Source organism: Streptomyces sp. NPDC002787, from assembly GCF_053592095.1.
Map to the genome: position 1 here is coordinate 57672 of NZ_JBSFVC010000018.1, position 115343 is coordinate 173014.

The window sequence follows — 115343 nt, forward strand, 5'->3', positions numbered from 1 at the left end:
CAGACCACGACCTATCCCGTCAGCGACACCACCACCCTGCAGGTCACCGGCAACGTCAGCGGCACCTGGGCGATGCGCATCCGCATCCCGAGCTGGACCACCGGGGCCACCATCAGCGTCAACGGCACGCAGCAGAACATCGCCACCAACCCCGGCAGCTACGCCACCCTGACCCGCTCCTGGACCTCCGGCGACACGGTCACCGTCCGCCTGCCCATGCGGATCGTCATGCGAGCGGCCAACGACAACGCGAACGTCGCCGCGATCACCTACGGCCCGGTGGTCCTGTCCGGCAACTACGGCAACTCCTCGCTCAGCTCTCCGCCGACGCTGAACACGTCCTCGATCACACGCACCAGCAGCAGTTCCCTCGCCTTCACCGCCACCGCCAACGGCTCCACCGTGAACCTGGGCCCGTTCCACGACGCGCACGGCCACAACTACACCGTCTACTGGAACACCAGTGGCAGCGTCCGTCTCGTCAACGTGGCCAGCGGTCTCCTGCTGGGCATCCAGAACATGTCCACGGCCGACGGTGGCCGCGCTCTGCAGTGGTCGGACAACGGCACCGCCGACCACGACTGGTACATGATCACCGACGGAAACGCGGTCCGCTTCCGCAACGCCCACAGCGGCAAGGTGCTCGGCGTCCTGAACATGTCCACGGCTGACGACGCGACCGTCCTGCAGTGGTCGGACACCGGCACCGCCGACCACCGATGGACGCTGCTCGACCAGGGAGACGGGACCTACAAGATCCGCAACGAGAACAGCGGCAAGTTGCTCGCCATCGCGAACGACTCCACCGCTGTCGGTGCGTTCGCGGTCCAGGACTCGGACGACGGCACCGCCGACAACCGGTGGCGCATCGTGAGGAACTGAGCCCTTCGCACCACCAGGTTCTCGTCGCTCTCCGCCCTTCCATCTAACCGATGCTTCGACCATCGTTCGAAATAACGAACGCCTGGGGGCTGGTCGCAGCACATCACCTCCGGTCGGCCTTTTGACGGGGCCGGCCGGAACCGCTCACCCAAGGAATGAGGTCCCCATGCTCAGACGTACCTTCAGCCGCAGACATCTCGCCGTGGCGCTCGCGGCCCTGGTCGCATCGGCGGCGACGCTCGTCGCCAACCCGGCTCAGGCGGCCACCAGCGGCGCCTTGCGCGGCGTCGGTTCCGGCCGGTGCCTGGATGTGCCGGGCGCCAGCCAGACCGACGGCACAAACCTGCAACTCTGGGACTGCTGGGGCGGGACCAACCAGCAGTGGACACTGACGGACAACAACCAGTTGACCGTGTACGGCAACAAGTGCCTGGATGTTCCGGGCCAGGCCACCACACCCGGGACCCGGCCGGTGATCTGGGCCTGTAACGGCGGTGCGAACCAGCAGTGGCGGGTGAACACCGACGGCACGGTCGTCGGCGTGCAGTCCGGGCTCTGCCTGACCGCCACGGGCTCCGGTACGGCCAACGGCACGGCGGTGGAGATCTCGACGTGCAACGGCGGCAGCAACCAGAAGTGGACCGGCCTGTCCGCACCGCCGAGCGGCACGTGTTCTCTTCCGTCGACCTACCGGTGGACCTCGACGGGTGCACTGGCGCAGCCGGCCAACGGGTGGGCCGCGCTGAAGGACTTCACCACCGTGACGCACAACGGCAAGCACCTGGTCTACGGGACGTACTCCGACGGCAGCAACTGGCGCTCGATGGGCTTCGGCTCCTTCACGAACTGGTCGGACATGGCGACCGCCCCCCAGACCGCCATGAGCCAGGGCGCGGTGGCGCCCACGCTGATCTACTTCGCGCCCAAGAACATCTGGGTGATGGCCTCCCAGTGGGCCGGCGGCTGGCCCTTCAACTACCGCACGTCGACCGACCCCACCAACCCCAACAGCTGGTCCGCGCCGCAGCCGCTGTTCACCGGCACCCTGCCCAGCACCGACAACTCCCCCACGGGCCCGATCGACCAGACCCTGATCGCCGACGACCAGAACATGCACCTGTTCTTCGCCGGTGACAACGGCAAGATCTACAAGTCGACCATGCCGCTCGCGAACTTCCCGGGCAACTTCGGCTCGTCGTACACGACGGTCCTGAGCGACACCGCGGACAGAGTGTTCGAGGCGCCGGAGGTCTACAAGGTCCAGGGCCAGAACCAGTACCTCATGATCGTCGAGGCGCGGGGCGCGAACGGCCGCTACTTCCGCTCGTTCACCGCCTCCAGCCTGAACGGTCCGTGGACCGTGCAGGCCGGCAGCGAGAGCAGCCCCTTCGCGGGCAAGGCCAACAGCGGTGCCACCTGGACCAACGACATCAGCCACGGTGACCTGGTCCGCAACAACCCCGACCAGACCAAGACCATCGACCCCTGCAACCTGCAGTTCCTCTACCAGGGCAGGGGCGCCACCGCGAGCGGCACCGACTACTTGAAGTGGCCGTACCGGCCGGGTGTCCTCACCCTGCAGCGCTGACCCGCACACGCATGATCACAAGCACGTGACCGTACCTTCAGGCCGGGAGGCGGCTTCGGCCGCCTCCCAGGAAGGACCCCCCATGGTTCACCTGCACAAACGACTGCTGCGTCTCCTCGCAGCCACGGCACTGACGCTCACCGCCTGCGTCACCGCCTCCGCCGGCACGACCGCCGAGGCCGCACCGGGCAGCCCCGCGCTCACCCCTCCACTGGGCTGGAACAGTTGGAACAGCTTCGGGTGCGGGATCACCGAGGCCCAGGTGCGCCAGGCCGCCGACGCGATGGTGTCCTCGGGCATGAAGGACGCGGGCTACCAGTACGTCGTCGTCGACGACTGCTGGTTCGACCCCCAGCGTGACGCGGCGGGCAACCTCCGGGCCAACCCGACCAAGTTCCCCAGCGGCATGAAGGCGCTCGGGGACTACATCCACAGCAAGGGCCTGAAGTTCGGCATCTACCAGGCACCCAACGAGAAAACGTGCGCTCAGGGCGTGGGCACCTACCCCGGCTCCACCGGCAGCAAGGGCCACGAGGCCCAGGACGCCGCCGCGTTCGCCTCCTGGGGCGTCGACTACCTCAAGTACGACTGGTGCTCCGGCAACGGCACCCTCGACGAACAGATCGCACAGTTCACCATCATGCGCGACGCCCTGCGCGCCACCGGCCGCCCGATCGTCTACAGCATCAATCCCAACAGCTTCCACGCCCCCACCGGCGACAAGTACGACTGGGGTGAGGTCGCCGACCTGTGGCGGACGACCGAGGACCTGCTCGACATCTGGCAGAACGGCAACACCAACAGCTACCCCATGGGCGTCGGCAACGTCCTGGACGTCACCGCGCCCCTGGCCGCCCAGTCGGGCCCGGGCCACTGGAACGACCCCGACATGCTGGTAGTCGGCCGTCCCGGTCTGTCACTGACCGAGTCCCGCTCCCACTTCGCCCTGTGGGCGCTGCTCTCGGCACCCCTCATGGCCGGCAACGACATCCGCACCATGTCCGCCGACGTGAGCGCGATCCTGCGCAACCCCCGCCTGCTGGCGGTGAACCAGGACTCGCTGGGCGCGGGCGGGCGCAGGGTGCGCGACGACGGCGCCACCGAGGTGTTCGCCAAGCCCCTGTCCGACGGCTCGGTCGCCGTGGGTCTGTTCAACCGGGGAGGGAGCGCCACGACCATCACCGCCACGGCCGCGCAAGTCGGCCTCACCGGCGGGCCGTTCACCCTCACCGACCTGTGGACCGGCGCTACGTCGAGCACGTCCGGCCAGATCTCGGCGAGCGTCCCGGCGCATGGTGTCGCCGTGTTCAAGATGAGCGGCGGCAGCCCGCTGGCCGCCACCACCGCACGCCTGCGCGGTACCGGGTCCGGCCGCTGCCTGGACGTGGACCGCGCCGCCACCGCGGCCGGGACGACGACACTGCTCTGGGACTGCCACACCGCCGCCAACCAGCTCTGGACCACCTGGGCCGGAGGCGAGATCCGCGTCTACGGCGACAAGTGCCTGGACGCCTCCAACCAGGGCACCACCAACGGCACACGGGTCATCATCTGGCCCTGCAACGGCCAGAACAACCAGAAGTGGACCAGGCAGGCCGACGGGTCGATCCGCAACGTCAACGCCGGGCTGTGCCTGGACGCCGAACAGGCAGGAACCGTCAACGGGACCCCGGCCATCCTGTGGACCTGCAACGGCCAGAACAACCAGAAGTGGACCACGCTGCCGTAACCCACCCTCCGAAGCCGGCGGCGGCGTCCTGAGCGGTGCGTGCCCGGCCGCCCCGGGCGCCGTCGGCGGTTGCGCCCCCCTAACGCGCGGTCTGCGTGTGGACGTACTCCACGAGGCGGGTCAGCGCGTCCGGGTTCGTGCTGGGCATGACGCCGTGGCCGAGGTTGAAGATGTGGCCCTCCAGGCCCGCGGCCGTGTCGAGGACCTCGCGGGTCTTGGTCTCGACGGCCTCCGTGCCGGCGAACAGGACGGTCGGGTCGAGGTTGCCCTGGAGCGCCTTGCCGGGGCCGACGCGGCGGGCGGCCTCGTCGAGCGGGACGCGCCAGTCGACGCCGACGACGTCCGCGCCGGCCTCACCCATGAGGCCCAGCAGCTCACCGGTGCCGACGCCGAAGTGGATGCGCGGGACGCCGTACCCGGCGACGGCGTCGAAGACCTTCGCGGAGGCGGGCAGCACCGAGCGGCGGTAGTCCGCCGGGGCGAGGGCGCCGGCCCAGGAGTCGAAGAGCTGGACGGCGGAGGCGCCCGCCTCGATCTGGACCTTGAGGAACGCGGCCGTGATGTCGGCGAGGCAGTCGAGCAGGTCGGCCCACAGCTCCGGGTCGCCGTACATCATCGCCTTGGCGTTCTCGTACGTGCGGGACGGGCCGCCCTCGACGAGGTAGCTGGCGAGGGTGAAGGGGGCGCCGGCGAAGCCGATGAGGGGGGTCTCGCCGAGCTCGGCGGTGAGCAGCCCGATCGCCTCGGTGACGTAGGAGACGTCCTCCGGGGTCAGGTCGCGCAGCTGGGCGAGGTCGGCGCGGCTGCGGATCGGTTCCTCGACGACCGGGCCGACGCCGGGCTTGATGTCGAGGTCGATGCCGATGGCCTTGAGGGGGACGACGATGTCGCTGAAGTAGATCGCCGCGTCCACGTGGTGCCGGCGGACCGGCTGGAGGGTGATCTCCGTGACCAGTTCGGGCCGCATGCACGATTCCAGCATCGGGATGCCCTCGCGCACCTTCAGGTACTCCGGCAGCGAGCGCCCGGCCTGCCGCATGAACCACACCGGTGTGTGCGGCACGGGCTCGCGCCTGCACGCCTTCAGGAAGGCGGAGTTGTACGTGGCGGTCGGCTGGTGGCCCGAGGGGCTGGCGTTGGCACTCACGAGGCAAAGTCTCGCACGCCCGCTTGACAGTGACGGCCCGGGCTGTGGACAACCCCGGACCGCACTTTTCCGGCCACCACGTGTGGCCGGGGGCGGGGCTCGCGTTCGCTGAGCGCGATCCGACCGTGACCCAGCGCACGGGTGTCTTGCCCTGCGCCGAGGCCCCGTTCCCCTTAATGTTCCGGCATGGCTGCGGCTCAGGGACGACTGTCGGACGGCGCTGGCGGGATGGACGACGCGAAAGAGGGGGAGCGCGATGCGATGGAGGCGGCACCGGTGCCGTTCCGCTCCGCCGTGGAAGCGCTGCGGGCCACACGGCTGAGGCCGGAGATCGAGGTCGAGCCGACCAAGCCGCCCCAGCGGCTCGCCCCGTACGCGTACGCCCTGGAGGCCGCGGTCGTCGACGGCGACGAGGATCTGGCGGACGGCCGGCTCGTCCTGCTGCACGACCCGGCGGGGCACGACGCCTGGCAGGGCACGTTCCGGCTGGTGACCCTGGTCCGGGCGGAGCTGGAGCCGGAGATGGCGGCGGATCCCCTGCTGCCGGAGGTGTGCTGGTCGTGGCTGACCGGTGCGCTGCAGTCCCGTGGGCTGTCGTACGGCGATCCGAGCGGCACGGTGACGCGGGCGAGCTCGCACTACTTCGGCGGGCTGGCGACGCGGCCGGCGGCGTCGCAGATCGAGATCAGGGCGTCATGGACCCCGAGGGAGACGCTGGGCGGGGTTCCGGACACGGCTTCGCATCTCGCGTCCTGGTGCGATCTGCTGGCCCAGATCGCGGGGCTGCCTCCGGCGGTGGACCCGGGTGATGCGGCTGTCGTGACGTTGCCGCAGCGGCGGGGCCCGCAGTCCCGCTGAACACCCCGCAGGACCAAGGACCGAGGACCGAGAACAAGAAACGAGAACCGAGGACCGTACGCCGTGGGCGTGCGGTCCTTTTTCGTGCTCGTCGCCACGCCGATCGAAACCATCACTTTGTCGATACGGCCACTTTCGGCCGCGTATCGACGCGAAGCGACACCGTTCGGTCTTCGAATGATCGAAGACGTGTCCGAATTGCACGGATTGTTACTCACCAAATCGTGATCATTCTCTAAAGGAGCAGAGGTTTGATGCCGAAGACCTCTGTGACCTTGAAAGCACGGTTCGTCCCGGCTTCGACCCCACGAGCCCAGCGAGCCGGCCCCCCCGTCCCGCACCCAGGAGGCCTGGTGTCCGTTCTCCTCGAGCAGCCCGCAAGCCTGGTCGCCTACCGTCCGAACAAGCCGACCGCGATGGTGGTGGTGGCCGATCCCCGGGTCCGGTCCACCGTGACCCGCCATCTGTGGGCCCTCGGTGTCCGCGATGTCATCGAGGCCTCGTCCATCGCCGAGGCCCGTCCCCGCGTCGGCAACCCCCGTGACATCTGCGTCGCAGACGTCCACCTGCCGGACGGTTCCGGCCTGACCCTCCTCTCCGAGACCCGCGCGGCGGGGTGGCCCAACGGCCTCGCCCTCTCCGCCGCCGACGACATCGGCGCCGTACGCAACGCCCTCGCGGGCGGTGTGAAGGGATACGTCGTCACCGGCACCCGTACCAACATCGGACTGCCCGCCCGCCCCGGCGCCGCCCCCATCGGCTCCGCTGCCCGTATGCACCGTCGCCCCCCGGGTGCCCCGAGCCACCCGGGCGGATACCGGGAGCTGTCGGGCCGCGAGGTCGAGGTGCTGCGCCTGGTCGCGGAGGGGCAGTCGAACAAGGCGATCGGCGTCTCGATGGGCCTGTCCGCGCTCACGGTCAAGAGCCACTTGGCCCGCATCGCGCGCAAGCTCGGCACCGGTGACCGCGCCGGAATGGTGGCGGTGGCCCTGCGCACCGGGATCATCCACTGACGCCAGGGCCCGACCGTTGGGCGGACCCGAGGGCGCCGAGGCAGGAAGGGGTCAGGATCATTCGCAGATGCCGGGCCTCTCCCGGTTCGCCGGGAACATTCACTGACACGTGTGACACATGACTGGTTTACGCCCCTCAAAGGCCCGTCGACGGAACGTTCCGTCGGCGGGCCATGTCCATACACAGATACCCTTGACAGGTGACCGACGCCCAAGAGACCGCAGCAGACAGGACCCTGCGAACCACCGGAGGCGCCCCTCCGGACGACGGCGGATCTTCTGAAGCGGGGGCGCCGATCCCTTTGCTGGAGCCCCGAGACGGCATTCCGCCCGTGATCGCCGACGAGTCCGCGCTCGCCGCGGTGATCGCCGCGTTCGCCGCCGGCTCCGGCCCCGTCGCCGTGGACGCCGAACGCGCGTCCGGATACCGCTATGGCCAGCGGGCCTATCTGGTCCAGCTGCGCCGCGAGGGCGCGGGCACCGCGCTCATCGACCCCGTCGCCTGCCCCGACCTCTCCGGCCTGGGCGAGGCGCTCTCCGGAGTGGAGTGGGTGCTCCACGCGGCCACCCAGGACCTGCCCTGTCTGCGCGAGATAGACATGGTCCCGACCCGGATCTTCGACACCGAGCTGGCCGGGCGCCTCGCCGGGTTCCCCCGGGTCGGCCTCGGCGCGATGGTCGAGGGCGTCCTCGGCTACGTCCTCGAGAAGGGCCACTCCGCGGTCGACTGGTCCACCCGCCCGCTGCCCGAGCCGTGGCTGCGGTACGCGGCGCTCGACGTGGAACTCCTCGTGGACCTGCGGGACGCCCTGGAGAAGGAGCTGGACCGGCAGGGGAAGCTGGAGTGGGCGCGGCAGGAGTTCGACGCGATCGCGTCCGCGCCGCCCGCCGAACCGCGCAAGGACCCCTGGCGGCGTACGTCCGGGATGCACAAGGTACGGCGTCGGCGGCAGATGGCGGTCGTACGGGAGCTGTGGGAGGCGCGGGACCGGATCGCGCAACGGCGGGACGTGTCGCCCGGGAAGGTGCTGAGCGACGCGGCGATCGTGGAGGCCGCGCTCGCGCTGCCGCCGAACGCGCACGCGCTGGCCGCGCTGAACGGGTTCGGGCATCGGATGGGGCGGCGGCAGCTGGAGCAGTGGCAGGCCGCCGTGGATCGGGCCAGGGTCCTTCCCGACTCCGCGCTGCCCGCGCATGGGCAGCCGGTGACGGGGCCGCCGCCGCCGAAGGCGTGGGCCGACAAGGACCCGGCCGCCGCGGCTCGGTTGTCGGCCGCGCGGGCCGGGGTGAGCGCTCTTGCCGAGCAGCTCACCATGCCTCAGGAGAACCTGATCACCCCCGACACGGTTAGGCGGCTGTGCTGGGAGCCGCCGAAGTCGTTGGACGCGGAGGCGGTGAGTGCGGCGCTCGCGGGGTACGGGGCTCGGCCTTGGCAGGTGGAGTTGGTGACGCCGGTGCTGGTGGGGGCGATGGCCGCGGTGGCGAAGGTCAAGGGCGCCTAGGCCGTTTCCGATGGCTCTTGGTGGCGTCCTGGGCCGCGATCGACGGTGACAGCCGGGAGAAGCCGCTCTGTCACGAGCGGCGGCGCCTGTGGGTGGACCGGTCGCTGACGCTTCGCGTGCGGGACGGCGGGCTGGTGTCGGCCGCCGTCAGCCAGGCGGGGGAGGCATGGGCGGCACGGTCACGCCGGAACGCACGTAACCGGCGGTAACATCTGAACCCGATGTGACCTTCGCCGCTCCCCCGCCCAGGGGTGGGCAGCGCTGTTACTCGTAAGTAGCATGGGGCTGAGCGCCCGCTCAGCGGTTGCGTATCGCAGCAGTGCCGTCCCGCACCTCTGGAGGAGAGCCATCGTGCCTCGTACCGTCAAGGAAGTCGTCTTCGTCGACGGCGTCCGCACCCCGTTCGGCAAGGCGGGCCCGAAGGGCATCTACCACGAGACCCGCGCCGACGACCTCGTCGTGAAGGCGATCCGGGAGCTGCTGCGCCGCAACCCCGGTCTGGAGCCCGCGAAGATCGACGAGGTCGCCATCGCCGCGACCACGCAGATCGGTGACCAGGGACTCACCATCGGCCGTACGGCGGGCATCCTCGCCGGTCTGCCGCAGTCGGTGCCCGGCTACTCCATCGACCGTATGTGCGCCGGCGCCCTGACCGCCGTCACCTCGGTCGCCGGTTCCGTCGCCTTCGGCGCGTACGACGTGGCCATCGCCGGTGGTGTCGAGCACATGGGCCGCCACCCGATGGGTGAGGGCGTGGACCCGAACCCCCGGTTCGTCAGCGAGAAGCTGGTCGACGAGTCCGCCCTGTTCATGGGCATGACCGCCGAGAACCTGCACGACCGGTACCCGACGATCACCAAGCAGCGCGCCGACGAGTACGCCGTGCGCTCGCAGGAGAAGGCCGCCAAGGCGTACGCCAACGGCAAGATCCAGGCCGACCTGGTGCCGATCTCGGTGCGCCGCACCAACGCCGAGGCCGGCGAGACCGGCTGGGGCCTGGTCACCGCCGACGAGCCGATGCGGCCGGGGACGACCCTGGAGAACCTGTCCGGCCTCAAGACCCCCTTCCGTGTCCACGGGCGGGTCACCGCCGGTAACGCGGCCGGCCTGAACGACGGCGCGACCGCCTCGCTCATCGCGAGCGAGGACTTCGCCCGCGAGAACAACCTGCCGGTCAAGATGCGTCTCGTCTCGTACTCCTTCGCGGGTGTAGAGCCGGAGGTCATGGGCTACGGCCCGATCCCGGCGACGGAGAAGGCACTCGCCCAGGCGGCGCTGTCCATCGACGACATCGGCCTGTTCGAGATCAACGAGGCCTTCGCCGTCCAGGTGCTCGCCTTCCTGGAGCACTACGGCATCGCCGACGACGACGCGCGCGTCAACCAGTACGGCGGCGCGATCGCGTTCGGTCACCCGCTGGCCTCGTCGGGTGTGCGTCTCATGACGCAGCTGGCCCGCCAGTTCGAGGAGCAGCCCGAGGTCCGTTACGGCCTCACCACCATGTGCGTCGGCTTCGGCATGGGCGCCACGGTGATCTGGGAGAACCCGCACCACAAGGACGCCGGAGGCGACAAGTGAGCACCACCGCCGATCTTCTCAAGGGCGCGGCCGAACTGTTCCCCGACGAGGTCGTGACGTCCGCGCACGTACGCCACCTCGACCTGCCGTTCGGCGCGGGGCGCTTCGCGCTCATCACGCTCGACAACGGCTTCGACCACACCAAGCCGACCACCTTCGGCCCCGCGTCGCTGGCGAACCTGAACACCGCCATCGACCAGGTCGAGAAGGAGGCCGCGGCCGGCGAGATCGTCGGTGTCGGTGTCACCGGCAAGCCGTTCATCTTCGCCGTCGGCGCCGACCTCAAGGGTGTCGAGCTGCTCAAGGAGCACGAGCACGCGCTCGCCATCGGCAAGGGCGGCCACGAGGTCTTCAAGCGGCTGTCCGCCCTCGCCGTCCCGACCTTCGCGTACTACAACGGTGCCGCGATGGGCGGTGGCGTCGAGGTCGGTCTGCACTGCTCCTACCGGACCGTCTCCGCGGCCCTCCCGGCGTTCTCGCTCCCCGAGGTGTTCCTGGGCCTGGTCCCGGGCTGGGGCGGCTGCACGATCCTGCCGAACCTGATCGGCGCCGACAAGGCCGTCTCGGTCATCATCGAGAACAGCCTCAACCAGAACAAGCAGCTCAAGGGCGAGCAGGTCTACGACCTCGGGATCGCCGACGCCATCTTCGAGGGCGCCGACTTCCTGGAGCAGTCGCTGATCTGGACGGCGTCCGTCCTCAAGGGCGAGATCGTCATCGACCGCCCGGCGATCGACCGCGGTGAGGCCTGGGACCAGGCCGTCGCCAAGGGCCGGTTCATCGCGGACAGCAAGGTGCACGGGGCGGCCCCGGCCGCGTACCGCGCGCTGGACATCATCGCCGCCGCGAAGAACGGCGACCTCCAGCAGGGCTTCGACGCCGAGGACGTCGCCCTCGCCGACCTGATCATGGGTGGCGAGCTGCGCGCCGGTATCTACGCCTTCAACCTGGTGCAGAAGCGCGGCAAGCGCCCCGCCGGCGCCCCGGACAAGTCGCTGGCCCGTCCGGTCACCAAGGTCGGTGTCGTCGGCGCCGGTCTCATGGCCTCCCAGCTGGCCCTGCTCTTCCTGCGCCGCCTGGAGGTGCCGGTCGTGCTGACCGACATCGACCAGGAGCGCGTCGACAAGGGTGTGGGCTACGTCCACGCCGAGATCGACAAGCTGCTGCTCAAGGGCCGTATCAACCAGGACAAGGCCAACCGCCTCAAGGCCCTGGTCACGGGTGTCCTGGACAAGGCCGAGGGCTTCGCGGACGCGGACTTCGTCATCGAGGCCGTGTTCGAGGAGATCGGTGTCAAGCAGCAGGTGTTCGCGGAGGTCGAGGCCGTCGCCCCGGCGCACGCGATCCTCGCCACCAACACCTCCTCGCTGTCGGTCACCGAGATGGCGTCGAAGCTGAAGAACCCCGAGCGGGTCGTCGGCTTCCACTTCTTCAACCCGGTCGCGATCCTGCCGCTCCTCGAGATCGTGCGCGGCGAGCAGACGGACGATGCTTCCCTGGCCACGGCCTTCGCCGTCGCCAAGAAGCTGAAGAAGACCGCGGTGCTGGTGAAGGACGCCCCGGCGTTCGTCGTCAACCGCATCCTGACCCGCTTCATGGGCGAGATCCAGAACGTCATCGACGAGGGCACGCCGGTGGCCGTGGCGGAGAAGGCGGTCGAGCCGCTGGGTCTGCCGATGTCGCCGCTGGTGCTCCTTGAGCTGGTCGGCCCGGCCATCGGTCTGCACGTCTCGGAGACCCTCAACCGGGCCTTCCCGGACCGCTTCACGGTCTCCCCGAACCTCGCGGCCGTCGTCAAGGCCGGCAAGCGCGGCTTCTACGTGTACGACTCCGGCAAGCCGGAACTGGACCCCGAGGTCGCCGCGCTCCTCAAGCAGGGCGATGTCGTCCTGACCGAGGAGCAGGTGCGGGCCCGCGTGCTCGACGCCGTCGCCCAGGAGATCGGGCTCATGCTCGACGAGGGTGTCGTCGCCGAGGCGCAGGACATCGACCTCTGCCTGATCACCGGCGCCGGCTGGCCCTTCCACCTGGGCGGCATCACGCCGTACCTGGACCGTGAGGGCGTCAGCGAGCGGGTGAACGGCAAGAAGTTCCTGGAGGCCGGGGTGGCCTCGGTCCCCGCGTAACCACGGACACGGATGAGGGCCTCCGCCTCCGGGCGGGGGCCCTCTTCTCATGTGCCGGCGTCCTTGAGCCTGAACCTCCCCGTCAGCAGGGCGTGGTCCGACTCGGCGTACCGCTCGGCGTCGCCGTCCACGACCGTGAAGTGGCGGCGGTCGGCGAAGACGTAGTCGATCTTCCGGCCGTCGGCGGTGGGCTCGGGCTCGGCCCCGTCCGCCTCCGCGAAACGGCCGGTGAGATACGAGATGGCGGGCGCGTCCGGCGGCAGGTTGAGGTCACCGGCGACGATCACGGGGGGGTCCTCCGGGAGTTCGGCGGTCCGGTCCCGGATCTCCCGCAGCTGCCCGGGGGCCTTCGCGTTCGTGTGGGCCGTGCACGCGATGAGGGAGCGCCCCCCGAACGACGTGTGGGCGCACAGGAGTCCACGGCGGACCTCGACCGTACGGCCGCCGCCCGTGTAGGTCTCACCGCCCGTGTCGGTGAAGCGGTGGTACTCCTGCCGGTCGTCGGGGACGTCCTCCCGGCTGAGGACGGCCGAGCCGAAGGCGCCGGTGCTGCCGCAGGCGGGCACGTTGTCCTGGGAGGAGGCGTAGGTGCCGTCCACCTGCCAGCCCGCGGCGGTGAGTCGGCGCTTGAGTTCCGCGTACTGGGTGAGGCAGATCTCGTTGACGGTGACGATGTCCGCCTCGATGCGCGCCGCCCGCTCCACCAGGCGCGGGATCGAGGTGCCGGGACCCGTGCCGCCGGAGTTCCACGGGCAGACGGCCGCCGCGCCGCACAGGTTGTAGTGGACGACCCGTAGCTCCCGGGTCTTCGCCGTGGGAGCCGCGACGGCCCGGCCCTCGCTCCGGCCCTCGCCGCCCCGGCCGTCGTCGCGCGGTGCCACGAGTACCCCCAGGAGCACGGCGAGCCCGCAGGCCACCGCTCCCAGGAGCACCCGGCCGCCGCCCCTACCAGTCACCCGTGAACGGCCGGTGCTCGCAGACGGCGTCGGCGCAGTCGTGCCGGGAGGTCCCGGACATCCTGAGGGGGCTGTTCTCGGGGATGCCGACGACCCTGAACGTCCGTGCGGCGGCCGGGGATTCGGTGGCGCCGAAGAGGGCGACGACCTCGATGGTGTGGGTGCCGGAGCGCCAGGGGTGGGCGTGGGTGAAGGACCACTCGCCGTTCTCGTTCACCCCGGTCGCGCCGATGAGGACGCCGCGTTCCAGCAGGACCACCTTGGTGACGCCCTGCTCCACCGTGCCGGCGAAGCGCGGCCGGGGCCCGGCGAAGGCGCCCTCGGCGGGTGCCGTGATCAGCGGGACCGGGACCTCGGTGCGTACGGTGAAGTGGTGTTCCAGGACCGGTGTGCAGCCGTCGCCGCGCAGTCCGACGCACTGCACGGCGTGCTCGCCGCCGGACCAGTTGACCGAGCGGCGCCAGAGCCACTGGCCGGTGCCGCCGACGCCCGTACCGCCGAGGTACTGGCCGTTCTCGAAGAAGAGAAGGTAGTCCGTGCCGGGCGCGGCGACGCCGGTGAACTTGACCATCGGGCCGGAGAGGCCGCCCGGGGCGGGCTTGCTGATGACCGGTACCTCGCCGCTGCGCTGGGCGTAGTGCAGCGCGGATTCCGGGGCCTGGACGGTGAACTCGCCGGAGACCGGGGGCATGGTCGGCGGCTCCATGAGCGCCTGGACGTTCACCTCGGACTTGTCGAGCACGCCGAGGTTGCACAGGCCCGCGACGACGATACGGGCGACCTCGAAGGCGCCGGTGTGGTTGAGGTGGGTGGAGTCGATGCTGCCGTCGGGGTGGCCGGGGTGGTCGGCGGCGTCGACCCAGCAGAAGTACTGGCGCAGCCGCATCGGGCCGATCTCGGCCCACAGTTCCATGGTGCGGCCGGTCAGGTCGACCAGCGGGGCGCCGAGTTCACCGGCGACCTCGATCATGGCGCGGGGGTGGTCGCCGAGGGTGTTGAGGACCTCGCCGGTGCCGGAGAAGGCGTACCGGGCCATGGGGGTGACGAGGACGGGGACACCGCCCTCCTGGTGCACGTAGGTGACGAACAGCCGGAGGAGTTCCTTGTACTCGGGGATCGGGACGTACCGCGTCCCGTTGTGGATCATGTGGTCCACGCAGCCGAAGCCGATGAGCACGACGTCACCGCGCTTCATGCGGTTGAGCATCGCCGGGAAGCGTTCGGTGAAGTACTTGCGGCTGGTCATGGCGGAGCGGGCGTAGTTGGCGACCTCGATCGGGCCGAGCAGCAGCTCCTCGATCTTCTGGCCCCAGCCCGCCATGGGCGCTTCCTCGTCGGTGCGCGGGGCGGGGACGGAGTCCCCGAGCACGAAGATCGTCCGGTTCATCTCTCATCCGTCCTAGCGGTCGACGACGTTCATGGCCATGGCCCCGGAGGCCGAGCAGTAGGGACGCACCCACACCGGGCGCGCCGGGTGGATCACGGCGTACTCCGAGGGTTCGTCGCCCACGAGGGGCACGGGCGGGTAGGCGAAGGCGCCCTTGACGTCGGGGAAGTCCTCCAGCAGATGACAGACGCGGATCCTGCTCCGGTCGGCCGGGTCGGGCTGCAGCCACCAGTCCCAGTCCTCCCAGCGCTCCAGCCGGTGGTCGACCACCCGCCGCACGGGCGCCTCGGCCTTGAAGCGGCGGCTGCCCAACAGGTGCACGGGCACCGTGAAGTTCGTCGAGTGGCGGCCACGGCGGCTCACGACGAAGAGCGCGCCGGGCTTCAGCAGCCGCTTCCCGCAGAGGACGCCCTCCAGGGCGATGCCGGTGTCGGTCACCTCCACGCCGACGCATTCGGCGTGGTCCTGGCGGAGGACGCTGCGCAGCATGAGGCGGCCGCCCGGCTGCGCGTAAGGGAGGTTCCAGCCGACGGGCCCGGTCGGCGGCCTCGCGATCAGCCGGTCCCGGGCGTCGATGAGGGCCCGGGTGTCGCGGATGCCGGCCTTCATGTGGACGGCGCCCGTCTTCGGGGCGCGCATGGTCACCTGCCAGCGTCCGTCGCCGAGGTGGTCGAGGGCGGAGGGGGTGATCGCGGCCGTGTAGCGGGTGCCGCCGTTGTCGAGCGGTTTGCGTACGGTGCGCAGCGGGAGGTCGGGCAGGCGGTCGCCGTCGGAGGGCTTGTGGCGGAGGACGAACTGCCAGCGGTGGCGGCCCTCGGCGGGACCATCGGCGGCGAAGCGCAGCCAGCCCGCGTCGTCCGCCGTCACGTCGACGGTGGCCGCGCCGAGGGACGCCGGGGGTACGGCGGTCAGGGCCTCGGCCTTCTTCCGGGGCCCGGCGGGCGCCCGGTACCCCTTCGTCCTGGCGGCCCGGCGGCGGGCCGCGTCCTCGAAGAGCTCGACGTAGCGGGCGGCCACGGCGGCGGGGTCGTAGCGGGTGGAGTTGCGCAGCGCGGCGGTGCCCATGGCCCGGCGCAGGTTCTCGTCGGCCATCAGGCGCCGCAGTCCCCAGGCGATGGCGTCCACGTCGCCGTTGGCCACCAGCAGGCCGTCCTCGCCGTCGGCCAGGATCTCGCGGGGGCCGACGGGGCAGTCGGTCGACACCACCGGCAGGCCGCAGCGCATGGCCTCGACCAGGGTCATGCCGAAGGACTCCGCGCTCGACGTCACGGCGGCGATGGAGCCCTTGGCCCACTCCGACTCGATGGGTGAGAAGCCGCCCATGAGCAGCGCCCGGCCCGCCAGGCCGAGTTCGGTGACGAGGGCGCGCAGTTTCCCGGCCTCGCCGCCGTCGCCGTAGATGCGCAGCTGCCAGTCGGGGAACTCCTCGGCGAGCATGCCGAAGGCGCGGATCAGCAGGTCGTACCGCTTGATGTGGTGCATGCGGCCGGCGCTGACGACGACCTTGTGGGTGCAGTCGGAGGGCGGTACGGCGGGCTGGGGCACGCTGTTGGGGATGCCGACCACGGTGAGGCCGGGGATCGGGGTGTGCTCCATGAAGGAGCGGGCGTCGGCCTCGGTGACGGTCGTGATGCCGTCGAGCCGTGGGTAGACGCGGGCCATCTCGGCGCGGACGGCGGGCGGGATGGCCAGGTGGGTCATGTGTTCCTGGGCCACGCGCAGGGCGCCGTCGCGGGTGTGGGCGGCGACGAAGAGGTTGAGGCTGGGGCGGGTGCCGACGACGACGTCCGCGTCCGTCTTCTTCAGCTCCCGGATGATGCGCTGGTCGGTGAATCTGCTGTACTGCGCGAAGAACTCCTCCTGGCGCGGCACCACTTCGCTGGGTTCGTCGCTCCCGGCGGCGCCCCGGTCGCCGGAGCCGGGCCGCAGGTCGACCAGGGCGCGGACGGTGATCCTCGGCGAGATCTCGAACTTGGTGGCGGTCGCGCGGCGGAACACCGAGACGATCTCGACCTCGTGGTGGACGGCGAGTGCCTCGGCGAGGTTGATGACCGTGCGGTTGGTGCCCCCGATGCCGTAGATGTTGTTGATCAGGAAGGAGATCTTCACCGGACCTCACGCTCCTTCCGCTCGAAGGGACTCGGCACGGGGTAGTAGGCGTCCAGGAACCGGCCGAGCATCGCCGTCTGGCGGGCGATGTCATGTCCGTCGGAGAGGGTGTCGTTGATGCAGAACGCCTGCCGGTCGCGGCGGGCCAGCAGGATGCCGAGCCGCCGCTGGATCTCGGGTCTGGCCAGGTCGAGGTAGGCGAAGCTGATGTCGGAGGGCACGGCCCGGCCGGTGAAGTACGCGTAGTAGTGGTACAGCGACGACGGGATCGAGATGTCGTCGGCGCTGCGGAACCGGCTGTGCGAGGTCGCCCGGTGGGCGTCCGCGAACTCCCGCTCGATCTCGTGGAGAACGCTGCGGCGCAGGGCGTACGGGGCGTGCCGGATCTTCTGCACGATGGCCGAGCCGAAGTTGTCCAGCAGGAGCCGGCGGTTGTTCTTGCCGGCCGCGTCGACGGGGCGGTCGCCGAGGGTGCGCTCCCACCGGGGGACCTGGGAGGGCGAGAGGAACGTACGGGTCATGCCGTTGGAGAGGAAGAAGTCCTGCGGGGTGACGGGGCGGCCTAGGAACATGTCGTCGTTGAAGTAGAGGAAGTGCTCGGCGAGGCCGGGGATGTGGTGCAGCCGGCTCTCGATGGCGTGGGAGTTGAAGGTGGGCAGCGCGCTCGGGTCGTCGAAGATCTCGGAGTGGTCGACGACCGTGATGCGGGGGTGCCGGTCGACGATCCAGGCCGGGCGCTGGCGGTCGGTGACGACGTAGATGTGGCGGACCCAGGGGGCGTTCTGCTCCAGGGCGCGCAGCGAGTAGCGCAGTTCGTCGCGGCTGATGTAGCGGGCGGCGTTCGCGGACTCGGTGTGGTAGCCGGAGTGCCCGTACCCGGCGCGCCGCCGTTGCCAGGCGGGGTCGTCGCCGTCGACCCAGGTGTAGACGACGTCGACGGGGAAGCGGACGTCCTCGGGCAGGGCGTCTGCGCAGGGCGCGATGGTGCGGACCGAGCGGGTGCGGCGGGTGTGCAGGGCGGCGAAGCCGGTGAGCCTGCTGATGGGCACGGTGACGCGGGGCTCGGCGGGTGAGACGTCCTCGGTGACGCGGTTGGGGCGCGGGGCGACCAGGCGCCCGTCCTCGGGCCGCCAGAACTCGATGTCGCAGCCGTGCTCCAGACCGAGGACCAGGGAGCCGGCCGGGTCGCTCCACAGCATGCCGACGCGCAGCACCCGGGCCTCCCCCGCGATGCGCCGTCCGCGCTTCGAGCCGCACAGCACGGTACGGCCGGCGGCGGCGTCGCCCCGGCAGGCCGTCACATGGACGGGCCCGCTCTCGGAGCAGCGCTCCAGGACCTCGCGGACCCGGTCGCGGTCGGCCTCGGCGACCGCGAGGCAGGAGCGGAAGTCGGAGTTGCCGCGGATCGCGAAGTAGTCGACGCCCGCCTCCTCCAGCAGCGTCACCACCAGTTCGAGGTTGGCCTCACGCAGCCCGAGGGGCGAGACGGTGGGGCGTACGAGGGCGATCTGTGCCCCGGGCCCGGCCAGCGCGGCCAGCCGCTCGCCCTCGCGGAACAGGTGCGGCCAGCGGCGGCGGGCCCGGGCCGCGCGGAGCAGCCGGGAGCCGAGTGTGAACGACTGGAGATGGCGCAGGAGCCGCTTGAGCGCCATGCGCAGCCGCAGGGGTACACGGCGCGCGATCCGGCGTCGCAGCCCCGTGGGGACGAGGCCGCGGTACGCCCCGACCAGGGCGGACGCCTCGGGATTGCCCATACTCACGACTGGTTGTCCGGCTCCTCGGGGCCCCCGTGCTCGAAGACGCTCGGGACGGGGAAGTAACGGCGCAGGAAGTGCAGTACGGCCTCGGTGCCGCCTTGGCCGAGGGCCTGCGGCGTCCCCAGGCCGGTGAACTGGATCTGCTGACTGTCCCGGCGCACGAGCAGCCGCTCCAGGTGGTTGTCGAGCCCGGGCAGCGCGGCGTGGAGGACCACGGTCGTCTCGCCGGAGGGGTCGGCGAGTCCGGCCACCGCACCGAAGTGGTGGATGAGACCGTCCATGGGGTGGGTGCCGGTGACCGTGGGCGCCGTCTGGACGTCGGGCAGGGGCAGGGGTTCGGCGCCCGACTCCGCGAGGCGGGACAGGGTCTGGCAGCTGTAGGGCTGGGGGCCCTCGGCGTAGCCGTGCGCGGTGACGCGGCCGGTCGTCGCGTAGGCGGACCGGGTCCAGGGGGCGAAGGACTCCCGCGCGGTCCACGGGCCGCGGCGCGGGCGGGTCACCCCGTGCGGGGTGAAGTAGTCGAAGGCCCTCACGGGGCGGCCGAGCAGCGCTCCGGGGCGCAGCAGGAGGAAGTGGTCGGCGATGTCGGGCAGTTGGTGGAGCCGCCACTCGGCGCCGGGGCGGGCGGGCACGATGCTGAGCCGCTCGTCGGCCCGGAGCCACTCCGGTACGGGGGCCTGGGCGACCACGTGGACGACGTCGGTCCAGGGCGCGTACTGGTGCAGCGAGCGCAGCGCGGCGCGCAGGAGTTCCTCCCCCCAGGGCGTGGCGTGCTGGTGGAGCAGGACCGCGTCGACCGGGAAGACGATCTCCTCCAGGCGGGCGATGTCGAAGTTCTCCAGGGTGATCGTCGGCTCCATGGCGCCGTCGATGTCGAGGTACCCGGAGAGCCGGTCGAGGCCGATCTCGATGCCCAGGGCGTCGCTGGGCACGGCCCGCTGGACCCGGTTGGGGCGCGGACCGACGACCCGCTCCTGGGGGAGATCGGTGTTGACCGTCCAGAACTCGATCTCGACGCCCTGGTCCTCGCCGACCCACAGGTTCTCGGTGGGGTCGGTGCGCAGCCAGGTCAGGCGGATCACCCGGGCCCTGCCGAAGTGCTTCCAGGCCTTCACATGGCTGCCCGGAACGTCGTGGGTCTCGCTGTTCGCGGGCGAGACGGACACCACGTAACCGGTGTGCTCCTCCAGCAACGCGCGGAGCGCCCTGCGCACCTCGCCCTTGTCGCGCTGTTCCACGGCCAGGCAGATCCGCCGGTCGTCGAGCGCGGGGACCGCGAACCAGGGGATGTCGGCGGCGTCGAGGGCGTGGGTGACCAGGTTGTGGTCGAGGCGGCGGGCGAGGTCGACGGTCAGCCCGGTGTGCACATGTCCGATCCGGCCGTCGTGCGCCTGGGTCCGGCGCTCGGAGTGCCCGAACTCCGCCTTGCGGACGCGCCGCAGGGCACGCCGGTGCAGGCGGGCCTCGCGCCGGCCGAGGGCGCGGGCGAGCGAGCCCTTGACCTTGCGGCGTACGCGGCCGGGGACGGTGGTCGCGGCGACGGTACGGACCGGCTGGGGGACGAGGCGTTTGTAGACGTGGGCCGCGGAGCTCAACGACGTCGGTTCGGACACGTCATGAACTCCGTCTCATCGCTTGTAGGGGCCATTCATCGGGTGGGAGGTCCGCTCCTCGTCGGAGCGGGCCCCGTGGGGCGCCGCTCATCGCTCGTAGGGGCTCGGGGTGGGGAAGTACGCGTTGAGGAACCCGTCCAGGAGCTCCTGCTGGGCCTCGATGTCCTCGGGGGTCGAGAAGGCGTCGTTGAGGCAGAAGCTGTCCTGGTTCCTGCCGTCGAGCAGCCGGGCCAGCCGGTCCGCGAGGTCGGGGACGGCCAGCTGGAGATAGGTGAAGGGCATCGAGCCGGGCTGGGCGCGCCCGGTGAGCGCCGCGTAGTAGAGCGCGAACGACGAGGTCGGCGACAGATCCGTCATCGCGCGGAACCGGCTGGCCGACGTACGCGCCCAGGCCTCCGGGAAGTCCCGTTCGGCCTCTTCCATCGCCGAGCGGCGCAGGGCGTACGGGATGTGCTCCATCGGCTGGGTGATGACCTTGCCGAATCGTTTCAGCAGAAGGGCGCGGTTGTTCTTGCAGGCCGCGTCGACCGGGGTGTCCGTCTCGACGACCGGGCCCTGCGGGATGCGGTTGCGGGAGGGGAAGTAGCGGGCGGTGCCGGAGGGGGTGAAGAAGGCGTGCGGGGCGACCGGGCGGCCCATGAACATGTCGTCGTTGAAGTACAGGAAGTGCTCGGCGAGACCCTCGATGTGGTGGAGCTGGCTCTCGATCGAGTGCGAGTTGAAGGTCGGCAGGTCCGCCGGGTCGCGGAAGATCTCGCGGTGGCTCGCGATCCGCAGGCCGGGGACGTCCTCGCGCAGCCAGGCCGGGACCTGGTCGTCGGTGACGATGTAGATGGTGCGGATCCAGGGCGCGAACAGATGCAGGGACCGTACGGAGTACCGCAGTTCGTCGCGGCTGATGAAGCGGGCGTCGCTCGCCGACTCCGCGTGGTAGACCTCGCCCTTCGCCTGCGCCTTGCGCCGCTGCCACGCCGGGTCGTCGCCGTCGACCCAGGTGTAGACGGCGTCGACGGGGAAGTCGATGTCGTCCGCGCAGTTGACCAGGAACTCCGGGCGGGTGGCGAGCGCCGGCGCGAGGTGCTGCGGGGTCCAGTCCGACACGAAGCGGCTGAACAGCCGGGCGGCGCCGTACACGTTCACGCCGTGGGCGACGACGGCCCAGGTGGCCCGGTTGGCGCGGGGCGCGACGAGGTGGTCGCCGTGGGGCTGCCAGAACTCGACGGCGCAGCCGTACTCGTGGCCGAGCAGCAGATGCCGGCCGGGGTCGGTGCGGTACCAGCTGATCTGGAGCACCCGGGCGGTGGAGACCCCGCGCCAGGCCTTCGGGTCGCGGGAGGAGACGGGGCGGGCGGGCCGGGGCGCGTCGGGGTCGATCACGCTCAGGTGGCCGGGGTACTGGCCGAGGCCCCGGAAGACCGCGCCGAGCACCCGCTCGCGGTCCTGCTCGGCGACGGCGACGACGGTGCCGTGGTCGGAGGTGCCGCGCACGGCGAAGTACGGCACACCGGCCACGTCGAGCAGCGAGGTGAGGGCGCTGCGGTTGGCCTCACGGGCCGCCAGCGGCGTCAGCCCGGGTTCGACGTACACGTCACCGCGCTCGGCGGCGACCGCGGGGTTCGGCGTATGGCCGGAAGTGTGCGGTGCGGCGGTGGCGGGAGCCCGTCGGGAATGGCTCGATCCACCCGGCGTCCGCTGGACGGCGGGCTCCGAAACGGTTGTCACGCCGACTGCCTCTCACGGGCCGAAGCGCTCACCAGCACCGCAACCCCCTCCCTCTTCCCGCCCCGGCCGGACGCCGACGGCGAGAACCCCCACTGGCCACTCGCCTTCGTGCCCCCCGGCTCGAACCGTGACCACTTGCCCACCGACACCGTTGTCGGCTTTCTTCACATAAAAGCTTTAACCTTGCACAGGTCTGGCACATCATCACGAGCAAATCAGCCAACTGTCAACAGCAGGCGAAAATGACAGAAAACACACAGCGAGCGCCATCCCCAGCGAACTCCCGGTAACGGGCGAATGAACCAGGCGCCTCCGAAGCCCTCCAAAGCTCGGTCTATAGTTCGGACACATTGCGACGTATGGAACAGTCGCGTGGGCCCGGCCTCTCCCCCACTCGTGCCCTCCCCGATTCACACCCACGGCATCGAGCCACGCAGCGAGAGGACACCGAGGCATGACGCACGCCCTGACGGAGCCGGAACAGACCCCGAGATCCAGGCGCGCGCCATCGAGCCGGCGGGCCAAGCCGCAGCGCAAGCGCCGTGTGGGGCGCTGGATCGCGCTGAGCCTCGTCGTCCTGGTGCTGGCCGCGGGCGGCACCGGATACTGGCTGTACAGCGACCTGAACGGCAACATCGACGGCGTCGACCTCGACCGGGCGATCGGCGACGACCGCCCGGAGAAGCTGCCGACCTCGGGGCAGAACATCCTGGTCCTGGGCTCCGACTCACGCTCCGGAGCCAACGCCGACCTCGGCACGGGCGACGTCTCCGGGGCCCGCTCCGACACCGCGCTGGTGATGCACATACCCGAGGGCCGCACCGAGGCCGTCGCCATCAGCATCCCCCGCGACACCCTGGTGACCCGGCCCGAGTGCACCAAGGCGGACGGCACCACCGTCGCTTCCGCGAAGCGTGTGATGTTCAACTCGGTCTACTCGCTGGCCGGCCCGGCCTGTGTGGTGAAGACCGTGGAGCAGATGTCCGGGATCCGGATGGACCACTTCGTGGAGATCGACTTCGCCGGCTTCAAGGGGCTCGTCGACGCGATAGGCGGCGTGACGGTCACCGTCGACGAGGCCATCCACGACAAGTCCAGCGGCCTCGACCTGGAGGCGGGCACCCACACGCTCGACGGCACCCAGTCCCTCGCGTTCGTCCGCACCCGGCACGGCGTCGGCGACGGCAGCGACCTCGGCCGCATCGGTCTCCAGCAGCAGTTCATGATCGCCCTACTGAGCGAGATCAAGAAGCAGGACCTCCTCGGCAGCCCCACCAAGGCCTACAAGATCGCCGACAGTCTCACCGCGTCACTGACCACCGACTCCGAACTCGACTCCCTCACCGCGCTGTCCGACTTCGCCCGCAGCATGAACGGCGTCGACCCCGCCGCCATGGAGACGATCATGCTCCCGGTCGAGTACGACAGGACCGACCCCAACCGAGTGGTGGCGGCCGAGCCCCAGGCGACCACGCTGTGGAAGGCGTTGCGCCAGGACAAGGAGATCCCGGACTCGGCGAAGAAGTCCCCGGCGACCGGCGGCACCTCGTAAGGTGGCGCGCCCCGTCAGGGGCGCGGGGAACTGCGCGAGCAACCACGCACAACCCGCACCCGACGAACCAGCTGCCGCGGCAGACGCATAGGCGGCAGCAGCCGCCCCGGGCGTCCGTCGTCAGACAAGAACCGACGGCGCCAACGCCAGCCCACCCTCCCCGTTCTGTGAAGCGATCCGCAGCGCGCCGTCGGCCCCGATCATCCCGAGCACCACCCGCCCGTACACATCCCGCGCCAGCGCCGGCGCCCCCACGCAGCGTTCACCGGTCGGCGACCACCACACACCGGCCTGCTCGTTCTCCGTTCCGCACGCGGCGAGCATGACCTGCCCCTCGATGTCGCGATGGGCCAGCACCGTGCAGTCGTACCCGTCGAGCGGCACCCGCAGCACGGCGACCGGGTCCTCGGCCGGCGCCCCGCCCAACGGGATCACCCAGCCGCCCGGGCGGTGGGCGACGAGGCCCCCGCTCGCCGGGTCGGTCCAGTAGTACGTGGCCCGGTCGGGGCCGGTCTCGAGGCCCACCACGCTGCCCCGGACCACCGCGACCGGAATGGTGGGCGTCTGGCTGAAGTTCCCGTCGGGCTTGTCCTGCGTCCAGCGCATGACGAGGTTCTGACCGCCGACCATCGCCTCGACCCGGCCGCCGGCGTACGCGACCACGGTCACCGGGTCCTGCACCAGGCTGCCCTTGAGGTCGGTCCACGGACCCCACTTGCCGCCGGCCTGCTCCCGCCGGAGCATGACGCCCCCACCGGCGTTGCGCGCGAAGACGTGGACGCTGCCGTTGGAGCTGACTCCCCCGGTCGGCATCCCGAAGCGCGCGGCCTTCACCGGGTCCTTGTGCGGGTTGCCCAGCGAACGCCACTCACTGACCGGCCTGCCGGTCTGGTACTGGATGGCGTGCACGATGTCCACGGCGGGCGGACCGTCGGCCCTCGCGACCTCCCGGCGGCCGAGGAAGTGCACATAGGTGTCGGCGCCCTGCACGATGTGGAGGTCGGTCAGATCGGCCACGGGGAAGAGATCCGGACCGGTCCACTGAGGACCGCCGGGCCGTGTCTGCGTCCAGCGCAGCAGCCCCGTACGCCCGCGGGCGTACGCGGTGAGCCTGCCGTCCTTGCCGAGGACGAGCCAGGAACCGGCGAGGGTGGCCTCTGCCCTGTGCCGCTCGCCCCCGCCGTTCGTAGAGGTGCCGGCCGCCGCCCCCTGGGCAGCGGCGCGCCCGGATCTGGTCCGCATGACGTGACCTGCCCTTTCCATGACGCTCGGCGCGGCTCCCGGCCGCCTTCTCGCACAGGAACGCGGAAGGCCGAGCGGACCCCATCATAGGATGAACGTTTCGCCAATATGGAGTGGCGGCCGGGCATGCGACCCTGTCCCCATGGACGACCCCCTGCTCGTGATCGTCGACGCCGCCAACGTCATCGGCTCCGTTCCCGACGGCTGGTGGCGCGACCGGCGCGGTGCGGCGGAACGCCTGCGCGACCGGCTCGCCCGGGACGGGGTCCCCGGCCGCGACGAGCCCCTCGAACTCGTCATGGTCGTGGAGGGCGCCGCCCGCGGTGTGGAGCCGGTCCCCGGCGTACGGGTCGACGCGGCCCCCCGCAGCGGCGACGACCGCATCGTCGAACTGGTCGCCGAGGAGGGCCGGGACCGCCCCTGCCTCGTCATCACCGCCGATCGCGAACTACGGCGCAGGGTAGGCGAGTTGGGAGCCGATGTGGCCGGCCCACGCACGGTGCGCGACGGGTCCTGACCGGCCCCACTTCGCTCCGGCGGCGCCGGAAGCGGCTTGCCGGTGTTCGGCTACGGGGCGCCGTGGCCCGGCGGCCTGGCGACATCGTCCACGGTGTTCTCCTCGTGGCGTCCGAGGCGGCTGTGCGAGCGGCCGTAGACGAAGTAGACGACGAAGCCGAGGGCCATCCAGGCGGCGAAGCGGAGCCAGGTCTCGGTGGGGAGGTTGAGCATCAGCCACAGCGAGGCGCACACCGACAGGATCGGGATCAACGGCACCCACGGCGTGCGGAACGCCCGGTGCAGGTCGGGGCGGGTCCTACGGAGGATGATGACGCCGATCGCGACGACCACGAACGCGAACAGCGTGCCGATGTTCACCAGCTCGGCCAGCTCGCTCAGCGGGGTGAAGCCCGCGAGGATCGCGATGACCACACCCAGCAGGATGGTCGGCCGGTGCGGGGTCTTGAACCGGGGGTGGACTCGGGAGAAGAAGCGCGGCAGCAGTCCGTCGCGGCTCATCGCGAAGAAGACCCGGGTCTGACCGAGCAGCAGGATCATGCACACGGTCGTCAGACCGACGGCGGCGCCGAAGCTGATGAATCCCGCGAACCACGGGTGCCCGGTGGCCTTGAAGGCGTCGGCGAGCGGCGCGGTCACCGACAGATCGGTGTAGTGCTGCATGCCGGTGACGACGATGGACACCAACACGTACAGCGTGGTGCAGATGATGAGCGAGCCGAGGATGCCCCGGGGCATGTCCCGCTGCGGGTTCTTCGTCTCCTCGGCGGCCGTGGCGACGACGTCGAAGCCGATGAACGCGAAGAAGACCACGGAGGCGGCCGTGAAGATGCCCATCACACCGAAGTTGGAGGGCGCCCAGCCGAAGATCAGCTGGATCAGCGGGGACTGGAGACTGTCGCCGGCCGGCACCTCCTGCGCCCTGGGGACGAACGGGTCGTAGTTGTCGCCGTTGACGAAGAAGGCGCCCGCGATGATCACGGTGAGGACGACCGTCACCTTGATGGCGACGACGAGGGAGGTGACCCGCGCGGAGAGCTTCGTGCCGAGCACGAGGATGGCGGTGAGCACCAGGACGAGCAGGGCCGCGAGGATGTCGAACCCGAAGCCGTCGGCCCCGTCCCTGGTGCCGAGCGCAGCGGGCAGCTCCCAGCCCGCGTTCTCCATCAGCGAATGGATGTAGCCCGACCAGCCGACAGCCACCACCGCCGTCCCCAGCGCGAACTCCAGGACGAGGTCCCAGCCGATGATCCAGGCGGGCAGCTCCCCGAGGGAGGCGTACGAGAAGGTGTACGCGGACCCGGCGACCGGGACCGTGGAGGCGAATTCCGCGTAGCACAGGGCGGCCAGAGCGCAGACGACGCCGGCCACGATGAAAGCGAGGGCCACGGAGGGACCGGCGTTGTTCTTGGCCACCGTGCCGGTGAGGACGAAGATGCCGGTGCCGATGATGACACCGACGCCGAAGACCGTCAGATCCAGCGCGGACAGGGATTTCTTGAGCGCGTGCTCTGGTTCCTCGGTATCGAGGATGGACTGCTCGACCTTCTTCGTCCGGAAGAGTGTGCTGCTCACAGGCGGACCTCCCACGCTTGTCGTCCTCGACATGATCGAGAGGGGGCGTGGAGCGTATGCCCCGGCGCGAGCGGTTTCACGCGAACGGGCCGGTCTCACCACCGTAAAGGATGGCGAGACCGGCCCGAACGGCCCACGTCGTACGTCAGTCGCGCGCGGGCTCCACCTCTGCGGCGGCGTCGGCGATGGTGGTCCTCCCGTTCGAGCGGAGCCGGGGGTGGGGCAGGCCGTCCAGCTTGGAGACCAGCCCGGTGACCTGGCGGGCGATGTCGGGCGCGGTGAGCCCGATCTCCGCCAGGACCTCGGCGCGGGAGGCGTGGTCGAGGAAGCGCGGCGGGATGCCGAAGTCGCGCAGCGGGATATCGACGCCGGCGTCGCGCAGCGCCTGGGCGACGGCCGAGCCGACGCCGCCGACGCGGGAGTTGTCCTCGACGGTGACGACCACCCGGTGCTTGCCGGCGAGCGGCGCCATGTGCTCGTCGACCGGCTTGACCCAGCGCGGGTCGACGACGGTCGTGGTGATCCCCTGCTTGTCGAGCAGGCCGGCGATCTCCAGGCACATCGGCGCGAGGGCGCCGACGGAGACGAGGAGCACGTCCGGGCTGTCGGTGCCCGGCTCCCGCAGCACGTCCATGCCTCCGACGCGACGCACGGCCGGTACGGCGGGGCCGACGGCGCCCTTGGAGAAGCGCACCACGGTCGGCGCGTCCGTCACCTCGACGGCCTCGCGCAACTGGGCGCGCACCTGGTCGGCGTCGCGCGGCGCGGCGAGCCTGAGCCCCGGCACGACCTGGAGGATCGACATGTCCCACATGCCGTTGTGCGAGGCGCCGTCGGTGCCGGTGACTCCGGCCCGGTCGAGCACGAACGTGACGCCGCACTTGTGCAGGGCCACGTCCATCAGCACCTGGTCGAAGGCGCGGTTGAGGAAGGTGGCGTACACCGCGAAGACGGGGTGCAGTCCGCCGGTCGCCAGGCCGGCCGCGCTGACGGCGCCGTGCTGCTCGGCGATGCCGACGTCGTAGATCCGGTCCGGGAAGGTGTCCGCGAACTTCTTCAGACCGACCGGCTGGAGCATCGCCGCGGTGATCGCCACGATGTCCTCGCGCTCCTTGCCGAGCTCGACCATCTCGTCACCGAAGACGGAGGTCCAGTCGGCACCCGAAGCCTTGACCGGCAGGCCCGTGTCGGGGTGGATGGGGCCGATGCCGTGGAAGCGGTCCGCCTCGTCCTGGAGGGCGGGCTGGTAGCCACGGCCCTTCTCGGTGAGGCAGTGCACGATGACCGGTCCGCCGAACCGCTTGGCGCGGGACAGCGCGGACTCCAGGGCCTCGAGGTCGTGCCCGTCGATCGGTCCGACGTACTTGAGCCCCAGGTCCTCGAACATGCCCTGCGGGGCGATGAAGTCCTTCAGCCCCTTCTTGGCGCCGTGCAGCGTCTCGTAGAGGGGCCGGCCGACGACGGGCGTCCGCTCCAGCAGGTCCTTGCCCCGGGCCAGGAACCGCTCGTAGCCGTCGGTGGTCCGCAGGGTGGCCAGGTGGTTGGCGAGGCCGCCGATGGTCGGCGCGTACGAGCGCTCGTTGTCGTTGACGACGATGACCAGGGGCCGGTCCTTGGCGTCCGCGATGTTGTTGAGCGCCTCCCAGGCCATACCACCGGTGAGCGCGCCGTCGCCGATGACGGCGACCACGTGGTCGTCGCGTTTCAGCACCTGGTTGGCCTTCGCGAGTCCGTCGGCCCACCCCAGGACCGTCGAAGCGTGGCTGTTCTCGATGACGTCGTGCTCGGACTCGGCCTGCGAGGGGTAGCCGGACAGGCCACCCTTCATCTTCAGCTTGGAGAAGTCCTGACGACCGGTGAGCAGCTTGTGCACATAGGACTGGTGGCCCGTGTCCCAGAGCACCTTGTCCTTCGGCGAGTCGAAGACGCGGTGCAGCGCGATGGTGAGTTCGACGACGCCGAGGTTCGGGCCGAGGTGACCGCCGGTCTTTGACACCGCCTCCACGAGGAAGGTCCGGATCTCCTCCGCCAGCTGGTCCAGCTGCTCCAGGCTGAGCCGGTCCAGATCGCGCGGTCCCCTGATGCGGGTCAGCAGCGGCACCCGTGCCTCCTTGCATAGTGCTGTTCGAGCGTTGCCGGGCTCGTCGAAGTCTAATCTTTCGCGCACACGGCCAACCGCCGGGCAGGTGGGTCCTGCGTCACGCGAACGGCCGTAGACCATCCTGCACAAACGCCCCGGAACGAAACGTCCGACCACAAGGAGAAGTGCCCGGCGCCTTGTTGGCACCGGGCACCGCGCGCGCACCGGAGGGACGCGGGGCTGTTACATATGCGGCTCCGCCGCGGGGCGCGACCAGCCACGACGGGCCGGCAGCCGCAGAACGAACCCCGCCCCGACGGCGCTCCTTGGCCAGACCGCTACGCGCGACCCGCCGCCTTCTGGCTCTTACGGGAGACGGAGTCGATGACCACGGCACCGAGAAGCACCGAGCCCGTGATCATGTACTGGATCGACGTGTTCATGTTCAGCAGGTCAAGACCGGTCTGGATCGACTGGATCACCAACATACCCAGCAGCGCCGACCACACCGATCCACGCCCACCGAAGAGGCTCGTACCGCCGATGACCGCCGCGGCGATCGCGAGCATCAGCGTGTTGCCGCCACCGGCGGACAGCGTCGCACTCGCGGTCTGACCGGCGAAGAACATGCCGCCGATCGCCGCGAAGCCACCGGAGATGGCGAACACGGTGATCCGGATGAGCGGCACGTTGATACCGGCCCGGCGCGCGGCCTCGATGCCGCCGCCGACCGCGAACACCTTGCGGCCGTAGGTCGTACGACGCAGCACGAAGTCCACGACGACCAGTGCCGCCAGGAAGATCACCAGCGCGTTGGAGACACCGGCCGAGTTGTTGAGCACGGCGGCCGCGGCGAAGGACGCGAGGGCCAGGGCGCCCACACGCAGCAGGATCTCGCTGGTCGGCCGGAACGGCACCCCGGCGGCCCGGCGGCGGCGCTGCTCGTTGAAGTTGCCGACGAGGGAGAGCACGACGGCAAGGCCGGCCAGGATGTACGCGCCGATGATGGCCTGGTCCATGAAGAAGGAGCTCTGGCCGAGCAGATGGACCGGACCCGTCTCGGACGGGATGTTGATGGTGCCGCTGTCGCCCAGCAGCCACAGCATCAGGCCGTTCCAGCCGAGGAAGCCGGCCAGGGTGACGACGAACGCGGGTACGCCGATCCTGGCGAAGAACCAGCCGTGCAGCGCGCCGATGGCGATGCCGGTGAGGATCGCGAGGATCAGTGACAACCAGGAGTTCATGCCGTGGTTCACCACGAACACGGCGAACAGGGTGGAGGCCAGACCACTGACCGAACCCACCGACAGATCGATCTCACCGAGCAGCAGGACGAACACCAGGCCGATGGCCAGCATGCCGGTGGCCGACAGGAAGTAGCTGATGTTCGAGAGGTTGTCGGCGCTCAGGAAGCGGTCGTTCTGCAGCTGGAAGATCGTCCAGATGACGATCAGGCCGATGACCACCGGCAGCGAGCCCAGCTCGCCGCCCTTCACCTTGCGCTTGAACTCCGTGAGGTAGCCCTTGAAGCCCTCTTCACGGATCAGCAGCCGGGGGTCGACCACGGTCACCGGGGCGGCCGTCGGGTCGTCGGCGGGCGCGACGGTGGTCTGGCCCTCCACGACACCGGCCTTCTCGGCGCCGCTCTTCACGGTCTTCGACGTGTCGCTCACTGTGCCGCCTCCGCGGTGCGCCGCCCCGCACGACGGGTCACGGCGTTGTCCGTGGCACCCGTGATCGCGGCGATGATCTCTTCGTGGCTGGTGTCCTTCACAGCGAAGGAGCCGTTGTTCTTGCCCAGGCGCAGGACGGCGACGGTGTCCGCGACCGCCTTCACGTCGGCCATGTTGTGGCTGATGAGGATGACGGCGAGGTCGCGTTCGCGCAGCCGCTCGACCAGGTCGAGGACCTGCGCGGTCTGCTCGACGCCGAGGGCGGCGGTGGGCTCGTCCAGGATGACGAGCTTGGGGTCGCCGATGAGGGCGCGGGCGATGGCGACGACCTGGCGCTGACCGCCGGAGAGGCTCGCGATCGGGATGCGCACGCTCGGGATCCGGATGGAGAGCGTGGACAGCAGCTCGCGGGAGTTCTTCTCCATCGTCACCTCGTCGATGACGCCCCGGTGCAGCAGTTCGCGGCCGAGGTAGAGGTTGCCGACGACGTCGAGGTTGTCGCAGAGCGCGAGGTCCTGGTAGACGGTCGCGACGCCGAGTCCCTGGGCGTCGTGCGGCTTGTTGATCTTGACGGGGCTGCCCTGCCACTCGATGACGCCCTCATCGATGGGGTGGACACCCGCGATCGTCTTGACCAGGGTGGACTTACCTGCGCCGTTGTCGCCCACCAGGGCGACCACTTCTCCGGCGTGGACCTCCAGATCGACGTCGGTGAGTGCCTGCACCGCACCGAATCGCTTGGAGACTCCGCGCAACGCCAGCACGGGCGTAGCGGACATCGTGAACCATCTCCTTCGCCGCCTGACCGGCGGGGATGCCGCGCTTGGGATCAGGCGCGGAGGAATGTGCGTGACGCACAAGACTTACAGGGGAACATGCGTAGATCCGCCGCGCTCGACGACGGTTCCGTCCGGCGCCCGCCCCGGAAGCGGGGTCTGAAGGTGGGGCGGGCGCCGGACAGGTTCTACGGGACCGCGGAGCGGTCGCGACTCGAGTGACTACTCGAGACCGGCCTCCTTGCAGGCCTTGGCGTACTCGGCCGTGCAGATGTCGGCGACCTTGTACAGGCCGTCCTTGACGACCGTGTCCTTGATGTTCTCCTTGGTGACGGACACCGGGGTCAGCAGCTTCGCCTGGACCTTGTCGCCGGAGCCGCTGGTCACCTCGGTGTCGGCCAGGGACTTGATGTCCTTGCCCTCCAGCAGGTTGACCGCGATCTCGGCGGCGGTGTCGGCCTCGGGCTTGTAGGCCTTGTAGACCGTGGAGGACTGGGTGCCCAGGACGATCCGCTGGATGGCCGCGAGCTCGGCGTCCTGGCCGGTCAGCGGGATGTTGCTGATCTTCGCACCCTTGAGGGTGTTGGCGATGCCACCGGCCATGCCGTCGTTGGCGGCGTAGACGCCGGCGATGTTCTTGGCGCCCAGCTGGGTGATCGCCGCGGACATCTTCTGGGCAGCGACGGTGTCCTTCCACAGGCCGGACTGCTCGTAGGCGATGTCGACCTTGCCGTCGAGGACCTTGTGGGCGCCTTCCTTGAACTGGCCGGCGTTCGGGTCGGCGTCGTCGCCGTTGATCATGACGACCTTGGACTTGGCGGTCGCCTTGTCGCCGAGCGCGTCGAGGAGGGCCTGGCCCTGGAGCTCACCGACCTTGACGTTGTCGAAGGAGACGTAGGCCGAGACCGGGCCCTGGGCGAGGCGGTCGTACGCGACGACCTTGACACCCTTGTCCACCGCGGACTGGATGGAGGACTTGATGGCGGCGGAGTCCTGGGCGGAGACGACGATGACCTTGACGCCCTTGGTCACCATGGTGCTCATCTGCTGGGCCTGCTTGGTCGGGTCGGCCGCGGCGTTCGCGTACTCGACCGTGCAGTCGGCGCAGAGTTCCTCGACCTTGTCCTCGAAGTACGGCCTGTCGAACTTCTCGTAGCGCGCGGTGACGTTGTCGGGCAGGAGCAGACCGATGGTCTTGCTGTCCGAGCCGCTGCCGCTACCGCTGTCCGAGTCGTTGTCGTCGCCGGCCTTGCCGCAGGCGGCCACGGACAGCGCCAGCGAAACCGCGGTGGCGCCGATCGCGACTCTACGCATCGTTGCGTTCATTTGGGTTGTGCCTCCCTGACACGGGCCGCAGCACTGCGGCCGAGGTGGCTGGAAGTCAACTCGGCCACACGTGCGACGTCAAGAAGTAAATCCTTAACGGGTTGGCAACGGCGTGTTTCGTTCTCTAAGTGAAGGCGGGGGTCGCTGCGGTGAGGGTCCCGTCCAAAAGGGTTGAATCACCCATCTCACTGAGGGCCAGGGCCAGAGCCCCGAGGACCTCGGCACGGCCACCAAGCGCCCCTGGCAACACCGAGAGTTGACGTGCGGCACTCGGGATCGCGTACCGGCCGACCGACTCCCTTATGGGCCCGAGCACCAGCTCTCCGGCCTCGGCGAGATCGCCGCCGAGAACCACGCGGCTCGGGTTCAACAGATTGCAAAGGTTGGCGACTCCACTTCCGATGTGTCGGCCGACGTCGGCGATCACCCGACGACAGCCCGGGTCCCCGTCCCTCGCCAGCCGGACGACCCCTTCCATGGTGAGGTCGGTGCCGTGGCTGGACTGGAGGAGCGGCAGTACGTAGCGCGCGGCGGCGAAGGTCTCCAGGCAGCCCCGGTTGCCGCAACGGCAGACGGGGCCGGATTCATCAAGAGTAATATGCCCGATTTCTCCCGCTGTGCCACCCGGGCCTCTGTAGATCGTGCCATCGATCACCAGTCCGGCACCAACGCCGCTGGACACCTTGATGTACGCCAGGTCCCGCACCCCACGGCCACTGCCCCAGACCAGCTCACCGAGGGCGCCTAGGTTGGCGTCGTTGTCCACGTGCACCGGGACGCCGAGGCGGTCGCGCATCTCGGCGGCGGGCTTGGTGCCGGTCCAGCCCGGCAGGATGGCGGTGGAACCGAGCGTCCCGGACTCCCCGTCGATCGGGCCGGGCACGCCGAGGCCCACGCCGGCGATCTTCGTACGGTCGACGCCGGTGGCCTCGACCAGCCGGGTGACCAGCTGCTCCGCGCGGTCGAAGCCCTGGGCGGAGGAGGCGTCCACGTCCAGCGGCTCGGACTCCTCGGCCAGCACCTGATGGGCGAGGTTCCCGATCGCGACGCGCAAATGCGTGTGCCCGAAGTCCACGCCGATCACGATCCCGGCGTCCCCGCTGAGCGAGACCGCGCGGGCCCGGCGGCCACCCGCCGACGTGGGCGTGACCTCGACGGTCCCCCCGTCCTTGAGTTCGCGCACGATGTTGGACACCGTGGCCGCGGACAGGCCGGTCGTCCTGGCGATCTCCGCCTGCGTCAGCGACCCGGCGAGACGCACGGCCCGCACGACGCGCTCGAGATTTGCTCGGTGCAGCGACGACTGCGACCCCGGAGTCTCCACGACGACCTCCTGCGCACGGGGCCGCGGCGGCGAGGCCCCGTCTATGTCCAACTAGTGAACTCTAAGCTGAGCCGTTCGGGTCGCCTCCCGTCAAGAGGTTGAACTGTTTCGGTACCTGTGCGCGCACTGAGCGTGCCGCTCCCGCCCGGGCAAAACGGCATGCATGTGTCTGATTCCGCAGCGTTACTTCAGCGCCCCCGCGGTCAGCCCCTGCACCACCTGCCGCTGGAAGACGATGTACGCGGCGAGCACCGGCAGCATCGCCATCACCAGGCCGGCGAAGAGGCCGGACCAGTCCCCCTTGTATCCCTGGCTGACGGCCAGCTGGACCAGGCCCTGGGTGAGGACGCGCTTGTCGGGGTCGGTGTTGAGGACCGTGGGCAGCATGTACTGGTTCCACTGGCCGAGGAAGTTGAAGATGCCGACGCTGATCAGGCCGGGCTTGGCCATGGGCAGCATGATCTGGAAGAACGTCCTCGTGTGCGAGGCACCGTCGACGAACGCCGCCTCCGCCACCGAGGTCGGCAGCGTGCGGAAGAACGAGGCCAGGAAGAACACCGTGAACGGCAGCGAGTACGCGATGTAGACCAGGATCAGGCCGTGGATGGTGTTCAGCAGGCCCATGTTGTTCACGACGTAGAACAGCGGGACCAGCGCCAGCATGATCGGGAAGCTCATGCCTCCGATGAACAGGAAGTAGATGAAGCGGTTGCCCGGGAAGTCGAAGCGGGCCAGTACGTACGCCGCCATCGACCCGAGCACCAGCGTGCCGATGAGCGAACCCCCCACCACCAGGATGGTGTTGAGGAAGTAGTCGCTCATGTTGGCCTCGGTCCAGGCCCGTGACCAGTTGTCGAAGTGCAGCTTGTCCGGCAGCGACCAGGGCGAGGAGAAGATGGAGCGGTCGTCCTTGAAGGACGTCATCACCGCCCAGAGCAGCGGCATCACGACCATGATCGCCCAGATGACCAGGATCCCGTGCGAGAAGACGTTGAGGGTGACGCCCTCCTTCCTCTCCTTCCGGGGCGGCCCGGCCGGACGGTCGACCTTGGCGACGGGGGCACCGGACTCGGCCGGTACGGGGGCAGGGGTGTCGGTGGTCTTCATCAGTACTCCAGCCGCTCGCGTCGGCCCAGGCGCATCACCACGGCGGCGAAGGCCAGGGTGACGACGAGCAGGGCGACGCCGATCGTGGTGGCGTAGGCGGCCTGCCCGTCACGGAACGCCTTCTGGTACACGTACAGGACCATGACGGTGGTCGAGTAGTCCGGGCCGCCGGGCCCGGTCGTCATGATCTGCACGACCGCGAACGACTCGGCGCCGAGGGCGAGGATGCCCACGTAGATCCAGCCGGACTGCACCGTGTCCCACAGCAGGGGCAGGGTGATCCGGAAGAACGTGGTGGCGCGGCCGGCGCCGTCGAGCAGCGCGGCCTCGTACATCTCCGTCGGGATGGAGGCCATGCCCGCCGAGAAGAGGACCACGAAGAAACCGACCGTGGACCAGACGAGGACGGCCATGACGGACCACAGGGCGAGGTCCGGATCGCCCAGCCACAGTGGCTGGACGTTGTCGAGCCCGACACCGCGCAGGATCGAGTTGATGGCACCGCTGTCCGGGTTGTAGGCGAAGGCGAACAGCAGCGCCACGATCGCGATCGAGAGCACCTGCGGAAAGAAATAGACGATCTTGTAGAAGGACGAGCCGCGGACGCCGGTGACCACCGGCCCGCCCCTGCGATGCCGTCCGCCCACATTGATCATGAAGGCGAAGAACAGCGCCAGGCCGATCGTCAGTACCGGCAGTACCAAAGCGAACAGAAGGCTGTGCTGCAACGATTTCCAGAAGATCTCGTCGTCGAGCATCCGTTCGTAATTGGCGAAGCCGACCATCTTGAATTCGGGGCTCAGGCCGGTCCAGTCCGTGAACGAGTAGTAGATGGACTGGATGAACGGCCAGATGACGAAAAGTGTGTAGATCCCCAGGGGCACCGCCAGGAAGCCCACGATGAACCGGTACTTGCCGTGCTGCATTACCACCGACCCCGATCTGCGCGCCGATCCAGCCGCCAGGGCCCGCCCGGGTGGTGCGCGCCGGGCAGGCCCTGGTGACGCTTGCTCACTGGTGCTTGTAGTGCTTGATCGACGAGTCCTTGGCGGCCGCGTCGGCGAAGGCCTGGATCTTGTTGATGGCCTCCGCCGGGGTGAGCCGGCCGGCCATCATCTCGCCGAGGCCCGCCACACCGATCTGCTCCTTCTGCAGCTGCACGTACCAGTCCTGGATCCGCGGGTTCACCACGTTGTCGCCGGCCTTCTCCAGGGCCGCGACACCGGACTGGAGACCGGGGGTGAGGGTGATGCCGTCGGTGCCGCCGTTGTACGCGGTCAGCGACTTGACCTTGCTGGTGAAGTTTTTGGAGGACGCCTCGCTGAGCATGATGCGCAGCTGCTCCATGCCGCCGGCGCCGTTCTTCGCCTTGGCCGGGACGATGAAGGGCTCGCCGCCGGAGGCCCAGATGGTGCCGAAGGGCATCTTGTCGGAGGAGTCCAGGCCCGTGGGCGCGGAGACGGCCAGGTCGAAGTCGGCCGGGATGACCTTCGCGGACTCGTTCTCCACCCAGGAGCCGTTCGGGATGAACAGCGCCTTGCCCTCGGCCCAGGCGGTCTGCGACTGGATGTGGTCCAGGCCCGGGGTGCCCTTGAGGATGTAGCCCTTGGCGTAGAGCTCGTAGTAGGCGTCGAAGCAGGCCTTGACCGCCGGGTGCTTCCAAGCGTTCGGCTCAAGGTTGTCGATGGCGTCGAGGACCTCACGGCCGCCGACCTTGCCGATCATCGGGTAGAGCGAGAAGGGGATGTAGTACGGGTACTTGCCCGCGTACGTCCAGCCCGCCATGCCCTTCTTCTTGGCCTTCTCGCAGACCGCGAGCATCTGGTCCCAGGTCTCCGGGTACTGCTCGTCGAGCGAGTCCAGGGCCTTCCGCGAGTACCAGACGCCGTACACCGTGTAGGCGTAGTACATGATCCACACGGGGTCGCCGTCGAACTGGCCCATCTCCACGATGCCCGGGCGCAGGGTGTCGCGGACCTTCTTGTCCGGGTCGTCGTAGGACGGGGCGTCGAGGAGCGGGGTGAGGTCGGCGAGCTGCTTCTTGCCGACCAGGACGCCCATGTCCATCTGCTCGGCGCCGGAGTTGTCGATCAGGTCCGGCGGGGTGCCCTGGTTGAAGCGGGGCTGGAGCGTGGACTGGATCTTCTGGGTGGCGGAGAACTTCACGCTCGCGTCGGGGAAGTTCTTCTCGTAGATCTTCACCGCGTCCTCGGCGTACTCCTTGCCGAAGCCACCGTCGAACAGCACGAACTCCATCTGCGCGCTGTTGTTGACGCCGAGCGGGTTCTTGGCGGTCTTCTCGCCCGCCTCGGCCTTCTCCTCGTCGCCGCCTCCGCCGCTGCTGGCGCAGGCCGAGAGGAAGCCCATCGTGGGGACGGTGATCAGGCCGAGCGCCGCGGAACGCTTGATCAGATCGCGGCGCCCCAGGCCTCCGGGTGCGGTGCTGCCGACGCCCTCAGGGCCGTTGCCGTTCTCAGCGGTAGTGGATCCCATGCTCAAGTCCTCGCCTTCTCCAGGACTCAGGCGGTGAACCGGATCCTCCCGGCACCGCGGTCGGTTCAAGCTGGGGTCGTGCGTGAGGATTCAACAGGGGCAAGACGGCGGTCGGCGCGCGGACACGTCCGCGACCACCGGTAATTCCCCCCAGGTAGCGCCTGTCCGCAGTGGTGCGACCACGAGGCGGACGCCGACAGGTATAGTCCACTTCCCGCCAGGGGGGCAAGATCGAATGCAAGGTTCGCCCTGGGTCTTTTCCGAGTTGAGACCTCTCGGAAATATGAGCGCCCTTGCGCCACCTGACCGGAAATTCCCCGCCATTCGACCCGGATGGCGCACTCAACACCCTTGACATCACCCACCACTTGAACCCCTACTGGTCCCTGCGTTACGCGGTCGACAACGTTGTCCATCTCTGATCATTTCTTGATCGAATGCAATCCGACGGACGTAGGGAGGGTGCTCGCCGATGCGGCACGGATGGGGTTCCACGGCAGCGCTCGGAGCGGCCGCGTTCGCGCTGGTGGTGGCCTCGCAGGGGGCGGCTGTCGCGTTACCGGACCGACCGGCGGCCGGCCAGCGGGAGTTCGGCTCCTCGTTCGAACCGGACGACCCGGCTCCGGACTGGCTCAGCACGGTCGACACGGCACCGGACGGCTCCCCACGGACGTCCGGCGTCGACGGCGGCTACACCACCGGCATCCCCGGCAACATCACCGACCACGTCACCGACGTCCGGGCGAGCGGCGAGAACACGAGCGGCGGCGAGGTGAAGGAGAACCTCGTCGACGGCGAGCCCGGCACCAAGTGGCTCACCTTCCAGTCCACGGGCTGGACTGAGTTCGACCTCGACAAGCCGGCCAAGGTGGTGACGTACGCGCTGACCTCGGCGAACGACTTCGAGACGCGCGACCCGAGGGACTGGGCCCTCCAGGGCTCCACCGACGGAAAGGAGTGGCGGACCCTCGACACGCGCACCGGGGAGACCTTCGAGGAGCGGTTCCGGACGAAGTCGTACGACATCCCGGCCGACGCGGTGGCCGAGTACCGGCACTTCCGGCTCGACATCACCAGGAACAACGGCGCCTCGATGATCACCCAGCTGGCCGATGTGCAGTTCTCGACGGGCGGCGGGCAGGCGCCCGTGCCGAGGGACATGCTGTCGCTGGTCGACCGGGGCCCGAGCGGTTCGGCGACCGCGAAGGCGGGCGCGGGCTTCACCGGCGGGCGGGCCCTGAGATACGCGGGCAGACACACGGCGGACGGGCGGGCGTACTCGTACAACAAGGTCTTCGACGTGAACGTGGCCGTCGGGCGGGACACCGAGCTGGCCTACCGGATCTTCCCCTCGATGGCGGACGGCGACCTGGACTACGACGCCACGCACGTGTCGGTCGACCTGGTCTTCACCGACGGCACATCACTCAGTGGGCTGCGGGCGGTGGACCAGCACGGATTCCCGCTGTCGCCGCGCGGACAGGGCGCGGCGAAGGTGCTCTACGTCAACCAGTGGAACGACGTGGTCTCACGGATCGGGTCGGTCGCGGCCGGGAGGACCGTCGACCGGATCCTGGTGGCGTACGACTCCCCGAAGGGCCCGGCGAGGTTCCGCGGCTGGCTCGACGACGTGACACTGCGGGTGCGCGCGCCCGAGCGGCCGAAGGCCCACCTCTCCGACTACGCGCTCACCACGAGGGGCACCAACTCCAGCGGCGGCTTCTCCCGGGGCAACAACTTCCCCGCGACAGCGGTCCCCCATGGCTTCAACTTCTGGACGCCGGTGACCAACGCCGGATCGCTCAGCTGGCTGTACGACTACGCGCGGGCCAACAACGCGGACAACCTGCCGACCCTCCAGGCGTTCAGCGCGAGTCATGAGCCGAGCCCCTGGATGGGTGACCGGCAGACCTTCCAGGTGATGCCCTCGGCCTCCACCGGCACCCCCGAACTGAGCCGTACGGCACGGGCGTTGGCGTTCCGGCACGAGAACGAGACGGCCCGGCCGTACTACTACGGGGTGCGCTTCGAGAACGGCGTCAAGGCGGAGATGGCGCCGACGGACCACGCGGCGGTACTGCGCTTCACCTACCCCGGTGACGACGCGAGCGTGATCTTCGACAACGTGACGGACCAGGCGGGGCTGACCCTGGACAAGGACGCGGGGGTCGTGACGGGCTACTCGGATGTGAAGTCCGGGCTGTCGACGGGCGCGACCCGCCTCTTCGTGTACGGGATCTTCGACGCGCCGGTCACCGACGGCGGCTCGACCGGCGTGAAGGGCCACCTCCGCTTCGACGCGGGCGCGGACCGCACGGTGACCCTCCGCCTCGCCACCTCCCTCATCAGCCTCGACCAGGCGAAGGACAACCTGCGCCAGGAGATCCCGGACGGCACCTCCTTCGAGACCGTGAAGGACCGGGCGCGGGCGCAGTGGGACCGCGTCCTGGGGAAGGTGGAGGTCGAGGGCGCCACCCCCGACCAGCTCACGACGCTGTACTCCAACCTCTACCGGCTGTACCTCTACCCCAACTCCGGCTTCGAGAAGGTCGGTTCGACGTACCGGTACGCCTCGCCGTTCTCCCCCATGACCGGCCAGGACACCCCGACCCACACGGGCGCGAAGATCGTCGACGGCAAGGTGTACGTCAACAACGGCTTCTGGGACACCTATCGGACCACCTGGCCCGCCTACTCACTCCTGACGCCTCGTCAAGCGGGTGAGATGGTCGACGGTTTCGTGCAGCAGTACAAGGACGGCGGCTGGACCTCCCGCTGGTCCTCCCCCGGCTACGCGGACCTGATGACGGGCACCTCGTCGGACGTGGCGTTCGCCGACGCATACGTGAAGGGCGTCGGCTTCGACGCGGAGTCGGCGTACGAGGCGGCCCTGAAGAACGCCACGGTCGTGCCGCCGTCGGCGGGCGTCGGCCGCAAGGGCATGGCCACCTCGCCCTTCCTCGGCTACACCAGCACCGACACCCACGAGGGCCTGTCCTGGGCGCTGGAGGGCTACCTCAACGACTACGGCATCGCGCGCATGGGCCAGGCCCTGTACCGGAAGACGGGCGAGCAGCGCTACCGGGAGGAGTCGGCGTACTTCCTCAACAGGGCCCGGAACTATGTGGAGTTGTTCGACAAGGACGCCGGGTTCTTCCAGGGCCGGGACGGCGACGGCGCCTGGCGGCTCGACTCCTCGACGTACGACCCCCGCGTCTGGGGCCACGACTACACCGAGACCAACGGCTGGGGCTACGCCTTCACCGCGCCGCAGGACAGCAAGGGCCTGGCCAACCTGTACGGTGGCCGGAGCGGGCTGGCCAAGAAGCTGGACACCTACTTCTCCACCCCGGAGACGGCCTCCCCCGACCTCAGCGGCTCCTACGGCGGAGTCATCCACGAGATGACCGAGGCCCGTGACGTACGCATGGGCATGTACGGCCACTCCAACCAGGTCGCCCACCACGCGATCTACATGTACGACGCCGCCGGACAGCCGTGGAAGGCGCAGGAGAAGGTCCGCGAGGTGCTGTCCCGGCTCTACACCGGCAGCTCGATCGGGCAGGGCTACCACGGGGACGAGGACAACGGCGAGCAGTCCGCCTGGTATCTGTTCTCCGCGCTCGGCTTCTATCCGCTGGTGATGGGCGGCGGCGAGTACGCCGTCGGCTCGCCGCTGTTCACCAAGGCCACGGTCCACCTGGAGAACGGGCGGGACCTGGTGGTCGAGGCCCCGAAGAACAGCGCGCGGAACGTGTACGTGCGGGGTCTGAAGGTCAACGGCAAGGCGTGGACGAAGACGTCGCTCCCCCACTCGCTGATCGCGAAGGGCGGGGTGCTGGAGTTCGACATGGGTCCGAAGCCCTCGAGGTGGGGCAAGGGTGAGAGCGCGGCGCCGGTGTCGATCACGAAGGACGACAAGGTGCCGTCCCCGCGCTCGGACGCCGTCGAGGGTGACGGCGAGCTCTTCGACAACACGTCGTCGACGAAGGCGTCCGTGCGGACGGTGCCGCTCCCGGTCCCGGCCCGCACCAAGGCGGTCCAGTACACCCTGACCTCGGCCGACCGCACCGAGGCCCCCACGGGCTGGGCCCTCCAGGCCTCCACCGACGGCACCGCCTGGAGGACCCTCGACAAGCGCTCCGGCGAACCCTTCGCCTGGGACCGCCAGACCCGGGCCTTCTCGATCCCCTCCCCGAAGTCATACCCCCACTACCGACTGGCCCTCGACGACACGGCGACACTCGCGGAGGTGGAGCTGCTGTCCTGACGCCGGGACGAGGTCGGCGCGGTCCTTGTGACCGAGCCGACCTCAACCGGCTTGACTTGGTTGCCTGTTGAAACGATAGAGTCCTGCCCAGACCACTCGACAACGTTGTCCTGCCGAGGGTCACCGCAGCCGCACTCCCTCCGCGCCCGGTTCCCCCCGTACCGGGTCGCGGCTCGCGGACCGGGTGGGCACGCACCGCCGGCCCACCCGGTCCGCCCCGAGCGCGGAAGTCGTCCGCCGGATCGGGCCTCAGCCCACCCGGCAGGGCAGTGTCGTCGCGGGATCACCCCCCGACCCCTGCACCACATAGCCGAACGTGGCGGTCTCGCCGGGATCCAGCGACCCGTTCCAGTCGGCGTTGTGCACCATCACGTTCTGCCCGGTATAGGTCGCGCTGCCGCTCCAGAGGCTGTCGACCTTCTGCCCGGCGGGCAGCGTCCAGTTGACCATCCAGCCCAGCATCGGCACGTCACCGGTGTTGGTGACGACGACCTCGGACTGGTAGCCGCCGGTCCAGCTCCCCGTCGTACGGCGGGTCGCGGCGCACTCGCCCGGGACCGGCTCGGTGGGGTTGCCGGGCTCCTTGATACCGGTCACCTCGCCGTTGCCGCCGTCGAAGACGACGTCGGAGCAGGAGTAGAAGGTCTCCTGGCTGTCGGAGCGCTGCCAGACCATGTAGATGAGGTGGCGGCCCGACTTGTTCGCGGGCAGCTGGCCCCGCCAGGAGTAGTTGGCCTCGACCGTGCCCGGGCTGCCGTTCAGCGGCGGGTGGTCGACGCTCAGGAACGGCCGCTCCTCCATGTCGTTCCAGGTGAGCGTCTTCGTCGGGTCGAAGCCGTCCTTGGTGATGTAGACGTAGAACCAACCCGGGTGCGCCGCCCACGCGTTGTACGAGAAGTCGACGGTGGCACCGGAGGTCAGATGGGTCAACGGCCAGTCGGCGCTGGGGGTGTTGAACCCGGTGAAGTTGGTGTTGCCGCCGCTGCACAGCTGGCCGTCGGGGACGAAGCCGCGGGTGCGGCCGGCGCCGTCCGAGCGGAGCACCGAGAACCAGTTGTAGAACGGGGTCGTTCCGCTCACCTGCTGTGCGGAGCGACAGGCCGGGTTGATCGGTTTGATCTCCCCGGTGTCCGTCAGCCCGTCCTGCCAGCACAGGAAGGTGCGGCTGCCGGGCTTCATCGGGGTGCCGTGCGCCTCCGCCTTGCCGCTGCCGGCGGTGACGACGAGGCCGAGCGCGGGGATCGTGGTGACCAGGGCGAGCAGGACGAGAAGGAGTGCTCTGTGGTGCCGGGGAAGCCTTAATCGTAGAGATCGATCTGCCACGTGCATGACAAACTCTCCTTGCGTGTACGGCTTGGAGGTGGGGGGACGTGCGCGTGCCGATGCGGATGTACCGGTGTGCGGGTGTGCCGGTGTGCCGGTGTGTGGTGCGGGGGTGGGAGCGGGCCCGGGCGATGACGGGTTCCGGTCCGCCACGCCTTATGGGAGCGCTCCCACCCCCACCTGCTTCGGAAGCTAGCGCGGAGCGCCGCGCTTGTAAACGGCTGACGCGTGGCGAGGGCGGGGAGCCGGGGAAACCGGTCGCGGGCCGCCGACGCCGTGACCGCGAAACGACCACCGGCGTGGTGCGACGGCTCGGTGTCGGCGGCGGTGGATGTCGCGCGGGTCGGCCGAACGTCGGCTGAAGGTCGGGCCGTGGTCTGTCGGTCGCCCGGCCCAGGGTCGTGCCACGGTCTGTCAGTTGCGCGGTCCAGGGTCGTGCCATCGTCTGTCAGTCGCCCGGTCTAGGGTCGCCCGCATGGCTGAGCCCTCCTTTCTGACCGCCGTCCGCGAGTCGTACGACACCATCGCCGCCGACTACGTCGAACGCGTCCCGCCTCCGGCCGAGTTGGACCCGCTGTCACGCGCGATGCTGGCGGGGTTCGCCGAACTGGTGCGGACGGCCGGGCCGGGGCCGGTCACGGACCTCGGGTGCGGCCCCGGACGCGTGACGGCGCATCTGGCCGGGCTGGGGGTGCCCGCCTTCGGCGTCGATCTGTCGCCGAAGATGGTCGGGCTGGCCCGGCACGCCTATCCGCACCTGCGGTTCACCGAGGGCTCGATGACCGCGCTGGAGACGGGAGACGACGAGCTCGGCGGCATCCTGGCCTGGTACTCCACCCATCACACGCCCCCGCAGTGGCTGCCGGAGGTGTTCGCCGAGTTCCACCGCACGCTCGCGCCCGGCGGCTACCTGCTCTGGGGAGACTATGTCGGCGACGAGCGGCTGCAGCCGACCCACGCCTATGGCCGCCCGGTGTCCTACGAATCGCACCTCCTGCCCCTGGACCACATGGTCGATCTGCTGCACCGGGCCGGACTCCTCGTCACCGCACGGCTGGAACAGGCTCCCGGCGGACGCGTGCACAGAGCACACGCCTGCCTCCTGGCCCGCAAGCCCGAAACACCCTGACGGGGCTCGTACCCCGGCCCCTCGGTCCACGCGTCCCCGTCCTTGTCCTCGTCCTCGTCCTCGTCCTCCCAGTCGTCGTACGGCGCCGGCGGCACCCGCAGCAGAGCGCGGCACTCCGGACCGTCGGTGCCGTAGACACCGACCGGTGGGGTACGGCCGAACTCCTGGATCCCCGCCGCCTCCCCGTGCGCGCCCGCCACCGCCGGCAGGCGGCCGCCCTCGACGGCGAGGGCGGGCTCACCGAGCTCGCGAGCGGGCGGTCGCCGAGGATGTGGTCGACGCGGAAACGCGGCGTCAGGCTGATGGTTCTCGCCAGGGACGCTCGGCGAGCAGCCGGACGTCGTTGAGCAGGCGGCGGGTGAGTGTGGTGTGCAGGCCGGTGCTCAGGATGAGCAGGCGGTAGAGGCCGCCGGCCGGGCCCGGGAAGGTGGCGTGGGTCTCGGCGCGGAGGCGGGTGTGGTCCGGGCCCGCCGTGTCGAGGTGGAAGGTCCAGGTGTACGAGGAGAAGCGGTGGCGGCCCTGGAGGGTCAGGTGCCGGGACGGGATCGCGGTCGCCGTCCGGAAGCCGGGGAATGTCGTCGAGTCGTCCACGGGCGGGCGCGGTCCGGACGCCGTGTGGTCGGCGCAGCCCACGAGCTTCGCGTAACGGACCGCCTCGGGACGGGAGAAGGCGCAGTCGAGCGCCTCGGCCAGGGCCCACCAGACCTCGCCGGCGTCCGCCTCGACGAGGATCGTGTGCTCGTCGACGAACGGCAGCGGGATACGGCGGCGCATCGGTGCATCCATGAGGCAAGTCTTCGCCCTCCGGCCCCGCCGCCGCCAGGGTGCCGTGCGACGTCACGCCCCCGCGCCGCTCCCGCTCACTCGCCCGGCAGTCGCCCCAGCAGGGCCTCCGCCGTGTCGCCCACCTGGTGGAGTTGGCTCGCGGTGAGGCGGCGCAGCTCCCAGAGGAGTTCGGCGATGCCGGTGATGTCGTACCTCAGGGGCGGGGCGTCCGTGGGCAGGGGGACGCCGGTCAGTACGGCGAGGTCGGCGGCGGGGACGTCGAGCAGCGCGGCGTAGTCCGCCAGGAGGTCGGGGGTAAGCGGCTTACGGCCGGCGCCCACTTGGCCGTAGGTGGAGGCGGCCCAGTATCGGCCCGTGACCAGCAGGAACGTGTGTGCGGTGGGCGCCCAGCGGAGGTTCCTGTTCTGGATCATGCGCATGAGGAGGGCGCCGGGACCCGGAGGGTACTGCTGGTACCGGAACGGTTCCGGGGCAGCCTGCGTGCGTTCCTCCTGAGACAGGGACGCCACGAGCCGGCGTAGGGCGGGGCGTTGTTCCGGCGGGAGGAGGACGGCGTTCCGGATGACGTGGGGAACCTTCGATCCGGCCTTGGCGTCCAGCGGGGCCAGGTCGTCGGGGAGGTCGATGCCCGCGAGCGCGAAGACGTCCGCCGCGTGGAGGCCGAGGGCGGGCGCGAGCCGCCGCAGGAGGGGCGGGCTCGGCGCTTCGCCGTGGAGCACGGCCGACAGTTCGGGCTCGGGCACGGCCGTGAGCCGGGGCAGGGCCGCCGGATCCAGCCCCCTGCGATCCAGCAGCCGCCGCAACGGCGGACCGAAGCCCTCTTCCCCCGTCATCGGGCCAGGCTAGCCCGGCGGTCACACCGAAGGCGACGGAGACGGCCGAGACGGCGGAGACTGCGGCGCCGACCGAGCGGAGGGAGCGGGCGGGGCCGTGCGACCTGGTCGGCGGGTATGCAGTACGCCCCCTACGAGGACGTACGGAGATCACCAACTGCCTTGACCGAAGAGGGCGTTGGCACGGAACGGCCACAGGAACCCCTTGAGTCACGCTCGGCGCGCCGCCCACTCTGATCACTGGCTTCCGCACCGACCAGGCCGGAAGCGTTCGTCAGCGTTCAGGGGAGGACGCACACCCATGCGAAGACTCCACACCCTCGGGACCGTGGCAGGAGCGGCCGGTCTGCTCGCGGCGGTGATCACGCCCGCGACGGCCGAACCCGACACCGGCACCGCCGGCGCCACCACCGGCAACAGGGCCACCGGCACCCCCACCACCCCCACCACCCGGACCGTCACCCTCATCACCGGCGACACCGTCTCGCTCACCGCCGGCCCGGACGGCAGGAACGCCGTCGACGTACGGCGCGGGGCCGGCCGCGAGGCCGCCACGTTCCTGTCGAGCGAACGGGACGGCGAGATCAGCGTCCTGCCGGCGGACGCCGTCCCGCTGGTCCGGGCGGGCCGCCTCGACCCCGCCCTCTTCAACGTCACCCAGCTGGTGAAGCAGGGGTACGGCGACGACAAAACCGGCGCCACCCCCCTGATCGCGACCTACGCGAAGGGCGGCGCGACCCCCCAAGGCGCCCGCCGCACGCTCGCGTTGCCCGGGATCGACGGCGCGGCGCTGAGCGCCGAGAAGTCGACCGCGTTCTGGGCGGACATCGCCCCCGCGCTCGGCACCGAACCCACCACGAAGGCCGCGCGGCGGCTCGGGGAGGGCATCGACAGGCTCTGGCTGGACGCCAAGGTGAAGGTGTCCCTGGAGGCGAGCGTCCCGCAGATCGGCGCGCCCGAGGTGTGGCGGTCGGGCCACGACGGCAAGGGCGTGAAGGTCGCGGTCCTGGACACTGGCGTGGACACCGGGCACCCGGACCTCGCGGGCAGGGTCGCCGAGTCCCGGACCTTCGTCCCGGAACAGACCGTGCAGGACGGCCACGGCCACGGTACGCATGTGGCGTCCACGATCGCCGGCTCCGGCGCGGCCTCGGACGGTCTGCGCAAGGGCGTGGCCCCGGGCGCGGACCTGCTGGTCGGCAAGGTGCTGGGCGACGACGGGCGGGGCCAGTCCTCCTGGATCATCGCGGGCATGGAGTGGGCCGCGAACTCCGGCGCGAAGATCGTCTCCATGTCGCTGGGCGGCACCGCGACCGGCCCCTCCGACGTGCTCAGCGAGACCGTCGACGAGCTGTCCGCGTCCACCGGCGCCCTCTTCGTCATCGCGTCGGGCAACGCGGGCCCGGGCGAGCAGACCGTGGGCACCCCGGGCATCGCCGACTCGGCGCTGACGGTGGGCGCGGTCGACAAGTCCGACAAGCTGGCCTCGTTCTCCGGACGCGGCCCGCGCCCCGGTGACTTCGCGGTCAAGCCGGAGATCACCGCACCGGGCGTGGGCATCACGGCGGCCCCGGGCGGTGGGCACCGCCATGGGCACGCCGGTCGACGCCGACTACACGGCGGCGAACGGTACGTCGATGGCGACCCCGCATGTGGCGGGCGCGGCGGCACTGGTCGCGCAGGCCCATCCCGACTGGACCGGCCGGCAGATCAAGGAAGCCCTGGCCACCACGGCGAAGGCGAACACCGACAACTCGGTGTTCGAGCAGGGCAACGGCCGGGTCGACGCCGTACGGGCCGTCGGACAGAACGTCTTCGCGACCCCGACGCTGAGCTTCGGCAAGTTCGAGGACGGCGACACGGAGATCGTCACCAAGGACATCACGTACACCAACACCACGGACAGAGCGGTGGAGTTGACGGTCTCGTCGTCGCTGGCCGACGTCACCCTGGGCGACACCACGCTGACCGTTCCCGCGCGGGGCACCGCCACGCTCCCGGTCGGCGTCGACCCCGCGAAGAAGGACCAGGGCCGGTACGCGGGCCACATCACGGCGACCGCCGGCGACGGCGTACGAGTCACCACGGGCGTCGGCTTCGAGAGGGCGCCGAAGACGTACGACCTCGCCGTCTCCCTCCTCGGCCGGGACGGCAAGCCGCCCACCGGCGGATCGATCTACACCCTGATGGAGCTGAACGGCGCCTACCCCGACGAGTACGGCTTCCTCGGTACCGGCTGGACCTGGCAGGTGCCGGCCGGCACCTACTCCATCTCCACCTGGATCCCGGACCGCGACGCGGGCGGCACGGTCGTCGGCAGCTCGGTGGTGGTCAACCCCGAGATCAAGGTGAACGGGGACACGAAGGTCGTCCTGGACGCCCGCAAGGCGGTGGAGATCAAGCCGAAGGCGAAGAAGGACTCCGAGTTCCAGGGCTTCAGCACCAATGTGCACCGTGAAGGGCCGGGCGGCGGCTGGGGGCTGACCTACAGTCAGGGCTTTTGGACCGACCACGTCTATGTGACGCCGACCGAGCAGGTCACCGAGGGCACCCTGGAGTTCACCGCCAAATTCCGGCTGTACGCCAAGGAGTTGACGGCGAGCGTCACCAGCCCGGAGAAGACCGAACTGTCCTCGCTCTACTACTCGCAGACCTACGAGGACTTCCCGCTGAAGATCAGCGGCGACCACAAGGTCCGCGCGGTGGACGCGGGCGGCGGTACCGAGGCCGACTTCGAGGGGCTCGACGTCAAGGGCAAGGTGGCCGTGGTCAGGGTCGGCACCACGGAGCGGGCACAGAACGCGCTGGACAACGCGACCAGGGCCGGCGCGGGTTACCTCATCGTGTACCGCGACAAGCCCGGCTTCTGGATCGAGGCCGTGGACCGCGCGACCACCGTTCCGCTGATGATCGCCACCGGCGAGGAGGGCGCCCGGCTCACCGGTCTGCTGAAGACCGGCAAGAAGGTCACGCTGAAGCTGAGCGGCACCCCGGCCAGCCCGTACGCCTACAACCTGCTCGCCGCGGACAGCGGCGCCATCTCCGCCGACCAGACGTACACGCTCGACCGCTCCAACACGGTGAAGCGGAAGGCCCGTTACCACGGAGCCACGGCCGGCGAGATCGGCGCGGACGCCCTGTACACCTTCCGCCCCTGGCAGCTGTTCGGCATCGAGAGCAGCCACTACATGCAGCTGGGCACGGAACGCGACGAGTACTACTACGTCGACCCCGACACCCGGACCTGGCATGTCGTCTACCCGAACTGGAACACGCTCAGGGGCCAGTGGAGCCCGCTGCGGACCTTCACCGAGCCGGCCACGGAACCCACCGAGAACTGGCTGCGGCAGGTCGTCCGCCCGGGAACCAGCGAGGAGTACGGCCTCTCCGAACGCACCGGCGACCGAATCACCTTCTCCGTCACGGAGTTGAACGACTCCACACCGGGCCACTACGGGTACATCGACGGCACCGACAACACCGGCAAGGGCAAGCTCTACGCGGACGGGAAGCTGGTCGGCGACTCCACGCTCGGCGGCTACGGCATCTTCGACGTGGCGGCGGACAAGGCCTCGTACCGCTTCGAGCTGGATGCGCAGCGCCGGGCGGCCTGGGCCAAGTACTCCACGAGCACCCACACCGAGTGGACCTTCGCCTCGGCGCACACCGACAGCGAGACACCGCTGCCGCTGCTCACGGTCGGTATCGCCCCGAAGGGCCTCGACCTCCTCAACCGGGCCGATAAGGGGCGGGAGTTGGAGGTCGGGCTGCCGGTCGCGAACCAGCTGGGGAGTGTGAAGGCGAGCGGTCTCAAGGCCTGGGTCTCCTATGACGACGGCACGTCCTGGAAGGAGGTGAAGGTGAAGAGCGGCAAGGCCCGGTTCAAGCCCGCGAAGGGCGCCGAGTCGGTGTCGCTGCGGGTGCGGGCCGCCGACCGCGACGGCAACGTGATCGACCAGACCGTGCTGCGGGCGTTCGGCCTGAAGTAGGCGCCACCCGTCACCTGTGCCTCAGCCTTAACAGAGTTCGTCTACCGTGCCGGGACATGGTGAACACGGCACACGACACAGCGCACGACACGGCGAGACAGACCCCTGCCGCGAGCCCCTGGTCCGCGGTGGGGGTCTCCGCCTTCGACGAGCTGGTGTACCAGTCGATCCTCCATCAACCCGACGCGGGCGCGGCCGGCTGGGCGCTGCTCACCGGCGCCACACCGGCCCGGATCCGCGAGTCCTGCAACCGGCTGCTCGCGCTCGGCCTGCTCCAACCGCCGGACTCCATGGGCGGATTACGCGCGGTCGACCCCCGCGTGGCGATCCGCGCGCTGATCCGGCGGCGTGAGACCGAGTCCGAGCTGCTCGCTGCCACCGCCGAGGAGATGGCGACCTCGTACGAGGCAGGGCTGCTGCGCGAGGAGCCCGCGCGGCTGGTCGAGGTGGTCTCCGGGGAAGGCGCCAACGCGGCACGGCTGGAGGAGCTGTACGCGCGCGCCGAGCACGAGGTGTGCCTCTTCGACACGCCTCCCTATCTCGCCCCGCGCACCCCGCAGTTGGACCTCCAGGCCGATCTGCTCAGCCGTGGGATCGTGTATCGCGCGGTCTACTCGGCGACCGCCCTGGAGGACCCGGACGTCCTGTCCCACGCGTGGAAGATGGTGGAACTCGGCGAGCAGGCCCGGGTGTTGCCGTCGGTGCCGGTCAAGCTGCTGCTGGTGGACGGGCGTCGGGCGATGCTCCCGCTGACCGCCGGCCCGGCGGGCGGCTACTGCGCCGCCGTCGTACGGCACTCGGCGGTGACCGAGGCCCTGCAGAAGCTCTTCGACCTGGCCTGGCAGCAGGCGGCTCCGCTCGGCCGGCCCGCCGAGGACGCCGAACTCTCCGAGGGCGAGCGGGCGTTGACGCGGCTGCTGGCGGCCGGGATGAAGGACGAGGCGGTGGCCCGGCATCTGGGCGTGAGCCTGCGGACCCTGCGCCGCCGGGTGAGCGACCTCCAGGAGCGGCTGGGGGCGGCGAGCCGCTTCCAGCTGGGGATGCGCGCGGCGCAGCGCGGCTGGTTGTAGCGCGGCCCGCGGGAGCCCCCCGGATCGGCCGTCGAGGACGGCGAAGGGCCGCACCCCCGTCACCGGGGATGCGGCCCTCAACTGCCCTGCCTGGCCGCTTACTTGCGGATCAGGCTGCGCAGCACGTACTGCATGATGCCGCCGTTGCGGTAGTAGTCGGCCTCACCGGGGGTGTCGATGCGGACGACCGCGTCGAACTCGACGCCCGTGTCGGTGGTGACCTTGACCGTGCGCGGGGTGGTGCCGTTGTTCAGCTCCTCGACGCCGGTGAAGGAGAAGGTCTCCTCGCCGGTGAGGCCGAGGGAGGCGGCCGAGGCACCCTCCGGGAACTGCAGCGGGAGGACACCCATGCCGATGAGGTTCGAGCGGTGGATGCGCTCGTACGACTCGGCGACGACGGCCTTGACGCCGAGAAGGGCCGTGCCCTTGGCCGCCCAGTCACGGGACGAGCCGGAGCCGTACTCCTTGCCGGCCAGGATGACCAGCGGGATGCCCTGCTCGATGTAGTTGCGCGAGGCGTCGTAGATGAACGACACCGGACCGCCGTCCTGGGTGAAGTCGCGGGTGTAGCCGCCCTCGGTGCCCGGCGCGATCTGGTTGCGCAGGCGGATGTTGGCGAACGTGCCGCGGATCATGACCTCGTGGTTGCCTCGGCGCGAGCCGTAGCTGTTGAAGTCACGACGCTCGACACCGTGCTCCGTGAGGTACTTGCCTCCGGGGGTGTCGGCCTTGATCGCACCGGCCGGGGAGATGTGGTCGGTGGTGACCGAGTCGCCCAGCTTGGCCAGGACGCGGGCGCCGGCGATGTCCGAGACCGGAGTGGTCTCCATCGTCATGCCCTCGAAGTACGGGGGCTTGCGGACGTAGGTCGACTGCGGGTCCCACTCGAAGGTGTTGCCCTCGGGGATCGGCAGGGCCTGCCACTGGGCGTCGCCCGCGAAGACGTCCTGGTAGGACTTGTTGAACATGTCCTCGCCGATGGCGTTGGCCACGACGTCGTTGACCTCGGCCTCGGAGGGCCAGATGTCTGACAGGAAGACCGGCTTGCCCTCCTGGTCCGTGCCGAGGGCGTCGCGCGTGATGTCCACCTTCATGGAGCCCGCGAGGGCGTACGCGACGACCAGCGGCGGGGAGGCCAGGTAGTTCATCTTGACGTCGGGGTTGATCCGGCCCTCGAAGTTGCGGTTGCCCGAGAGGACCGAGGTGACCGCAAGGTCGTGGTCGTTGACGGCCTTGGAGACCTCCTCCGGCAGCGGGCCGGAGTTGCCGATGCAGGTGGTGCAGCCGTAGCCGACGAGGTTGAAGCCGACCTTGTCGAGGTACGGGGTGAGCCCGGCCTTGTCGAAGTAGTCGGTGACGACCTTCGAACCCGGGGCGAGGGTGGTCTTGACCCACGGCTTGCGGGTCAGGCCCTTCTCCACGGCCTTCTTCGCGACGAGCGCGGCGGCGACCATGACGTACGGGTTGGAGGTGTTGGTGCAGGAGGTGATGGCCGCGACCGTCACCGCGCCGTGGTCGATCTCGTACGTCGAGCCGTCGGGGGCGGTCACGGTGACCGGGTTGGACGGGGCGCCGTTCGGGGCGACGGCCGGGGAGTCGGAGGCCGGGAAGGACTCCTTGCCGGACTCGTCCACGCTGTCGACGTAGTTGAGGACGTCCTGCTTGAACTGCTCGGCGGCGTTCGCGAGGACGATGCGGTCCTGCGGGCGCTTCGGGCCGGCGATGGAGGGGACGACCGTCGAGAGGTCGAGCTCCAGCTTCTCGGAGAAGTCGGGCTCGGCGGCCGGGTCCAGCCAGAGGCCCTGCTCCTTGGCGTAGGCCTCGACGAGCGCGAGCTGCTGCTCGCTGCGGCCCGTGAGCTTCAGGTACTTGATGGTCTCGCCGTCGATCGGGAAGATCGCGGCGGTCGAGCCGAACTCCGGCGACATGTTGCCGATGGTGGCGCGGTTGGCGAGGGAGGTGGCGGCCACGCCCTCACCGTAGAACTCGACGAACTTGCCGACGACACCGTGCTTGCGCAGCATCTCGGTGATCGTGAGCACGAGGTCGGTGGCGGTGGTGCCGGGGGTGAGCTCACCGGTCAGCTTGAAGCCGACGACGCGCGGGATGAGCATGGAGACCGGCTGGCCGAGCATGGCGGCCTCGGCTTCGATGCCGCCGACGCCCCAGCCAAGCACACCGAGGCCGTTGACCATGGTGGTGTGGGAGTCGGTGCCGACGAGGGTGTCGGGGTAGGCCTGTCCGTTGCGCACCATGACGGTCCGCGCCAGGTGCTCGATGTTCACCTGGTGCACGATGCCGGTGCCGGGCGGTACGACCTTGAAGTCGTCGAAGGCGGTCTGGCCCCAGCGCAGGAACTGGTAGCGCTCCTTGTTGCGGCCGTACTCCAGCTCGACGTTCTGCGCGAAGGCTTCGTTGGTGCCGAACTTGTCGGCGATGACGGAGTGGTCGATGACCAGCTCGGCCGGGGAGAGCGGGTTGACCTTCGCCGGGTCGCCGCCGAGCTCCTTCACGGCCTCACGCATGGTGGCGAGGTCCACGACACAGGGCACACCCGTGAAGTCCTGCATGATCACGCGGGCCGGGGTGAACTGGATCTCCTGGCTGGGCTGGGCCTGCGAGTCCCAGCCGCCGAGGGCACGGATGTGGTCGGCGGTGATGTTCGCGCCGTCCTCCGTGCGGAGCAGGTTCTCCAGCAGGACCTTGAGGCTGTAGGGCAGGCGAGCCGAGCCCTCCACCTTGTCCAGCCGGAAGATCTCGTACGACTCGTCGCCCACCTGCAGCGTGCTGCGGGCGTCGAAGCTGTTCGCCGACACGACAGTCTCCTTCATTCCATGTGCGCGTACCACCGCATCCTGCCGCCACGCCCCCTTGGCGGATCCGCTAAGGTAAGGCTAAGTTAGGCACCCCTTACCGGGGTGGCGGCCGCAGTGCGCCTCGGCAGATATCTCGATGTCGAGATAACAGTAGTACATGGGCGCGGGCTGGTCATGCCCGGGCGGATGTGGCGTGCGCCAATCTCAGCCGCACCGGCGCCGAGCGAGGCCCCGAGCGGGGCGGACGCGGCGCGGGCGGACGCGGCGCGGCGGGCCTGGCCCGAGGACCGCTTCGGGGGGCTGCACCTGGTGCCGCTCCCGAAGAGCCGCGTTCAGCGCTGCTTCCGGCCGGCCCACAGGGAACCATCACCGACCAGCCCGCACGCGGCGCCGCCTTCGACCTTGGCCCGCACCGGGCGCCACCCCCGACCGGCCCGGACACAGCCGCACCCCGTCCGACCCCACGGGGCGCCACATCCGGGCAGCCGCTTGCGCGCCGCTTCCGGACGGGCTTTTCTCGGCGCCCTCGCTGGCAGGCCGTGGGCGGCGCTACTTCGTGGGCGCCCTCCGTTCGGCGCCGCCCCCTGGCGGGCCCCATCGGCGCCGACGCGATCGGATGACGCACCCCGATGAGCTCCGACAGCGCGGTCGTCAACGTCATGGGGCACATCCCGCCGCTCGCGGCGCGGGGCTCGACACCGGTCACGCGACCAAGTCCACGCCCCCGCAACCCCGTTGGTTCCACTCGCGCGAGAACAGGGATGCCGATCGGCGAGCGGGGTACCCGGCACGCATCGGAAGGAGGCACCCATGCCGCTCACGTTCCGCAAGAGTTTCCGGATCCTGCCGGGCGTGCGACTGAACATCAACAAGCGCTCCTGGTCCATCACGACCGGCGGCCACAACGGCCCGCGCCACACGCACAGCAGTACGGGACGCCGTACGACGTCGATGGATCTGCCCGGCCCCTTCGGCTGGCGCCGCACGCGCAGCACGAGGCGCCACTGAGTCGCACCGGTGGCCCGCAGCACGGCTGGACAGTCCGTCACCCGAACGGTTCCCCCGAGGCACCCCAACGGCCCCCTCAACAGCCCGACAACAGACCCCCCAAGAGGTTCCATCTCATATCTGAGATAACCTCGCCCTCATGGCAGACGACTACCTCGTACGCATCGGCAAGCTCATCCGTGACGCCAGGCAGCACCGTGGCTGGACGCAGTCGCAGTTGGCGGAGGCCCTCGGCACGAGTCAGAGCGCGGTGAATCGTATCGAGCGCGGGAATCAAAACATCAGCCTTGAGATGATCGCCCGAATCGGTGAAGCCCTGGACAGTGAGATCGTCTCGCTCGGGTACGCGGGTCCGATGCATCTGCGGGTGGTCGGCGGACGCCGGCTGTCCGGCTCGATCGACGTGAAGACCAGCAAGAACGCGTGTGTCGCGCTGCTGTGCGCCTCCTTGTTGAACAGGGGGCGCACAGTGTTGCGCAGGGTGGCCCGCATCGAGGAGGTGTACCGCCTTCTGGAGGTCCTCGGCTCCATCGGCGTACGCACCCGGTGGATCAACGACGGTGTCGACCTGGAGATCGTGCCGCCGGCCGAACTGGACCTGGCGGCGATCGACGCGGAGGCGGCCCGCCGCACCCGCTCGATCATCATGTTCCTCGGCCCGCTGCTGCACCGCATGGACCACTTCAAGCTGCCCTACGCGGGCGGTTGCGACCTCGGTACGCGGACGATCGAGCCGCACATGATCGCGCTGCGCCGCTTCGGCCTCGACATCACAGCCACCGAGGGGCTGTACCACGCCGAGGTGGATCGTTCCGTCACCCCCGGCCGGCCGATCGTACTGACCGAGCGCGGCGACACGGTGACCGAGAACGCGCTGCTCGCCGCCGCACGCCACGACGGCGTCACCGTCATCCGCAACGCCTCGTCCAACTACATGGTCCAGGACCTCTGCTTCTTCCTGGAGGCGCTCGGCGTACGCGTGGAGGGCATCGGCACCACGACCCTCACCGTGCACGGGGTGCCGCACCTCGACGTCGACGTCGACTACTCACCGTCCGAGGACCCGGTCGAGGCGATGAGTCTGCTCGCCGCCGCGGTCGTGACGGAGTCCCAACTGACCGTGCGCCGGGTGCCGATCGAGTTCCTGGAGATCGAACTGGCGGTTCTGGAGGAGATGGGCCTCGACCACGACCGCACACCGGAGTACTTCGCCGACAACGGCCGTACGCGGCTGGTGGACCTCACCGTCCGCCCCTCCAAGCTCCAGGCGCCGATCGACAAGATCCACCCCATGCCGTTCCCCGGCCTGAACATCGACAACGTCCCGTTCTTCGCGGCCATCGCCGCCGTCGCACAGGGCAAGACCCTCATCCACGACTGGGTCTACGACAACCGCGCGATCTACCTCACCGACCTCAACCGCCTCGGCGGCCGCCTCCAACTCCTCGACCCGCACCGCGTCCTCGTCGAGGGTCCCACCCGCTGGCGCGCCGCCGAGATGATGTGCCCGCCCGCCCTCCGCCCCGCCGTCGTCGTCCTCCTCGCCATGATGGCCGCCGAGGGCACGTCCGTCCTCCGCAACGTCTACGTCATCAACCGCGGCTACGAGGACCTCGCGGAACGCCTGAACACGGTGGGGGCGCAGATCGAGATCTTCCGGGACATCTGAATCGCGGATGCCGCCACACCCCGCTTGACCTGCACGAATGCGAGTCAGGAAGGGGTGCGGCGGCACCTCTGGGACTTCTCTGGGGCTTTCGGCCAGGACCGGACTTCAGCCGACCGTCCGGGCTACGCGAAGACCGCGTCGATGGCGCCGCTGCCGCGAGCACCCGCGCGCGGCAGGAAGTGCGCGTACTTCCGGAGCGTGAACCCGGGGTCCGAGCCGTACCTGGGGCGCCAAGGGGTGCACCCCGGTCGTCCGCCGCAGCGGCAACCGGTTCTCGGTGAACGCGATGTCCGCGATCACCACGAACGCCCGGATGCACTTCCTGCCGTCGTACTCACCGGCGCTGAACCCCGACGAACTGGTCAACGCCGACCTCGAACGGAGCCTTCCGATGCACGGGCGGGCCCACGACCAGGCCCGACTCGCCGCCGAGACCCGAAGGTTCTTCCACCGTCGCCAACGCCAGCCACATATCGTCCGCGGCTACTTCGGTGGCCCGCACGTCCGCGGGGAGTGTCGTGCACGAGGCCACTGGGCATCGGGACGCGGTCAGCCGCGTGATCGCACGCGAAAACCCGGCGAAGTCGGCGAGCATCCCCGGGATACTGGTCGCCCATGGATGAGGTCGAAGTCGTCGTCGCCCATTCCGAGCGCGCGACTCTGCGCGTCGGTGACGTGTTCCTGAAGGTGGACGCCGATCAGGAGCGCATCGACGTCGAGGTCGAGGCGATGTCCCTCGCGCCGGTCCCGACCCCGGAGGTCCTGTGGCGCAAGCCGCCCGTGCTCGCGATCGCCGCACTCCCGGGGACGACGCTCGGGCGCCTCGGCAGGCCGTCGACCGGGTCGCCGGCGGCGTGGGCCGCGGCGGGCGCCGCCATCCGGAAGCTGCACGACGCGCCGCTGCCGGCCCGGCCGGGCCGGGCCGGCCGGAGCACCGTCGCACTGGCGGCGGAACTCGACGACGAGTGCGAGTTGCTCGTGACGAACGGCGTCCTGCCCGCCGACCTGGTCACCCGCAACCGCCAGGTCGCCGAGGCCGCGCTCCGGCCGTGGACTCCGGCGTTCACACACGGCGACCTGCAGATCGCGCACGTCTTCGTCGACGGCGACGAGGTCACGGGCATCATCGACTGGTCCGAGGCGGGCCGGGGTGACGCCCTGTACGACCTCGCCACCTTCACGCTCGGACACGAGGAGCACCTCGACGACGTCATCGCCGGGTATGGCACCGACATCGACCTCGACGTGATCCACGCGTGGTGGTCGTTGCGAAGCCTGCTGACAGTTCGCTGGCTGATCGAGCACGGCTTCGACCCCTCCGCGCCGGGCTGTGAGGTCGACGTGCTGAGATCCCGGATGTGAGGCTGCGCGGGCCCGACTCCCGCCGCCCCGTGCCGCCCGGCCGGACACCGCGGCCCGCACCTCTGCGGGTCCGGCACCCGACTACGGGCGGGTGGGACCTGTAGGCGATGACCCGGAATGGGTGCGGGCCCCGATGAACGCCTGCCCCCTTCTCAGCGACCACGCTGGAGCAGACGAGCGCCTCTGGGCGCGAGGGACGTCGGTCTCGGCTCGCTCGGCCCAGCCGCGCGGGGCCTCGGGGACGACCGCTGATCGCAGGACGGTGGAAGCTGCGGACCCGTCGTCAATTCACGAGGGCTACCGGGGCGTCCCACGCATTGCGGTCGACGGTGATGGTGTGGCCGCCGCGCGTCTCTTTGCTGTTGACCATGTACTGATGGCCCCGGCTGTGGTTGGTGAACAGCATGGGGTCCCACGGCCAGTCCTTGGTCGTGGTGTTCTGCTTGTCCCACAACGCGTACCAGAGGTTGCCGGGCAAATCCGTCTTGTCCGCGGCGGTGGCGATGGCCTTGGCGCTGGAACTGCTGAAACCGTAGTAGCCGGCGCGGTAGGTCTTGGCGCGCAGCGTCTTGGTGAAGGAGCGGACGTAGCTCAGCACGGCGTCGTTGCACGCCTTGTCGGTGATGTCGTACGGCTCGATGTCGAGGTAGATCGGGCTACCGGCTTTCATGCCGAGCGCAGATGCTTTGGCCACAGCATCGTTGGCGTTGCTCACGCCGACGGAGGCTGCTGTGGAGGCGGTGAATTTCTCCGGGTTCGCGCTCTTCTGGCAGGGCGGTTGGGCGCCGACGTAGAGCGGGATGAGCTTCCAGCCGAGGGAATTGACCGACTTCACCCAAGAGGCAGTGAGATTGGGCTGAGCGCAGCCTCGGTTCTTGCCTCCCATGTACACCGCGATGGCGCCGTAGAAGCCGGTGTTCCATGCCTTCATCGCCGCGAGTGACGGCGCCGTGCAGGTGTCGAATGCCCGGCCGGTATAGGTCTTCTGCGCCGGCCAGGCTGGGGCTGCCATCGACGTCTGTGCCGTGATCCCGGCACCGGCGACGACAGCAGCGCCCGCCGTCGCCCATGCGACGTAGCGGCCCTTCTTGGACAACCGGTGTCTGGACATCCCCACCCCATTCAGATCGTGTCCGGCGACTGCCGTTGGTGCATGCGCAGAGGCTCAACTGGTGCCGCGACTCACCATGGTTGAGGGCTGACACAACACTCGGTATCACTGAAGCAGTGAGTTATGGCTCCGACGTCGGAAGCGCGTCTCGCACCCTACCTGAGCCGGACATCGTGATCGAACGCGCGCGTCAATTCCGATCTGCTCGTCGGCACTCAGTGAAATTGGTCGGGATTCCAGGGCTGTCGATCTCGCCAGTACAGACGGTGTTTCGAGCAGGCTCGTCCCGGTCCCTCCCGGGCGGGCCCACCGCCTCCTCCGGGCACAGACCGGCGGAGTACATGCCGGCGAAGAACCCGACCAGCCGACGACCACGAGCACGCCGATAGCCGCCCACGCAGGAGACGGCGTCCAGCAGATCCCGCGCCTGGTGCGGGTTGGCCACCACCCGCGGGTCCCATCACCGGCGCGCGTGTCCAGGCTCACCTCATCGGCAGGAACGCGGGCAGGGTGAGGGCCGAGTGGGCCGGTCGCCCCTCCGTGGGGGGAATGGTGCTGAGAGTGCGCAGCATGGCGTTGCGCTGCTCCAGGGCCCGGGCGGTGGTGGGGAAGAGTGTGGCGTCGCCCTCGCCCACCTGATCCTGGTTGACGGTGACGAACTCCCGGGTGTGGTGTTCGTAGGCGGCGAAGCCCGCGGCGTGGTCCCGGTCGGCCAGGGAGCCGGCGAGCATGTACGCGCCGACGAGGGCGAGGCTGGAGCCCTGTCCGGTGAGGAACGAGGGCGCGTACGCGGCGTCGCCCACCAGTGCGACCCTGCCGCTGGACCAGCGGGGCATGCGGATCTGGCTGACCCCGTCGAAGAACAGGTCGTCCGCGTCGCGCATGGCGGCAAGCATGCCCGGGACCTCCCATCCCGCGTCGGCGAAGACCTCGGCGACCAGGTCCCGTCGGGCTTCCGGGTTCCGGAACGCGTCGAACGGCGGTTCCGGGTGGGCGAAGTTCAGGAAGGCGTGCACTTCGTCGTCGTCCCCCACGGCGTAGAGTGCCGCGGCCCTGCCCGGGATGTTCCACATCATGAGCTCGTGGGAGAGGCCGAAGGTGTTGCGCATGGTGAACCCGGCGAAGCAGTAGCCGAGGTACCGGTGGAACTGCTCTTCGGGGCCGAACAGTAACTTGCGCGTGTGTGAGTGCAGTCCGTCCGCACCGAACACCATGTCGAACGTACGCCTGCCGCCCCCGCGGAAGGTGACGTCGACCCCGTGGCCGGACTGGTCGAGGGTGTCGATGGAGTCGTTGAACAAGAACTCCACGTCGTCACGGACCGCCGCGTGGAGAGCGCCGGTCAGATCCCCCCGACGCACCTCCAGGTCCCGTCCCGCGACGCCGCCGGTGACGGTGTGCGGGTTGACCGAGGCCACCTCGCTGCCGTCCCCGTCGAGGAAGGTCAGCCGGCGCAGGTCGATGTGCGCGTCCCGCAGTCGCGGCAGGATTCCCACCCTCCGGACGACCTCGAGTGCGGTGCCGCGCACGTCGACGGGATAGCCGCCGCCACGCAGTGCGCCCGCCTTCTCGACCACCGTGACCGCGAACCCGTAGCGGTTCAGCCAGAACGCGAGGGCGGGCCCCGCGACGCCGGCCCCGGAGATCAGGACCTCGCGCCTCGGCGTGGTGCCGGCAGCCCTCAACAGATCGGTGCGGGTCATTCCCTGACTCCTTTGCTCATGGTGCGGGCGACAAGCAGGGAGAGCGCCGTGACGGCGCCCGCCATGACGAAGCCGGTGACGAAGGCCGATTCGGCCGGGACATCCGATCCGGAAGGGGTCGCGGCGGTGAGGACCGCACCACTGACCTGCACACCCACGGCGTAGCCGATCACGCGAGTCACCAGGACCAGGCTGGTGGCGATGCCGGTGTCACCTCGATCGACGGATGTGGCGGTGCCGGTCACCAGCGCCGTGACGCACAGGCCGTTGGCGAGCGCGACCATCATCTTGCCGATGACGAGGTGCCAGACCTGGGTGTGTACGGCTGCCAGGGCGAGCAGGGCGGCGACCATCAGGACGGTCCCGGTGGTGACCACGGCACGCGAGCCGAAACGCCGCGCCCCGATCCCGCTGATCGGCCCGGCCAGCGACGCGGCCACGGCGCCGGGCAGCAGGTAGAAGCCGATCTCGGTGGCGCCGGCGCCGAAACCGTACGCGTCGGCGGGCACCGCGAACAGCTGCGGGACGAGATAGACCGCCACCGAGGTACCGACGCACAGCACGAACGTCAGCACGCACGACTTCCACACCGCGGGCCGTGCCAGCATGCGCAGGTCGACCATCGGCGAGGCCGCACGACGCTCCACGGCTGTCCATCCGGTCGCGAAGGCGGCCAGAAGCAGGATGAGGGCGCCGAGGACGAGTGGCTGCGAGCCGATGTCGGGCGCCAGCGCGAGCACGAGCATGAGCGTGACCAGCGTCCCGCTCAAGAGAACCATGCCGGGCCAGTCGATCCCGGCGTCGTCCGACCGGCCGGGCGGGTCGTGCGGCATCAGCCTGTTCACCAGGACGGTGGACCCGATGACCGCGATCGTCGGCAGCGCGAACATCCAGTGCCGGGACAGCCCTTCCGCCACGGGCCCGGCCGACAGCGTTCCCGCCATCCCGCCGCCCACGAACAACCCGCTGACCACCCCGATGGCCACCTTCGACTCTCCGGCGGGGAGGTGTTCGCGCACCAGGATGAACGACAGGGGCAGCGCGCCCACCATCGCGCCCTGCAGTACCTGACCGAGCAGCAGCACCGGCAGGTTCGGCGCCAGGGAGGACACCAGACCACCGGCACAGACCACCGCCATCAGCCGGATCAGGACCCGTTTTCCGCCGTAGCGGTCGCCTAACTTGCCGGCGACCGGTGTGACGAGCGCGCCGGTGATGAGAAGCATGATGCTGAGTAACGCCCCTTCGGCGGGGCTCATGTCCAGTTCGCGTTGCAGGAGCGGGAGCGTCGGCGTCACCACCGACTCCAAGGCGCCGGTGGCGACCGCCAGCATGCCGAGGGCCCCGACAGCGGCCTTACCGATGCGGACCGGGGGAGCAAGAGTTGCGGTCATGGTCGTCCTTTCCGTCGTTGCCGGGCGAGCAAGGGCCCGGCCGTACGCGTGGCGCTGCCGCCTTGCCCGGCCCGGCGCGGACACGGCGGCCATGCACGCGGGGAGCGGTGTGCAGGGTGCTGGGTGGACAGGCCCGAGTTCGTCGGGCGGGCTGAACCCGGGGAAGCGGTGCCCGAGATGGCGCACGCACGGCTCCGCCGGTCGGAGCGGGTGTACGAGTGCGGCACCCGCCGAGCCAGAATTACACTACACCGTGCAGTGTAGGACGGGTAGGATGAGCCCATGCCGACCACGAAGACCCTTCGCGAGGGGTCCACGCCGAAGCGGGCCGCCATCCTCTCGGCGGCCCGGGAACTGTTCCTCGCCGACGGCTTCGACCGGTCCAGCGTCGACGCGGTCGCCGCCCGGGCCGAGGTGTCCAAGCGGACGGTCTACGACTACTTCGGCGACAAGCAGACGCTGCTGCGAGCAGTCGTCGACGCCGTCGGCCAGTCACTGATCGCCACGATCCGGAGCACCCTCGACGAGACCCTCACCGACGTCACCGAGGGCGCCGACCTCGAGGACGCCCTGGTCACGTTCTCGATGCGCATCGCGACCGACATGCTCGGCTCGGCGGAGTACGCGACGCTGCAACGACTGGTCCGGGCGGAATCCGGCCACCTGCCGCGCCAGGGCTACAACTCCATGGCCGACACCCCCGACGAGGCACTCGCCGAGCGGTTCGCCGCCTTCGCCGAGGCCGGGCTGCTCGACGTCCCCGACCCCCGACTCGCGGCCGACCAGTTCATCGCGCTGACCTTCGGCGTCGCGCTGGACCGACTCGGTTCCGCGAATGCCGCGGAGGACACCCGCGTGCGGCCACTCATCGTCGAGGGGGTCCGGACCTTTCTCCGGGCATACCGAACCGTGCAGGGCAGGTACCGGGGCCGGGCGTAAGGCCGTACGGATACTCCACGGATGCCTCCCGCCTCTCGGTACACCGCGGGTGAGGCTTCACCGAGGGCCCCGCGGCTCCGAACCGGCCACACGTCGACAACACCGTCGGCGCCCTCGTCGTGCACAACGAGTGGGACCCCCAGACCCCGCTGCCCGGCGGCCTGGCCATGCACCGCGCCCTGCACGGCTCCCGCGGTGTACGTCCGCGGCGGCCGCGGCCACGCCCTCTATGCCCTGCCCGGCGCACCTGCGTGCGTCACCCGCATCGTCGACGCCTACCTCATCGGCGGGCATCTGCCGACGACCGACGTCACCTGCGCTTCCTGAGGTCAGGGATCGCGCAGCGCGACTCTGCCGAGGCCTCGTCGACGCGCTCACGGCCGCCATCGAGCAACTCTGCGGACTATGACTGCCTCACAGCAGGACCGTGAGGGGGCGCGGGTTGGGCAGGGCTCACCGGCGGCTCGCGGTGGCGGCCACAGCGGGCAGGACGGCAAGGGCGAGGATGCCGCCGGTGAGGGCGAGGGCGGGGTAGCCGGCGGCGGAGACGACGAGGCCGGAGCTCAAGCCCCCGGTGGCGCCGGCGAGGGCGATGGAGACGTCGACCATGCCCTGGGTCTTGGCTCGGGTGGCCAGCGGCACGGCCTCGGTGATCATCGCGGTGCCGGAGACGAGGCCGAGGTTCCAGCCCAGGCCCAGCAGGGCGAGTGCGAGGGCGAGCAGGGCGACGGAGTCGCTGGGCGCGGCGGCGGCGGTGATTCCGGCGGTGAGGAGAGTGAGGCCGGAGGCGGCGGCAATGGCCTGAGGGCCCTGGCGGTCGACGAGCCAGCCGGTCAGCGGGGAGGGCAGGTACATCGCGCCGACATGGATGGCGATGACGAGGCCGGAGGCGGCGGTGCCGTGGCCGTGGCCGTGCATGTGTACGGGGGTCATCGTCATGATCGCGACCATGACGAGCTGGGTGAGGATCATCGTCAGCGCGCCCGGTATCAGCCCCGGCCCCCGAGTCTTCGCCGCGGTGGTCTTCGCCGGCTGCTGGAGGTCGAGGCTGCGGGCGAGCAGCAGGGGGTCCGGGCGCAGCCATACGGCGAGGACGAGGGCGGCCAGCGCGTAGGCCGCGCCGGAGAGCAGGAACGGCCCGGCCAGGGTGGGGATGCCGAGGCTGTCGGCGAGGTCGCCGGTGGGGGCGGCGAGGTTGGGGCCGACGACGCCGCCGAGGGTGGTGGCGACCAGGACGGTGGAGACGGCGCGGGCGCGGTGGGCGGGCGCGGCGAGATCGGCTCCGGCGTACCGGGCCTGGAGGTTGGTGGCCGTCCCGGCGCCGTAGACGAACAGGGCGATGAAGAGCAGTACGGGGTGGTCGGCGACGGCGGCGGCGATGACGCCCGCGCTGCCGACGGCGCCGGTCAGGTACCCGGCGGCCAGGCCCGGTCGACGGCCCCGGGCCTGGGAGATACGGCCGATGGTCACGGCGGCGAGGGCCGAGCCGGCGGTGAACAGGGCGCTGGGCAGGCCCGCGAGGTCGGTGGAGCCGAGCATGTCCTGCGCGAGCAGGGCTCCGACGGTGATGCCGGCCGCGAGCCCGGCCCCGCTCAGGATCTGGCTGCTGACCAGGACGACGAGGACCCGGCGCTGTGCCTCGTTCTGCGGGGACATACCGGCGGTGGTGTCCGGGGCGGTGCTTGTCACAGGCGAGCCTTTCCCTGCGGCTTACGGCTTACGGCTTACGGCTACAGAACTCCACGACGAAATAGCCGTCGATACGGCGCAGGTGCTCGCTGTCGGGATCGAGTGGGAGTGGGTGGCCGACATCGTCGGTGTAGGCGCGAGCACGGTCGTACTCGCGCAGCAACGCGTCTATCAGGAGCATGCGTTCACCTTTGCAGCCTGCCGTCCAGCGCGGGACGCTGGTAGAGGGGGTGGCCGAAAAGGGAGTAGTCGGCCAGGCGGTGCACGGCGGGCGACACGGTCCACCACTCGCCGCTGGAGGTGGCCGCCGACCTCAACGAGGCCGAGGCCGTCGAGCGGCTGCGTGCCGATCCGGCAAAGGACCACGCCGACGCCGCCCTCCTGGTCAACGCGGCCGGCGTGTTCGCCCCGAAGCCCTTCGTGGACCACACCGCGGAGGACTGCGATCGCTACCAGGCCCTCAACCTGGCCTTCTTCTTCCTCACCCCGACCGTCGTCGGCAACATGATCGCCCGCGGTACCAGGGGCTCCGTCGTCAACGTCGGGCCATGTGGGCCCACCAGACCGTCGCCGCGACGCCGTCGTCGGCGTATTTGATGGCCAAGGCCGCACCACACTCCCTCACCCAGCACCTGGCCATGGAACTCGCCCCGCACGGCATCCGCGACGACACGGTCGCTCCCGCCGCCGTCCGCACGCCCGTCTACGAGGAGTTCGTCCCCGAGGCGGACGTGGACCGGACGTAACTGACCAGCCCTCAGGAAGGCGTCTCCGTGGGGTTCAGGGGTCTCGTCGGCCAGTCGAGGAGGCGGGCTCCGATGACCGCGGTCTGGAGGGTGTAGCGGTCGGCAGGGTCGGTCGGGTCGGTACCGGTGAGGGTGTGGACGCGGGCCAGCCGGTAGGTGAGGGCGCGCACGCTGAGCGAGAGCCGCCGGGCCGTCGAGGCGGCCACGCAACCGGTGTCGAAGTACGCGGTGAGGGTGTCGAGCAGGGGGCGCGCCCCGCCGCGTGCCCCTTCCAGCGGGCCGAGGGTGCTGCTCACCAGGTCGACGAGTGCCTGCCGGTCGCGGGCCAGGACGGGGAAGACCAGCAGGTCGGCAGCGCGCAGCAGCGGATCCTGGAGGCCCATCCGCTGGGCCACGTCCAGGGCGTTGAGGGCCTCCTCGTAACTGTGGCCGATGCCGACCGTGCCGGCCCTGGAGCGGCCGATGGCGACCTGGGCCCGGCCGGTCGCCGCGTAGGAGCGTTCGGCGAAGTGGGTGAGGACGTCGTCCTGGTCGCCCGGGGCGATGCACACCATCCGGCCGTCCTTGGTGGTGAACAGGATGCGACGGTTCTCGAAGCGGGCGAACAGGTCGCTCGCCACCTGCCGGGGGACGGGGTCGGTCTCGTCGTACTTCTCCGGGCCCTCGGCCACGGCGACCGCGTGGGCGCGGGACAGGCGTAGCCCGAACCGTTCGGAGCTGGCGGCGAGTTGGCCTTGGTCGCCGCGGCCGTGGAGGAGGTCGTCGATGAACTCCCGGCGGGCGGCCTCCTCCTTGCGGACCACGAGCCGCTGGGCGCGCTCGTAGCCGTCGGCGAAGGCGTCCACGGCCTGCTCGATGACGGTGAGGACGCTGTCCGGGTCTGCCGACCGTGGCCAGTTGTCCCGGCCGGCCACGAGATGCGCGCGCACGAGCATGCGCCAACCGTGCCCCGCCTCGGCCGCCTGTGCGCCGAGCGCCCGCCGGGACTGGATCTCGTCCCGGCTGAGACGACGACCGGTGGGCGCGGCGTCCGCGAGTATGCGCTCGAAGCCGTCGAGAAACTCCTCGGCCGGGTCATGCCTGGCTGGGGTGCGACTGGTTGGGTCATGCCTGGCTGGAGTGCGGCCGGTTGGGTTGAGGGCGGTTAGGTCATGGCCGGTTGGGTGAAGATCGGTTGAGTTGCGGCTGGTCGGGTCAAGGCGCGGCGTGTTCCGCTCGGCGGACTTCCGGTCGGTCGCGACGCGGTCCGTCGCGACACGGTCGGTTGGCCTTCGGCCGGTCGCGGCGCGGTCGGTTGCCCTTCGGTCGGTCGCGGAGGGGCCGCTCCGTCTGCGGTCGGTCGGGCGACCTTCGGTCGGCTTTCGGCCGGTCGGCCTTTCGTCGCTCGCGGCACGATCGGCGGCACTCTGACCGGCCGACTGCCGGGCGGTCGCCTGCCGGGCGGTCGCTTTCATGTCCTCCCCATCCGGCTCGGGGGCGGTCGGGTCCAGGTGTGCGTGGGGCCGTGCGGTGGGTCTTCGGGCGTCCGGTGGTGTGGCCGTTCGGCGTCTGCTGTCGGGCTCGGGGGTTCGCATCCCTGGTCTCCTCAGGCGTTCGCGTGCACGGCCTCGGCGGGCTCGGGCTCGGGCTCCAAGGCGGGCGCGGTGACCGTCGGCGGGCGGCGGGTGAGGCGGCGCGCGAGGGGTTCCGTCCAGCGGGCGGTGAGGGGGCCGAGGACGACCAGGATGAGGACGTAGGCCGTGGCGAGCGGGCCGATGCGGGGCTCGACTCCGACCGCGAGGCCCGCGATGACGATGGAGAACTCGCCCCGGGCGACCAGCGTCCCACCCGCGCGCCAGCGGCCCTTCTCCGAGATCCCGGCCCGGCGCGCGGCCCAGTACCCGGTGGCGATCTTCGTCAGGGTGGTGACGGCGGCCAGTGCGAGGGCCGGGAGGAGCACGGGTGGGATGTCCGCGGGGTCGGTGTGCAGGCCGAAGAAGACGAAGAACACCGCGGCGAAAAGGTCCCGCAGCGGCGTGAGGATGCTGCTGGCCCCCTCGGCGACCTCACCGGACAGCGCGATGCCGACGAGGAAGGCACCCACGGCCGCCGAGACCTGGAGGTGCTGGGCGATCCCGGCGACGACGAGGGCGAGGCCGAGGACGACCAGGAGGAGCATCTCGGCGTTGTCGGAGGAGACCGCACGGCTGATCAGCCGCCCGTGGCGCAGGGCGACGTAGAGGACGGCGCCCACGGTGCCGAGGGCGATCAGGAGGGTGAAGGCGCCGCCCGCCAGGCTCACCCCGGCGAGCAGGGCGGTGAGGATCGGCAGGTAGACGGCCATGGAGAGGTCTTCGAGCACCAGGATGCCGAGCACCACCGGGGTCTCGCGGTTGCCGAGGCGGCGCAGGTCGCCGAGGACCTTGGCGATGACACCGGAGGACGAGATCCAGGTGACGCCGGCCAGGGCGACGGCGGCGATCGGCCCCCAGCCGAGCAGGAACGCCATCGCGGCGCCGGGGCCGGCGTTGAGGACGAAGTCGACCGCTCCGGAGGGGTATTGGGTCTTGAGGTTGGTGACCAGTTCGGAGGCGCTGTACTCCAGGCCGAGCAGGAGCAGCAGGAGGATGACGCCTATCTCGGCGCCGGTCGCGACGAACTCCTCGCTGGCCTGCAGCGGGAGGATGCCGCCGTGGCCGAAGGCGAGTCCGGCGAGCAGGTAGAGGGGAATGGGCGAGAAGCCCACCCGTCCGGCGAGGCGGCCCAGCAAGCCCAGGCCGAGGATGATCGCCCCGAGTTCGATGAGCATGGCGGTGGTGTTGTGCACGGGCGTCTGTCCTCCGTTGACGGGTGCGGTGACGGCGTCTGTGCCTGGTGCGGATCTGCCCGGCCGGATCTGCCCGGTGCGGATCTGCCCGGTGCGGATCTGCCTGGTGCAGGTACGGCTGGTGCGTGAGGCGACCGCGAGTGTGAGCGTGGCCGCAGGGCAGCCGGCCCCGGCACACAGGTCAGCCGGGCCCTTGTGCGTATAAGCGCGCGGTTTGCCGCAGGGGTCGGTCGCATACGTGACGGCCCGCCAACTGCCCGGAGGGGTCAGGCAGTCGCGGAGCTGCCGCTACGGCCGCGAGGGCCTCAGTACGCGGGACGGTCGCCCGGACCGGCGGCGCGCCCGGTATCGGGGACGGCGTCGCGAGCGGCGTTCAGGACGCGTACGCGGATGACTCGACCCATGTCACGCCCCCCAACACGCCGTCGGCTGAACCACCGACCGCCACTCGACCGAATGAGCCAGTGAGCGCTCAACAGAGCGTAAGCGCTCGATAAGGGAGTCTAGCGCAATCCGAAAAGGCAAAATCACACAATCGGCAAGGTGCTATCCCTTTCCCCTTACCGCAGACTCATTTCGTCACTCACCTATCGCGACCTTGCCGTTGTCACCGTGCCGCGCCGACCGCTCCCCGGCCGCCGCATCGCCCCGCGCGACGCCCTTCAGGAGTTCCGCGAGGTCAACGCCCGTGGTGGAGCCGAGGAGTTCGAGCCCCTGGGCGACGTTGTCGGCGACCGCACGCGGGATGCGGGCGGCGCCGTCCGTGGAGATGACGGTCATCTTGTCCACCGCGGCGAGCGGTTCGGCCGCCTTGGCGACCACCTGCGGCAGCACCTCGACAAGCATCTGCAGAACCGCCGCGTCCCCGTACTGCCCGAACGCGTCGGCCTTCTGCCGCATCGCCTCGGCCTCGGCCGCCCCCTTCGCCCCGATCGCCGCCGCTTCGGCCTCGCCCTCCAGCCGCACGGCCTCCGCGATCGCCGCCCGTCGCGCCCGCTCCGACTCGCCCTGCCTGAGCCCCTCGACGGCCTCGGCCTCGGCCAGCGCCGTACGCCGCTGCTTCTCGCCCTCACCGGTCAGCCTCGCCCGCTCGGCCTCCGCCTGGGCGCTCGCGATCTCGGCCAGCCGCTCCGCCTCGGCCTGCTTGACCCGGGCCACCCGCCGCGCCTCGGCCTCCTGTTCGGCCGCGTACCGCTGGGCGTCGGCGGGTTTGCGGACCTCCGTGTCGAGCTGGCGGTCCTTCAACGCGGCCTGCCGCTCGGCGACCTTCTCGTGCTGGGTGAGGATGTCCTGCTGCCGGGCGGCCTCGGCAAGCGGTCCGGCCGCGTTCGCCTGCGCGGCGGCGGAGTCCGTCTCGGCCTTGATCTCGGCCTGCTTGAGGTAGAAGGTCCGCTGGGCGACCGCGATCTCCTCCTCCGCCTTCAGCCGGGCCTGCTCGGCGGCGCGCCGGGCCACCGCCTCGGCGATATCGGCCTCCTGCTTGGCGCGCGCTGCCTCCGGGCGGCCCAGGTCCTCCAGATAGGAGCCCTCGGTGGTGATGTCCTGGATCTGGAAGGCATCCAGCACGAGGCCCTGCCCGGACAGGCTGGCCTCCGCCTCCTCGGCGACCTGACCGGCGAAGGCGGCCCGGTCGCGGATGATGTCCTCCACCGACATCCGGCCGACGATGGCCCGCAGCGCGCCCGAGAGCACCTCCTGGGTGAAGCCGACGATGCCGTCCTGCTGCATCAGGAACCGCTGGGCGGCGGCGCGGATCGAGTCCTCGGTGCCACCGACCTTGACGATGGCGACGCCTTCGAGGTGCGCCTTGATCCCGCGCAGCGTGACCGCGCCGCGCACCGCCACCGGGATGTGCCGGGACGACAGGTCGAGGGTGAACCGCTGCTGCACGAACGGCACGACGAACACCCCGCCGCCGACCACGACCTTCTGCCCGCTGTTGTCGGTGAACACCCGCCCGGTGTCCGGATCGGTGGCCTGCTTGCCGCGCCGGCCGGTGACGATGAACGCCTCGCTGGGGCCCGCCACCTTGTAGCGGGTGACCACGACGAGAGCCGACAGCACGAGGAGTACGACGACTCCCACCACCGCGAGAACCACAGAACTCATGACACAAGCCCCCCGAATCACATATCAGAAGAGAAAGGACAGCAGCAGAAAGACCGGTGCAAGGACAGCGGGACAGAGACCGGATCAGCGGTCCACAGGGCGCACCACGACCGAGGTGGCGGTCGGCGCCGCCTCCACCCACACCTCGACGCCCCGGGCGACCGGCCCCGCGCTGCGCGCCGCGAACTTCACCGGCTGCCCGGCGAGCCGCAGCAGCACCTCGCCCAGGCCGTCGGCCGGAATGGCGGTCACCACCTTGCCCTCGGTGCCCACCAGATCGTCGCCCCGTGGCGCGAGGGCCGTTCGATCGCGCATCAGGGCCCGCCCGAAGCGGTACGTCAGCCCGGCCGCGCCGGCCCCCAGGGCCGCACCGCAGCCGGTGGCGACCACCGGGCCCGCGTCCAGCACCTCGGTCGCGAGGACCCCGCCGAAGCCGGTCGCCGCCATGAACCCGGCGACGACCGGCAACGACAGTCCCCCGTCGAGCACACCGTCGACCGCGCCGTCCAGCACCCCGTCGAAGACCAGCGACAGGGCGAGCAGCACGACCCCCGTGATGCCGAGTCCGAAGAACCAGGCCATACGCGCCGTCCCCCTCCCGCCCCGCCGCCGATCTCCGGCTTGACAGGATCCTCACACGGGTAGGGGGACCGATTCATTGCCGTGTTCCGGCAGTGTTCCCGCGCCTTTCCTTCCGGCTACGGCCGGCTCGGGTCCACCAGGACCCACCAGGACCCATAAGGCCCACAAGGACCCACCAGGGCCCGCTCAGGCCGCGATCTGCCGTACGACCTCCGCGACCTCGTAGCCCGCCCCGACGATCGCCGCGCGTACGGCCGCGTCGTCGACCGTCTCCCCGCGGACGGTCACCAGACCGGCGCGCACGTCGACGTCGACCTCGGTGACGCCGGGCACCGCGACGACCTCCTCGGTGACGCCGGCAGCGCCGTGGCCACAGCTCATACCGGACACCGTGAAGTACTTCTCGGCCATGGGTCGCTCCTGTCCTCGGTCGGCCCGCTGACTGTGAACGTCGGGGACGCACGGGCCGCGTGGCACGAAGTACGACGCGGACCCCCACCGTGTTCATCCCGCACCTAGTACGTGACCCACCCACGCAGCAAGGTCGTTCCGGAGAGGGCAAGGTCACAGCCGTGCCCCCTGCTGCTCCTTTGTGCCTCTGGCCTAGCATCCGAGCATGACGGTCCTGCCTGACGACGGGCTTGAGCTGGCCGCCGAGTTCCCTGACGCGACGCACGAGCAGTGGCAGCGCCTGGTCGCGGGCGTGCTGCGCAAATCGGGCAAGGACGTCGAGGGTGCTCAGGCCGAGGAAGCCCTGTCCACCGCGCTGGAGGACGGGCTGCGCACCCGACCTCTCTACACCGCGCACGACACCGCGCCCGCTCCCGGCTACCCCGGCTTCGCGCCCTTCGTACGAGGAGGCCGGGCCGAGGGCAACACCGTCGGCGGCTGGGACGTACGCCAGCGGCACACCGCGGCGGACGGCGACGCCGTGCTCGCGGACCTGGAGAACGGCGTCACCTCCCTGTGGCTGGTGCTCGGCGAGACCGGGCTCCCGGTGTCGTCCCTCGCCCGGGTCCTCGACGGCGTCCTCCTCGATCTCGCGCCGGTCGTCCTGGACGCGGGCGCCGAGACCGAGCCCGCCGCACGGGAGTTGCTGCGGCTGTACGCCGAACGGGGCGTCCCCAAGGAGGCCGCGCGCGGCAACCTGGGCGCGGACCCCCTCGGCCACGAGGCCCGCACGGGACAGACGTACGACGTCGCACCCGTGGCCGGGCTCGCCCGGCTGTGCGCCGAGGAGTACCCGGGGCTGCGCGCCCTGACCGTGGACGCGCTGCCGTACCACGAGGCCGGTGGCTCGGCGGCCCAGGAGCTGGGCTGCTCGCTGGCGACCGGGGTGGCGTATCTGCGGGAGCTGACCGAGGCCGGACTCGGCGTCGAACAAGCCTGTGCGCAGCTGGAGTTCCGGTACGCGGCGACCGCCGACCAGTTCCTGACGATCGCCAAGCTGCGGGCGGCGCGCCGGCTCTGGGCCCGGGTGGCCGAGGTGTGCGGGGTGTCCGCCGCCGGGGCGCAGACGCAGCACGCGGTGACCTCACCGGTGATGATGACGCGCCGCGACCCGTGGGTGAACATGCTGCGCACGACCATCGCCACGCTGGCCGCCGGCGCGGGCGGCGCCGACTCCGTCACCGTGCTGCCCTTCGACCACTCGCTCGGACTGCCGGACGCGTTCGCCCGGCGTGTCGCCCGCAACACCTCGACGATCCTCATCGAGGAGTCCCACCTCGCCCGGGTGATCGACCCGGCGGGCGGCTCCTGGTACGTGGAACGACTCACGGACGAACTCGCCCACGCCGGCTGGAAGTTCTTCCAGCGGATCGAGGAACTGGGCGGTCTGTCCGCCGCGTTGCGTTCGGGGCGCCTCGGCCAGGACCTCGCCGACACCTGGGAGAGCCGCACCGGAAAGCTCGCCGAGCGACGCGAACCCATCACCGGTGTCAGCGAGTTCCCCCATCTGGCCGAGAAGCCGGTGGTCCGCACGCCCGCCGCCGAGCCGCCGTCCGGCGGTCTCCCCCGCGTCAGCCGCGACGAGGCGTACGAGGCGCTGCGCGCCCGCTCGGACGCCCACCTGGCCGCCACCGGCTCCCGGCCCCGGATCTACCTGGCCTCCCTCGGCCCCGCCGCCGCCCACACCGCCCGTACGACCTTCGCCGCCAACCTCTTCCAGGCCGGCGGCATCGAGCCCGTCACCGGGGGCACGTTCGAGGAGAGCGGCGCCACCGAGGTCTGTCTCTGCTCCAGCGACGCCCTCTACGAGGAACGGGCCGCGACCACGGCGGCCGAGTTGAAGGCCGCCGGCGCCTCGCACGTGTTCCTCGCCGGCCGCCCCGGGCAGTACACCGAGGTCGACGCGTACGTATTCGCGGGCTGCGACGCGGTGGCCGTCCTGTCCGCCACCCTCGACCGCATGGGAGTGTCCTGATGTCCAGCCCTTCCGTCCCCGACTTCTCCGGGATCGAGCTGGGTTCCCCGGCCGTCGACGGCGGCGCCGACGAGTGGCGGACGGCGGTCGAGAAGGCGGCCGGCGGTGACGACCTGCTGTGGGAGACCCCGGAGGGCATCCCGGTCAAGCCGCTGTACACCGGGCAGGACCTGGAGGGCCTGGACTTCCTGGGCACCTACCCGGGCGTCGCCCCGTATCTGCGCGGCCCGTACCCGACGATGTACGTCAACCAGCCCTGGACGATCCGCCAGTACGCGGGCTTCTCCACGGCCGAGGAGTCCAACGCCTTCTACCGCCGCAACCTGGCGGCCGGCCAGAAGGGCCTGTCCGTCGCCTTCGACCTGCCCACCCACCGGGGCTACGACAGCGACCACCCGCGGGTGACCGGCGACGTCGGCATGGCGGGCGTGGCCATCGACTCGATCCTCGACATGCGGCAGCTCTTCGACGGCATCCCGCTGGACCGGATGACCGTGTCGATGACGATGAACGGCGCCGTGCTGCCCGTGCTCGCGCTCTACATCGTGGCGGCCGAGGAGCAGGGTGTGCCGGCCGAGAAGCTGGCGGGGACCATCCAGAACGACATCCTCAAGGAGTTCATGGTCCGCAACACCTACATCTATCCGCCGAAGCCGTCGATGCGGATCATCTCCGACATCTTCGCCTTCACCTCGCAGCGCATGCCCCGTTACAACTCCATCTCCATCTCCGGCTACCACATCCAGGAGGCGGGCGCGACGGCCGACCTGGAGCTGGCGTACACGCTCGCGGACGGCGTGGAGTACATCCGGGCGGGCCGGGAGGCGGGCCTGGACGTGGACGCGTTCGCGCCCCGGCTGTCGTTCTTCTGGGCGATCGGGATGAACTTCTTCATGGAGGTCGCCAAGCTGCGGGCGGCCCGCCTGCTGTGGGCGAAGCTGGTGCGACAGTTCGAGCCGCAGAACTCCAAGTCTCTCTCCCTGCGCACCCATTCGCAGACCTCGGGCTGGTCGCTGACCGCGCAGGACGTCTTCAACAACGTGACCCGCACCTGCGTGGAGGCCATGGCGGCCACCCAGGGCCACACCCAGTCGCTGCACACCAACGCCCTCGACGAGGCGCTCGCGCTGCCGACCGACTTCTCGGCGCGTATCGCCCGCAACACCCAGCTCCTCCTCCAGCAGGAGTCCGGCACCAATCGCGTCATCGACCCGTGGGGCGGCAGCGCCTATGTGGAGAAGCTGACGTACGACCTCGCCCGCCGCGCCTGGCAGCACATCCAGGAGGTGGAGCACGCGGGCGGCATGGCCAAGGCCATCGACGCGGGCATCCCCAAGCTGCGCATCGAGGAGGCGGCGGCCCGTACCCAGGCCCGGATCGACTCCGGGCGGCAGCCGGTCATCGGGGTCAACAAGTACCGGGTCGAGACCGACGAGCAGATCGACGTCCTCAAGGTCGACAACTCCTCGGTCCGCGCCCAGCAGATCGAGAAGCTGCGCCGGCTGCGCGCGGAGCGGGACGAGCAGGCGTGCCAGGACTCCCTCGACGCGCTCACCCGGGCCGCCGGCGGCGAGGGCAACCTGCTGGAGCTGGCGGTGAACGCCGCCCGCGCCAAGGCCACCGTCGGCGAGATCTCCGACGCCCTGGAGAAGGTGTACGGCCGGCACGCGAGCCAGATCCGTACGATCTCCGGCGTGTACCGCAACGAAGCAGGCGAGTCCCCGTCCGTGGAGCGCACCCGAGGTCTGGTCGAGGCCTTCCAGGAGGCCGAGGGCCGTCGGCCGCGCATCCTGGTCGCCAAGATGGGCCAGGACGGCCACGACCGGGGCCAGAAGGTGATCGCGACCGCCTTCGCCGACCTCGGTTTCGACGTCGACGTCGGCCCGCTGTTCCAGACGCCGGCCGAGGTGGCCCGTCAGGCCGTCGAGGCGGATGTGCACATCGTCGGGGTGTCGTCGCTGGCCGCCGGGCACCTCACCCTCGTACCGGCGCTGAAGGAGCAGCTGGCCGAGGAGGGGCGCGAGGACATCATGATCGTGGTCGGTGGGGTGATCCCGCCGCAGGACGTCCCCACGTTGCTGGAGATGGGTGCGGCGGCCGTGTTCCCGCCCGGGACGGTGATCCCGGACGCGGCGCACGACCTGGTGAAGCGGCTGTCGGACGACCTCGAGCACGACCTGTGATCGATGTCGACGCCTACGCCAAGGGTGTGCTCGACGGGAAGCGGGCGATCATCGCGCGCGCCATCACCCTCGTCGAGTCCACCCGGCCCCAGCACCGGACACGGGCACAGGAGTTGCTGACCGCGCTGCTGCCGCACAGCGGACGGGCGCGACGGATCGGGGTCAGCGGGGTGCCGGGCGTCGGCAAGTCGACGTTCATCGACGCGTTCGGCACGATGCTGACCTCGCTGGGACACCGGGTGGCGGTGCTGGCGGTGGACCCGTCGTCGAGCCGTACGGGCGGCTCGATCCTCGGTGACAAGACCCGGATGGAGCGTTTGGCCGTCGACCCGGCGGCCTTCGTACGGCCCTCCCCGACGGCCGGGACGCTCGGCGGGGTCGCCCAGGCCACCCGCGAGTCGATCGTGGTGATGGAGGCGGCCGGCTACGACGTGGTGCTGGTGGAGACGGTCGGCGTCGGCCAGTCCGAAACGGCCGTCGCCAACATGGTCGACTCCTTCCTCCTGCTCACCCTCGCCCGCACCGGCGACCAGCTGCAGGGCATCAAGAAGGGCGTCCTGGAGCTGGCCGACGTGCTCGCCGTCAACAAGGCGGACGGGCCCCACGAGCGCGACGCCCGCACGGCCGCCCGTGAGCTGGCGGGCGCCCTGCGGCTGATGCACGGCAGGGACGCGGTCTGGACGCCGCCGGTGCTCAGCTGCAGCGCCCGCGAGTCGACCGGCCTCGACACCGTCTGGGAGCGCCTGGAGCAGCATCGCGCCCTCCTCGACTCCACGGGCCGCCTCGCCGCCAAGCGTCGCGACCAGCAGGTCGACTGGACCTGGTCCATGGTCCGCGACGAACTCCTCGGCCGGCTGCGCACCCATCCGGGCGTACGGTCCCTCGCACCCGACCTCGAACGACAGGTAAGGGACGGCGAGTTGACGGCCACACTGGCCGCCGAGCGCATCCTGGAGGCCTTCGGGGACCCCTCCGGTTCACCCGGCTGAGCGCCCCGAGTGGTGCAGGAGCTGGATCCGACTGACGGTGGATCACGTCGGAGTCGGGTCGAGTCAGCTGACGAAGCACCAGCTGCCCGGCTGCGGCGGAAGGACCATCAGATGCGATCTGCTCGCATGCTTCTCGCCACGGCGGCGGCCACCGCCGTCCTCGCCATCACCGCCCCCGGCGCCTACGCCGACGGCGACAAGTGGGACCACGAGGACAATGGCTACAGCAAGGAGCACGACAAGGACAGCAGGCACGACGGACCGCGTGGCGGTGTTCACACGGGTGGCGGTGCGCTGACCTCACTGAACGGCGCGGAGGAGTGGGACTCCGAGCGGGCCGGCAAGCACGAGTCGGAGGGCTACGGCAAGGAGGCCGGGCACGCGAAGGACTCCTGGAAGGGCGACCACGAGAAGGAGTCGTGGAAGGGCCACAACGACAAGGAGTCGTGGAAGGGAGAGCAGGACAAGGGCTCCTGGAAGGACGGGCACGAAGAGGGCTCCTGGAAGGGTGACCACGACAAGCCCCACGGCGGGATGCACACCGGTGGCGGCGCGCTCGCCGCGCCCGCGGTGACGGCGGGCGGGATGGCCGTCCTCGCGGTGGCCGGTACGGGTATGTACGCCCTGCGTCGTAGGAAGACGGCCGGAAGCGTGGCCTGAGCCATGCCAGGCGCGATACCTGACGCGATAGCGGGCCGCGCCGCCACACCGTGTGCTGTGTGGCGGCCCGGCCGGGTTTCCGCCCCACCCTCCGCCCGTTCATCTGCTCGTCGGTTCGTCCGCTCTTCCGTTCCTCCTTTGGTCCGCTCGTCCGTTCCTCCGCTCGTCCGCTCGTCCGCTCGTCCGCTCGTCCGCTCGTCCGCTCGTCCGCTCGTCCGCTCGTCCGCTCGTCCGCTCAGCTGCCGTACCTGGTGAGGTGGTGTCCGATGGCAGCCCACCCTTCTCCCCCCGGCACCGATCCCGTGCCGACCCGCCCTGGCACCCGCGTCAATCTGACCGTGCTGTGCGCCGTGGCCCTACTGATCCTGGCGATGAGCCTGTTCGGTGGCGAGGACTCCTCGTCCGACGCCTCCCGCCCGCCGAGCGACGCCCGGCACGCCCCGCAGGCCACGCACGTTTCCGAGCCTCCCCTCGCGGGCGAGGAGGCCTCCGCCGCCGAACGTCCGGAGGGACGGGGAGAGCGTCGGCCCGGGGCCAGGCCGGTCCGGCTGCTCATCCCGAAGATCCGCGTGAGCGCCCCGTTCACGCCCCTCGCCATCGGCCCCTCCGGCCAGCTCGAAGCCCCGCCGGCGGACGACATCAACCTCGTCGGCTGGCACGCGGAGGGCGCGGCCCCCGGAGAGACGGGCACCTCGATCATCGCCGGGCACGTCGACACGGCGACCTCGCCGGCCGTCTTCGCGGGGCTCAGCGAACTGGAGAAGGGCGACGTCTTCTACGTCGTACGCGCCGACCGGAGCCGGGTGACCTTCGTGGTCGACGGCCTGGAGACGTTCGAGAAGGACGAATTCCCCGACGAGCGGGTGTACGCCGACGCGTCCCGGCCCGAGGTCCGGCTGATCACCTGTGCGGGCGACTACGACCGCACGGTCATGGACTACACGGAGAACCTGGTGGTCTTCGCGCACCGGACGTGAGCCCCGGCGCACGGGGCCGGACGGCGAACACGCCTCCGTGCTGCCCGCCCGCCCCTATCCGCCGTCCGCTCGCCGGAGGCGAAGTCCACCTACGCCTCCGCCCGGGGAGATCGCCATGGCGGACCACGCGGTGCTGGGCGCGGCGCTGAGCGACCGGTTCCTCGGCGGGCTGGATCCGGCGGACGGCTTCCACCGCCAACTCGCGCTCACGGCTGTGGCGTTCCTCGACACCGGGCGTCGGCTGGACCGGACCGCGGTGGTGGTCGCTGGCAACGTGGCTGGGCAGAGGGGCCGGGAGCGCTCCCAACCCGTGAGGCGAACGACAGGAGACCGGCTGGCCAAAAACTCTCCCTCAAGTGACCAAGAACGGTTCAAGGGTCGGCCATGATTGATCAACGCTCCTCCATGATTCCGCAACTTGAACGTTTGAGGGTTTAGCTCGGACGTACGTTCCTGCTCGTGAACTCTGACGCATCCAACAGAGGCGACGGCGCCGAGGCGACCGACTCCGCCGACGCCCCGATACCCCACGCGAAGCCGCGCGGCCGGCGCTCGCTCCTGCGCGCCGCACTGGCCGGCTCCGCGGTACTCGGTGGTGGCCTCGCCATCGGCGCTTTTCCGGCCGACGCCGAGCCCGTCTCCCGCAAGGCCCATGCCTCCCCCTCGGCCTCCTCCTCCGCCGGCACCCGCACCCGGCCGAGCACGGCGGACGAGGCGCTGGCCGAGTTGTCGAAGGGCAACCGCCGCTGGCGGACCTTCACCGAGCGGCACCCCGACGAGGACGCCACCGTGCGCAAGGCGCTGACGACCGGTCAGCAGCCCTTCGCCCTCATCCTCGGCTGCATCGACTCCCGCGTCCCCCCGGAGCTGGTCTTCGACCAGGGCCTCGGCGACCTGATGACCGTGCGCAGCGCGGGCGAGGTGCTGGACCAGTCGGTCCTCGGCAGCGTCAAGTACGGCGTCCTCGAACTGGGCATCCCGCTGGTCGTGGTGCTCGGTCACCAGTCCTGCGGAGCCGTGAAGGCCGCCGTCGCGGTGGACGAGAGCGGTGAGGAGCTGCCGAGCGGCATCCAGTACATCGCCGACGAGATCGCTCCGGCCATCGACCACCGCGTGACCGGCGACGCCCGGGTCGCCGCGACCATCGACGCGAACGTCCGCCTCGTCCGCCGCAAGCTCGCGGCCGACCCGGACCTCGCCGCCAAGCTGAAGGCGGACAAGGTGGCGATCGTCGGCGCCCGCTACGACCTGACGACCCAGCGGGTGCACCTGCTCAAGTAAGGCCCCGGCGGGGGGAAGGCGGCTCCGGTGACACCGACCACCGGAGCCGCCTTCGCGTTGTCTCAGCCCTCCACCAGGGTGATGTCCTGCTGCTTCACCGCGTGGAACCTGGGCAGCGGCAGACCGCCGCCGGACAGCTCCATGATGGTGGCCTCCACCCGGGCGGGACCGGGCCGGTAGCGGCCTGGCTCCGCCTTGTCCCCGCTGGTCCAGGTGTGGTCGGCGCCGTCGCGGACCGCCGCGGTGCCGCCGCGGCAGCGGTATGTGCCGGAGAGGGTGAGGGTGCCGTCCGGGGCGACGTACGCGGTGGGGTCCATGGTCGCCCCCGCGACGCCGCGTCGACTCCGCCGTCCTCACTACCGGGTGCGACCGCGCGCCCGGGGTTATGTCCGCGTCCTGTCACAGCACGTCCGGGTGCTGTCACGTCTCGCGGAACGGTCTGGCGATGAGTTCCGGGCGCGGGCATCGTCTGTAGTGCGAGGCGGTGACGCGCCGCCGGCACTCACGACGACGTGGAGGCCCGCCATGTGTTCCCACCAGCCCCTGTGCCCCTCGGCCGACAGCACGGACCGCGACGCCGCGCACATCGTCGCCTTCCACCCCGAGCAGGGCTGGAACCTGCTGTGCAACGGGGCGATCGTCTTCGACGACACCGGTGAGATCCTGCCCGACGGCAGCATCGTCGCACCGAGCCGTCTCGCCGTCGCCGCCTGACACGACCTCGCCCGTACGGCTACGGCAGCACCGCGAAGCCGTCGAGTTCCACGAGGGCCCGCTCGTCCCAGAGCCGTACGACGCCGACGACCGCCATCGCGGGGTAGTCCCGTCCCGCCGACCTCCGCCAGATACGGCCGAGTCGGGCAGCGCGGTCGCGATAGTCGGCGACGTCCGTGGCGTAGACCGTGACGCGGGCGAGGTCGGCCGGTGTGCCGCCGGCGGCCTCCAGGGCGGTCAGCAGATTGCCGAGCGCCACCTCGAACTGCTCCTCCAGCGTCTCCCCGACGACCTTGCCGTCCCCGTCGAGCGCGGTCTGCCCCGCCAGGAACACCACCCGGCTCCCGGTGGCGACCACGGCGTGCGAGAAGCCGGTGGGCGGCGAGAGCCCGGCGGGATTCACCCGCTCGGTGCTCACACCGGCCCCCCTTGCCCCACGGGGTTCCGCGTCTCCCGCCCGGACGCCGCCGCGGAGTCCCGCGCTTCCCGCCCGGACGCCTCCTTCACGTACAACTCCTTGGCGATGACTGCCCGTTGCACCTCGCTCGCCCCCTCGTAGATACGCGGCGCCCGCACCTCCCGGTAGAGGTGTTCGAGCAGATGCCCGCGCCGCAGCGCCCGGGCGCCGTGCAGTTGTACGGCCGCGTCGACGACGTACTGCGCGGTCTCCGTGGCCAGCAGCTTCGCCATCGCCGCCCGCCCGGGTACGTCCGGGGCGCCGGAGTCGTACGCCGTCGCCGCCGCGTAGACCATGAGCCGTGCCGCCTCCGTGCGCATCGCCATCTCGGCGACCTGGTGGGCGACGGTCTGCAGGTCCCGCAGCGTGCCGCCGAACGCCTCCCGCCCGGCGGTGTGCGTGAGGGTGGCGTCCAGGGCGGCCTCGGCCATGCCGACCGCGAAGGCGCCGACGCTCGGGCGGAAGAGGTTGAGGGTGGTCATGGCGACGCGGAAGCCGCCGTCGGGTGCGCCGAGGACGTCGTCGGCCGTGACGGGGACGGCGTCGAAGTCGAGGGCGCCGACGGGGTGCGGGGAGAGCATGTCGAGCGGGGTGCCGGTGAGACCGGGGCGGTCGGCCGGGACCAGGAAGGCGGTGACGCCACGGGCGCCCGCGCCCGGGGTGGTGCGGGCGAAGACGGTGTGGAGGTCGGCCTCGGGGGCGTTGGAGATCCAGCATTTCTCTCCGGTGAGCCGCCAGCGGCCGGTGCCGTCGGGCTCGGCGCGCAGCGACAGCGCGGCCGCGTCCGAACCGGCCCCCGGCTCGCTGAGCGCGAAGGCCGCGACCGCCTCGCCGTCACTCACCCGGGGCAGCCAGCGGGCCCGCTGGTCCTCCGTGCCGTGGGCGTGGACCGGGTGGGCGCCCAGGCCCTGGAGGGCCAGTGCCGTCTCGGCCTCCGTGCAGACGTACGCCAGTGACTCGCGCATCAGGCAGAGGTCGAGGGCGCCCGAGGTGAACAGCCGGGAGAGCAGACCCAGTCGGCCCAGCTCGGCGACGAGCGGTCGGTTGACCCGGCCTGGTTCGCCCTTGTCGGCCAGGGGGCGCAGCCGGTCGGCGGCCAGGGCGCGCAGCTCGGCGCGCCAGGCGAGTTGTGCCGGTTCGAGCGAGAATGCGGTCATCGCCGTCCCTTCTCCCCGCTGGGGCCATTGCCAGGCTATCGCGAAGTGTTGACTGCCGTCACCAAGGCGATACGCTCGCTGGTGCGAGCCCACACAGCATGCGAGCCCACCACCACATGCGAGCCCACTTCGGCAGGGACACAGCAGGGGGCGCACGTCATGAATTCCAGGGTCACCGCCCATGTCGACACCTTCGCCCGTGACCGGCTCCCGCCCCCGGACCAGTGGCCGGAGCTGTCCTTCGACCTCCCCGAGCTGCGTTACCCGGACCGTCTCAACGCCGCCGCCGCGCTGCTCGACGGCGGCGCCCCCGACCGGCCCGTCTTCCGCACGCCCGCCGGGGACACCTGGACGTACGGCGAACTGCGCACCCGTGTCGACCGGATCGCCCATGCGCTGACGTCCTCCCTCGGCGTGGTGCCCGGCAACCGGGTCCTGCTGCGCGGGCCCACCACGCCCTGGCTGGCCGCGTGCTGGCTGGCGGTGCTCAAGGCGGGGGCGGTCGCGGTGACGGTGCTCGCGCAAGCGCGGCCGCAGGAGCTGGCGACCGTCTGCGAACTGGCGCGGGTCTCGCACGCGTTGTGCGACATACGGTCCGTGGACGACCTCGTGAAGGCGGACGTCCCGGGGCTCAGGATCACGACGTACGGCGGGGACGGATCCGGCGACCTGCTCGGGCCGACGACCGCGAACGGGGCGCGGGGGCCGTACGAGGCGGTGGCCACGGCGGCCGACGACGTGGCGCTGATCGCGTTCACCTCCGGCACGACCGGGCGGCCCAAGGGGTGCCTGCACTTCCACCGGGATCTGCTGGCGGTCGCGGACACCTTCTCGCGGCATGTGCTGCAGCCCCGCCCGGACGACGTGTTCGCCGGCTCTCCCCCGCTCGGCTTCACCTTCGGGCTCGGCGGCCTCGTCGTCTTCCCGATGCGGGCCGGAGCCACCGCCCTGCTGCTCGAACAGGCGGGGCCCCGGCAGTTGCTGCCCGCGATCGCCGAGCACCGGGTGTCGGTGCTGTTCACCGCGCCGACCGCCTACCGGGCGATGCTGGGCGAGCTGAACGGGGCGGCCGGGTACGACATCTCGTCGCTCCGGCGGTGTGTGTCGGCGGGCGAGAACCTGCCCGAGGCGACCTGGCGGGCCTGGCACGAGCGGACCGGGCTGCGGATCATCAACGGCATCGGCGCGACCGAGCTACTGCACATCTTCATCTCCGCGGCCGACGAGGCCATCCGGCCGGGCACGACCGGAGTGCCCGTACCGGGGTGGCACGCGCGCGTGCAGGACGCGGACGGGAAGCCGGTGCCCGACGGGGAGCGGGGGCTGCTCGCCGTGCGCGGTCCGGTGGGGTGCCGTTATCTGGCCGACGAGCGGCAGCGGGAGTACGTGCGGGACGGCTGGAACCTCACGGGTGACACCTATGTCCGCGAGCCGGACGGGTACTTCCGCTATGTCGCACGCGCCGACGACATGATCATCTCGGCCGGTCACAACATCGCGGGCCCGGAGGTCGAGGAGGCCCTGCTGCGCCATCCGGACGTACGGGAGGCGGCGGTGGTGGGGCGGCCGGACGAGGCGCGTGGGCAGGTCGTCGTCGCGTACGTGGTCGTCGCAGCGGGCGCCGGCCGGGACGGCGAAAGGCTGCGCGCGTTCGTGAAGTCGGAGCTGGCGCCGTACAAGTGCCCGCGCGAGATCGTGTTCCTGGACGCGCTGCCGCGCACGGCGACCGGCAAACTCCAGCGGTTCCGGCTGCGCACCCTAAGTGACCAGCAGTGATGCCGAAGACCTAAAATGATCAACGTGTCCGAACAGCACGCACCCCGTTCGCTCATCGTCACCTTCTACGGCGCGTACGGCCGCTCGGTGCCGGGCCCCGTGCCCGTCTCAGAGCTGATCCGGCTGCTCGCCGCGGTCGGTGTCGACGCGCCCTCCGTCCGCTCCTCGGTGTCCCGGCTGAAACGGCGCGGACTGCTGCTGCCGGCCCGCACGGCGGCGGGGGCAGCCGGGTACGCGCTGTCGGGCGACGCGCGGCAGCTCCTCGAGGACGGCGACCGGCGGGTCTACGCGACGGCGCCCGAGCAGGACGAGGGCTGGGTGCTGGCCGTCTTCTCGGTGCCGGAGTCGGAGCGGCAGAAGCGGCACGTGCTGCGCTCCCGGCTGGCCGGGCTCGGCTTCGGCACGGCCGCCCCGGGCGTGTGGATCGCGCCCGCCCGGCTGTACGAGGAGACCCGGCACACCCTGACCCGGCTGCGGCTCGATCCCTACGTGGACCTGTTCCGGGGCGAGCACCTGGGGTTCGCGGCGACCGCCGAGGCGGTGGCGCGGTGGTGGGACCTGGCCGGGATCGCCAAGCAGCACGAGGCGTTCCTCGACCGCCACGCGCCCGTGCTGCACGACTGGGAGCGCCGCGCCGACACCCCGCCGGAGGAGGCGTACCGCGACTATCTGCTGGCGTTGGACTCCTGGCGCCATCTGCCCTACGCCGACCCGGGGCTGCCCGCCGGACTGCTGCCCGCGGACTGGCCGGGTGTGCGCTCGGCGGCCGTGTTCCGGGCACTGCACGCACGGCTGCGGGACGCCGGAGCGGCGTTCGCGGGACTGGGCCTGCAGGAAACTTCAAGGGAATTTAAAGATCTATAACAATTCTGTTCACTCAGGGAACCCTCAGGGTTCTCCTTCAATCTTCTTAGAATCCTTACTTACCATCCTGACGCATGAGTCTCATGCGCAACCTGAACCGTGCACTCACCGCCACCACCGGTCTGCAAGTGCGCAAGGCCCCCCCGGCCGCGCCCGCCGCACCCAAGGCCACCGCGCCGAAGCCGGCGCCCAAGAAGCCCACGGCGGTGTACCGATGTCCGGCTCCCGAGGACCTGGCGACGGACCGGTTGCTGAGGCAGCCGGTCTTCATCATGTCTCCGGTGCGCTCCGGCTCCACGCTGCTGCGGATGCTGCTCAACGCGCACTCGCGGCTGCACTCCCCGCACGAGCTGCACATACGCCGCCTGGAGGTCGGCTACGGGAGCAAGCTGTCGCAGAAGGCGATGAGCGCCCTCGACCTGGAGCGCGGCGACCTGGAGCATCTGCTGTGGGACCGCGTCATGCATCGCGAACTGGTCAAGTCGGGCAAGGACTTCGTCGTCGAGAAGACCCCGAGCAACGCCTTCGTCTACGAGCGCATCCGGGACTGCTGGCCCGACGCCCGCTTCGTCTTCCTGCTGCGCCACCCGGTCTCCATCGCCCAGTCGTGGCACGAGGGCGACCCCGACAAGCGCACCTACGACGAGGCCGCCGCCGACGCGCTGCGCTACATGAGGGCCGTCGAGAAGGCGCGGAAGGGCACCACCGGCGGCTACACCGTGCGCTACGAGGACATCACCGCCGACGCCGAGAAGGAGATGCGGGGGCTGTGCGCGTTCCTCGGCATCGACTTCGAGCCGTCCATGCTGGACTACGGCAAGAAGGACGACGCACAGGTCGTCAAGGGACTCGGTGACTGGCGCGACAAGATCAAGACCGGTCAGGTGCAGGCCGGGCGCGCGCTCCCCACCGAGGACGACATCCCGGAGATCCTCCGGCCGATGTGCCGGGCGTGGGGCTACAGCAAGTGAAGCCGCACGCCGAGATAGCCGAGGTCTGGCCGCGCGACGGGCGCATCAGACTCGTGGGACGCATCCACGGCCTCCCGGCGGAAGGGACCTGGCAGCTGGTCCTCACCCGCCGCGCCCGGACCGACCACAAGCTGCGCTACGCCGCCGATGTCAAGGGCGACCGGTTCGAGAGCGAGCTGCCGGTCGACGACCTCGCCGCCTTCGACCACGCGCCCGTCGAGGAGTGGGACATCCACCTCACCGACGGCGTGGTCGAACTGCGGGCCGGGAAGCACCTCGACGACATCCGCGGCAAGAAGAAGATCTTCGTGTACCCGGAGCAGCGCACCGGCGACCTGCGGGTGCGCCCCTACTACACGATCAAGGACAACCTGTCTCTGGAGTGCCGCACGGGAGGCTCCGCATGACCGACCGTCGTCCGCTCCCCCAACGCCCCCACATCCGGTACCTGCTGCTGCACGCGTACGGACGGGGCGGCACCATCCGCACGGTGATGAACCAGGCCAACTCCCTCGTGGCGGCGGGCTGGAGCGTGGAGATCGTCAGCGCGGTGCGCCGCCGCGACGACATCCAGTTCCCGCTCGACGACCGGGTGGCGGTCTCCACGGTCGTCGACCTGCGCGAGGGCGCCTACACCCCGCCGTCCGGACTGGTCGCCCGCTGGCGCGACCGCAAGCGCGGCGAGCTGCTGGAGGCGCCCGCCCGGCACATCCCGAAGGGCGAGTTCGGCTACCGCTACTTCAACCAGTACGTCGAGGACCGACTCATCGCCTACATGCGGTCGTTGACCGACGGCATCCTGGTCACCACCCGGCCCGCGCTGAACTTCCTGTCCGCCGAGCACGCCACCTCCGGTGTGCTGCGGGTCGCCCAGGAACACATGAACCTCGGCACCCACAAGCCCGACGTGCAAAGGCGCATCCAGGAGACGTACCCGCGCTTCGCCACGGTCGCCGTGCTCACCGAGCGCGACCGCGACGAGTACGCCGAACTCCTGCCCGGGACGCAGGTCGTCCGCATCCCCAACGCCGTGCACTCCCTCGACCAGGCGCCCGCCGACCCCGCGTCGAGGATCGCGGTGGCGGCCGGCCGGCTCTTCCCGCAGAAGGGCTTCGACATGCTGATCCCGGCCTGGGCGAAGCTCGTCGAAACGTTCCCCGACTGGCAGCTGAGAATTTACGGCAGCGGCGAGAAGAAGTCGGAACTTCGCAACCTGATCGAAGAACACCATCTCTACAATCACGTCTTCCTCATGGGACACACCGACCGCTTGGACGACGAACTCGCCAAGGCCTCCTTCTACGTGCTCAGCTCACGCTTCGAGGGACTGCCGATGGTGATGATCGAGGCGATGAGCCACGCCCTTCCCGTGGTGAGCTTCGACTGCCCGACCGGCCCCGCCGACGTACTGACGCACGGCGTGGACGGGCTGCTCGTCGCGCCCGAGGACCCCGACGCGCTCGCCGACGCCATGGCCAGGCTGATGGCCGACGAGGCGCTGCGCGCCGACATGGGCGTGGCCGCGGTCCTCACGGCCGCCTCCTACGGCCCGGACTCCGTCCACCACCGCTGGGAGTCCCTCTTCACCTCCCTCCACGACCAACGGCACGGCATCGCCGCCGGCGCCGCGAAAGGAACGCACGCATGACCACCTCGTCCAGGGCGTCAAAGGCCCAGGGAGCCACGGTCTGGCTCACCGGACTGCCGAGCGCGGGCAAGACCACGATCGCCCGCGTCCTCGCCGGCCGGCTGCGGTCCGAGGGGCATCGGGTGGAGGTCCTCGACGGTGACGAGATCCGCCGCTTCCTCTCCGCCGGCCTCGGCTTCTCCCGCGAGGACCGCAACACCAACGTCCAGCGCATCGGCCTGGTCGCCGAGGTCCTGGCCCGCAACGGCGTGCTGGCCGTCGTCCCCGTCATCGCGCCGTACGCCGACAGCCGCGAGGCCGTGCGCAAGCGCCACGACGTGAGCGGCACCCCGTACTTCGAGGTGCATGTCGCCACCCCGGTCGAGGTGTGCAGCGAGCGCGACGTGAAGGGCCTGTACGCGCGTCAGGCCGCCGGTCAGCTCAAGGGCCTGACCGGTGTCGACGACCCGTACGAGCCGCCGGCCGACCCCGCGCTCGTCCTGCCGACGCAGAACCAGACGCCGGACGAATCGGCCGCGTGCGTGTACGCGCTGCTCGCGGATCGGGGGATCGTATGACCGTCCACACCCTGTCCCACCTGGACGCTCTCGAATCCGAGGCCGTCCATATATTCCGCGAGGTGGCGGGCGAGTTCGAGCGGCCGGTGATCCTCTTCTCCGGCGGCAAGGACTCCATCGTCATGCTGCACCTGGCGCTGAAGGCCTTCGCCCCGGCGGCGATCCCCTTCACGCTGCTGCACGTGGACACCGGGCACAACTTCCCCGAGGTCCTGGAATACCGCGACCGCACGGTGGCGAAGCACGGGCTCCGGCTCCATGTCGCCTCGGTGCAGGACTACATCGACCGCGGTGTGCTGCGGGAACGTCCCGACGGGACACGGAACCCCCTCCAGACCGTGCCGTTGACGGAGAGGATCCAGAGCGAGCGCTTCGACGCGGTGTTCGGCGGTGGCCGCCGCGACGAGGAGAAGGCGCGCGCCAAGGAGCGGGTGTTCTCGCTGCGGGACGAGTTCTCGCAGTGGGACCCGCGCCGGCAGCGGCCGGAGCTGTGGCAGCTGTACAACGGGCGGCACGCGCCTGGGGAGCATGTGCGTGTCTTCCCGCTGTCCAACTGGACCGAGCTGGACGTCTGGCAGTACATCGCCCGTGAGGGCATCGAGCTGCCGGAGATCTACTTCGCCCACCACCGCGAGGTGTTCATGCGCGGCGGGATGTGGCTGACCGCCGGCGAGTGGGGCGGGCCGCGCGAGAACGAGACGGTCGAGAAGCGGCAGGTGCGGTACCGGACGGTCGGTGACATGTCCTGCACGGGCGCGGTGGATTCGGACGCGACCACGCTGGACGCCGTGATCGCCGAGATCGCGGCCTCCCGGCTGACCGAGCGGGGCGCGACGCGGGCGGACGACAAGCTGTCGGAGGCCGCGATGGAGGACCGCAAGCGCGAGGGGTATTTCTGAGCATGAGCACGATGACCATCGACACCCTGCGCTTCGCGACGGCCGGATCGGTCGACGACGGCAAGTCCACGCTCGTCGGGCGGCTGCTGCACGACTCCAAGTCGGTTCTGGCGGACCAGATGGAGGCGGTGGAGCGGGTGTCCGCCGGCCGTGGCCAGGGGGCGCCGGATCTCGCGCTGCTGACGGACGGTCTGCGGGCGGAGCGGGAGCAGGGCATCACGATCGACGTGGCGTACCGCTACTTCGCGACGCCGCGCCGCCGGTTCATCCTCGCCGACACCCCCGGGCATGTGCAGTACACCCGCAACATGGTGACCGGTGCCTCCACGGCCGAGCTGGCGATCGTCCTCGTCGACGCGCGCAACGGGGTCGTCGAGCAGACGCTGCGGCACGCTGCCGTGGCGGCGCTGCTGCGGGTGCCGCACGTGGTGCTCGCCGTCAACAAGATGGACCTCGTCGGCTACGAGGAGAAGGAGTTCCGGCGGATCGTCGAGGACTTCACGCGGCACGCCGACGAGCTGGGGCTGACCGGCTTCACGTCGATCCCGGTCTCGGCGCTGGTCGGTGACAACGTCGTCGACCGGTCCGGGCGGATGGACTGGTACGACGGTCCGGCGCTCCTGGAGTTCCTGGAGAGCGTTCCGGTGGGGGTGGAGGCGACGGACGCTCCGGCCCGCTTCCCCGTCCAGTACGTGATCCGCCATGACGAAGTCCGGTACTACGCGGGGCAGTTGGTGTCGGGGGCGCTGCGGGTGGGCGACCGGGTGACGGTCCATCCGTCCGGTGAGAGCTCCGAGATCATGGGGATCGACGTCCTGGGTGAGGCGGCGCGGGTCGCGTACGCGCCGCAGTCGATCAGTGTGCGACTGGCGGACCAGCGGGACGTGTCGCGGGGCGACATGATCACCACGGGTGAGGCCCGGCCGGCGCTGACGCGGGACGTTCGGGCGGCTGTCTGCCACCTGGCCGAGCGCCCGCTGCGCGTGGGCGACCGCGTGCTGCTCCGGCACACCACCCGCACGGTCAAGGCGATCGTCAAAGAGCTGGGCGGGGCCGAGTCGTTGGCCGCGAACGACCTGGGGCGCGTTGTGTTGCGTACGGCTGAGCCGTTGGCGTTGGACGACTACGCGGATGTGCGGCGGACCGGGGCGTTCATCCTGGTGGACCCGGCGGACGGGGCGACACTCACCGCGGGGATGGTCGAGCTGAGCCACGCCCCGTGAGGGGCGCGGGGAACCGCGCGATCAGCCACGTCCGAGCCGCAGCCGCCGTACGGCAGGCGGGTCCCGAGCTGCTCGGCAGCATCCGCGAGCCTCTACCGGGGCAGTGTCAGCCGGGGCTTCGGGGCGTCCGTGCGGCCCGTGTTGGGGCGGCGACTGCCCGCGCGGTAAGGGGCGGGCCAGGTCACGCCGGGCCCCTCGTAGCCCTGCTCGGCGGCGGCGTGGAGGGTCCAGTGGGGGTCGTACAGGTGGGGGCGGCCCAGGGCGCAGAGGTCGGTGCGGCCCGCCAGGATCAGGGAGTTGACGTCGTCCCAGGAGGAGATGGCGCCGACGGCGATCACCGGCACCCCCACCTCGTGCCGGATGCGGTCCGCGAAGGGGGTCTGGTACGAGCGCCCGTACTCGGGCCGTTCGTCGGCGACGACCTGCCCGGTGGAGACGTCGACCGCGTCGGCGCCGTGCGCGGCGAAGGCCCGGGCGATCTCGACGGCGTCCTCGGCGGTGGTGCCCCCGTCCGCCCAGTCGGTCGCGGAGATACGGACGGTCATGGGCCGCTCCTCCGGCCACACCGCCCGTACCGCGTCGAAGACTTCGAGGGGGAAGCGGAGCCGGTGGTCGAGGGAGCCGCCGTAGCGGTCGGTGCGGCGGTTCGTCAGTGGTGAGAGGAAACCGGAGAGCAAGTAGCCGTGCGCGCAGTGGAGTTCGAGGAGGTCGAACCCGCTGCGGGCGGCACGGCAGGCAGCCGACGTGAACTGCTCGCGGATGTCGGTGAGTTGGGCGCGGGACAGCTCGCGCGGGGTCTGACTGCCGGGCCTGTACGGGATCGGGGAGGCCGCCGCGAGGGGCCAGTTGCCCGCGTCCAGGGGGTCGTCGATGCCCTCCCACATCAGCTTGGTCGAGCCCTTGCGGCCGGAGTGGCCCAGTTGGAGGCCGATGGCCGTGCCCGGCGCCTGCTCGTGCACGAACCTCACCGTGCGGCGCCAGGCCTCGGCCTGCCGGGAGTTCCAGAGCCCGGCGCACCCCGGGGTGATCCGGCCCTCGGGGCTGACGCACACCATCTCGGTCATCACCAGCCCGGCACCGCCGAGGGCGCGGGCGCCCAGATGGACGAGGTGGAAGTCGCCGGGGACGCCGTCGGTCGCCGAGTACATGTCCATGGGGGACACGACGACCCGGTTGCGCAGGGTCAGGCCGCGCAGCCGGAACGGGGTGAACATGGGGGGTGTTCCGGGCGGGCAGCCGAACTCCCGCTCCACCGCGCCGGTGAAGCGCGGGTCGCGCAGGCGGAGGTTGTCGTGGGTGACGCGGCGGCTGCGGGTGAGGAGGTTGAACGCGAACTGCCGGGCGGGCCGGTCGAGGTGGAGTCCGAGGTTCTCGAACCACTCCAGGCTGGCCCGTGCCGCCCGCTGGGTCGAGGCGACGACGGGTCGCCGTTCCTGCTCGTAGGCCGTCAACGCCCGTTCCAGATCAGGCTGTTCCTCCAGGCAGGCCGCCAGCGCCAGCGCGTCCTCGACGGCGAGCTTCGTGCCGGAGCCGATGGAGAAGTGCGCGGTGTGCGCGGCGTCGCCGAGGAGCACCAGATTGCCGTGCGACCAGCGCTCGTTGACGACCGTGCGGAAGGTCGTCCAGGCTGACTTGTTGGACTTCAGCGGTCGTCCGCCGAGCGTGTCCGCGAAGAGCTTGGCGCACCGCTCGACCGACTCCCGCTCGTCCGTCCCGTCGAACCCGGCGGCCCGCCACACCTCCTCGCGCATCTCCACGATGACGGTGGAGGCGTCCGGCGCGTAGGGGTAGCCGTGCAGCTGCATCACGCCGTGCTCGGTCTCGGCGATCTCGAAGCGGAACGCCTCGAAGGCGAAGTCGGCGGCGAGCCAGATGTAGCGGCAGCGGTGTTCCTCGACGGACGGTCGGAACACCTCCGCGTACGCCTCGCGGGTGGCGCTGTGCACGCCGTCCGCCGCGATGACCAGGTCATATGTCTCGCAGAGCCACTCCGGGTACGGGGCCTCGGTGCTGAAGCGGAGTTCCACGCCGAGAGCGCGGCAGCGGTCGTGGAGGATCTGGAGGAGTCGGCGGCGGCCGAGGGCGGCGAAGCCGTGTCCTCCGGAGGTGTGGCGGGTGCCTCGGTGGACGATATCGATGTCGTCCCAGCGGGTGAAGTGTTGCTGGAGGGCCTCGTAGACCTGGGGGTCGGCGTGTTCTATGCCGCCGAGGGTTTCGTCGGAGAGGACGACGCCGAAGCCGAAGGTGTCGTCGGGGGCGTTGCGTTCCCAGACGGTTATCTCGCGGGTCGGGTTCAGGCGTTTGAGGAGGGCGGCGGCGTAGAGGCCGCCGGGGCCGCCGCCGATGATCGCGATTCGGGTGGGGTGGCTGAGGCGCTTCGGCGACTGCGGGTAGTTCGTGGCTGGTCGCGCCCCGCGGCGGAGCCGCATATCGACAACGCCCCGCGCCCCTGACTCTGCTGCCCCTGGAGTCGGCATGAGAGGCGAGGTCCGCATCAGCGGCCCTGCCATTTCGGGGCGCGTTTTTCTGTGAACGCCGCGTGGAATTCCGCGTAGTCCTCGCCGTTCATCAGGAGGGCCTGGGTCGCCGCGTCCAGTTCCACGGACGCTGACAGGGGCATGTCCAGTTCGGCTGTCAGCAGGGCCTTCGTCTGGGCGTACGCCAGGGCCGGGCCCTCTGCCAGGCGGCGGGCCAGTGTCTGCGCGGTCTCGTCGGCGGTGCCCTCGTCCGTGAGCCGGCTGATGAGGCCGATGCGTTCGGCTTCGGGGGCGTGGACGGGGTCGCCGAGCATGAGGAGGCGGGTGGCGTGGCCGAGGCCGACGACGCGGGGCAGGAGGTAGGCGGCGCCCATGTCGCCGCCGGAGAGGCCGACGCGGGTGAAGAGGAAGGAGAAGCGGGCGGTGGGGTCGGCCACGCGGAAGTCGGCGGCAAGGGCGAGGACCGCGCCGGCTCCGGCGGCCACGCCGTGCACGGCGGCGATCACCGGGAAGGGGCACTCGCGGACGGCCCGGACGACCTGCCCGGTCATGCGGTTGAAGTCGAGCAGTTGCGCGGTGTCCATGGCGAGGGTCGCGCCGATGATCTCGTCCACGTCGCCGCCGGAGCAGAAGCCGCGTCCCTCGCCGGCCAGCACCAGGGCCCGTACGGACTTCTCCCGGGAGAGTTCGGCGAGCAGATCACGCAGGTCGGCGTAGGCGCCGAAGGTGAGGGCGTTGAGCTTCTCGGGGCGGGCGAGGGTGACGGTGGCGACACCGTCGTCGAACGCGCACCTCAGATGCCGCCAGTCGGAGGTGCGGGCGGCGGAGCCGGTGAAGGGACTCATGGCGGGCGGCCTCCTCGAGGGCTACCTCGACGCTGCGGCTACTTTCCCATCCTCACGAAGTTATCACCGATATCTGACTGTCGTCACGAGTCCGCGATAGGGGGGCGCCGGCCTCCGTGACTCGGTCACGGACGTTCGACAGGCCGGTAACGACGGGCTCGGTCGTGCGCGGCGGAGCGTTGCCCTGGGTAGACCGGCTGGCAACGGGGCCAACGGTCCCGTACGGCGCCCGCCGAGCGACCCGGCCGGTCCGCGCCGTACCATTCGTAACGTTGAAAGCAGGACGAGCCATGACCTGCTCCATGAACGGATCCACCGCCTTGCAAGAGCCCTCCGCCCCCGCCTCCTGGCGCATCGCGCTGCCGCACACCGCCGCGGCCGTGCCCGTGGCCCGCGCGTTGGTCCGTACGGCGCTGACCGAGCTGGAGCACGGGACGGACTGCGACACGGCGGAACTGCTCACGGCGGAGCTGGTCGCGAACGCGATCGAGCACGCGACCGGGGACGGGCCGATAGAGCTGGTCGTCGAGCTACGGCCCTCGGGCTGCAAGGTCGAGGTCCACGACCCCGACCCGGCACCCCCGGGCGACCTGACCACCCCGGGCCACATCGAGCCCGACCCCTGGCAGGAACACGGCCGCGGCCTGCTCCTCATCCGCGCCCTCAGCTCCGCCTGCGGCCACCGCCCCACGGACTCGGGCAAAGCGGTCTGGTTCCGCCTCCCGACAGTGCCGCCCCAGCGCCGCCACGCATAGGCAAGCGGCCCTCAGCCCAGCGTCGCCACCAGCACCGCCTTGATCGTGTGCAGCCGATTCTCCGCCTCGTCGAAGACGACGGAGTGCGACGACTCGAACACCTCGTCCGTGACCTCCAGCGAGTCCAGCCCGTGGCGCTCGTGGATCTCGCGCCCCACCTTCGTGCCGAGGTCGTGGAAGGCCGGCAGGCAGTGCAGGAACTTGACGTCCGCGTTGCCGGTGGCCCGCAGGACGTCCATGGTCACGGCGTACGGCGCGAGCGCCCCGATGCGCTCGTCCCAGACCTCCTTCGGCTCCCCCATGGAGACCCAGACGTCGGTCGCCACGAAATCGGCCCCGGCCACGCCCTCGTGGACATCCTCGGTGAGCGTGATCCGCGCCCCGCTGATCTCCGCGAGCTTGCGCGCGTGGGTGACGATCTCCTCGGCCGGCCAGTAGGCCCGCGGGGCGACGATCCGGACGTCCATCCCGAGCAGCGCCCCGGTGACCAGGTACGAGTTGCCCATGTTGAAGCGGGCGTCGCCGAGGTAGGCGAAGACCATCTCGTCGAGCGGCTTGGCGCTGTGCTCGGTCATGGTCATCACGTCGGCGAGCATCTGGGTGGGGTGCCAGTCGTCGGTGAGACCGTTGTAGACGGGCACCCCCGCGTACACGGCCAGCTCCTCGACGTTCGCCTGGCTGTCCCCTCGGTACTCGATGGCGTCGAACATCCGGCCGAGCACCCGTGCCGTGTCGCGCACGGACTCCTTGTGGCCCATCTGCGAGCCGGACGGGTCGAGGTACGTCGTCCGGGCGCCCTGGTCGGCCGCGGCGACCTCGAACGCGCAGCGGGTGCGCGTCGAGGTCTTCTCGAAGATGAGCGCGATGTTCCGGCCCCGCAGGTACTGGGTCTCCGCCCCGGCCTTCTTGGCCGCCTTCAGCTCAGCGGCCAGCTCTATCAGCCCGCGGAACTCCTCCGCGGTGAAGTCCAGCTCCTTGAGGAAATGGCGCCCGGCGAGGGCGTGGGGGACAGTCGCCATGGGGCGCTCCAGGGTCGAGGACGGCAGGGACAGCCTTCAGGAGACTGGAAGTCTATACGACGTCCCACATTTCTATACGGCCCCTCCGTGGGCGTATCGCTATACGGCCGATCTCTCCACCGGGCAGCTCATACAGCGTGGCCCACCCCTCCCCCGCCCCAGCTCGCTCCCCGGGATCTCGATCACCTCGATGCCCTGTTTGCGCAGATGCGTGTTGGTGGTGGCGTTGCGCTCGTAGGCGACGACGACGCCCGGCTCGACGGCGAGGACGTTGCAGCCGTCGTCCCACTGCTCGCGTTCGGCGGCGTGGACGTCCTGCGTGGCGGTCAGCACCCGGATCTCGTTCAGGCCGAGCGCGGCGGCGATCGCGCGGTGCATGTGCTCCGGCGGGTGGTCGGTGACCTTGAGCTCCTTCTCTCCGACGCCGGGTTCGATGGTGTACGAGCGGAGCATGCCGAGGCCGGCGTACTGGGTGAAGGTGTCGCCGTCGACCATGGTCATGACGGTGTCGAGGTGCATGAAGGCCCGCCGCTTCGGCATGTCGAGGGCCACGATGGTCTGCGCGGAGCCGGCGGCGAAGAGCTTGTGGGCGAGCATCTCGACGGCCTGCGGGGTGGTGCGCTCGCTCATGCCGATGAGGACGGCGCCGTTGCCGATGACGAGGACGTCACCGCCCTCGATGGTCGAGGGGTAGTCGGCCTGCCCCTCCGACCAGACCTGGAACGTTTCGTCACGGAAGAGGGGGTGGTGCCGGTAGATCGCCTCGAAGTGGACGGTCTCGCGCTGGCGGGCCGGCCAGCGCATGGCGTTGATGGAGACCCCGTCGTAGATCCAGGCGGAGGTGTCCCGGGTGAAGAGGTGGTTGGGGAGCGGGTCGAGAAGGAATTCGTCGAGCTCCATGACATGGAAGCGGACGGAGGTCGGCTCCATGTGCGCGTCGAGGAACTCGCGTTTGGTCATGCCGCCGATCAGGGCCTCGACCAGCTCGGCGAGGGGCAGCGACTCGAAGGCGGCCCTGAGGTGGTCCGTGGCGAGCGGGCCGTACTCCTTCTCGTCGAAGACGCGGTCCAGGACGAGTTCCCGGGCCCGCGGAATCCGCATGACGTCGGTGAGGAGGTCGCCGAAGAGGTGGACGGTGACCCCTCGGTCACGCAGCACGTCGGCGAAACCGTCGTGCTCGGCGCGCGCCCGGCGCACCCACAGCACGTCGTCGAAGAGCAGCGCGGTCTTGTTGCTGGGGGTGAGCCTTTTGAGCTCAAGATCCGGCCGGTGCAGGATGACGCGGCGCAGGCGCCCGGCCTCGGAGTCGACATGGAATCCCATGTCCTCATCCTGACCATTCGGGCGCGTGTTCACCCACCGGTCGGCCGAATCGGAATCCATCCGACTCCTCCATATCGTCCCCTTGACGATAAGGGGGTCGCTCCATTATCGTCTAAGTGACACTAACCAGTGTCGCACAGTCGTCACGAGGGGGATCATCCATGGCCGACATCACCAGGCGGCTCGGCTGGCGGCATCTGCGCGGGGCGCCCACCGCGCACATCCATCACCACCGCTCCGGGCGGCTCGTGCACGAGGGCCCGGGGCTGAGCTTCTGGTACCGGTCGCTGAGCGCCGCGCTCTCCGAGATCCCGGTGGACGACCGAGAGCTGGCGATGACCTTCCATGCCCGTACGTCCGACTTCCAGGACGTGGCGGTGCAGGCGACGGTGACCTACCGGGTGAGCGACCCGGCGATCGCCGCCGCCCGGCTCGACTTCTCCATCGACCCCGACACGGGTGTCTGGCGCGGCGCTCCCCTGGAGCAGTTGTCGACGCTGCTGACGGAGACGGCCCAGCAGCACGCGCTGGACGTGCTGGCCCGTACGACGCTGGCGTCGGCCCTGGTCGACGGGGTCGCGGCGGTCCGGGAGCGGGTGGCGAGCGGGCTCGCGGCCGAGCCGCGGCTGCCGGCCACCGGGATCGAGATCGTGGCCGTACGCGTGGTGGCGCTGCGGCCCGAGCCCGAGGTCGAGCGGGCGCTGCGCACGCCGGCCCGGGAGCAGATCCAGCAGGAGGCGGACCGGGCGACGTACGAGCGCCGCGCGGTGGCCGTCGAGCGGGAGCGGGCCATCGCCGAGAACGAGCTGGCCAGCCAGATCGAACTCGCCCGGCGCGAGGAGCGGTTGGTCGAGCAGCGGGGCACGAACGCGCGGCGGGAGGCGGAGGAGAAGGCCGCCGCGGACGCGGTGAAGGCGGGCGCGGAGGCCGCCCGGACGGTGCGGCTGACCGAGGCGGAGGCCGAGCGGACCGTGCGCCTGGCCGAGGCGGAGGCCGCGCGGAGTGTGAGGCTCGCCGACGCGGAGGCCGCGCGGCAGGTCAAGCTGGCCGAGGCGGAGGCGCGGGCCGCGCGGGCCGTCGGTGAGGCCCGGGCCGAGGCGCAGGCGGCGTGGCTGCGGGTGCACGGCGAGGTGGACGCGGCGACGCTGCACGCGCTGACCGGGACACGGCTCGCGGAGAACCTGCCGCGGATCGAGAGCGTGACGGTGTCGCCGGACGTGCTGACCGGGCTGCTCTCCAGGCTGGGCGGGGCGGGCGGCCAAGGGGGCGCGGCGTGAGTCTCGCGCCGCGGGTGGTGCTGGTCCATCGCACCACCGAGTACGAGGAGTTGGTGGCCCGGCACGGTACGCACGGGCAGGCCGCCTTCTTCCTGCGGTCCCGGGGGCGGGACATCGAGGATGTGGCCGAGCGGCACCGGCGGGAGCGGGGCGCGCTGGCCGAGGTCACGTCCTCGGTGCCGCTGACCTGGCGTCAGGCGCGGGTGGAGCGCGGGGACCTGGACCGGTTTCTGTTCGCCCCCGAGGACGTCGTGGTCGTCGTGGGGCAGGACGGGCTGGTGGCCAATGTCGCCAAGTACCTGGCGGGGCAGCCGGTGGTGGGGATCAACCCGGATCCACGGCGCAATCCTGGGGTGCTGGTGCGTCACCGTCCCGACCAGGCGGGCACGTTGCTGTCCTCCGCCCTCCGGTCGGCGGTGTCGGCCGATGAGTTGACCATGGTCGAGGCGGTCGCCGACGACACGCAGCGGCTGGTGGCGCTCAACGAGATCTACGTCGGTGCGGCGGGGCACCAGACCGCCCGGTACCGCCTGGGGCTCGACGGCGACAGGGGTGCCGTCGAGCCCCAGGCCTCGTCCGGGGTGCTCGTCGGGACGGGGACGGGGGCGAGCGGGTGGATCCGCTCGGTCTGGCAGGAGCGCGCGAGCGACCTGCCCCTCCCCGGCCCCGACGAGGCCCGCCTCCTGTGGTTCGTCCGCGAGGCCTGGCCCTCCCCGGCCACCGGGACGTCCCTGGTCGCCGGGCAGTTGGCGGCGGCCGCCCAGCTCCGCCTGACGGTCGAGTCGGACCGGCTCATCGCGTTCGGGGACGGGATGGAGGGGGATGCGCTGGAGCTGACGTGGGGGCAGACGGTGCGGGTGGGGGTGGCGGGGGTTCGGCTGCGGTTGGTGGGCTGACGCGGCGAGTCGCCCCCACCGGGCCCGCACCCGCCCACGAACCCGCGCCCCCGAGCTCTGTTACTCGGCCCCGTCCGCAGGCGCCGGCGCCGACGCGGCGCCCTTGCGGCGCTTGCGGTGGGTGTAGGCGACCATCGCCTCCCACAGGTCGCGGCGGTCCACCTCGGGCCAGGGCTGGTCGGTGAAGTGGAGTTCGGCGTAGTGGGCGTGCCAGGGCAGGAAGTTGGAGGTGCGGATCTCGCCGCTGGTGCGCCAGAGGAGGTCGACGTCGGGCATGGCGTGGTGGGGCAGATGGGCGGCGAAGAGCTGCTCGGAGACCCGGGCGGGATCGACCTCGCCGGCAAGTGCGGCGCGGGCCAACGCCGCGCCCGCCTGGGCTAGTTCGGCGCGGCCGCCGTAGTTGACGCAGATGTTGAGGGTCAGGCCGGTGCGGTGGCGGGTGGCGTGCTCCTGACTGCGGAGTACCTCCACCACGTCCTCTGGGAGGCCGTCGGGGGAACCCACCCAGCGCAGGCGTACGTCGTGGTCCAGCAGCTCGCCGTCGAGGAGTTCGGCGCGCATGATCGCGAAGAGTTTGGAGATCTCGTCCGGCGAACGCTTCCAGTTCTCGGTGGAGAAGGCGTAGACGGTGAGGTGGGAGAGCCCGATTTCCAGGGCGCCCTGGACGACGTCGCGGAGCGCGACCGCTCCCGCGCGATGGCCCTCGTCGCGGGGCAGTCCCAGACCCGTGGCCCAGCGGCCGTTGCCGTCCATCACGATCGCCACGTGTCGCGGCATGTGGGCGGCGGTTATGGTCGGCGGGCGCGCGCCGTCGCGGTGCGGGCGCGGCGGCAGGGGCGGCTCGGCGATCCGCGTGGTGTGCCGCTCCGGGCCGGTGAACGGGCCCGATGCCGAGTCGTCCACGGTGCCGTCGGCGCGTGACGTCGCGTCCGTGGCCGCCGTCCTCGCCGGGGAGTCGTCCCTGCCGGGCGGCAGCGTCAGCCGCCACACCAGGGCCGCGCGCGCCCGGGCCGGGCCGAGGATCCGCCACTCGGTGTGCCGGGGGACGCGGACCTGCCGGTGCAGTGCGGCCGAGCCGGCCCGTACGAACGCGTCCAGCTCCGCGCCGAACAGTTCGACGGCGGTGTCGAGCACGATGGCGGGGCCCAGCGGCAGGGTGTCGCGCAGTGCCCGGCGGGAGTTCTCCAGCCATTCCCGGGCCTGACCGGCGAGGTGGGCGACCAGCTGTCGGACGGCGGGGGTCCACTCGCGGGAGATCAGCTCGGCCGGGGTGACGTGGAAGCGGTCGAGGACCTCGGCGGGGAGCCACACGTGCCCTCCGTCGAGGTCCTCGGGCAGATCGCGGAGCATGTCGGTGAGGAACAGCCCGTCCACGAAGCGGGTGAAGCCCGGGAGGTCGCGGAGCCGCACGGGGACGGGCAGTCCGCTGCGCACCAGCATCCGCATGAGCTGCTCGGGCCAGCTGACGTTCTGGGCGTGGGCGCGCTCACGCCACTCCCGCCAGGTCTCGACACCCTCGCGGCCGTCGTCCCGCTGGACCGCGTCGAGCGCGCCCAGCAGATCACCGATGTCCAGCCCCCAGTGCCACACCGCGTCGGTCAGCGCGAGCCGGATCGGGTCCTCGCTGGTGCCGCTCGCCAGATCGGCCTCCAGCGCCGCCCGCCACTCCTGGAGCCGGAGACTGCGCTCCTCGGGGGTGCTTTCGGTGGAGTCGAGCAGGTCGTCGGCGGACGCGAGAGCCGCGTAGAGGGCCCAGCAGGCGGGGCGTACCGCCGGGGGCATGAGCTGCATCAGGGCGTACTCGGTGGGCCGGGTCGTGCGGACCAGGCGGCGGCACTCGTCGTACGCGGCGTCGAGCGCCGATCGCTCTCGCCCGGACCGCGTTCCGGACCGCGTGGTGGTGCGACGCATGGGGAACCCCACATACCTTCGAATGGGACCGATGGGACCGGCTCGGGTGACAGCGATCGCCCGCGATTGGCTGCGATCGTTGTCCCCCCGAGCACCGCCGGAACCTCTCGAACGCGGAACACGGCCACGCCTGCGTGCGACATTATCAGCCGCATTGTCGCCTCACAGGACGGGCCCGTCCGTCACGGACAGGGCAGTCCGTGACGGACGGCGCGCCTCGCCGACGGGCGCCTCACAGCCGGGGGTCGACCGGCTCCGACTCCAGGGCCAGTACCCCGAACACCGCCTCGTGCACCCGCCACAGCGGCTCCCCCTCGGCGAGCCGGTCCAGGGCCTCCAGCCCCAGGGCGTACTCGCGCAGGGCGAGGGACCGCTTGTGGTTGAGGAACCGGCCGCGCAGCCGGGCCAGGTTCTCCGGGCGGGTGTACTCCGGGCCGTAGATGATCCGCAGGTACTCCCGGCCCCGGCACTTGATGCCCGGCTGCACCAGCCGTCCCTGGTCGCTCCGTACGACCGCCCCGACCGGCTTGACGACCATGCCCTCGCCGCCACGGCCGGTCATCTCCAGCCACCAGTCGATGCCGGCGCGCACCGAGTTCTCGTCGCCGGTGTCGACGAAGAGGCGTCGGGTGGTCTGCAGCAGACCGCTGACGTCGAACTCGACGAGCCGGTCGATGAGGGCCAGTTGCTCGTCGTGCGGCACGGCGGCGAGGCTGCGGCCCTGGACGGCGAGGATCTGGAAGGGGGCGAGCCGGACGCCGTCCAGGCCCTCGGTGGGCCAGCAGTAGCGCCGGTACGCCTCGGTGAACGCGGCCGCGTCGGCGGCCCGCTCACGCTGCCTGCCCAGCAGTTCACCCACGTCGACGCCGCGTGCCGCCGCGCTCTCCAGGGCGGCCAGCGCGCCCGGGAACACCGCGCCCGAGGCGGCGCCCACGGCCGCGTACTGGGTGCGCAGCAGCCCGGACGCCTTCAGCGACCACGGCATCAGCTCGGCGTCGAGCAGCACCCAGTCGGTGCCCAGCTCCTCCCAGAGCCCGGCCGCCGTCATGGCCTCGCGGACCCGGTGGAGGACCAGCTCGGTGCGGGCCATGTCGTCGAAGAACGGGCGGCCGGTACGGGTGTAGAGGGAGCCGGTGGGTCCGTCCACCCCGAAGCGTTCGCGCGCGGCGTCGGCGTCACGGCAGATCAGGGCGACCGCCCGCGAGCCCATGTGCTTCTCCTCGCACACGACCCGCGCGACACCGTCCTCCTTGTACTGGGCGAACGCCTCCGCCGGGTGCTCCAGGTAGCCCTCGATGCGGGAGGTGGCTGTCGGGGCCATGGTCGGCGGCAGGTACGGCAGCAGGCGCGGGTCGACCGCGAAGCGGCTCATGACCTCCAGGGCGGCGGCCGCGTTCTCCTCGCGGACCGACACCCGGCCCGCGTGCCGGGTCTCGACGACCCGACGGCCGTGCACGTCGGCCAGGTCCAGCGGCCGGCCCTCGTGCCCGCCGGGCGCCTCGCCGGCCAACGGCCTGGCCGGCTCGTACCAGACCTTCTCGGCCGGTACGTCGACCAGTTCGCGCTCCGGCCAGCGCAGCGCGGTGAGCTTGCCGCCGAAGACGGCGCCCGTGTCCAGGCAGATGGTGTTGTTCAGCCAGGTGGCCTGCGGAACCGGGGTGTGACCGTAGACGACGGCCGCGCGGCCCCGGTAGTCCTCCGCCCACGGGTAGCGCACCGGCAGCCCGAACTCGTCCGTCTCGCCCGTGGTGTCGCCGTACAGGGCGTGGCTGCGGACGCGGCCGGAGGTCCGGCCGTGGTACTTCTCCGGCAGGCCGGCGTGACAGACGACGAGCCGGCCGCCGTCGAGGACGTAGTGGCTGACGAGCCCGTCGATGAACTCCCGTACCTGCTTCTTGAACTCCTCGCTCTCGCCCTCCATCTGCTCGATGGTCTCGGCGAGGCCGTGGGTGTGCTGGACGTTGCGGCCCTTGAGGTAACGGCCGTACTTGTTCTCGTGGTTGCCGGGCACGCACAGCGCGTTTCCGGAGCCGACCATCGACATCACGCGGCGCAGCACGCCCGGGCTGTCCGGGCCGCGGTCGACGAGGTCGCCGACGAAGACGGCCGTACGTCCCTCCGGGTGGACGCCGTCGACGTAGCCCAACTTGCCGAGCAGCGCCTCCAGTTCGCTCGCGCAGCCGTGGATGTCGCCGACGATGTCGAACGGGCCGGTGAGGTGGGTGAGGTCGTTGAAGCGCTTCTCGGTGACGATCGCGGCGTTCTCGACGTCCTCGACGCCCCGCAGGACATGCACCTTGCGGAAGCCCTCGCGCTCCAAGTGCCGCAGGGAGCGGCGGAGTTCGCGGGTGTGGCGCTGGATCACGCGGCGGGGCATGTCGGCGCGGTCGGTGCGGGCCGCGTTGCGTTCGGCGCACACCTCCTCCGGCACGTCGAGCACGATGGCGATGGGCAGCACGTCGTGCCTGCGCGCCAGCTCGATCAGCTGCTTGCGGGACTCCTGCTGCACGCTGGTCGCGTCGACGACCGTACGGCGGCCGGCCGCGAGGCGCTTGCCCGCGATGTAGTGCAGCACGTCGAAGGCGTCCTTCGTCGCGCTCTGGTCGTTCTCGTCGTCGGAGACCAGACCCCGGCAGAAGTCGGAGGAAATGATCTCCGTCGGCTTGAAGTGGCGGCGGGCGAAGGTGGACTTGCCCGAGCCGGAGGCGCCGATCAGCACCACGAGGGAGAGGTCGGTGACGGGCAGGGTGCGGCCCTTGACGGTCTGCTCGGTGGTCTCGCTCATGCTGCCTTCGCCTCCTTCTCGTTGATGGTCCTGATGCTGAACACACCCATCTGGGTGGGCGGCCCCACCTCCGGGTCGTCGGGCCCGACGGGGACGAACCCGACGTCGTAGCCGTGCCGTTCGGCGACTGCGGTCGCCCAGGTGCGGAACTCCTCGCGGGTCCATTCGAAGCGGTGGTCGCCGTGCCGGGCGTGCCCGGCGGGGAGGCTCTCCCAGCGGACGTTGTACTCGACGTTCGGCGTCGTCACGAGGACGGTCCGGGGGCGGGCCGACCCGAACACCGCGTACTCCAGGGCGGGCAGCCGGGGCAGGTCGAGGTGCTCGATGACCTCGGAGAGCACGGCGGCGTCGTAGCCCTTGAGGCGCTTGTCGGTGTAGGCGAGGGAGCTCTGGAAGAGCTGGACGCGGGAGGCCTGGCGCTCGCCCATGCGGTCGAGCTTGAGGCGGCGGGCGGCGATGGTGAGCGCGCGCATGGACACGTCGGTGCCGACGATCTCGGTGAAGCGGACGTCCTTGAGCAGCGCCTGCACCAACTGGCCCTGGCCGCAGCCGAGGTCGAGCACGCGGGCGGCACCGGACTCCTTGAGCGCGGTGATGATCGCGTCCCGGCGCTGCACGACGAGCGGCGTCGGCTTCTCCTCGGCCTCGTCGTCCGCGGGCTCCTCGACCGCGTTGTCGATCTCCTCGACCTCGCTGTCGTCGGCCTCGGCCAGCCGTACGAGTTCCAGGCGTTCCATGGCCTGCCGGGTCAGCGACCAGCGGCGGGAGAGGTACCGGCTGGTGATCAGCTTGTGCTCCGGGTGAGCCGGGAGCCAGCCCTCGCCCGCCCGCAGCAGCTTGTCGACCTCGTCGGACGACACCCAGTAGTGCTTGGCGTCGTCGAGGACCGGCAGCAGGACGTACAGGTGGCGCAGCGCCTCGGCCAGGGTCAGCGACTCCGACTCCAGGACGAGCCGTACGTAACGGGAGGCGCCCCACTCGGGGAACTGGGTGTCCAGCGGCACCGCCTCGGCCGTGACCGTCCAGCCGAGCGGTTCGAAGAGCTTGACGACGAGGTCCGGGCCGCCGCGCGCGGGCAGCGCCGGTATCTCGACGCGCAGCGGGCGGCTCTGCTGCGGGAGTTCGGGACGGGCCTTGCACTGGCCGCGCACGGCGCTGGAGAACACGTCGTTGAGCGCGACGGCGAGGAGGGAGGAGGCCGCGTAGGGGCGGTCGTTGACGTACTGGGCGAGCGCCGCGTCGGGGGCGCCGCCCCGGCCCTTGCCCTTGCCGCGCCGGACCAGCGCCACCGCGTCCACCTCCAGCAACAGCGCGGCCGTGCACCGCTCGACGTCCGCCTCGGGGTAGAGGACGTGCGCCTTGCCGTAGGAGGTGGAGAACGCCTGCGTGTTGTCGGGATGCTTGTGCAGCAGGAAACCGAGGTCGGTCGCGGGGCGCTCTGGAGTGCCGGTGGTACTGATCGTCAGGAACACGGTGGGGTTGCCTCAGGGTGGGTGTCTGTGATGGATGCCCAACGTACAGCGAAGGCTCAGCAGGGCCTCAGGCATTTTCCGTACCCCGGCCACCGTCCGCGCACGCGGGCCGGGGAGGGGTGCGCACGAACACCCCTCCCCGGTCCCGCCCGTCCCCCGTCAGGGCAGTTCGGTCACCCGGTCCGTGCCCGGCGGTGCCACCGGGCTCTCGGCCGTGAGGTAGTCCGTCAGGGCGGTGATGTCGTCTCCGCCTCCGACCGTGTTCCTGCCCTCGGCGAAGGTGGTGAAGCCGTCGCCGCCCGCCGCGAGGAAGGTGTTGGCGGTGACCCGGTAGGTGGCGTCCGGGTTCAGGGTCTCCCCGTCGAGCTTGATCGAGGACGGGTCGATACGGTCACCGACCGGGGCTGTGCGGGAGTAGGCGTAGGTGAGGCCCTTGGAGACGCCCAGCATGAGGGTCGGCGCGCGGGTGCCGGAGTCGTTGAACTGCTCCTCCAGGATCTTCTCGATCTGCGCACCGGTGAGGTCGACCGACACCAGGGACCCGGCGAAGGGCTGCACGGCGAAGGCCTCGGCGTAGGTGATCTCACCCGGGGCCTCGCCGCCGGTCGAGGAGGCGTGGACGAGGTCCGCCCGTACGCCGCCGGGGTTCATCAACGCGATCCGGGCGCCCCCTCGTTCGGGCGCCGACGTCGCCGCCAGCTGCGCGTCGGCGACGAGGTTCGCCAGGTCCGACTCGGCGTCGCGGGTCTCGGAGCGGGTGATGTCGGCGGTGACGCCGCCGACGACCTTGTTGGCCAGGGGCGCCGAGAGGGCCTTCCACTTGTCGATGACGGCCGTCTGGTCGGCGTCCTTGGCGCCCGTGCGGGTCACCAGGTGGTTCATCGCGGCGACCTGGTCGCGTACGACGTCACCGGTACGGCGGTCCACGGGCAGTCGCGTCTCGGTGACGACCCGGCCGAAGGAGGAGGCCGAGGTGACCGTACGGGGATGGCCGGCCGGGTCGGGCAGGGAGCAGACGTACGGCTGGTGGGTGTGGCCGGTGACGACGGCGTCGATGGCCGGGTCCAGGTGCCTTGCTATGTCGACGATCGGTCCGGAGATGCCGTCGCACTGCCCGTACGAGCCTGCCTGGACACCGCCCTCGTGGAGCAGGACCACGATCGCCTCGACACCTTGGCGGCGCAGCTTGCGGGCGGCGGCGTCGGCGGTCTCGACCTCGTCGGTGAAGCGGACGGACTTGATGCCGGACTGGCCGGTGACCTCGGGGGTGCCCTCCAGGGTCATGCCGATGAAGCCGACCTTGACGCCGTCGACCTTCTTGACCCAGGTGGGCGCGAGGAGCGGCTTGCCGGTGGTGCGGTCGAGGACGTTGGCGGCGAGCCAGGGGAAGGCGGAGCCGTCGTACGGCTCGTCCTCGAGGTAGCAGCCGTCGTGGGGGTGGCAGCCGCCGTGCTGGATGCGCAGCAGTTCCTCGGTGCCCTCGTCGAACTCGTGGTTGCCGACGCTCGTGACGTCCAGGTGCAGCTTCTCCATGGACTCGACGGTCGGCTCGTCGTGGAAGAGGCCGGAGAGGAAGGGGCTGGCGCCGATGACGTCACCGGCGGCGACGGTCAGCGAGGCGTCGGTGCCCTCGCGGAGCTGCTTGAGCCTGGCCGCCAGGTACTCGGCGCCGCCGACCGGTGTGGACTTCGCATCCAGCTTGGAGCCGAGGTTGGCGTCCCGTCCGGCGGGCGGTTCCAGGTTGCCGTGGAAGTCGTTGAAGGAGAGCAACTGGACGTCGACGGTGTCCGGCTGCTTCGGGGTGGTGGGGAAGCCGCCGTTCAGGACGCCGGGGCGGACGGACAGCAGATGGAACTTGGTGGCGCTGCCGTTGAAGCCGAAGTTGTCGTCGGCGACCAGGACGAGGGTGCGGGAGCCGTCGGGCAGGGTCGGGCCCCAGGTGATGCCCTCGACGTTGTCGGCGTCCGTGCCGGAGAGGGTGAAGTCGTACAGCAGCCTCTTCGGCATCGGCCGCTCCGCGCCGGACAGCTTCTCCTCGCCGCGCACGTCCGTCGCACCTCGGGTGGTGGTCCAGTACAGGCGGATCGCGAAGCCGACGCCGGAGGCGAAGGAGCGTTCGACGGTGAGGTAGTCGGTCTTGTTGATCGCGAGGATCTCGGAGACTCCCCGGTCGGCCGAGTAGGTGCCGACGGGGGCGGGGAGCGGGGCGGTGGGCGCGGCGGAGATCGGGTCGACCTCGTAGACGTGCTCGGCCTCGGCCGTTCCGGTACGGCGGTCCATGACCAGCAGTCGGGAGGGGCTCTTCGCGGTCAGTCCGGCGGCCGGGCCGTCCTGGACGAGCGCGTTCTCGGTGATCGTAACCGCCTTGCGGCCGTCCGGGGAGAGGGCCAGGCCCTCCAGGGCCTGGTTGTTGCGGACACCGGCGGTGAGTGTGCCCGACTCCGAGCGGACCGGGGCGTACGCCTTGGGGAGCGGCAGTTCGCGTAGGTACGCGCCGGACGGGGACGTCTCGCGGACGAACGCCGGCTGCCCGGAGGCCGAGGCGCCCTCGCTGGTCCACAGCAGGCCCTTGCCGTCCGGGTTCCAGCGGATCGCCTCCGGGTCGACGGCCTTGGCGGCGAAGGGGGCGCCGGTGGTGTCGTCGAGGACGGTCAGGGCGTCGAGGGCGGGCCTGTCGTCGGCGAACTTCTTGCCGTCGAGCGGTAGTCGCAGCGAGTAGAAGCGGGCCTTGCCGTTCTCGGAGCGGTCGTCGCTGAGGGCGGCGTACGTGTGCGTCTTCGCGTCGTAGTCGATGCCGGACAGGCCGCCGAAGGGCATGCCGAACTCGGTCGTTCCGGCGGGGACGGTGAGCGTGTCGAGGAGGGTGATGCCGTTCTGGGTCTTCTTCGGGGTGCTGCCGTCCGCTTCGGGTGCGGCGTCGGCCGCCAGGCCGTTGGTGAGGGCCAGGCCGCCGAGGAGGGCGGACGCGGTGAGGGCGGCGAGGCCGGCGCGTCGGCGCCTGCCGACGAGCCGTCTGTGTCTGGGCATGGGATTCCCTTCCGGGAGGGTGAGGGTGGGTTTCCGGCGAGCCGGCGGCGGGACCGGCAGCCGGGTACGAGGGGACGAAAGGCCGCGTGAGGGGAGGGGGCGAGCTGTTGAGTCGCGGGTGCGGGCGGGTGGGGGCGGGTGGGGGCTTGTCGCGCAGTTCCCCGCGCCCCTGAAAAGCAGGGACTGCGCCCCTGTGCTTTTCGGCCCGCGGTGCCGGGTCCGGCGTCAGAGGGACGCCGGGGCCACCTGCCCCGCGCCCCGCCGCTTCCTCCGCCACGCGTACACCGCCAGCGCGACCAGGGTCATCGCGTACGGGATGGTCGACACCAGTTGCGGTGGTACGTCGAGGGTGCCGAGTTGGACCGCCAGGGCCTCGGCCGCGCCGAAGCCGAGGGCGGCGAGGAAGACACCCCAGGGGCGCAGGCCGCCGAGGAAGACCGCGGCGAGGGCGATGAAACCGCGGCCGGCGGTCATGTCCCGGACGAAGAAGGAGACGTACCCCATGCTGAGGAAGACCCCGGCGAGCCCGGCGAGGGCTCCGCTGAGGGCGAGCCCGGCGTACTGGACGCGCCGTACCGCGATGCCGACCGAGGCGGCGGCGTCCGGCATCTCGCCGACCGCGCGGAGGTGGAAGCCGAAGCGGGTGCGGTAGAAGAGCCAGGCGACGAAGGGGGCGGCGAGGAAGGCCAGCCAGGTGACCAGGTTCTGGCCGCTCAGCACCTCGCCCACCACCGGGATGTCCTCGATGCCGGGCAAGGTGATCGAGGGAAGGGTGCCGCTCTTCAGGCCCGACGTGCCGCCCTTGTCGTCGAGGAGGGTGAAGACGGCGTAGGCCGTGCCGCCGGAGGCGAGCAGGTTGAGGCCGATGCCGGCGATGATCGCGTCGGCGCCCAGCTCCAGGCGGAGCGCGGCGAGCAGGAGGCCGAGGAGGACGGCGACCGCTACTCCGGCCAGGGCCCCGGCGGCGACCGAGCCGCTGTATCCGGCGACCAGCGCGCCCGTGCAGGCGGCGCTCAGCATCTGGCCCTCCAGGGCGATGTTGCTGATGCCGGCGCGTTCGGCGACGAGTCCGCCCATGGCGGCGAGCAGGTAGGGGGTGGCGACGCGCAGGACGGCCGCGAGGAAGGCGCTGCTGAGGACGACGTCGAGGACGGAGTTCATCGGGCACCCGCCTTCCCGGGCGCGGCGCCCGCCTGCCCCCGCGAGGGGTCGGCCTGCCTGCGGGCGAGGCGGCGCTTGAGGAGGTCCGGAAGGGCCTGGGCGGTGACCAGCAGCACGATGACCGCCTGGATCACGACCACGATCTCCGTGCCCACGTCCGTCTGCTGTTCCATGATGTCTCCCCCGGCGCGCAGGTAGGAGTAGAAGAGGCCGGCGACCACGACGACCAGCGGGTTGTTCCGGGCGAGCAGCGCCACCACGATCCCCTCGAAGGCGAGGCTTCCGGCGAGCCCGGGTTCGAGGCGCCCGTAGACGCCCTGCACGAGGTGGGCGCCGGCCAGGCCTGCCACGGCCCCGCCGATGACGAAGCTCCACTCGATGGCGCGGGGCACCCGGATGCCGCCGTACTCGGCGAAGTGCGGGTTGGAGCCGGTCATCCGGATGCGGTAGCCGAGCGGGGTGCGGGTGATGAGCAGCCACAGCGCGACGGCGGTGAGCAGCATGAGGAGGAAGCCGACGTTGGCGCGGCCGAAGGGGATGCCGAGCCATTCGGTGAGCGGGGTGAGGGCGGAGTCCGGCTGGATGCGCTCGGAGTGGACGGCGCTGCTGCCCGGCTCCTTCAGCGGGCCGTTGACCAGGTAGTCGTAGACACGGACGACGATGGCGTTGAGCATCAGCGTCGCGACGATCTCGTTGGCGCCGAGCCGGGCCTTCATCGATCCCGGTACGAAGCCCATGCCGGCGCCGGCCGCCGCCGCGGCGACCAGGGGCACGAGCACGGCGGCGACAGGCGGCAGCGGCAGGAAGATCGCGACCGTGGCCGCAGCGAGCGCGCCCGCGTACAACTGGCTCTCGGCGCCCAGGCTGATCTGCCGCGCCCGGAAGGGGATGGCCACCGACAGACCGAGCAGGGTGAGCGTGGTGGCGTCCTCCAGCCAGCGGCCGACGCGGAACGAGCGCTCCAACGGGCCGGTGAGCAGGGCCTCGTAGGCCGCGATCGGGTCCTTGCCGGTGGCGAGGATGACGAGGAAGCCGATGACTAGGGCGGCCAGGACGGTCGCCAGGGTCATGCTGAGGTCGACGGCGAGACCACGACGCCGGGTGGCCTTGTACTCCCGGCGGTCCTCGCTCTCGATGAGGGTGCTGGTCATTCGGCGTCCGCCTTTCCCAGGTCGCCGCAACCGTCGTCGGCCAGCCCGGCCCGCAACCGCTGCCGTTCGTGCCGCTCGACGCCGAGCATGTACAACCCCACCTGCTTCTCGGTCAGTCGGGTCGTGTCGTCGAAGCGGGCGACGAGGCGGCCGTCCTTGAGGACGAGCAGGCGGTCGGAGAGGGCGAGGAGTTCGGTGAGGTCGGCGGAGATGAGCAGGACCGCGGCGCCCTCGTCCCGGGCGGCGACGAGACGCTCGTACATGAAGCGCATGGCGCCGATGTCCACGCCCCGGGTGATCTGGGAGGCGATCAACAGCCTCGGCCCGGCGGAGAGTTCGCGGGCGACGACGACCTTCTGCATGTTGCCGCCGGACAGCGCGCGGACCGGGACGGACGGGTCGGGGGTGCGGATCGCGTAGTCCTCGACGAGCCGCTCGGCGTGGGCGCGCACGGCCGCCGGGCGCAGGACGCCCCGGCGGGCGAGGGGTGGGCGGTCGTGCCGGTCGACGACGAGGTTGTCGGCGATGGACTCGTCCAGGGCGGCCCCGTCGTGGAGGCGGTCCTCGGGGACGTAGCCGACGCCGGCCCGCCGGTGACCCGCGACGTCCAGTCCGGCGGTGTCGGTGTCGCCGACACGGACGGAGCCGGCGCCCGGTCGCCGCAACCCCGCCAGGATCTCGGCGAGTTCGGTCTGCCCGTTGCCCTCGATGCCGGCCACACCGACGATCTCACCGGCGGCGACGTCGAAGTCGAGGCCGTGCAGGGACTGACCGGTCGGGGCGGCGTACTCCAGTCCGCGCACCCGCAGCGTGGTCCCGGCGCGCCGGGCCGGGGCCCGGTCCACGTCGAGGGACATCTCACGGCCGACCATCATCGCGGCCAGCGAGTGTGCGCTGGTGTCGGCGGTGGCGACGGTCCCGACGAGGGCGCCGGCACGCATCACGCTCACCTTGTCGCTGATCTCCCGCACCTCGCGCAGCTTGTGCGAGATGAACAGCACGGTCATCCCGCCGTCGCGCAGCCGTCGTACGGCGGCGAACAGGTCCTCCGTCTCCTGCGGGGTGAGGACGGCCGTCGGCTCGTCCAGGATCAGGACGCGGGCACGGCGGTGGAGGGCCTTGAGGATCTCGGCGCGCTGACGCATGCCCACGGACACCTCGTCGACGCGGGCCAGCGGGTCGACGGCGAGTCCGGCCTCCTCGGCGAGGCGGGCGGTCGCGTCGGCGGCCGCCCTGGCGTCGACCAGGCCCCGGCGGCCGGGTTCGACGCCGAGGACGACGTTCTGGGCGACCGTGAAGGACGGCACCAGCATCAGGTTCTGGTGGACCATGCCCACGCCGAGCGCGATCGCGGAGGCGGGGCCGCGCAGCACACGGGGCCGGCCGCCGATCACGATCTCGCCGGAGGTGGGCTGCTCCAGGCCGTAACACAGCTTCATCAGCGTGGACTTGCCGGCGCCGTTCTCACCGACGACCGCGCGGATCTCCCCGGCCGGTACGTCGAGATCGACGCCCCGGACCGCGCGCACGCCGTTGGCGTACGTCTTGGTGACCGCGCGGGTGGCGACGGCGGGCCCGGCCGGGTCCCATGACTCGTTCATCTCAAGACCGTTCGGGGTCGGTTCGGTTCAGGTCGGTTCGGGTCTGTTCAGCTCGGTTCGGTCGGTTCCGGGTCAGAAGGCGCTGGGGACCGTGAGGGAACCGGACTTCACCTTGCCGGCGGCCTCCTGGAGCTCGGTGCGGACCTTCTCCGGCACGATCTCCTGGAAGTGGGCGTCGTCGACGTACCCGACCGCGTCCTCGGCGAGACCGACGCTCTCCACGGCGCCGTACTTCACGGCGTCCTTCTCCTCGTCCTCGGCCGCCTTGTAGAGGGCGTTGCCGACGTTCTTGAGGATGGAGGTGACGACGGTGTTCTTCTGGGCGTTGTCAGTGAGGGTCTGGTACTGGTCGGAGTCGACGCCGAAGGTGTAGCGGCCGGCGCTCGCGGCGGACTCGAAGGTGCCGAGCCCGGAGAGCCCGGCGACCGGCCAGACGAGGGCCGCGCCCTGTCCGTACATCGCGGTGGAGATCTCCTTGCCCTTGGCGGGGTCACCGAAGGGCTTGTCGCCGCCGACGTACTGGGTGAGGACGTCGGAGTTCTTGCCGCCGGCATCCTTGAATCCGGCCTTGAATCCGACGATGAAGTCCTCGATGACGGGGATCTTCACCCCGCCGATGACACCGACCTTGTTCAGGGATTCGGCACCCTTGAGGGCTTTCTCGGCGACCAGCTTCTCGGCGAGGAATCCGGCCAGATATCCGCCCTCGTTCTGCTTGAAGGTCACCGAGTAGACGTTCTCGCACTTGTTGGAACAGCCGTTCTTTCCGGTGTAGTCGACGGCCGAGTCGAAGACCCAGAACTTCTTGTCCGGGTACTGCGGGGCGAGTTCACCGATGTAGTCGGTGACGTCGAAGGTACCGGCCGCGAGGATGTCGTAGTCGTCGGCCGCCGCCGCGTCCTCGAAGCCGGGCTCCCACTTGGTGCGGTCCGAGCCCAGCTCCACCACCTTCAACTCGTAGCCGAGCTTGCTCTCGGCCCGCTTCAGCCCCTCGTAGGCGGAGTCGAAGAACGACTTGTCGCCGAGCCCGCCATTGACCACCAATTTGATCCGGGTCTTTCCGGAGGAGGCCGACCCGGAGTCGTCCGAGCCCGATCCCCCGCATGCGGTCAGCACGAGCATTCCCGCCACCGCGACGGCGGCTCCCGGTCCGTAACTTCTCATCGTCATCGACCTCCTGATCATTTTCCGCTCCTGATCATTTTCCGCTCTCACTGACAGTGACAGTAAGAAGTGCAAAACGTTTTGGCTACGTCGAAGGGTTTCTGTTTGATTTCATCCAGGGGAATTTCAGCCGTCGGCCAGCAGCGCGGCCGCGGCGATGCGTACGGCGCGGTCGAAGCCGGTCTCGCGGTCCGCTGCCGACAGGACCTCCCCGGTGCGCACGTGGTCCGACACGGTCAGTACGGCAAGGGCCTCGCCGCCCTCGGCCGCGGCCACGGCGTACAGGCCGGCCGCCTCCATCTCGACCGCGAGGGTGCCCCGGCGTTCAAGGGCGTCGAACACGGCGGGCCGGTCGAGGTAGAAGTGGTCGCTGGAGAACACCGGGCCGACGTGCACGGCCGCTCCGTCCGGCCTCTCCCGTTCGACGGCGTCGGCCGCGTCCACGGCCGCGCGCAGCGGCCGGTAGGAGGCGGCGAGGGACAGGCTCACGCCGTCCACCAGGAGGCGGCTGACGCTGGAGTCGGTGTGCGCGGCGGAGGCGATGACCACGTCCCGTACCGCGACCGCGGTGGGCAGCGCGCCTGCCGTGCCGACGCGCACGATCCGGCGGACCCCGTACTCCCGGAAGAGTTCCGTCGCGTAGATCGACACCGACGGAATGCCCATCCCGGAGGCGAGGACCGACATCGGCACGCCCCGGTGGGTGCCGGTGTAGCCGAGGATGCCGCGCACGTCGGTGACGAGCCGAGCGTCGTCGAGGAACGTCTCGGCGATCCGCCGGGCCCGCCGCGGATCACCCGGCATGAGCACGAGCGGGGCGAGGTCGCCGGGGGCGGCGGCGATGTGGGGAGTGCCGACCGGGGCGGGGGCCGGGGCCTCGCCTGCGGCAACCGGTCCAACGCCGGGAGCTTCGGGCGCCTCGACCGGGACGGGGGCAGCGGTCATGCGACCCGCGACCGGGACGGTGCCGACCGCCTGCCGCCTCGCCACCGGCGCGGCGCCGGTCGCCTCGGACCCCGTGACCGGTGTCGTGGTGGCGGGTCGCGGGGTGCCGGGGCGTTGGGCGGGCGCGGGCGGCTGGGGGTCGGCCGGTTCGGTCGAGGCGGTGGGCTCTTCGGTCGCCGTCACAGCTCCTCCCCCGCGAGCCAGCGCAGCAGGCGGTCCCACAGCTCCGGGTAGCCGTCCCACTCCAGGAACGGCGGCGGGGCCCAGTGCGGTGCCACGTCGGAGGTGAAGGCCGCCGAGCGGCCCGTGCCATGGCCGCCGACGGCCAGCAGCGGATGCCCGGCGCACTCGGCGAGCAGCGCGGCGTCCGGCCGTACGGCGACCTCGTTGAGGCCGAGCAGCGCGGGCCAGGTCCGGTCGAGTCCGGCCACGACCGTGTGCCCGGCCACCACCTCGGGCACGGCTCCGGCCGGCAGCTCCACCCGGTCGTCGCGGTCGAGCATCGTCACCGGCAGCGCGGCGGCCATCGGCGTACGCCCCCAGCGGGCGCGGGCGTCGATGCCGCTGAACGTGAGGTAGCCGCCGATCATCAGCACGCCTCCCCCGCGCTCGACGAACGCCCGCACCAGCTCCGAGCGGTCGGGCGCGGGTTGGGACCGGTTGAAGGTCTCCGGCGGGAGCTGGAAGCTGTTCGCCCCGACGTCGCTGATGACCACGACGTCGTACGCGTCGAAGCCCTCGGCGGTGTCCGGGACCCGGGTCGGGATCTCGTGCGCGGGCACGTACGTCACCTCGTGGCCGCGCGAGCGCAACGCGTCGAGGAAGACACCGCCGCCCTCGGTGTACTCGGCGGTGTGGAAGGAGTCGAAGCCCTTCTGATGGACCGTGTACGTGAACCAGGACTCGCCGATGACGAGGACTCGGGGCATGGGTGAACCGCCTTTCGGGCGTGGGGGCACAGGGACATGGCCGCGTGGCACGGCGTCCGGCAAGGAGGAGGGAGGAAGGGGTGGGTCAGCGGGCGGCGGGCGGCGCCGTGCTGCCCCGTACCTTCAGTTCGACGGGGAGGGTGTGCCGGGACGCGGGTGGTACCTCGCCCCGGGAGACGTACTGGAGGAGTTGCGCGGTGGCGGTGCGCCCGACGTCGTAGGCGGGCTGGTGGACGGTGGTCAGGGCCGGGTTGACGAGCGAGGCGGCCCGGATGTCGTCGAAGCCGACGACGGAGATGTCGTCCGGCACGGACAGTCCGGCCTCCCTCAGCGCGGCGAGCGCGCCGAACGCCATCAGGTCGTTGGCCGCGAACACGGCCGTACGGTCCTTCAGACCGCCTTCGTCGAGCAGTTCGGCGATCAGGCGGTAGCCGGACTCCTCCTTGAAGTCGCCCGCCCGTTCGACGACATCGCCGCGGAAGGCCTGCACGAAGCCGTGCGCGCGGGCAGCGCCGCTCCTCAGGTCGCGGGGACCGGTCAGCATCAGGGCCCGGCGGTGACCGAGCGCCCGCAGATGCTCGCCCACCAGCCGGCCGCCCGCCTCGTGATCGGCGCTGGCGATGAGCGCGCCGCTGAGCCCCTCGACCTCCTCGTCGGCCAGCGCGATGGGGAACTTGCCCATCAGCGCCTCCAGCCTCCGACGGGACGGCGGTGACCCGGAGGCGTACACCATGCCGTCGATGAACCGGCTGCGGATCATGCCGAGATAGCGGTCCTCGCGGTCGGCGTCGAACTCGGTGTTGCACAGGATCAGTCCGTACCCGAGGTCGTGGGCGGCGTCCTCGGCGCCCTTGGCCAG

At 70.8% G+C, this 115343-nt stretch carries 88 protein-coding genes and 3 pseudogenes (2 of these 91 cut by a window edge); 41 read left to right on the forward strand and 50 right to left on the reverse strand.

All coding sequences use genetic code 11. The annotated features are described in order from the left end of the window. From ACWD26_RS25135 to ACWD26_RS25145, 3 genes are all read left to right on the forward strand, one after another. On the forward strand, window positions 1-882 hold the 3' end of the coding sequence (locus ACWD26_RS25135) for a beta-L-arabinofuranosidase domain-containing protein (protein WP_451273672.1). The gene continues 1428 nt to the left of window position 1, outside the view; 882 of the gene's 2310 nt are visible here — the last part of the coding sequence; the start codon falls outside the window, past its left edge; the stop codon is at window positions 880-882. Between the two features lie 166 nt (window positions 883-1048). Then, window positions 1049-2470: a non-reducing end alpha-L-arabinofuranosidase family hydrolase gene (locus ACWD26_RS25140; protein ID WP_451273674.1), complete on the forward strand. Its 1422-nt coding sequence runs from the start codon at window positions 1049-1051 to the stop codon at window positions 2468-2470. Between the two features lie 82 nt (window positions 2471-2552). Beyond that, window positions 2553-4199 (forward strand): glycoside hydrolase family 27 protein, encoded by a 1647-nt coding sequence (locus tag ACWD26_RS25145; RefSeq protein ID WP_451273676.1) that lies wholly within the window; start codon window positions 2553-2555, stop codon window positions 4197-4199. A 79-nt stretch (window positions 4200-4278) separates the two neighbouring features. On the opposite strand, the gene hemE is transcribed toward ACWD26_RS25145, so the two are convergent. After that, the gene (hemE, locus tag ACWD26_RS25150; protein WP_451273678.1) at window positions 4279-5346 is read right to left on the reverse strand and encodes a uroporphyrinogen decarboxylase; all 1068 of its coding nucleotides are present in this window, start codon (window positions 5344-5346) and stop codon (window positions 4279-4281) included. 228 nt (window positions 5347-5574) lie between these two features. Here hemE and ACWD26_RS25155 point away from each other — a divergent pair, with 228 nt between their 5' ends. From ACWD26_RS25155 to ACWD26_RS25175, 5 genes are all read left to right on the forward strand, one after another. Beyond that, the gene (locus ACWD26_RS25155) at window positions 5575-6204 is read left to right on the forward strand and encodes a DUF3000 domain-containing protein (RefSeq protein ID WP_451273935.1); all 630 of its coding nucleotides are present in this window, start codon (window positions 5575-5577) and stop codon (window positions 6202-6204) included. Between the two features lie 353 nt (window positions 6205-6557). Next, a complete protein-coding gene (locus tag ACWD26_RS25160; RefSeq protein WP_451273680.1) occupies window positions 6558-7217 on the forward strand; it encodes a LuxR C-terminal-related transcriptional regulator in 660 nt (219 codons plus the stop codon). A gap of 200 nt (window positions 7218-7417) precedes the next feature. After that, entirely contained in the window at window positions 7418-8719 is a 1302-nt protein-coding gene (locus ACWD26_RS25165) for an HRDC domain-containing protein (RefSeq protein ID WP_451273682.1), read from the forward strand. A 351-nt stretch (window positions 8720-9070) separates the two neighbouring features. Then, window positions 9071-10297, forward strand: coding sequence for a thiolase family protein (locus tag ACWD26_RS25170; protein WP_451273684.1), 1227 nt, complete (start codon window positions 9071-9073; stop codon window positions 10295-10297). After that, window positions 10294-12423 carry a 3-hydroxyacyl-CoA dehydrogenase NAD-binding domain-containing protein gene (locus ACWD26_RS25175; protein ID WP_451273686.1) on the forward strand — a complete coding sequence of 710 codons (2130 nt, stop codon included), beginning with the start codon at window positions 10294-10296 and terminating at the stop codon, window positions 12421-12423. Before ACWD26_RS25170 ends, ACWD26_RS25175 begins: the two co-directional genes overlap by 4 nt. Before the next feature lie 47 nt (window positions 12424-12470). Here the strand turns inward: ACWD26_RS25175 and ACWD26_RS25180 are convergent, their stop codons facing one another. From ACWD26_RS25180 to ACWD26_RS25205, 6 genes are all read right to left on the reverse strand, one after another. Next, window positions 12471-13379, reverse strand: a complete 909-nt coding sequence (locus tag ACWD26_RS25180) for an endonuclease/exonuclease/phosphatase family protein (RefSeq protein ID WP_451273688.1) — start codon at window positions 13377-13379, stop codon at window positions 12471-12473. Further along, complete coding sequence (locus ACWD26_RS25185) at window positions 13369-14766, reverse strand: hypothetical protein (RefSeq protein ID WP_451273690.1); 1398 nt, start codon at window positions 14764-14766, stop codon at window positions 13369-13371. The genes ACWD26_RS25180 and ACWD26_RS25185 overlap by 11 nt, the downstream gene beginning before the upstream one ends. 12 nt (window positions 14767-14778) lie before the next feature. Beyond that, entirely contained in the window at window positions 14779-16875 is a 2097-nt protein-coding gene (locus ACWD26_RS25190) for a glycosyltransferase family 4 protein (protein ID WP_451273692.1), read from the reverse strand. Then, window positions 16872-18629, reverse strand: a complete 1758-nt coding sequence (locus tag ACWD26_RS25195; protein ID WP_451273937.1) for a stealth family protein — start codon at window positions 18627-18629, stop codon at window positions 16872-16874. Before ACWD26_RS25195 ends, ACWD26_RS25190 begins: the two co-directional genes overlap by 4 nt. Before the next feature lie 2 nt (window positions 18630-18631). Beyond that, the gene (locus ACWD26_RS25200) at window positions 18632-20245 is read right to left on the reverse strand and encodes a sugar phosphotransferase (RefSeq protein WP_451273694.1); all 1614 of its coding nucleotides are present in this window, start codon (window positions 20243-20245) and stop codon (window positions 18632-18634) included. 87 nt (window positions 20246-20332) lie between these two features. After that, window positions 20333-21967: a stealth family protein gene (locus ACWD26_RS25205; protein ID WP_451273696.1), complete on the reverse strand. Its 1635-nt coding sequence runs from the start codon at window positions 21965-21967 to the stop codon at window positions 20333-20335. 454 nt (window positions 21968-22421) lie between these two features. Between ACWD26_RS25205 and ACWD26_RS25210 the strand changes: the two genes are divergently transcribed. Then, complete coding sequence (locus ACWD26_RS25210) at window positions 22422-23519, forward strand: LCP family protein (protein ID WP_451273698.1); 1098 nt, start codon at window positions 22422-22424, stop codon at window positions 23517-23519. 120 nt (window positions 23520-23639) lie between these two features. Here the strand turns inward: ACWD26_RS25210 and ACWD26_RS25215 are convergent, their stop codons facing one another. Then, the gene (locus ACWD26_RS25215) at window positions 23640-24761 is read right to left on the reverse strand and encodes a hypothetical protein (protein WP_451273700.1); all 1122 of its coding nucleotides are present in this window, start codon (window positions 24759-24761) and stop codon (window positions 23640-23642) included. Window positions 24762-24903: 142 nt separating this feature from the next. Here ACWD26_RS25215 and ACWD26_RS25220 point away from each other — a divergent pair, with 142 nt between their 5' ends. Then, window positions 24904-25278: an NTP pyrophosphohydrolase gene (locus ACWD26_RS25220; RefSeq protein WP_451273702.1), complete on the forward strand. Its 375-nt coding sequence runs from the start codon at window positions 24904-24906 to the stop codon at window positions 25276-25278. 50 nt (window positions 25279-25328) lie between these two features. On the opposite strand, the gene ACWD26_RS25225 is transcribed toward ACWD26_RS25220, so the two are convergent. The 9 genes from ACWD26_RS25225 to ngcE all read right to left on the reverse strand — a co-directional run bounded on the left by ACWD26_RS25225 (window position 25329) and on the right by ngcE (window position 37631). Continuing rightward, window positions 25329-26852: an amino acid permease gene (locus tag ACWD26_RS25225; RefSeq protein WP_451273704.1), complete on the reverse strand. Its 1524-nt coding sequence runs from the start codon at window positions 26850-26852 to the stop codon at window positions 25329-25331. Between the two features lie 145 nt (window positions 26853-26997). Beyond that, complete coding sequence (gene dxs, locus ACWD26_RS25230) at window positions 26998-28953, reverse strand: 1-deoxy-D-xylulose-5-phosphate synthase (RefSeq protein ID WP_451273706.1); 1956 nt, start codon at window positions 28951-28953, stop codon at window positions 26998-27000. 317 nt (window positions 28954-29270) lie between these two features. Continuing rightward, on the reverse strand, window positions 29271-30605 hold the full coding sequence (locus ACWD26_RS25235; RefSeq protein WP_451273708.1) for a sugar ABC transporter permease: 1335 nt from the start codon (window positions 30603-30605) through the stop codon (window positions 29271-29273). After that, window positions 30602-31384, reverse strand: coding sequence for an ATP-binding cassette domain-containing protein (locus ACWD26_RS25240; RefSeq protein WP_451273710.1), 783 nt, complete (start codon window positions 31382-31384; stop codon window positions 30602-30604). Before ACWD26_RS25240 ends, ACWD26_RS25235 begins: the two co-directional genes overlap by 4 nt. A 219-nt stretch (window positions 31385-31603) precedes the next feature. Further along, window positions 31604-32695, reverse strand: coding sequence for a sugar ABC transporter substrate-binding protein (locus ACWD26_RS25245; RefSeq protein ID WP_451273712.1), 1092 nt, complete (start codon window positions 32693-32695; stop codon window positions 31604-31606). A gap of 136 nt (window positions 32696-32831) precedes the next feature. Next, window positions 32832-34031, reverse strand: a complete 1200-nt coding sequence (locus tag ACWD26_RS25250; RefSeq protein WP_451273714.1) for an ROK family transcriptional regulator — start codon at window positions 34029-34031, stop codon at window positions 32832-32834. A 183-nt stretch (window positions 34032-34214) separates the two neighbouring features. Continuing rightward, window positions 34215-35138 carry a carbohydrate ABC transporter permease gene (locus tag ACWD26_RS25255; protein WP_451273716.1) on the reverse strand — a complete coding sequence of 308 codons (924 nt, stop codon included), beginning with the start codon at window positions 35136-35138 and terminating at the stop codon, window positions 34215-34217. Then, on the reverse strand, window positions 35138-36064 hold the full coding sequence (locus ACWD26_RS25260; RefSeq protein WP_451273718.1) for a carbohydrate ABC transporter permease: 927 nt from the start codon (window positions 36062-36064) through the stop codon (window positions 35138-35140). The genes ACWD26_RS25255 and ACWD26_RS25260 overlap by 1 nt, the downstream gene beginning before the upstream one ends. An 85-nt stretch (window positions 36065-36149) precedes the next feature. Next, on the reverse strand, window positions 36150-37631 hold the full coding sequence (gene ngcE / locus ACWD26_RS25265) for an N-acetylglucosamine/diacetylchitobiose ABC transporter substrate-binding protein (RefSeq protein ID WP_451273720.1): 1482 nt from the start codon (window positions 37629-37631) through the stop codon (window positions 36150-36152). Between the two features lie 472 nt (window positions 37632-38103). On the opposite strand from ngcE, the gene ACWD26_RS25270 reads away from it, so the two are divergent. After that, on the forward strand, window positions 38104-41901 hold the full coding sequence (locus ACWD26_RS25270) for a GH92 family glycosyl hydrolase (RefSeq protein ID WP_451273722.1): 3798 nt from the start codon (window positions 38104-38106) through the stop codon (window positions 41899-41901). 249 nt (window positions 41902-42150) lie between these two features. On the opposite strand, the gene ACWD26_RS25275 is transcribed toward ACWD26_RS25270, so the two are convergent. Further along, window positions 42151-43230, reverse strand: a complete 1080-nt coding sequence (locus ACWD26_RS25275) for a lytic polysaccharide monooxygenase auxiliary activity family 9 protein (protein WP_451273724.1) — start codon at window positions 43228-43230, stop codon at window positions 42151-42153. Window positions 43231-43699: 469 nt separating this feature from the next. Between ACWD26_RS25275 and ACWD26_RS25280 the strand changes: the two genes are divergently transcribed. After that, window positions 43700-44353 (forward strand): class I SAM-dependent methyltransferase, encoded by a 654-nt coding sequence (locus ACWD26_RS25280; RefSeq protein WP_451273726.1) that lies wholly within the window; start codon window positions 43700-43702, stop codon window positions 44351-44353. A gap of 294 nt (window positions 44354-44647) precedes the next feature. Here ACWD26_RS25280 and ACWD26_RS25285 read toward each other — a convergent pair whose 3' ends face one another. Together ACWD26_RS25285 and ACWD26_RS25290 are read right to left on the reverse strand one after the other, a co-directional pair. After that, window positions 44648-45139 (reverse strand): hypothetical protein, encoded by a 492-nt coding sequence (locus ACWD26_RS25285; RefSeq protein ID WP_451273728.1) that lies wholly within the window; start codon window positions 45137-45139, stop codon window positions 44648-44650. A gap of 74 nt (window positions 45140-45213) precedes the next feature. Next, on the reverse strand, window positions 45214-45972 hold the full coding sequence (locus ACWD26_RS25290) for a hypothetical protein (protein ID WP_451273730.1): 759 nt from the start codon (window positions 45970-45972) through the stop codon (window positions 45214-45216). A gap of 301 nt (window positions 45973-46273) precedes the next feature. Between ACWD26_RS25290 and ACWD26_RS25295 the strand changes: the two are divergent. The 3 genes and pseudogenes from ACWD26_RS25295 to ACWD26_RS25305 form a co-directional block, all read left to right on the forward strand. After that, a pseudogene (locus ACWD26_RS25295) lies at window positions 46274-47464 on the forward strand (S8 family serine peptidase); the annotation flags it as partial. Window positions 47465-47561: 97 nt separating this feature from the next. Further along, window positions 47562-49961, forward strand: coding sequence for a S8 family serine peptidase (locus tag ACWD26_RS25300; RefSeq protein WP_451273732.1), 2400 nt, complete (start codon window positions 47562-47564; stop codon window positions 49959-49961). Window positions 49962-50017: 56 nt separating this feature from the next. After that, the gene (locus ACWD26_RS25305) at window positions 50018-51031 is read left to right on the forward strand and encodes a helix-turn-helix transcriptional regulator (RefSeq protein WP_451273734.1); all 1014 of its coding nucleotides are present in this window, start codon (window positions 50018-50020) and stop codon (window positions 51029-51031) included. A 98-nt stretch (window positions 51032-51129) separates the two neighbouring features. Here ACWD26_RS25305 and acnA read toward each other — a convergent pair whose 3' ends face one another. Next, complete coding sequence (gene acnA / locus ACWD26_RS25310) at window positions 51130-53847, reverse strand: aconitate hydratase AcnA (RefSeq protein ID WP_451273736.1); 2718 nt, start codon at window positions 53845-53847, stop codon at window positions 51130-51132. A gap of 810 nt (window positions 53848-54657) precedes the next feature. Between acnA and ACWD26_RS25315 the strand changes: the two genes are divergently transcribed. Further along, entirely contained in the window at window positions 54658-54855 is a 198-nt protein-coding gene (locus tag ACWD26_RS25315) for a DUF4236 domain-containing protein (RefSeq protein WP_451273737.1), read from the forward strand. Between the two features lie 139 nt (window positions 54856-54994). Continuing rightward, window positions 54995-56524 (forward strand): helix-turn-helix domain-containing protein, encoded by a 1530-nt coding sequence (locus ACWD26_RS25320; RefSeq protein ID WP_451273739.1) that lies wholly within the window; start codon window positions 54995-54997, stop codon window positions 56522-56524. Between the two features lie 334 nt (window positions 56525-56858). Here the strand turns inward: ACWD26_RS25320 and ACWD26_RS25325 are convergent, their stop codons facing one another. Further along, the gene (locus ACWD26_RS25325; protein WP_451273741.1) at window positions 56859-57119 is read right to left on the reverse strand and encodes a hypothetical protein; all 261 of its coding nucleotides are present in this window, start codon (window positions 57117-57119) and stop codon (window positions 56859-56861) included. 20 nt (window positions 57120-57139) lie between these two features. Between ACWD26_RS25325 and ACWD26_RS25330 the strand changes: the two genes are divergently transcribed. Next, window positions 57140-57886, forward strand: a complete 747-nt coding sequence (locus tag ACWD26_RS25330; protein WP_451273743.1) for a phosphotransferase family protein — start codon at window positions 57140-57142, stop codon at window positions 57884-57886. 283 nt (window positions 57887-58169) lie between these two features. Here the strand turns inward: ACWD26_RS25330 and ACWD26_RS25335 are convergent, their stop codons facing one another. The 3 genes from ACWD26_RS25335 to ACWD26_RS25345 form a co-directional block, all read right to left on the reverse strand. Beyond that, complete coding sequence (locus ACWD26_RS25335; protein ID WP_451273745.1) at window positions 58170-58997, reverse strand: glycoside hydrolase domain-containing protein; 828 nt, start codon at window positions 58995-58997, stop codon at window positions 58170-58172. Between the two features lie 482 nt (window positions 58998-59479). Beyond that, window positions 59480-60700 (reverse strand): FAD-dependent monooxygenase, encoded by a 1221-nt coding sequence (locus ACWD26_RS25340; RefSeq protein ID WP_451273747.1) that lies wholly within the window; start codon window positions 60698-60700, stop codon window positions 59480-59482. Next, entirely contained in the window at window positions 60697-62094 is a 1398-nt protein-coding gene (locus ACWD26_RS25345; RefSeq protein WP_451273749.1) for an MFS transporter, read from the reverse strand. Before ACWD26_RS25345 ends, ACWD26_RS25340 begins: the two co-directional genes overlap by 4 nt. 282 nt (window positions 62095-62376) lie before the next feature. On the opposite strand from ACWD26_RS25345, the gene ACWD26_RS25350 reads away from it, so the two are divergent. Together ACWD26_RS25350 and ACWD26_RS25355 are read left to right on the forward strand one after the other, a co-directional pair. Beyond that, a complete protein-coding gene (locus ACWD26_RS25350; protein ID WP_451273751.1) occupies window positions 62377-63033 on the forward strand; it encodes a TetR/AcrR family transcriptional regulator in 657 nt (218 codons plus the stop codon). A gap of 119 nt (window positions 63034-63152) precedes the next feature. Then, window positions 63153-63360: pseudogene (locus ACWD26_RS25355) on the forward strand (alpha/beta hydrolase). 126 nt (window positions 63361-63486) lie between these two features. Here ACWD26_RS25355 and ACWD26_RS25360 read toward each other — a convergent pair. Both ACWD26_RS25360 and ACWD26_RS25365 read right to left on the reverse strand, forming a co-directional pair. Next, window positions 63487-64722, reverse strand: a complete 1236-nt coding sequence (locus ACWD26_RS25360; RefSeq protein ID WP_451273753.1) for an MFS transporter — start codon at window positions 64720-64722, stop codon at window positions 63487-63489. A 28-nt stretch (window positions 64723-64750) separates the two neighbouring features. Beyond that, window positions 64751-64903: a hypothetical protein gene (locus ACWD26_RS25365; protein ID WP_451273755.1), complete on the reverse strand. Its 153-nt coding sequence runs from the start codon at window positions 64901-64903 to the stop codon at window positions 64751-64753. 119 nt (window positions 64904-65022) lie between these two features. On the opposite strand from ACWD26_RS25365, the gene ACWD26_RS25370 reads away from it, so the two are divergent. Both ACWD26_RS25370 and ACWD26_RS25375 read left to right on the forward strand, forming a co-directional pair. After that, entirely contained in the window at window positions 65023-65319 is a 297-nt protein-coding gene (locus tag ACWD26_RS25370; RefSeq protein WP_451273757.1) for an SDR family NAD(P)-dependent oxidoreductase, read from the forward strand. After that, window positions 65319-65468: an SDR family oxidoreductase gene (locus ACWD26_RS25375; RefSeq protein WP_451273759.1), complete on the forward strand. Its 150-nt coding sequence runs from the start codon at window positions 65319-65321 to the stop codon at window positions 65466-65468. The genes ACWD26_RS25370 and ACWD26_RS25375 overlap by 1 nt, the downstream gene beginning before the upstream one ends. Window positions 65469-65479: 11 nt before the next feature. On the opposite strand, the gene ACWD26_RS25380 is transcribed toward ACWD26_RS25375, so the two are convergent. The 5 genes from ACWD26_RS25380 to ACWD26_RS25400 all read right to left on the reverse strand — a co-directional run bounded on the left by ACWD26_RS25380 (window position 65480) and on the right by ACWD26_RS25400 (window position 71376). Next, window positions 65480-66508, reverse strand: a complete 1029-nt coding sequence (locus tag ACWD26_RS25380) for a PucR family transcriptional regulator (RefSeq protein ID WP_451273939.1) — start codon at window positions 66506-66508, stop codon at window positions 65480-65482. Window positions 66509-67053: 545 nt separating this feature from the next. Further along, window positions 67054-68274, reverse strand: coding sequence for a cation:proton antiporter (locus ACWD26_RS25385; protein ID WP_451273761.1), 1221 nt, complete (start codon window positions 68272-68274; stop codon window positions 67054-67056). 579 nt (window positions 68275-68853) lie between these two features. Continuing rightward, complete coding sequence (locus ACWD26_RS25390) at window positions 68854-70383, reverse strand: SPFH domain-containing protein (protein ID WP_451273763.1); 1530 nt, start codon at window positions 70381-70383, stop codon at window positions 68854-68856. An 84-nt stretch (window positions 70384-70467) separates the two neighbouring features. Further along, window positions 70468-70965 (reverse strand): hypothetical protein, encoded by a 498-nt coding sequence (locus ACWD26_RS25395; protein WP_451273765.1) that lies wholly within the window; start codon window positions 70963-70965, stop codon window positions 70468-70470. 186 nt (window positions 70966-71151) lie between these two features. Next, window positions 71152-71376 (reverse strand): heavy-metal-associated domain-containing protein, encoded by a 225-nt coding sequence (locus ACWD26_RS25400; protein ID WP_451273767.1) that lies wholly within the window; start codon window positions 71374-71376, stop codon window positions 71152-71154. A gap of 205 nt (window positions 71377-71581) precedes the next feature. On the opposite strand from ACWD26_RS25400, the gene ACWD26_RS25405 reads away from it, so the two are divergent. The 7 genes from ACWD26_RS25405 to ACWD26_RS25435 all read left to right on the forward strand — a co-directional run bounded on the left by ACWD26_RS25405 (window position 71582) and on the right by ACWD26_RS25435 (window position 79480). Further along, a complete protein-coding gene (locus ACWD26_RS25405) occupies window positions 71582-73390 on the forward strand; it encodes a methylmalonyl-CoA mutase family protein (protein WP_451273769.1) in 1809 nt (602 codons plus the stop codon). After that, a complete protein-coding gene (gene scpA / locus ACWD26_RS25410; protein ID WP_451273771.1) occupies window positions 73390-75573 on the forward strand; it encodes a methylmalonyl-CoA mutase in 2184 nt (727 codons plus the stop codon). Before ACWD26_RS25405 ends, scpA begins: the two co-directional genes overlap by 1 nt. Beyond that, window positions 75570-76562, forward strand: coding sequence for a methylmalonyl Co-A mutase-associated GTPase MeaB (meaB, locus tag ACWD26_RS25415; RefSeq protein ID WP_451273773.1), 993 nt, complete (start codon window positions 75570-75572; stop codon window positions 76560-76562). The genes scpA and meaB overlap by 4 nt, the downstream gene beginning before the upstream one ends. A 111-nt stretch (window positions 76563-76673) precedes the next feature. Further along, window positions 76674-77222 carry a hypothetical protein gene (locus ACWD26_RS25420; protein ID WP_451273775.1) on the forward strand — a complete coding sequence of 183 codons (549 nt, stop codon included), beginning with the start codon at window positions 76674-76676 and terminating at the stop codon, window positions 77220-77222. A 266-nt stretch (window positions 77223-77488) separates the two neighbouring features. After that, window positions 77489-78199 (forward strand): class F sortase, encoded by a 711-nt coding sequence (locus ACWD26_RS25425; protein WP_451273777.1) that lies wholly within the window; start codon window positions 77489-77491, stop codon window positions 78197-78199. Window positions 78200-78314: 115 nt separating this feature from the next. Next, window positions 78315-78587, forward strand: coding sequence for a hypothetical protein (locus ACWD26_RS25430; RefSeq protein ID WP_451273779.1), 273 nt, complete (start codon window positions 78315-78317; stop codon window positions 78585-78587). 71 nt (window positions 78588-78658) lie between these two features. Further along, complete coding sequence (locus ACWD26_RS25435) at window positions 78659-79480, forward strand: carbonic anhydrase (RefSeq protein WP_451273781.1); 822 nt, start codon at window positions 78659-78661, stop codon at window positions 79478-79480. Window positions 79481-79542: 62 nt separating this feature from the next. Here the strand turns inward: ACWD26_RS25435 and ACWD26_RS25440 are convergent. Then, a pseudogene (locus tag ACWD26_RS25440) lies at window positions 79543-79800 on the reverse strand (DUF6299 family protein); the annotation flags it as partial. 205 nt (window positions 79801-80005) lie between these two features. On the opposite strand from ACWD26_RS25440, the gene ACWD26_RS25445 reads away from it, so the two are divergent. Further along, window positions 80006-80194, forward strand: a complete 189-nt coding sequence (locus ACWD26_RS25445; RefSeq protein ID WP_451273783.1) for a DUF5999 family protein — start codon at window positions 80006-80008, stop codon at window positions 80192-80194. 19 nt (window positions 80195-80213) lie between these two features. Here the strand turns inward: ACWD26_RS25445 and ACWD26_RS25450 are convergent, their stop codons facing one another. Continuing rightward, window positions 80214-80612, reverse strand: a complete 399-nt coding sequence (locus tag ACWD26_RS25450; protein ID WP_451273785.1) for a RidA family protein — start codon at window positions 80610-80612, stop codon at window positions 80214-80216. Continuing rightward, a complete protein-coding gene (locus tag ACWD26_RS25455; protein ID WP_451273787.1) occupies window positions 80609-81808 on the reverse strand; it encodes an acyl-CoA dehydrogenase family protein in 1200 nt (399 codons plus the stop codon). Before ACWD26_RS25455 ends, ACWD26_RS25450 begins: the two co-directional genes overlap by 4 nt. 159 nt (window positions 81809-81967) lie before the next feature. Between ACWD26_RS25455 and ACWD26_RS25460 the strand changes: the two genes are divergently transcribed. The 8 genes from ACWD26_RS25460 (at window position 81968) to ACWD26_RS25495 (ending at window position 89746) form a co-directional block, all read left to right on the forward strand. Then, window positions 81968-83584, forward strand: a complete 1617-nt coding sequence (locus ACWD26_RS25460) for an AMP-binding protein (RefSeq protein WP_451273789.1) — start codon at window positions 81968-81970, stop codon at window positions 83582-83584. A 15-nt stretch (window positions 83585-83599) separates the two neighbouring features. Then, window positions 83600-84448 (forward strand): PaaX family transcriptional regulator, encoded by an 849-nt coding sequence (locus tag ACWD26_RS25465; RefSeq protein ID WP_451273791.1) that lies wholly within the window; start codon window positions 83600-83602, stop codon window positions 84446-84448. A gap of 74 nt (window positions 84449-84522) precedes the next feature. Then, entirely contained in the window at window positions 84523-85419 is an 897-nt protein-coding gene (locus tag ACWD26_RS25470) for a sulfotransferase family protein (protein WP_451273793.1), read from the forward strand. After that, window positions 85401-85826: a hypothetical protein gene (locus ACWD26_RS25475; protein ID WP_451273795.1), complete on the forward strand. Its 426-nt coding sequence runs from the start codon at window positions 85401-85403 to the stop codon at window positions 85824-85826. The genes ACWD26_RS25470 and ACWD26_RS25475 overlap by 19 nt, the downstream gene beginning before the upstream one ends. Continuing rightward, the gene (locus ACWD26_RS25480; protein ID WP_451273797.1) at window positions 85823-87067 is read left to right on the forward strand and encodes a glycosyltransferase family 4 protein; all 1245 of its coding nucleotides are present in this window, start codon (window positions 85823-85825) and stop codon (window positions 87065-87067) included. The genes ACWD26_RS25475 and ACWD26_RS25480 overlap by 4 nt, the downstream gene beginning before the upstream one ends. Further along, on the forward strand, window positions 87064-87624 hold the full coding sequence (gene cysC / locus ACWD26_RS25485) for an adenylyl-sulfate kinase (protein WP_451273799.1): 561 nt from the start codon (window positions 87064-87066) through the stop codon (window positions 87622-87624). Before ACWD26_RS25480 ends, cysC begins: the two co-directional genes overlap by 4 nt. After that, a complete protein-coding gene (cysD, locus tag ACWD26_RS25490; RefSeq protein WP_451273801.1) occupies window positions 87621-88523 on the forward strand; it encodes a sulfate adenylyltransferase subunit CysD in 903 nt (300 codons plus the stop codon). Before cysC ends, cysD begins: the two co-directional genes overlap by 4 nt. A 2-nt stretch (window positions 88524-88525) precedes the next feature. After that, window positions 88526-89746, forward strand: a complete 1221-nt coding sequence (locus tag ACWD26_RS25495; protein ID WP_451273803.1) for a sulfate adenylyltransferase subunit 1 — start codon at window positions 88526-88528, stop codon at window positions 89744-89746. A gap of 92 nt (window positions 89747-89838) precedes the next feature. On the opposite strand, the gene ACWD26_RS25500 is transcribed toward ACWD26_RS25495, so the two are convergent. Together ACWD26_RS25500 and ACWD26_RS25505 are read right to left on the reverse strand one after the other, a co-directional pair. Next, window positions 89839-92256, reverse strand: a complete 2418-nt coding sequence (locus ACWD26_RS25500) for a bifunctional salicylyl-CoA 5-hydroxylase/oxidoreductase (RefSeq protein ID WP_451273805.1) — start codon at window positions 92254-92256, stop codon at window positions 89839-89841. Further along, complete coding sequence (locus tag ACWD26_RS25505; protein ID WP_451273807.1) at window positions 92241-93068, reverse strand: enoyl-CoA hydratase family protein; 828 nt, start codon at window positions 93066-93068, stop codon at window positions 92241-92243. The genes ACWD26_RS25500 and ACWD26_RS25505 overlap by 16 nt, the downstream gene beginning before the upstream one ends. A gap of 290 nt (window positions 93069-93358) precedes the next feature. Here ACWD26_RS25505 and ACWD26_RS25510 point away from each other — a divergent pair, with 290 nt between their 5' ends. After that, on the forward strand, window positions 93359-93823 hold the full coding sequence (locus ACWD26_RS25510) for an ATP-binding protein (protein ID WP_451273809.1): 465 nt from the start codon (window positions 93359-93361) through the stop codon (window positions 93821-93823). 11 nt (window positions 93824-93834) lie between these two features. Here ACWD26_RS25510 and argF read toward each other — a convergent pair whose 3' ends face one another. Next, window positions 93835-94842, reverse strand: a complete 1008-nt coding sequence (argF, locus tag ACWD26_RS25515; RefSeq protein ID WP_451273811.1) for an ornithine carbamoyltransferase — start codon at window positions 94840-94842, stop codon at window positions 93835-93837. Window positions 94843-94941: 99 nt separating this feature from the next. Further along, window positions 94942-96165 (reverse strand): arginine deiminase, encoded by a 1224-nt coding sequence (locus ACWD26_RS25520; protein ID WP_451273813.1) that lies wholly within the window; start codon window positions 96163-96165, stop codon window positions 94942-94944. 161 nt (window positions 96166-96326) lie between these two features. On the opposite strand from ACWD26_RS25520, the gene ACWD26_RS25525 reads away from it, so the two are divergent. After that, window positions 96327-97442: an SPFH domain-containing protein gene (locus ACWD26_RS25525; protein ID WP_451273815.1), complete on the forward strand. Its 1116-nt coding sequence runs from the start codon at window positions 96327-96329 to the stop codon at window positions 97440-97442. Continuing rightward, window positions 97439-98338 carry a hypothetical protein gene (locus ACWD26_RS25530; RefSeq protein WP_451273817.1) on the forward strand — a complete coding sequence of 300 codons (900 nt, stop codon included), beginning with the start codon at window positions 97439-97441 and terminating at the stop codon, window positions 98336-98338. The genes ACWD26_RS25525 and ACWD26_RS25530 overlap by 4 nt, the downstream gene beginning before the upstream one ends. A 60-nt stretch (window positions 98339-98398) precedes the next feature. On the opposite strand, the gene uppS is transcribed toward ACWD26_RS25530, so the two are convergent. The 11 genes from uppS to ACWD26_RS25585 all read right to left on the reverse strand — a co-directional run. Next, complete coding sequence (gene uppS, locus ACWD26_RS25535; RefSeq protein WP_451273819.1) at window positions 98399-100249, reverse strand: polyprenyl diphosphate synthase; 1851 nt, start codon at window positions 100247-100249, stop codon at window positions 98399-98401. Between the two features lie 232 nt (window positions 100250-100481). Beyond that, the gene (locus ACWD26_RS25540; protein ID WP_451273821.1) at window positions 100482-103034 is read right to left on the reverse strand and encodes a polynucleotide kinase-phosphatase; all 2553 of its coding nucleotides are present in this window, start codon (window positions 103032-103034) and stop codon (window positions 100482-100484) included. Next, entirely contained in the window at window positions 103031-104506 is a 1476-nt protein-coding gene (locus ACWD26_RS25545) for a 3' terminal RNA ribose 2'-O-methyltransferase Hen1 (RefSeq protein WP_451273823.1), read from the reverse strand. The genes ACWD26_RS25540 and ACWD26_RS25545 overlap by 4 nt, the downstream gene beginning before the upstream one ends. A gap of 159 nt (window positions 104507-104665) precedes the next feature. Continuing rightward, window positions 104666-107533, reverse strand: coding sequence for an esterase-like activity of phytase family protein (locus tag ACWD26_RS25550; protein WP_451273825.1), 2868 nt, complete (start codon window positions 107531-107533; stop codon window positions 104666-104668). A gap of 225 nt (window positions 107534-107758) precedes the next feature. After that, window positions 107759-108694: an ABC transporter permease gene (locus ACWD26_RS25555; protein WP_451273827.1), complete on the reverse strand. Its 936-nt coding sequence runs from the start codon at window positions 108692-108694 to the stop codon at window positions 107759-107761. Beyond that, window positions 108691-109845, reverse strand: a complete 1155-nt coding sequence (locus tag ACWD26_RS25560) for an ABC transporter permease (protein WP_451273829.1) — start codon at window positions 109843-109845, stop codon at window positions 108691-108693. Before ACWD26_RS25560 ends, ACWD26_RS25555 begins: the two co-directional genes overlap by 4 nt. Then, window positions 109842-111446: an ABC transporter ATP-binding protein gene (locus ACWD26_RS25565; protein WP_451273831.1), complete on the reverse strand. Its 1605-nt coding sequence runs from the start codon at window positions 111444-111446 to the stop codon at window positions 109842-109844. The genes ACWD26_RS25560 and ACWD26_RS25565 overlap by 4 nt, the downstream gene beginning before the upstream one ends. Window positions 111447-111518: 72 nt before the next feature. Beyond that, window positions 111519-112616 (reverse strand): BMP family ABC transporter substrate-binding protein, encoded by a 1098-nt coding sequence (locus ACWD26_RS25570; RefSeq protein WP_451273833.1) that lies wholly within the window; start codon window positions 112614-112616, stop codon window positions 111519-111521. A gap of 120 nt (window positions 112617-112736) precedes the next feature. Further along, window positions 112737-113738: a purine-nucleoside phosphorylase gene (deoD, locus tag ACWD26_RS25575; protein WP_451273835.1), complete on the reverse strand. Its 1002-nt coding sequence runs from the start codon at window positions 113736-113738 to the stop codon at window positions 112737-112739. Next, window positions 113735-114484, reverse strand: coding sequence for a glutamine amidotransferase (locus ACWD26_RS25580; RefSeq protein WP_451273837.1), 750 nt, complete (start codon window positions 114482-114484; stop codon window positions 113735-113737). The genes deoD and ACWD26_RS25580 overlap by 4 nt, the downstream gene beginning before the upstream one ends. Window positions 114485-114569: 85 nt before the next feature. After that, window positions 114570-115343, reverse strand: partial view of a LacI family DNA-binding transcriptional regulator gene (locus ACWD26_RS25585; RefSeq protein ID WP_451273839.1) — the 3' portion only. It continues 327 nt past the right edge of the window; 774 of the gene's 1101 nt are visible here — the last part of the coding sequence; its start codon lies off the right edge, out of view — the gene reads right to left on this strand; its stop codon occupies window positions 114570-114572.

What these genes read in the sequence shown, in the direction of transcription:
- ACWD26_RS25140 (WP_451273674.1), top strand. Translation starts at nt 1,049, where the DNA reads ATGCTCAGACGTACCTTCAGCCGCAGACATCTCGCCGTGGCGCTCGCG.
- ACWD26_RS25145 (WP_451273676.1), top strand. Translation starts at nt 2,553, where the DNA reads ATGGTTCACCTGCACAAACGACTGCTGCGTCTCCTCGCAGCCACGGCA.
- ACWD26_RS25155 (WP_451273935.1), top strand. Translation starts at nt 5,575, where the DNA reads ATGGACGACGCGAAAGAGGGGGAGCGCGATGCGATGGAGGCGGCACCG.
- ACWD26_RS25185 (WP_451273690.1), bottom strand. Translation starts at nt 14,766, where the DNA reads ATGAACCGGACGATCTTCGTGCTCGGGGACTCCGTCCCCGCCCCGCGC.
- ACWD26_RS25195 (WP_451273937.1), bottom strand. Translation starts at nt 18,629, where the DNA reads ATGGGCAATCCCGAGGCGTCCGCCCTGGTCGGGGCGTACCGCGGCCTC.
- ACWD26_RS25210 (WP_451273698.1), top strand. Translation starts at nt 22,422, where the DNA reads ATGACGCACGCCCTGACGGAGCCGGAACAGACCCCGAGATCCAGGCGC.
- ACWD26_RS25215 (WP_451273700.1), bottom strand. Translation starts at nt 24,761, where the DNA reads ATGCGGACCAGATCCGGGCGCGCCGCTGCCCAGGGGGCGGCGGCCGGC.
- ACWD26_RS25220 (WP_451273702.1), top strand. Translation starts at nt 24,904, where the DNA reads ATGGACGACCCCCTGCTCGTGATCGTCGACGCCGCCAACGTCATCGGC.
- ACWD26_RS25240 (WP_451273710.1), bottom strand. Translation starts at nt 31,384, where the DNA reads ATGTCCGCTACGCCCGTGCTGGCGTTGCGCGGAGTCTCCAAGCGATTC.
- ACWD26_RS25245 (WP_451273712.1), bottom strand. Translation starts at nt 32,695, where the DNA reads ATGCGTAGAGTCGCGATCGGCGCCACCGCGGTTTCGCTGGCGCTGTCC.
- ACWD26_RS25255 (WP_451273716.1), bottom strand. Translation starts at nt 35,138, where the DNA reads ATGAAGACCACCGACACCCCTGCCCCCGTACCGGCCGAGTCCGGTGCC.
- ACWD26_RS25260 (WP_451273718.1), bottom strand. Translation starts at nt 36,064, where the DNA reads ATGCAGCACGGCAAGTACCGGTTCATCGTGGGCTTCCTGGCGGTGCCC.
- ngcE (WP_451273720.1), bottom strand. Translation starts at nt 37,631, where the DNA reads ATGGGATCCACTACCGCTGAGAACGGCAACGGCCCTGAGGGCGTCGGC.
- ACWD26_RS25270 (WP_451273722.1), top strand. Translation starts at nt 38,104, where the DNA reads ATGCGGCACGGATGGGGTTCCACGGCAGCGCTCGGAGCGGCCGCGTTC.
- ACWD26_RS25275 (WP_451273724.1), bottom strand. Translation starts at nt 43,230, where the DNA reads ATGCACGTGGCAGATCGATCTCTACGATTAAGGCTTCCCCGGCACCAC.
- ACWD26_RS25280 (WP_451273726.1), top strand. Translation starts at nt 43,700, where the DNA reads ATGGCTGAGCCCTCCTTTCTGACCGCCGTCCGCGAGTCGTACGACACC.
- ACWD26_RS25285 (WP_451273728.1), bottom strand. Translation starts at nt 45,139, where the DNA reads ATGGATGCACCGATGCGCCGCCGTATCCCGCTGCCGTTCGTCGACGAG.
- ACWD26_RS25290 (WP_451273730.1), bottom strand. Translation starts at nt 45,972, where the DNA reads ATGACGGGGGAAGAGGGCTTCGGTCCGCCGTTGCGGCGGCTGCTGGAT.
- ACWD26_RS25300 (WP_451273732.1), top strand. Translation starts at nt 47,562, where the DNA reads ATGGGCACGCCGGTCGACGCCGACTACACGGCGGCGAACGGTACGTCG.
- ACWD26_RS25305 (WP_451273734.1), top strand. Translation starts at nt 50,018, where the DNA reads ATGGTGAACACGGCACACGACACAGCGCACGACACGGCGAGACAGACC.
- ACWD26_RS25315 (WP_451273737.1), top strand. Translation starts at nt 54,658, where the DNA reads ATGCCGCTCACGTTCCGCAAGAGTTTCCGGATCCTGCCGGGCGTGCGA.
- ACWD26_RS25320 (WP_451273739.1), top strand. Translation starts at nt 54,995, where the DNA reads ATGGCAGACGACTACCTCGTACGCATCGGCAAGCTCATCCGTGACGCC.
- ACWD26_RS25325 (WP_451273741.1), bottom strand. Translation starts at nt 57,119, where the DNA reads ATGCTCGCCGACTTCGCCGGGTTTTCGCGTGCGATCACGCGGCTGACC.
- ACWD26_RS25330 (WP_451273743.1), top strand. Translation starts at nt 57,140, where the DNA reads ATGGATGAGGTCGAAGTCGTCGTCGCCCATTCCGAGCGCGCGACTCTG.
- ACWD26_RS25335 (WP_451273745.1), bottom strand. Translation starts at nt 58,997, where the DNA reads ATGTCCAGACACCGGTTGTCCAAGAAGGGCCGCTACGTCGCATGGGCG.
- ACWD26_RS25340 (WP_451273747.1), bottom strand. Translation starts at nt 60,700, where the DNA reads ATGACCCGCACCGATCTGTTGAGGGCTGCCGGCACCACGCCGAGGCGC.
- ACWD26_RS25345 (WP_451273749.1), bottom strand. Translation starts at nt 62,094, where the DNA reads ATGACCGCAACTCTTGCTCCCCCGGTCCGCATCGGTAAGGCCGCTGTC.
- ACWD26_RS25350 (WP_451273751.1), top strand. Translation starts at nt 62,377, where the DNA reads ATGCCGACCACGAAGACCCTTCGCGAGGGGTCCACGCCGAAGCGGGCC.
- ACWD26_RS25365 (WP_451273755.1), bottom strand. Translation starts at nt 64,903, where the DNA reads ATGCTCCTGATAGACGCGTTGCTGCGCGAGTACGACCGTGCTCGCGCC.
- ACWD26_RS25375 (WP_451273759.1), top strand. Translation starts at nt 65,319, where the DNA reads ATGGCCAAGGCCGCACCACACTCCCTCACCCAGCACCTGGCCATGGAA.
- ACWD26_RS25390 (WP_451273763.1), bottom strand. Translation starts at nt 70,383, where the DNA reads ATGAGTTCTGTGGTTCTCGCGGTGGTGGGAGTCGTCGTACTCCTCGTG.
- ACWD26_RS25395 (WP_451273765.1), bottom strand. Translation starts at nt 70,965, where the DNA reads ATGGCCTGGTTCTTCGGACTCGGCATCACGGGGGTCGTGCTGCTCGCC.
- ACWD26_RS25400 (WP_451273767.1), bottom strand. Translation starts at nt 71,376, where the DNA reads ATGGCCGAGAAGTACTTCACGGTGTCCGGTATGAGCTGTGGCCACGGC.
- ACWD26_RS25405 (WP_451273769.1), top strand. Translation starts at nt 71,582, where the DNA reads ATGACGGTCCTGCCTGACGACGGGCTTGAGCTGGCCGCCGAGTTCCCT.
- scpA (WP_451273771.1), top strand. Translation starts at nt 73,390, where the DNA reads ATGTCCAGCCCTTCCGTCCCCGACTTCTCCGGGATCGAGCTGGGTTCC.
- ACWD26_RS25420 (WP_451273775.1), top strand. Translation starts at nt 76,674, where the DNA reads ATGCGATCTGCTCGCATGCTTCTCGCCACGGCGGCGGCCACCGCCGTC.
- ACWD26_RS25425 (WP_451273777.1), top strand. Translation starts at nt 77,489, where the DNA reads ATGGCAGCCCACCCTTCTCCCCCCGGCACCGATCCCGTGCCGACCCGC.
- ACWD26_RS25430 (WP_451273779.1), top strand. Translation starts at nt 78,315, where the DNA reads ATGGCGGACCACGCGGTGCTGGGCGCGGCGCTGAGCGACCGGTTCCTC.
- ACWD26_RS25445 (WP_451273783.1), top strand. Translation starts at nt 80,006, where the DNA reads ATGTGTTCCCACCAGCCCCTGTGCCCCTCGGCCGACAGCACGGACCGC.
- ACWD26_RS25455 (WP_451273787.1), bottom strand. Translation starts at nt 81,808, where the DNA reads ATGACCGCATTCTCGCTCGAACCGGCACAACTCGCCTGGCGCGCCGAG.
- ACWD26_RS25460 (WP_451273789.1), top strand. Translation starts at nt 81,968, where the DNA reads ATGAATTCCAGGGTCACCGCCCATGTCGACACCTTCGCCCGTGACCGG.
- ACWD26_RS25465 (WP_451273791.1), top strand. Translation starts at nt 83,600, where the DNA reads ATGATCAACGTGTCCGAACAGCACGCACCCCGTTCGCTCATCGTCACC.
- ACWD26_RS25470 (WP_451273793.1), top strand. Translation starts at nt 84,523, where the DNA reads ATGAGTCTCATGCGCAACCTGAACCGTGCACTCACCGCCACCACCGGT.
- ACWD26_RS25480 (WP_451273797.1), top strand. Translation starts at nt 85,823, where the DNA reads ATGACCGACCGTCGTCCGCTCCCCCAACGCCCCCACATCCGGTACCTG.
- cysC (WP_451273799.1), top strand. Translation starts at nt 87,064, where the DNA reads ATGACCACCTCGTCCAGGGCGTCAAAGGCCCAGGGAGCCACGGTCTGG.
- cysD (WP_451273801.1), top strand. Translation starts at nt 87,621, where the DNA reads ATGACCGTCCACACCCTGTCCCACCTGGACGCTCTCGAATCCGAGGCC.
- ACWD26_RS25495 (WP_451273803.1), top strand. Translation starts at nt 88,526, where the DNA reads ATGAGCACGATGACCATCGACACCCTGCGCTTCGCGACGGCCGGATCG.
- ACWD26_RS25500 (WP_451273805.1), bottom strand. Translation starts at nt 92,256, where the DNA reads ATGGCAGGGCCGCTGATGCGGACCTCGCCTCTCATGCCGACTCCAGGG.
- ACWD26_RS25505 (WP_451273807.1), bottom strand. Translation starts at nt 93,068, where the DNA reads ATGAGTCCCTTCACCGGCTCCGCCGCCCGCACCTCCGACTGGCGGCAT.
- ACWD26_RS25510 (WP_451273809.1), top strand. Translation starts at nt 93,359, where the DNA reads ATGACCTGCTCCATGAACGGATCCACCGCCTTGCAAGAGCCCTCCGCC.
- argF (WP_451273811.1), bottom strand. Translation starts at nt 94,842, where the DNA reads ATGGCGACTGTCCCCCACGCCCTCGCCGGGCGCCATTTCCTCAAGGAG.
- ACWD26_RS25520 (WP_451273813.1), bottom strand. Translation starts at nt 96,165, where the DNA reads ATGGGATTCCATGTCGACTCCGAGGCCGGGCGCCTGCGCCGCGTCATC.
- ACWD26_RS25525 (WP_451273815.1), top strand. Translation starts at nt 96,327, where the DNA reads ATGGCCGACATCACCAGGCGGCTCGGCTGGCGGCATCTGCGCGGGGCG.
- uppS (WP_451273819.1), bottom strand. Translation starts at nt 100,249, where the DNA reads ATGCGTCGCACCACCACGCGGTCCGGAACGCGGTCCGGGCGAGAGCGA.
- ACWD26_RS25540 (WP_451273821.1), bottom strand. Translation starts at nt 103,034, where the DNA reads ATGAGCGAGACCACCGAGCAGACCGTCAAGGGCCGCACCCTGCCCGTC.
- ACWD26_RS25550 (WP_451273825.1), bottom strand. Translation starts at nt 107,533, where the DNA reads ATGCCCAGACACAGACGGCTCGTCGGCAGGCGCCGACGCGCCGGCCTC.
- ACWD26_RS25555 (WP_451273827.1), bottom strand. Translation starts at nt 108,694, where the DNA reads ATGAACTCCGTCCTCGACGTCGTCCTCAGCAGCGCCTTCCTCGCGGCC.
- ACWD26_RS25560 (WP_451273829.1), bottom strand. Translation starts at nt 109,845, where the DNA reads ATGACCAGCACCCTCATCGAGAGCGAGGACCGCCGGGAGTACAAGGCC.
- ACWD26_RS25565 (WP_451273831.1), bottom strand. Translation starts at nt 111,446, where the DNA reads ATGAACGAGTCATGGGACCCGGCCGGGCCCGCCGTCGCCACCCGCGCG.
- ACWD26_RS25570 (WP_451273833.1), bottom strand. Translation starts at nt 112,616, where the DNA reads ATGACGATGAGAAGTTACGGACCGGGAGCCGCCGTCGCGGTGGCGGGA.
- ACWD26_RS25580 (WP_451273837.1), bottom strand. Translation starts at nt 114,484, where the DNA reads ATGCCCCGAGTCCTCGTCATCGGCGAGTCCTGGTTCACGTACACGGTC.